Raw genomic sequence first — 111,016 nt, forward strand, 5'->3', positions numbered from 1 at the left:
GACGAGTTTGGGCATTGGACATGGTCGTGACTCCAGTCGAGCAGGATAGATAAGTTTGAGTTGTTTCTCTGCAGCTCAAGCGTTAGGGCGTGAACTCTTTCAGCAACATCCGCGCAACGTCCTTTGCATCATCAGCAGCGTGATAATCACCCATAACTCGCGCCATGGTGATTGCGCCTTCCATCAACACCAGTAACTGCCTGGCTAACACCAACGGTTGCTCGGTGTTCAATTGCTCGGTCAGTTCAAGCGTGTAGTCCAGGAGCTTTTGCTTGTGCAGCTTTGCGAGCTGGCGGATGGGATCATCGGGATTCCCAACCTCGCCTGCTGTATTGATGAAGGCACAGCCACAAAAACCCTCGGATTCGAACCAGCCCTTCAAAACAGAGAACATAGTAAGCACACGGTCATACGGCGTAGACGCTTTGTCGCACTCTGTTCTAAACCATTGCATCCATCGCACATCGCGCGCACTCAGCGCCGCAGCGGCCACCTCATCCTTGGTAGCGAAATGGTTGTAGATGCCCTTGCGGGACACGCCAGAGGTCTTCACCAGTAGATCCATGCCTGTGGCATGAATACCGTTCTGGTAAATGAGTTTCTCGGCGGTTGCGAGGATCTGGTCTCGATGATCTATCGTTGGTCTGCCCATGGATTAAATGTAGAACGATCGTTCTCCACATTCAAGCAGCAACTGCTGAATTTTCGAATAGATGAGTGAGCGCTGGGGAAAGCCAAGTAGCCGGCATATCACAGTTAGGGGCTGAGGATGGCGGTGATATCGGTGTTGGCGGCAACATGCCCGCGGTTGTAGCGATGAAGGCAAGGGATCAGGCTGCGAGCCAATCGCAACCGGAGCAGCCTTGTTGCCCCGGTTGTGTTCCCACTAACTATCCGCTGGCGGCGTACAGATCTACTCTGGATCGCGGCCGAGTGGTGTATCCGGGAGGGCGTTTATCTCGCGTCAGCCATATTGCATGGCCAACCAACCGCCCTCCCAGCTTCACATCACTCCACCGTAACCGACTTAGCCAAGTTCCGCGGCTGGTCGACATCAGTCCCCTTCAACACCGCCACGTAGTACGACAGTAACTGCAGCGGGATGGTGTAGAGAATCGGCGCCAGCGCGTCGGCGATGTGCGGCACGTTGATCACGTGAATGCCTTCTGCATTGCTCATGCCGGCGTGCTCATCGGCAAACACCACCAGCTCACCACCGCGGGCGCGGACTTCCTGCAGGTTAGACTTGAGCTTCTCCAGCAGTTCGTTGTTCGGCGCGACGGTGACTACCGGCATGTCGGCGTCTACCAGCGCCAGCGGGCCGTGCTTGAGCTCGCCAGCTGGGTAGGCTTCAGCGTGGATGTAGGAGATTTCCTTGAGCTTGAGCGCACCTTCCATGGCTACCGGGTACTGCGCGCCGCGGCCGAGGAACAGGGTGTGGTGCTTGTCGGCGAACAGCTCGGCGATCTTCTCGACCACGCCGTCCATCGCCAGCGCTTCGCCCAGGCGAGTCGGCAGGCGGCGCAGCTCTTCGACCAGCTCTGCTTCTACACCGGCTTCGAGGGTGCCACGTACGCGGCCGAGGGCCAGGGTGAGCAGCATCAGCGAGACCAGCTGGGTGGTGAAGGCCTTGGTCGAGGCAACGCCGATTTCCGGGCCAGCCAGGGTCAGCAAGGTCAGGTCGGACTCGCGCACCAGCGAGCTGATGCCGACGTTGCAGATGGCCAGGCTGCCAAGGAAGCCGAGCTCCTTGGCGTTGCGCAGGGCGGCCAAGGTGTCGGCAGTTTCGCCCGACTGGGAAATCGACACGAACAGGGTGTCTGGCTGCACTACGACCTTGCGGTAGCGGAACTCGCTGGCGACTTCGACCTGGCAAGGGATGCCGGCCAGGCTTTCCAGCCAGTAACGGGCGACCATACCGGCGTGGTAGCTGGTGCCGCAGGCAACGATCTGCACATTGCGTACTTTGGCGAACAGCTCGGCAGCTTGTGGACCGAAGGCTTGCACCAGCACATGGTCACCGCCCAGGCGGCCTTCGAGAGTGCGCTGCACCACCGCTGGCTGCTCGTGGATTTCCTTGAGCATGAAGTGGCGATAAGTGCCTTTGTCGGCTGCTTCAGCGCCTTCGTGGTACTGCACGGTTTCGCGTTGCACCTGTGCGCCGGCCTGGTCCCAGATGGTGATCTGGTCGCGGCGGATTTCGGCGATGTCGCCCTCCTCCAGGTACATGAAGCGGTCGGTGACCTGGCGCAGGGCCAACTGGTCGGAGGCGAGGAAGTTTTCGCCGTGGCCGAGGCCGATCACCAGCGGGCTGCCGCTGCGTGCGGCGACCAGGCGGTCCGGCTGCTTGATGCTGATCAGCGCCAGGCCGTAGGCACCATGCAGGCGCTTGACCGCCGCCTTGAGGGCATCGGCCAGGTCTGGTGTGCTTTTGAGGGTGTGATGAATCAGGTGGACGATGACTTCGGTGTCGGTCTGCGAGGCAAATACGTAACCCAGGCTTTTGAGCTCTTCGCGCAGCTCTTCGTGGTTTTCGATGATGCCGTTGTGCACCACCGCCAGTTCATCGCTGGAGAAATGCGGGTGGGCATTCTGCTCGGTCGGCGCGCCGTGGGTGGCCCAGCGGGTGTGGGCAATGCCCAGCTTGCCGGCAAGGGGCTCGGCGGCGACGGCGGCATCCAGCTCGCTGACCTTGCCGATGCGGCGGCGGCGTTGCAGCGCGCCGTTCTCGGTCAGCACAGCCAGGCCAGCGCTGTCGTAGCCACGGTACTCGAGGCGCTTGAGGCCTTCGATCAGAATGGTCGTGATATTACGTTCAGCAACGGCACCAACGATTCCACACATATTATTGCTCCTGGCTGATCGCGGCGCAGATCAGGTTAATGCCGCGGGCTTTGAATGCTTCGCGCGCTGCCATGGGCAGGCGCTCGTCTGTAATAAGGGTACTGATGCTGCTCCACGGCAGCTCCAGGTTAGGGATCTTGCGTCCGACCTTGTCCGACTCGACCATCACGATCACTTCGCGGGCAACTTCGGCCATCACGCGGCTCAAACCGAGCAGCTCGTTGAAGGTGGTGGTGCCACGCTGCAGGTCGATGCCATCGGCGCCGATGAACAACTGGTCGAAATCGTACGAGCGCAGTACCTGCTCGGCGACCTGGCCCTGGAACGACTCCGAATGCGGGTCCCAGGTGCCTCCGGTCATCAACAGCACCGGCTCGTGTTCAAGGTCACTGATGGCGCGGGCTACGTTGAGCGAGTTGGTCATCACCACCAGGCCGGGCTGGCGGCCCAGCTCAGGGATCATGGCGGCGGTGGTACTGCCGCTGTCGATGATGATCCGGGCGTGCTCGCGGATCCGCTCCACGGCGGCGCGAGCGATGGCCTGCTTGTACAGGGATACGGGTTGCACAGCTTCGGCCAGCAGCTCCTGCGGTACCGGTACCGCGCCGCCATAGCGACGCAGCAGCAGGCCATTGCTTTCGAGCGCAGCCAGATCCTTGCGGATGGTCACCTCGGAGGTTTCGAAACGCTTGGCCAGGTTATCCACACTCACCTCGCCTTGCTCGCTGAGCAGGGCAAGGATGTTATGACGGCGCTGGGGGGTGTTTCGTTTCGACATGACAGGTTAAGTTTCGATTCGAAAGATAAGTAGGCCAATCAAAACCTAACTCGGTGTCTTCGTCAAGCGTTCCTGCGCCTGTGGGTAACTTTCGAAACGGATTGTCACCTGTTGAAATCAGAAAGCCGACTTACTCACATAAGTCGGCTTTCTGATTAACGGCTGTGGATAAATCAGTTCTTGGTGATTTTCACAGGGCGCTTCCATCCGTCGATATTGCGCTGACGGCTACGCGCGACTGCCAGCTGACCGGCCTCGACGTTTTGATTGATGGTCGAACCGGCCGCGGTAGTGGCGCCGTCCAGGATATCCACAGGCGCGACCAGCGAGTTGTTCGAGCCGATAAAGACGTCCGCGCCCAGCACTGTCTTGAATTTGTTGGCGCCATCGTAGTTGCAGGTGATGGTGCCGGCGCCAATATTGGTGCGTGCACCGACCTCAGCATCGCCCAGGTAGGTCAGGTGACCGACTTTGGCACCCTCGCCCAGATGAGCGTTCTTCAGCTCAACAAAGTTACCCACATGCGCTTTGGCATCCAGCACGCTGCCCGGGCGCAGGCGCGCAAACGGGCCAGCATCGCTGCCCTCGCCCAGCACCGCACCTTCGATATGGCTGTTGGCCTTGACCACAGCACCCTTGCGCAAGGTGCTGTTCTTGATCACACAGTTGGGGCCGATCTGCACGTCATCCTCGATCACCACCTTGCCTTCGAGAATCACGTTGACGTCGATCAGCACATCCCGGCCGACTGTCACCTCGCCGCGCACATCGAAGCGGGCCGGATCACGCAGGGTCACGCCCAGCGCCATCAGGCGGCGACCTTCGCGCAGCTGGTAATGACGCTCGAGCTCGGACAACTGGCGGCGGTCGTTGGCGCCCTGCACTTCCATGGCATCGTGCGGCTGCTCGGTAGCGACCACCAGGCCGTCTGCCACAGCCATGGCAATGACGTCGGTGAGGTAGTACTCGCCCTGGGCATTGTTGTTGGACAAACGGCTCATCCAGTCGCTCAGGCGCGCAGCCGGCATGGCCAGGATTCCGGTGTTGCCCTCGGTGATCGCCTTCTGTGCCTCGCTGGCATCCTTGTGTTCGACGATCGCGGCAACCTGGCCCTGAGCATCGCGGACGATGCGGCCATATCCGGTCGGGTCTTCCAGGTTGACGGTTAGCAGGCCCAATTGCTGTGGGCTGACCTGGGCCAGCAGGCGCTGCAGGGTTTCCACTTCAATCAGCGGCACATCGCCGTACAGCACCAGCACGGTGTCAGCGGTCAGCGCCGGGATGGCCTGGGCGACGGCATGGCCGGTGCCCAGTTGCTTGTCTTGCAGGACGAAGTTGAGGTCGTCTGCTGCCAGGCGTTCACGAACCATCTCGGCACCGTGGCCGATGACTACATGAATGCCTTGCGGCTTGAGCTGGCGCGCGCTGTGGATAACATGGCCGAGCATGGAGTTGCCGGCTACCGGGTGCAGCACTTTAGGCAGTGCCGAACGCATGCGGGTGCCCTGGCCTGCGGCGAGAATAACGATATCGAGTGACATTGACTGGCTACCAATCCGGGGCGGTCAGCGCTGTGACCGAAGAGAAATTTCGGAAAAAGAAAAAGGGTAGCCGAGGCTACCCTTTTACTCAATCGCAACGGAAGCGTCGGCCAGGGCCGATTACTTCCCTTTGCGCATCTGCTGGACGGTACGCAGCTGAGCTGCGGCCTCGGCCAGACGCGCGGCAGCAGCGCCGTAGTCGAAATCAGCGCTTTTGCTGTTCAGGGCGTTCTCGGCAGCCTTGAGGGCTGCTTGGGCCTGAGCTTCGTCCAGGTCGCCAGCACGTTGCACGGTATCGGCAAGCACCTTGACCATGTTCGGCTGGACCTCGAGGAAACCACCAGAGATGTAGAACACCTCTTGGGTGCCACCCTGCTTGGTCAGCGTGATCGGGCCTGGCTTGAGATTGGTGATCAGCGGCGCGTGGCCCGGAGCGATACCAAGATCACCCAGGTTACCGTGCGCAACTACCATCTCGACCAGACCGGAGAAAATCTCTCCTTCTGCGCTGACGATATCGCAATGGACTGTCATAGCCATCTGCTTGCCTCAACCTGATTGGCGCCCCTTGCGGGGCACCGGGATTACAGTTTCTTGGCTTTCTCAACAGCTTCTTCGATGCTGCCGACCATGTAGAACGCTTGTTCTGGCAGGTGGTCGTAGTCACCTTTGAGGATGCCGCTGAAGCCTGCGATGGTGTCTTTCAGGGAAACGTATTTGCCTGGAGAACCGGTGAAGACTTCGGCCACGAAGAACGGCTGGGACAAGAAGCGCTGAATCTTACGAGCGCGGGATACCAGCTGCTTGTCTGTTTCGGACAGTTCGTCCATACCCAGAATCGCAATGATGTCCTTCAGCTCTTTGTAGCGCTGCAGCACGTACTGAACGCCGCGAGCGGTATCGTAGTGCTCGTTGCCGATCACGTTCGGGTCCAGCTGGCGCGAAGTCGAGTCGAGTGGATCGACCGCTGGGTAGATACCCAGGGAGGCGATGTCACGGGACAGAACGACGGTGGCGTCCAAGTGGGCGAAGGTGGTCGCTGGCGACGGGTCGGTCAAGTCGTCCGCAGGCACGTATACGGCCTGGATCGAGGTGATCGAACCTTCCTTGGTCGAAGTGATGCGCTCTTGCAGTACGCCCATCTCTTCAGCCAGGGTCGGCTGGTAACCTACTGCCGAAGGCATACGGCCCAGCAGTGCGGATACTTCAGTACCGGCCAAGGTGTAACGATAGATGTTGTCGACGAACAGCAGAACGTCGTTACCTTCGTCACGGAACTTCTCGGCCATGGTCAGGCCGGTCAGCGCTACGCGCAGACGGTTGCCTGGTGGCTCGTTCATCTGACCGTAGACCAAGGCTACTTTGTCGAGAACGTTGGAGTCCTTCATCTCGTGGTAGAAGTCGTTACCCTCACGAGTACGCTCACCCACACCGGCGAACACGGAATAACCGCTGTGCTCGATGGCGATGTTACGGATCAGTTCCATCATGTTTACGGTCTTGCCGACACCGGCACCACCGAACAGACCAACCTTACCACCCTTGGCGAACGGGCAAACCAGGTCGATAACCTTGATGCCGGTTTCGAGCAGGTCGTTGCCGCCTGCCTGGTCAGCGAAGGAAGGTGCGTCGCGGTGAATACCCCAACGCTCTTCTTCGCCGATCGGGCCAGCTTCGTCGATCGGGTTGCCGAGCACGTCCATGATCCGGCCCAGGGTCGCTTTACCGACCGGGACAGAGATGGCAGCGCCGCTGTCGACTACAGCCAGACCGCGCTTCAAGCCTTCGGTCGAGCCCATCGCAATAGTACGAACCACGCCGTCGCCCAGCTGCTGCTGAACTTCCAGGGTGGTTTCCGCGCCTTGAACTTTCAGCGCGTTGTAAACACTCGGTACGCCGTCACGTGGGAATTCCACGTCGATGACGGCGCCGATGATCTGAACGATACGTCCGCTACTCATAGCTGGATCCTCTGAATTTTTGAACCGTTAAACCGCGGCAGCGCCGCCGACGATTTCCGAGATCTCCTGGGTGATCGCAGCCTGACGCGCCTTGTTGTAGATCAGCTGGAGGTCGCTGATCAGGTCACCGGCGTTGTCTGTGGCGTTTTTCATGGCGATCATCCGGGCAGCCTGTTCGGCCGCGTTGTTCTCGACCACCGCCTGGTAGACCTGCGACTCCACGTAACGCACCATCAAGCCGTCCAGCAGCTCTTTGGCATCGGGTTCGTAGAGGTAGTCCCAGTGGTGCTTGAGTTCTTGATCCGGGGTTGCCACCAACGGTACCAACTGCTCGACCGTCGGACTTTGCGTCATGGTATTGATGAACTTGTTCGATACCACCGAAAGGCGGTCGATACGGCCATCCAGGTAGGCGTCCAGCATGACCTTGACGGAACCGATCAGATCATTGATCGACGGTTCTTCGCCCAGATGGCTGATTGCAGCTACCACGTTGCCGCCAAAGATGCGGAAGAAAGTCGCACCCTTGCTACCGATCACGCACAGGTCGATTTCAACACCCTGCTCGCGATTGGCGTTCATGTCCTTGACCAGGGCCTTGAACAGGTTGGTATTCAAGCCACCGCACAGACCACGGTCACTGCTCACCACGATATAACCGACGCGCTTTACGGCACGTTCGATCATGAACGGGTGGCGGTATTCCGGGTTGGCGTTGGCCAGATGACCGATCACCTGGCGGATACGCTCCGCATAGGGACGGCTAGCAGCCATGCGCATTTGAGCCCTGCGCATTTTGCTGACCGCCACTTTTTCCATGGCGCTGGTAATCTTTTGCGTGCTTTTGATGCTCGCAATCTTACTGCGAATCTCTTTTGCGCCTGCCATGTATCACCTATCAGGTTAGCAAGCGGGGGCCGAAGCCCCCGCCGCGGCTTACCAGGTTTGGGTGGCCTTGAACTTCTCGATACCGGCTTTGATGCCCGAATCGATTTCGTCGTTGAAGTCACCCTTCACGTTGATCTTGGCCATCAAATCGGCGTGATCACGGTTGAAGTAGGCGATCAGCGCTTGTTCGAAGCTGCCAACCTTGGCGATTTCAACGTCGGTCAGGAACCCACGCTCAGCGGCATACAGCGACAGCGCCATGTCCGCGATGGACATTGGAGCGTATTGCTTCTGCTTCATCAGCTCGGTTACACGTTGACCGTGCTCGAGCTGCTTGCGGGTGGCTTCGTCCAGGTCAGATGCGAACTGGGCGAATGCAGCCAATTCACGGTACTGAGCCAGGGCGGTACGGATGCCACCGGAGAGCTTCTTGATGATCTTGGTCTGAGCGGCACCACCTACGCGGGATACCGAAACACCGGCGTTCACTGCAGGGCGGATGCCCGAGTTGAACATGGCCGATTCCAGGAAGATCTGACCGTCGGTGATCGAGATCACGTTGGTCGGAACGAACGCGGAAACGTCGCCAGCCTGGGTTTCGATGATCGGCAGCGCGGTCAGGGAGCCGGTTTTGCCGGTCACTGCGCCGTTGGTGAACTTCTCTACGTACTCTTCGGAAACGCGCGATGCACGCTCCAGCAGACGGGAGTGGAGATAGAACACGTCGCCTGGGTATGCTTCGCGACCTGGTGGACGGCGCAGCAACAGGGAGATCTGACGGTAGGCAACAGCCTGCTTGGACAGGTCATCGTAGACGATCAGTGCGTCTTCGCCGCGGTCACGGAAGAACTCGCCCATGGTGCAGCCGGCATAAGGTGCCAGGAACTGCAGTGCGGCGGATTCCGAAGCACTGGCAACCACCACGATGGTGTTGGCCAGGGCGCCGTTTTCTTCCAGCTTGCGAACGATGTTGGCAACGGTCGAACGCTTCTGGCCGACAGCAACATAAACACAGAAAATACCGGAGTCTTTCTGGTTGATGATGGCGTCGATGGCCATTGCAGTTTTACCGATCTGACGGTCACCGATGATCAGCTCACGCTGGCCACGGCCGACAGGGATCATGGCGTCGACGGATTTGTAGCCAGTCTGTACAGGCTGGTCTACCGACTTACGCCAGATTACGCCTGGAGCAACTTTCTCGACCGCATCGGTCTCGGTGTTGCCCAGCGGGCCCTTGCCATCAATTGGGTTGCCCAGTGCGTCGACAACGCGACCCAGCAGTTCCTTACCAACCGGAACTTCGAGGATGCGGCCGGTGCACTTGGCGCTCATGCCTTCGGCGAGGGTGTCATAGGCACCCAGGACCACTGCACCTACGGAGTCTTGCTCCAGGTTCAGGGCCATGCCGTACACGCCACCCGGAAACTCGATCATTTCGCCGTACATAACGTCGGCCAGACCGTGAATCCGCACGATACCGTCCGAAACGCTGACGACGGTACCTTCGTTGCGGGCTTGAGAGGCTACATCGAGGTTATCGATGCGGCCCTTGATGATTTCACTTATTTCGGAAGGATTGAGTTGCTGCATTGCTCTGCTGCCCCTTCAAACTCAAGATTTCAATGCTTCGGCCAGTTTCGCGATTTTGCCGCGAACAGAGCCATCGATTACCAGGTCGCCGGCGCGGATGAGGACGCCGCCGATCAGGCTGGCATCCTCTGACGCGTGCAGGCGAACTTCCTGGCCGAGCCGTGCACTGAGAACCTTGGCGAGTTTGTCTTGCTGTTCTTGGTTCAACGCAAAAGCACTGGTGACTTCCACGTCCACGGATTTTTCCAGTTCGGCCTTGTACAGCTCGAACAGGTCGGCAATTTCCGGCAGGAGCAGGAGACGGCCATTTTCCGCGGCAACATGAATGAAATTCTGTGCCTGTGCATCAAACTTGTCACCGCACACGTCAATGAACGTGGCGGCCTTTTGTGCGCTCGTCAGTCGCGGGGCCTTGAGCAGGCGCTGCATGGTGTCGTCTTGCGACACAGCAGCAGCCAGGCCGAGCATGGCTGACCAATTGGCCAGTTGCTGATGGGCCTGGGCATGCTCAAAGGCAGCCTTAGCGTAAGGTCGGGCCAACGTGGTCAGTTCTGCCATGATCGCCCTCGCTTAAATTTCAGCGGCCAGTTTGTTAACCAGCTCCGCATGCGCGTTTTGATCGATTGTGGCCCCAAGGATCTTCTCAGCACCGCCAACAGCCAGGGCACCCACTTGGGCACGCAGGGCGTCTTTGACGCTGTTCAGTTCCTGTTCGATCTCGGCCTGAGCCTGAGCCTTCACACGGTCAGCTTCGACGCGGGCCTGGTCACGGGCTTCCTCGACAAGCTGAGCAGCGCGTTTCTTGGCCTGCTCAATGATTTCAGCTGCCTGTGCTTTAGCTTCACGCAGTTGCTGACCCGCTTTCTCTTGGGCCAGCTCCAGGTCGCGAGCTGCGCGGTTGGCAGCGTCCAAACCATCGGCAATCTTCTTTTGACGTTCTTGCAGAGCAGCGATGACCGGAGGCCAAACGTACTTCATGCAGAAAACAACAAAAATCAAGAAGGCAACGGATTGGCCAATCAGGGTTGCATTAATGTTCACGCCAACACCTCGCTCGGTCTTTGTTCATCACCAGCCATCAACTCGTAGGACGAGATGATTAGCCAGCGAGTTGACCAACGAACGGGTTTGCGAAGGTGAAGAACAGAGCAATACCAACACCGATCATGGTTACGGCGTCGAGCAGACCGGCAACGATGAACATTTTGACCTGCAGCATTGGAACCATCTCAGGCTGACGAGCAGCACCTTCGAGGAACTTGCCGCCCAGCAGGCCGAAACCAATGGCGGTGCCCAGTGCGCCCAGACCGATCAGCAGAGCAACAGCAATAGCGGTAAGACCAACTACAGTTTCCATCTTTCCTCCCGACTTTTACGTCGTATTGGTTAGGTTTTTTAGTTTGAAGCGGTAAAACGAATCGTTTGGTACAGCTGCCCTTGCGGACTTTTTCAGCCCTCCCCCCAGCCAGGCGGGGAAGGCTATCAGACACGCCAGGCGGTCTTAATGGTTATCTTCGTGCGCCATCGACAGGTAGACGATGGTCAGCATCATGAAGATGAATGCTTGCAGTGTGATGATCAGGATGTGGAACACAGCCCACGCCCATTGCAGCACCACGCCCAGGCCGCTGAGCCAGAGCAGGCCGCTGCCGAACATCACCGCGATCAGGATGAACACCAGCTCGCCGGCATACATGTTGCCGAACAGTCGCAGGGCCAGCGAGATCGGCTTGGCGATCAGGGTAACGAATTCCAGCAGGAAGTTGACCGGGATCAGCAGCGCCTGAACGAAGACGTTCTTGCTGCCGAACGGATGCAGGGTCAGTTCGCCGATGAAGCCGCCGATGCCCTTGACCTTGATGCTGTAGAAGATGATCAGCGCGAACACGCTCAGGGCCATGCCCAGAGTAGCGTTAGGGTCGGTAGTCGACACAGCGCGGAACGGGATGTGCGGGTCGCCCGAGATCAGGATCGCCAGTTGCGGGATCCAGTCAACCGGTACCAGGTCGATGGCGTTCATCAGGAACACCCAGACGAAGATAGTCAGCGCCAGCGGTGCAATCACCGGGCTACGACCGTGGAACGAGTCCTTCACGCTGCCGTGAACGAAATCGACCATCACTTCGACGAAGTTCTGCAGACCGCCAGGCTGGCCGGAAGTGGCCTTCTTGGCTGCCATGCGGAAGATGAACAGGAAGATCAGACCCAGTGCAACCGACCAGCCCAGGGTGTCCAGGTGGAATGCCCAGAAACCCATAGCCTTGGCTTCAGCAGCCGAATGGGCCAAGCCCCAGCTGCCGTCTGGTAGTTGACCGTAGGTCAGGTTCTGCAAGTGGTGCTGGATATAGCCCGAAGCGGTTTCTGCTGCCATGGTTGCCTCAAACGCCCTTAGGTCTCGAAAGTCTTTTATTCATTAGCAGGGGCGCGAACCAGCTGACCAGTTGGGTCAGCATGAAGACGCCGAAGACTGCTAACGGCGCCAATGGCTTCACTCCTGCGAAGGTCAGTGCAAACAGCACTGCCGTCAAAATCAATTTGCCTGCCTCGCCTGCGTAGAACGACTTGACGATGGCCTGCGCTGCCCGGGCTCCGCTAAAGCGAAAAGCCTTCCAGGCAAAATACACATTGGGCAACCAGGCAATCAGTCCTCCACAGAGGCCTGAATATCCACTGACTGCACCCTTCCACTGCCACAACACCAAAGTTGCCAGCAGGACAATGACACATTGCGTCAGCAGCACCGGAAAAACCGCCCAGCGATGGAAAGGCAAGCGGTTTGGCGTGCGGGTTTCCATCACCACTACTCCTCGAATGTCGACCCTCAAGTCAGCATCGACTTGGCATAATTTGTGCCGACAAAATGCGCGCAGAGTATAGGGGTGGTTTAACCCCTATTCAACTCTTGGGTAGTGATTTCCGACTACGCGCTACAACAGGAATTGTTTCAGCGGATGTGAGCAAGCACACCCTGCAACTCATCTAGCGAGTTATAACGGATTACCAGCTGGCCTTTGCCCTTGTTGCCATGGCGAATCTGCACTGCGGAGCCCAGCCGCTCTGCCAGACGCTGTTCAAGGCGAGCGATGTCCGGATCAGGTTTGTTCGGTTCTACCGGATCAGGTTTACCGCTCAACCACTGGCGTACCAGTGCCTCGGTTTGGCGCACGGTCAGGCCACGTGCGACAACATGACGCGCCCCCTCTTCCTGCCGATTCTCTTCAAGACCGAGCAAAGCACGCGCATGGCCCATCTCCAGATCACCATGAGCGAGCATGGTCTTGATCGCCTCCGGCAACGAGATCAGGCGCAGCAGGTTGGCCACGGTCACCCGCGACTTGCCGACCGCATCGGCAACCTGCTGCTGAGTCAGTTCAAACTCCTGCTGCAGCCGTTGCAGGGCGATCGCCTCTTCCAGCGGGTTGAGGTCTTCACGCTGGATGTTCTCGATCAGTGCCATGGCAATGGCGGTTTCATCGGGCACATCGCGGACCATCGCCGGGATGGTGTCGAGGCCAGCCAGCTGAGTCGCCCGCCAGCGGCGTTCACCGGCGATGATCTCGAAGCGGTCATCAGCGATCGGACGGACCACGATCGGCTGCATCACGCCCTGGATACGGATCGAGGCGGCCAGCTCTTCCAGCGCCTCCGGGTCCATGTCACGGCGTGGCTGGTACTTGCCACGCTGGATCAGCTCGACCGGCAGGTGTTGCAGTTCTTTCTGGTCGATCTTGACAGCCTGCTCCTCGAGCGAGCTGACGGAAGGACCACTGAGCAGTGCATCCAACCCACGTCCGAGACCTCGTTTCTTAACGGCCATGCGGATTCCTTAAGTTGTTTGTGCAGTGCGTGATGGCCGACGTTGGCGGCGGACCAGCTCGCCGGCCAGGGCCAGATAAGCCTGCGCGCCACGCGATTGCTTGTCGTAGGCCAGCGCCGGCATGCCGAAGCTTGGCGCTTCGGCCAGGCGAATGTTGCGCGGGATCACGGTGTCGTAGAGCTGGTCGCCGAAGTGCTGCTTGAGCTGCGCCGAGACGTCATTGTTCAGGCTCAGGCGCGGATCGAACATCGTCCGTAGCAGACCCTCGATCCTCAGCTGCGGGTTCAGCTTGGCGGCGATGCGCTTGATGTTATCCACAAGGTCGCTGAGACCTTCCAATGCGTAGTACTCGCACTGCATCGGGATGATCACGCCATCGGAGGCTACCAGCGCATTGAGCGTCAGCATCGACAACGACGGCGGGCAGTCGATCAGGATGAAATCGTAGTTGTCGCGGATCGGCGCCAGCGCATTGAGCAGGCGGCTCTCCTTGACCTGCATTTCCAGCAGGACGACTTCCGCGGCGGTCAGGTCGCGGTTGGCCGGCAGCAGCTGATAGCCACCGTGCTCGGAGTAGTGCATCGCCTGGGCCAGGTCGCATTCGCCAATCAGCAGGTCATAGACCGAATGCTCGAGCTCATGCTTGTCGACCCCGCTGCCCATGGTCGCGTTGCCCTGCGGATCGAGGTCGATCAGCAGCACACGACGCTTGGTCGCAGCCAGCGATGCGGCGAGATTGATGCAGGTGGTGGTTTTACCCACACCACCCTTCTGGTTCGCAATTGCGAATACCTTAGCCATTGTTGCGTGTGTTCCCAGTCATGCCTTGCGGCGCAGTATCAGCAGATGACGCTGGCCCTGACAACCCGGAACGGTCAGGGCCTGCTCGCTTTCGACTGTGAAGTCTGCGGGCAATGCTACCAGTTCGTCGGCAGGATGCAGCCCTTTCATTGCAAGCCAGTGCGTCTGCGTGTCACCGAGGTGGCGCGTCCAGCCGGTGAAGTTCTCCATGCTGCTGAACGCTCGGGAGATGATCCCGGCAAACGGCTGCGCCGGTTGATACTCCTCGACCCGGCTGTGGATAACCTGCAGGTTGTCGAGCTTGAGCTCCAGCTTCACCTGGGTCAGGAAGCGGGTTTTCTTGCCGTTGCTGTCGAGCAGGGTCACTTGCTTGTGCGGGTGCAGAATCGCCAACGGGATACCGGGCATGCCACCACCGCTGCCAACATCGAGCCAGCTTTGCGCGCCGCTGTGGATAAACGGCATCACGCTGAGGCTGTCGAGCAAATGCCGCGAAACCATTTCATCAGGATCGCGCACTGCGGTGAGATTGTAGGCCTTGTTCCATTTTATCAACAGGGCCAGATAACCCAGCAATTGCTGGTGCTGCTGCTCGCTCAGGGCGACGCCAAGCTGGCGCGCGCCTGTGGACAACTCTTCTGCGTGCTGCGGGGTGACCGAAGAACTCAAGCGCTTTGCTCCAATTCGCGGCCAGCGCCGCGTTTTTTCAGGTGGATCAACAACAGCGAAATCGCCGCCGGCGTGACGCCGGGGATACGCGAAGCCTGGCCGAGAGTCTCTGGACGGGTCTGGCCAAGCTTGCTCTGGATCTCTTTGGACAGCCCGGAAATCGTCGTGTAGTCGATATCCACAGGCAACTGGGTGTCTTCACTGGCGCGCAGGCGGGCGATTTCTTCCTGCTGGCGGTCAATGTAGCCGGCGTACTTGGTCTTTATTTCGACCTGCTCGGCAACCTGTGCATCGAGGATTTCGCCCCCGGTAGCCTCGATCAGGCCGACATAGTCGATCTCTGGGCGGGCCAGCAGGTTTAGCAGGCTGTACTCGTGACTCAGCGGCGTGCCGAACTTATCCACAATGGCTTGGCCTTGCGCAGTATTAGGGCGCACCCAGGTGGATTTCAGGCGCTGTTCTTCACGTTCGATGCCTTCGCGCTTGGTGCAGAACGCGGCCCAACGCTGATCGTCGATCAAGCCGAGCTCACGGCCCTTCTCGGTCAGGCGCAGGTCGGCGTTGTCTTCGCGCAGGATCAGGCGGTACTCGGCACGTGAAGTGAACATGCGGTACGGCTCCTGAGTGCCGAGGGTAATCAGGTCATCGACCAGCACCCCGAGGTAGGCCTCGTCGCGCCGCGGGCACCAGCTGTCACGGCCCTGCGCGCGCAGCGCAGCGTTGGTCCCGGCGAGCAAACCTTGTGCACCGGCCTCTTCGTAACCGGTGGTGCCGTTGATCTGACCGGCGAAGAACAAGCCGCCGATGACCTTGGTCTCGAGGCTGTACTTGAGATCACGCGGGTCGAAGTAGTCGTACTCGATGGCATAGCCGGGGCGCACGATGTGGGCGTTTTCCATACCACGGATCGAGCGCACCAGCTCCAGTTGCACGTCGAACGGCAACGAAGTGGAAATGCCGTTGGGGTACAGCTCGTGGGTAGTCAGGCCTTCCGGCTCGATGAATACCTGGTGGCTGTCCTTGTCGGCAAAGCGGTGGATCTTGTCTTCGATCGACGGGCAGTAACGCGGGCCGACGCCTTCGATCACGCCCGAATACATCGGCGAGCGATCCAGGTTCGAGGCAATGATCTCGTGGGTGCGGGCGTTGGTATGGGTAATCCAGCAGCTGACCTGACGCGGATGCATCTGCGCGTTGCCCATGAACGACATCACTGGAATCGGTGTATCACCCGGCTGCTCGGTCATTACCGAGAAATCCACCGAGCGGCCGTCGATGCGTGGCGGTGTACCGGTTTTCAGGCGACCGACACGCAGCGGCAGTTCACGCATGCGTTGGGCCAAGGCATTGGAAGGCGGGTCACCGGCGCGACCACCGCTGTAGTTCTGCATGCCGATGTGGATAAGCCCGCCGAGGAAGGTGCCACTGGTCAACACCACCGAATCCGCGAAAAAGCGCAGACCCATTTGTGTAACCACGCCCTTGACCTGGTCCTGCTCGACGATCAGGTCGTCACAGGACTGCTGGAAAATCCACAGGTTGGGCTGGTTCTCGAGAATCTCGCGTACCACCGCCTTGTAGATAGCTCGGTCGGCCTGGGCACGGGTTGCCCGTACAGCTGGACCTTTGCGGTTGTTCAGAACACGGAACTGGATACCGCTTTTGTCGGTGGCCAACGCCATGGCGCCGCCGAGCGCATCGATCTCTTTGACCAGATGGCTCTTGCCGATGCCACCGATAGCTGGGTTGCAGCTCATGTGACCGAGGGTTTCCACGTTGTGGGTCAGCAACAGGGTTTTTACACCCATGCGTGCAGACGCAAGCGCAGCCTCGGTACCGGCATGGCCGCCGCCGATGACGATCACTTCAAAACGGGAAGGGAAATCCACCACGCACCTCGTGCCTGTTTCGCGAATAGAAAAATTAAGCGGACAAGTATGCGACTTCCTGCCTTCTAAAGAAACCGTCTGCGCAAATTTTGACCAGCCTGTGGATGAACGGGATAACAGAAATTAAAAAGGAAAATATTTAAAAGCTTTGTTTTTATGTTTATTTCTATGCAGGCCATTATCTGTGGATAGAACGCTACAGGCCATAATTCATGGTATGTACAGAGGAATTAAACCCTGTGTCCATGTGCCTATGAGGGCTCTGGATAAGCCCTTTGAGCCTGTGGATAGAATGCCATGTTACCCACAGGCGGATTTATCCTCAGAAAAAAAGCATGGTTATCAACTGAGCTAAGGGCGGCTTATCCACAGAGCTTAGACGCAGAGAACGAGCCTGTTGATTAAAATCAGCAGCCACGGATTAGGGATTTTTTTACAAAGGAGGGAGTAAAACCGGACATTGCGTCCAGTGTGCTTCCGCTGTCATAGGCCGACAGGCCTGCGCTCAGGTCCGTCGGCGACAGATTTGTGGATTATTTACCGATACAGAAGCTGGAGAAGATGCGCCCTAGCAGGTCGTCCGAGCTGAACGCACCGGTAATTTCGCCGAGTGCCTGCTGCGCCATGCGCAGATCCTCGGCCAGCAGCTCTCCCGCGCCCGCCAGCGTGAGCTGAGCACGACCGTGCTCCAGATGCGTACTTGCGATGTTCAGCGCCTCCAGGTGGCGCCGACGCGCGCTGAAGCTGCTTTCGGAGGTCTGTTGATAACCCATGCAGGCTTTCAGGTGCTCGCGCAGCAGCTCCAAGCCGGTGTCATCGCCCTTGGCGCTAAGCGTGATGGTGACGTGGCCATCGGCGCATTGTTCAACTGCAACCGCTTCACCACTGAGGTCGGCCTTGTTGCGAATCAGGGTGACTTTACCCGGATCTGGCCGTTGGTCGAGAAATTCGGGCCACAAAGCGAATGGATCTGCCGCTTCCGGCGCGGTACTGTCGACGACGAGCAGCACACGGTCAGCTTCGCTGATTGCCTTCAACGCACGTTCCACCCCGATCTTTTCCACATGATCATCGGTATCGCGCAGGCCTGCGGTATCCACAACGTGCAACGGCATGCCATCGATGTGGATATGTTCACGCAGGATGTCCCGGGTGGTGCCGGCGATTTCAGTTACGATCGCCGCTTCGCGCCCGGCCAGCCGGTTGAGCAGGCTCGACTTGCCGGCATTGGGCCGGCCGGCGATCACCACGTTCATGCCGTCACGCAGCAATGCGCCCTGGCCTGCTTCCTTCTGCACTGTGGATAACGCAGTGCGAACCTCATCGAGCATGCCCAGTACGTGGCCATCGGCGAGGAAATCGATCTCCTCTTCGGGAAAATCGATCGCCGCCTCGACGTAGATGCGCAAGGCAATCAATGCTTCGGTCAGGCTGTGCACACGTTTGGAAAACTCGCCCTGCAGTGACCGCAGTGCATTTCGCGCAGCCTGAGTCGAGCTGGCCTCGATCAGGTCGGCGATGGCTTCTGCCTGGGCCAGGTCGAGTTTGTCGTTGAGAAAAGCCCGCTCACTGAATTCACCCGGACGCGCCAGGCGGCTGCCCAACTGCAGGCAACGCTGCAAGAGCATGTCCAATACCACCGGGCCGCCGTGGCCCTGCAGCTCGAGCACGTCTTCGCCGGTGAACGAGTTCGGCCCGGGGAAGAACAACGCGATGCCCTCGTCGAGCACCAGGCCGTCCTGGTCGCGGAACGGGCCGTAGTGTGCATAACGTGGTTTCAGGCTGCGGCCGGTAATGGCCAGCCCGGCCTCGCTCGCCAATGGACCGGACAGCCGGACGATGCCGACCCCACCGCGGCCTTGGGCGGTGGCAATCGCGGCGATGGTTTCACGCACAGGGTTCATGCTCGCAAGCCTCTCCACAAATTCATTACACAGATAGCAAAAACGCCCCACGAGGGGGCGTTTTTATTCACAGGCTAGCGTATCAGCCTGTTAGGCGGCAGCACTTTTGGAGGCTGCTTCGATACGGCGAGTGATGTACCACTGCTGCGAAATCGACAGGCAGTTGTTCACAACCCAGTACAGCACCAGACCAGCTGGGAACCACAGGAAGAAGAAGGTGAAGATGATTGGCATCATTTTCATGACCTTCGCCTGCATCGGATCCGGCGGGGTTGGGTTCAGGCGCTGCTGGATGAACATGGTCGCGCCCATGATGATCGGCAGGATGAAGAACGGATCCTTGATCGACAGGTCGGTAATCCACAGCATCCATGGTGCCTGGCGCATCTCGACGCTTTCCAGCAGAACCCAGTACAGGGCCAGGAACACCGGCATCTGCACCAGGATCGGCAAGCAGCCACCGAGCGGGTTGATCTTCTCTTTCTTGTACAGCTCCATCATCGCCTGGGACATCTTCTGGCGATCGTCACCGAAGCGTTCCTTCAGCGCGGCCAGTTTCGGCGATACGGCACGCATGCGCGCCATCGAACGGTAGCTGGCAGCCGACAGCGGGAAGAACAGACCTTTGATCAGCATGGTCAGGACGATGATCGACCAGCCCCAGTTACCCAGCAGGCTGTGGATATGTTGCAGCAGCCAGAAGATCGGCTGGGCAATGAACCACAGGAAGCCGTAGTCGACGGTCAGTTCCAGGCCTGGGGACAACTCCTTGAGCTTGGACTGAATCTTCGGACCGGCGTACAGCATGGCGCTGGTTTCGACCTTGCCACCAGCAGGCACGCTGAGCGCCGGGCCGGTGTAGCCGATGATGTAGTTGCCTTGGCTGTCTTTCCGGGTCTGCAGGACGTTGTTATCCGACTTGGCCGGAATCCAGGCAGTTACGAAGTAGTGCTGCAGCCAGGCAACCCAGCCACCGGATACGGTTTCTTTCAGGCTGCCCTTGTCGATGTCTTTCATCGACACTTTCTTGTACGGCTCGGACGGCGTCCACAGGGCAGCGCCCAGGTAGGTCGCGGTACCGGTCGCGGTGCTCGACGATGGATCGGAGCTGGCATCACGCTTGAGCTGAGCAAACATGTTGCCCGACCAGGCCTGGCCGCTCTGGTTGTCGATCAGGTAGCTGACGGTCAGATCGTACTCGCCGCGCTTGAAGCTGAAGCGCTTGATGTAGTTGACGCCGTTCTCGCTGAACTTCAGGTCGACGACCAGTTGTTCCTGGCCATCGGCCAGCTGGAAGCTCTTCTGCTCGGCGGCATATACAGGGCGACCGGTGGCGCGGGCGTCCGGGCCATTGGCACCGGTCAGGCCGCTTTGGGCCAGGTAGGTGCGCTCATTGCCGTTGTCGAACAGCTGGAACGGGATATCCGGATGATCCTGACGACGAGGGAATTGCGGCAGGTTCAGCTGGACGATGTCACCACCGACCGGGTCGATAGCCAGATCAAGGACGTCGGTCTTGACGCGGATCAGGTCCTTGCTGACGGCCACTGGAGCCAGTTCGGCCGGGCTGGCATCAGCATTGGCGCTCGGCACGTCGGCGCTGGCGCCGTCGTTGTTACCAGCCGGTACGGTGTCCGGCAAAGCCGGTGCAGCGTTGCTGGCAGCAGTGTGCTGAGTCGGCAGAGCAGCCTGACCGTAGTCCTGGTTCCATTTAAGGACCAGCACGTAGGCCACGATTGCCAGGGCGACGATCAGGATCGTGCGTTTAATATCCATGATTACTCGGCTATCGAAGAAGTTCGGGAGGAGGGAGCGGGTGGGACGGGGTCGAAACCGCCGTCGTTCCACGGATTACAACGCCCCAGGCGACGAACGGCTAGCCACCCGCCACGCAAGAGGCCATGGTTTTCAATGGCTTCGTAGGCGTAACAGGAGCAGCTGGGGTAGAAACGACAATGGCTGGCCATCAGAGGACTAATGGCGTAACGGTAAAACTGGATCGGAACGAGGGCCAGTTTACGCATCTGGACTGTCTACCCCTGCAGGATCGGCAGTTACCGCTGGAGAGGGCCGACTGCGAGCCAGGCGCTTCCAGAGTTTGCCAAAGTGTTGGTGCAATTCTGGGTTTTCTACCTCGCCCAAGCCTTTGCGCGCGACGATCACAATGTCCAGCCCAGCAAGACTCTGCTGATTCAGACGAAAGGAATCACGCATCAAACGTTTGAGGCGATTGCGTTGAACGGCAAGCTTGACGCTCTTCTTGCCGATCACCAAGCCGAGGCGCGGGTGATCGAGGCCGTTCTCGCGGGCAAGGATAAGCAGGCTTTTGCCTGGAACCTTGCCAGTTGGCGAGTCGAAGACCGCTTTGAAGTGCCGGGCTGTAAGCAGTCGCTTATCCCGACTGAAGTCCTGACTCACCACCTGTGCCGAAAAATCAAACGGCCAGACGCTTACGGCCTTTGGCGCGACGACGCGACAGTACTGCACGACCGTTCTTGGTGGCCATACGGGCACGGAAGCCGTGGGTGCGCGCGCGCTTGATGGTGCTTGGTTGGAAAGTACGTTTCATGGCGTGTTACCTGGGTTCGACGACACGGGCCGGAATGGCCCCCGTTTTAAGAGATCGGCGATTCTAGAGAAAGCAAGCCAATAGGTCAATTTCCAACCAGCCTTTCCTTATGGATGGCAGCACTTTTTTCATCGGCGAGGTGGATGAGGTGGCGCTGGACCGAGTGTGTCATCGGCCTGAGCGCTTTTCACAGACACGCTCAATATGAAAATATAAAAGAGGCATATATAAAGCTTTTCTGAATAACTTATAGATCTTATACACAGCCTTTTCTGTGGATAACATTACGCAGCCCTTTATCCATGCTATGTACAGAGATCGTAGACTCTGTCAGAAACAGGTGCTGCGCTTGTGCTGCGCATGGTCGAAACCTGTGGATCGAATGGCTGTTTATCCACAGGGGTTTTATCCACAGGCTTCAACCCAGGGTTGTGCATAGCCCTTATGCGGGGTTATCCACAGAGCTTATTCAGGGTTTAAGATGGCTTTTCGGACATGAATTGGCTGCTTTGGCACGCCATCCATGCCGCTCTTATGTGGATAAGTACTCACCCGCCCGGTACAATGGCGGTTTGCTTTTTGCCTCATCCGGCTTTCAACTCAGGGGATATCCGTGTCAGTGGAACTTTGGCAGCAGTGCGTGGAGCTTCTGCGCGACGAACTGCCTGCCCAGCAATTCAACACCTGGATCCGTCCACTACAGGTCGAAGCCGAAGGCGACGAGCTGCGCGTATACGCGCCTAATCGCTTCGTCCTCGACTGGGTCAATGAAAAGTACCTGGGCCGGCTGCTTGAGCTGCTGGGTGAGCACGGCAGCGGCATCGCACCGGCGCTGTCCTTGTTGATAGGCAGCCGGCGCAGTTCTGCAGCACGCGCAGCTCCCAACGCCCCGGTCAGTGCTGCGGCGGCAGCGATTGCACAGTCTCAGCAGCCTGCACCTGCGGCTCCGTCTGAAGAGCGCACTGCGGCCAAATCGATCGAGCCGGTAATGGTCAACGAAGTCGAAGAGCCGACTTCGCGCCACAGCTTTGACTCGATGGGCGGCGATACGCCCGTGCAGCCAACTGCACCTGGGCGCACTGAACAGCGCACTGTGCAGGTAGAAGGTGCGCTCAAGCACACCAGCTATCTGAACCGCACGTTCACCTTCGATACGTTTGTGGAAGGTAAATCCAACCAACTTGCCCGTGCGGCTGCGTGGCAGGTGGCGGATAACCCCAAGCATGGTTACAACCCGCTTTTTCTGTATGGCGGTGTAGGCCTGGGGAAAACTCACTTGATGCACGCTGTGGGTAACCACCTGCTGAAGAAGAACCCGAATGCCAAGGTGGTGTACCTGCATTCCGAGCGCTTCGTGGCCGACATGGTCAAGGCGCTGCAGCTCAATGCCATCAACGAGTTCAAGCGCTTCTACCGCTCAGTCGATGCGCTGCTGATCGATGACATTCAGTTCTTCGCCCGCAAGGAGCGTTCGCAGGAAGAGTTTTTCCACACCTTCAACGCCTTGCTTGAAGGCGGTCAGCAGGTGATTTTGACCAGCGACCGCTATCCGAAGGAAATCGAAGGCCTTGAAGAGCGTCTGAAATCGCGCTTCGGCTGGGGTTTGACTGTTGCAGTCGAGCCGCCAGAGCTTGAGACCCGCGTTGCGATCCTGATGAAGAAGGCCGACCAGGCCAAGGTGGATTTGCCGCATGACGCAGCCTTCTTCATTGCCCAGCGTATTCGTTCCAACGTGCGTGAGCTGGAGGGCGCGCTGAAGCGGGTCATCGCTCACTCGCACTTCATGGGCCGCGATATCACCATCGAGCTGATCCGCGAGTCGCTGAAGGACTTGCTGGCGCTGCAGGATAAATTGGTCAGTGTGGATAACATTCAGCGCACCGTCGCTGAGTACTACAAGATCAAGATCTCCGATCTGCTGTCCAAGCGTCGCTCGCGCTCGGTAGCGCGTCCGCGTCAGGTAGCCATGGCGTTGTCCAAAGAGCTGACCAACCACAGCTTGCCAGAGATTGGCGATATGTTTGGCGGCCGCGACCACACCACCGTGCTGCACGCCTGCCGCAAGATCAACGAACTGAAAGAATCCGATGCGGACATCCGCGAGGACTACAAGAACCTGCTGCGGACGCTGACGACATGATGATCGCCGGCGCAGCCATTTTGAAGGCAAGGGACTAGACCATGCATTTCACCATTCAACGCGAAGCCCTGTTGAAACCCCTGCAACTGGTCGCAGGTGTCGTCGAGCGTCGCCAGACCTTGCCGGTCCTGTCCAACGTCCTGTTGGTCGTACAAGGCCAGCAGCTGTCGTTGACCGGTACCGACCTGGAAGTCGAGCTGGTTGGTCGCGTGCAGCTGGAAGAACCAGCCGAGCCAGGCGAAATCACTGTCCCGGCACGTAAGCTGATGGACATCTGCAAGAGCTTGCCAAGTGACGCGCTGATCGACATCAAGGTTGATGAGCAGAAGCTGCTGGTTAAAGCCGGTCGCAGCCGCTTCACCCTGTCGACGCTGCCCGCCAATGACTTCCCGACTGTTGAAGAAGGCCCAGGCTCGCTGACCTGCGACCTGGAGCAGAGCCGCCTGCGCCGTCTGATCGAGCGCACCAGCTTCGCCATGGCTCAGCAGGACGTGCGCTACTACCTCAACGGTATGCTGCTTGAAGTGTCCCCAGGCACCCTGCGCGCCGTTGCTACTGACGGCCATCGCTTGGCGATGTGCTCGATGACCGCAGGAATCGAGCAAGCTGACCGGCACCAGGTGATCGTGCCACGCAAAGGTATCCTGGAGCTGGCGCGTTTGCTGACCGATCCAGAAGGCATGGTCAGTATCGTACTCGGCCAGCACCATATCCGCGCTACCACCGGTGAATTCACCTTTACCTCCAAGCTGGTAGACGGCAAGTTCCCAGACTACGAGCGTGTGCTGCCTAAAGGCGGTGACAAGCTGGTGGTGGGTGATCGTCAGGCATTGCGTGAAGCTTTCAGCCGTACTGCGATTCTGTCCAACGAGAAGTACCGCGGGATTCGCCTGCAGTTGGCCGCCGGCCAACTGAAAATCCAGGCCAACAACCCTGAGCAGGAAGAAGCTGAGGAAGAAATCAGCGTCGACTATAACGGCAGCGCGCTGGAGATCGGCTTCAACGTCAGCTACTTGCTGGACGTGCTGGGCGTAATGACCACAGAACAGGTTCGTCTGATTCTATCCGACTCCAACAGCAGTGCCCTGCTGCAGGAAGCTGGCAACGATGACTCGTCCTACGTCGTCATGCCGATGCGCCTGTGATCTGTAGCTGAGCGAATGTCCCTACGACGTATCATGGTCACTGCGGTGCGCAACCTGCACCCAGTGACCCTCACGCCCTCCCCCCGCATCAACATCCTTTACGGCGCCAACGGCAGCGGCAAGACCAGCGTGCTTGAAGCCGTGTACCTTCTGGGTCTGGCTCGATCATTTCGCAGCACCCGGCTGACGCCGGTTATCCAGTACGAGCAGCCGACCTGTACCGTCTTTGGTGAAGTGCAACTGGCCGAAGGTGGCACCAGCAACCTGGGTGTATCACGCGAGCGTCAGGGCGACTTCACCATTCGCATCGATGGGCAGAACGCTCGCAGTGCTGCGCAGCTTGCCGAGCTACTGCCGCTGCAATTGATCAACCCGGACAGCTTTCGCCTGCTCGAGGGCGCTCCGAAAATACGTCGGCAGTTTCTCGACTGGGGAGTGTTCCACGTGGAACCACGTTTCCTCGGTGCTTGGCAGCGCTTGCAGAAGGCGCTGCGGCAGCGGAACTCATGGTTGCGGCATGGTACACTTGACGCTGCTTCGCAAGCCGCCTGGGACCGAGAATTGTGCCTGGCGAGCGCGGAGATAGATGAATACCGTCGCACCTACATCAAGGCCTTGAAGCCCGTCTTCGAGCGTACCCTGAGCGAACTGGTCGAGCTGGACGGATTGACCTTGAGCTACTATCGCGGCTGGGACAAGGACCGGGAACTTAACGAGGTCCTCGCCACTTCTCTTCAACGCGATCAGCAGATTGGCCATACCCAGGCCGGTCCGCAACGTGCAGATTTGCGCCTGCGTATTGGTGCAAACAACGCTGCGGATATCTTGTCCCGTGGGCAACAGAAACTTGTGGTGTGCGCATTGCGCATCGCCCAAGGTCATCTGGTTAGCCAGGCTCGCCGCGGTCTTTGTATCTATCTCGTAGATGACCTGCCGTCTGAGCTGGACGAGCAGCATCGCCGCGCACTGTGCCGCTTGCTTGAAGAATTACGCTGCCAGGTGTTCATCACCTGTGTAGATCACGAATTACTGAGGGAAGGCTGGCAGACGGAAACGCCAGTTGCTTTGTTCCACGTGGAACAGGGCCGTATCACCCAGACCCACGACCATCGGGAGTGAAGGCATGAGCGAAAATCAAACGTACGACTCGTCCAGCATTAAAGTGCTGAAAGGGCTTGATGCCGTACGCAAACGTCCCGGCATGTATATCGGCGACACCGATGATGGCAGCGGCCTGCACCACATGGTCTTCGAGGTGGTCGACAACTCGATCGACGAAGCCCTCGCCGGTCACTGCGATGACATCACCGTCATCATCCACCCGGACGAATCCATCAGCGTCCGCGACAACGGCCGTGGTATTCCGGTCGACGTCCATAAAGAAGAAGGCGTCTCAGCTGCTGAAGTCATCATGACTGTGCTGCACGCCGGCGGTAAGTTCGACGACAACTCGTACAAAGTATCCGGCGGTCTGCACGGTGTTGGCGTTTCGGTAGTGAACGCCCTTTCTGAGCAACTCATTCTGACCGTACGCCGTAGTGGCAAGGTCTGGGAACAGACTTACGTCCACGGCGTACCGCAAGCGCCTATGGCGGTTGTTGGTGAAAGCGACAGCACCGGTACCCATATCCACTTCAAGCCGTCTGCTGACACCTTCAAGAATATCCACTTCAGCTGGGACATTCTGGCCAAGCGTATTCGCGAGTTGTCGTTCTTGAACTCGGGTGTTGGCATTCTGTTGAAGGATGAGCGCAGTGGCAAAGAAGAGCTCTTCAAATATGAAGGCGGCCTGCGCGCATTTGTCGAGTATCTGAACACCAACAAGACGCCGGTCAACAGCCAGGTCTTCCACTTCAGCACCCAGCGTGAAGATGGCGTCGGTGTTGAAGTTGCCCTGCAGTGGAACGACAGCTTCAACGAAAACCTGTTGTGCTTTACCAATAACATTCCGCAGCGCGATGGTGGTACTCACCTGGTCGGCTTCCGTTCTTCGTTGACCCGCAGCCTGAATGCTTACATTGAGCAAGAAGGCCTGGCCAAGAAGAACAAGGTTGCAACCACGGGTGACGACGCCCGGGAAGGCCTGACCGCGATCATCTCGGTGAAGGTACCGGATCCGAAGTTCAGCTCGCAGACCAAAGACAAGCTGGTCTCGTCGGAGGTGAAAACCGCCGTCGAACAAGAGATGAACAAGTTCTTCTCTGACTTCCTGTTGGAAAACCCCAACGAAGCCAAGGCTGTGGTCGGCAAGATGATCGACGCTGCCCGTGCTCGTGAAGCTGCGCGTAAAGCGCGTGAGATGACTCGCCGTAAAGGTGCACTGGACATCGCTGGCCTGCCGGGGAAACTGGCTGACTGCCAGGAGAAGGACCCTGCCCTGTCTGAACTGTACCTGGTGGAGGGTGACTCCGCAGGTGGTTCGGCCAAGCAAGGCCGTAACCGTCGTACCCAGGCGATCCTGCCGTTGAAGGGTAAGATCCTCAACGTCGAGAAAGCCCGCTTCGACAAGATGATCTCGTCCCAGGAAGTCGGTACGCTGATCACCGCGCTGGGCTGTGGTATCGGCCGCGACGAGTACAACATCGCCAAGCTGCGTTACCACAACATCATCATCATGACCGATGCCGACGTCGACGGTTCGCACATCCGTACCCTGCTGCTGACCTTCTTCTTCCGTCAGCTGCCGGAGCTGGTCGAGCGCGGCTACATCTACATCGCTCAGCCACCGCTGTACAAGGTCAAGCGCGGCAAGCAGGAGCAGTACATCAAAGACGACGAGGCCATGGAAGAGTACATGACCCAGTCGGCTCTGGATGATGCCAGCCTGCACCTGGACGAATCGGCGCCAGCAGTTTCCGGCGTACAGCTGGAAAGTCTGGTCCAAGAGTTCCGCAGTGTGATGAAGACCCTAAAGCGTCTGTCGCGCCTGTATCCGCAGGAGCTGACCGAGCACTTCATCTACATGGATGAAATCACCCTGGAGCAGTTGGGTGACCACGCTCACATGCAGGCTTGGTTGAAAACCTTCCAGGCTCGCCTGCACAGCAATCAGAAGTCGGGCCTGGCCTACAACGCCAGCCTGCGTGAAGACAAAGAGCGCAACGTTTGGCTGCCGGAAGTGGAAATCACCTCCCACGGCCTCGCAAGCTACATCACCTTCAACCGTGACTTCTTCGGCAGCAACGACTACCGCACTGTGGTTAACCTGGGTGGCAAGATCAGCACCCTGTTCGGTGAAGGCGCTTACGTGCAACGTGGCGAACGGCGCAAGGCAGTCAGCGAGTTCAAGGAAGCCCTCGACTGGCTGATGAACGAGACTGCCAAGCGTCACACCATCCAGCGCTACAAAGGTCTGGGCGAGATGAACCCGGATCAGCTCTGGGAGACCACTATGGACCCAGCGGTTCGCCGCATGCTCAAGGTCACCATCGAAGATGCGATCGCTGCTGATCAGATCTTCAATACCTTGATGGGCGACGCAGTGGAACCTCGTCGTGAGTTCATCGAGAACAACGCGCTGTCGGTGTCCAACCTGGACTTCTGATCTGCTGTAAATGACCGGTGCTGCTCAAGCCTGGGCCCGCCGATCAACAAAAAGCCCGCATTCGCGGGCTTTTTGTTTTTTCGGTCTTTCACTGCTCTGTCAGCCGACTACCTCTTATTGAATGTCGTCCGGCTTCACGATCACCCAGTTCTTGTCAGCCGTCACCGGTAAGCCTTGCTTGGCCTGAGCAGTGGCGTTGGCTTTTATCATGCCGTCGAGCTGAGTCATGTATTTGTCCTTCCGGTTTATCCACAGGTGAATGCCACCTTTGCTGACATCAACCCCGTGGAACAGCATGTAGCCGTCACTGGTGGGTGTGTCGCCACCGGCCAGTACCGGCTTTTTCCACTGGTCGATGTACGTCAGAATCGCCGCATGCTTGCCGGCCATCCAGGTAGCCGGGGTCCAGAGGTAAGGAGTCAACTCAAGACCGAGGTTGGCTTTCTCGTCGTACTTGCCTGCGCTGATCTGCTTGCGTGCTGTGGTCAGCGCACCGGTTGTGCGATCTTTCAGCAGCGTGGTCACACCGATTACATTTTCCGGTTTGACGTTGTAGCCATACTTGGGATCAGAGGCGACCATGCGTACCAGCTCCTCGGACGCAGCAGTGATCACATAGACCTCAATGCCGTTTTCCATGAGCTTGTTGTACAGCTCAGTCTGGCCCGTGAAGACTTTGGGCGGTTGGACTTCGGTGGTTTTTACCGTGTCGCCATCGTAGTAGGTGGCCGGCACTGGCTTCTTGGAAGCCATCAACTCATCTACGTAACCCTTCAGCTCTTGGAGGGTGAAGCCCGAAAACACCTGTGCTACCCATGGGTAGCAAACCATGTCATCCAGTTCACAGAGGCGGTAGTAGTAGCTGAACAGACTCTCTTTGTGGTCAGCAGTGTCTTTGAAGGGGATGAGCTTGAGGGAAGGGTCCAGTGTATCGCGGGTAATCAGCCCTTTGTTTTCCATGAACGGCAGCAGCGCTTCCTCAAGGTCGAAGCGGTAGCTGGTGTTGTCCATGTCGAAAACCGCGTAGTTACCCTTGTTGGCATTCGCGGCGATCATGGCATCGAGTTGTTTGGCAGCAGGCTCTGGCCAGTGCTTGAGTTCAGTCGCGCACACCTGGCTGGCTAGGCCGAGACAGATCGCGGCAGCCAACACTTTTGGTACGAGCTTCATGACGGTACGCCCCCTTGCAATGAGAACTGAGACCGTAGCAAAGATAAATTACAGCGCTGACGCCTGCGCGACTGTGGGTGGTCTCTAGGCGTCGTCTGCGCGGCTGATCGCGACATAGTGTGCAAAATCCGACGTCCCTGCGCAGGCATGTTCCACGTGGAACAGCAGCGCATTCGACCCTCTCAAAGCCCAAGCTCACGTAGCCGGCGATACAGCGTGCGTTCACTGATGCCCAGTACCTGCGCCAGCTCGCTGCGCGGCCCTTGGAACTGCTCCACCAACTGCGCGAGGTCGGCTAGCGAATTACGCGAGTCTCGTGTCGATACATTCGAGCTGGCGGGGGCCAGGTCCTCAGGCAAATACTCTGGGCGGATCAGCCCGTCATCGGCAAACAATCGCGCGCGTTCGAGGATATTGCGCAGCTCGCGGATATTGCCCGGGAAGGCATGCAAGCTCAGGCGCGCTTGCGCTTCAGGTGTCAGCGTGACGGTATGTGCGCCAGCCATGCGCTGTAACAAGCTCTGCGCCAGCATCGGTAGGTCCTCTACTCGCTCGCGTAGCGCTGGCAAGCGAATCGGAAAACCGCTGATTCGGTAGTACAGGTCCTCGCGAAAGGTACCTGCTGCCACCATCTCTTTGAGCGGCTTGTGGGTAGCCGAGATCAAGCGGAAGTCTGAGTGCACGGTGCGCAAACTGCCCACCGGGCGGAAGCTGCCCGACTCGATCAGTCGCAACAACTTGACCTGCATGGTCAGCGGCACTTCACCTATTTCGTCGAGGAACAGCGTGCCGCCATGGGCCGCTTCGGCGAGACCGATCTTGCGCTGGGTCGCGCCAGTGAACGCGCCTTTCTCATAGCCGAACAGCTCACTCTCGAACAGGCTGTCATTGAGCCCAGTGCAGTCGACCACCACCAGCGGGCCGGTCGCGCGCGGGCTGCCCAGGTGCAGGGCACGGGCGAACAACTCCTTGCCAGTGCCGGACTCGCCTTGCAGCAACACCGGAATCTGCGCTGGCGCGGCGCGTTGCAAGCTGGCCAGCGCCGCCTGGAACGCCGGCGCGCGGCCAACCAGCCCTTGCTGCTGTGGCTGGGCGGCAGCCAGGGTCACGGTGTTAAGGCGCTCGACGAAAGCAACCACCCTGCCCTGCTCATCGAGGATTGGCCGCAACTCGACGTCGACATGCTCGGGCCCGCGTGGGGTGTGATGAATGTGCAGGACCCGCTCCGGCACTTTGCTGTCCCAGGCTTTGCGCATCGGGCAGTGCTCGCCGGCCTGATCACACGGCACCGCGTAGTGATGAGAGACGCGATGACATTTCTCGCCCAGCGGCGCACTGTCATTGATGCCGAACTGACGCCGGTAGGCAGCATTGGCCGCAAGGATGTTGTAGTCGGTGTCGAGCACGATCGACGGGTGCACATCGTGCTCAAGGTAGGACACCAGGCCGAGGATGGCTGGATGAGAAGCGGAAAGCGCAGACATGACCAGAACCGGTTGCGGGTACCTGGCGAGCGTAGCAAGGACTGCCAGTGACTGCCATTGGCTGACAGTCGACTGCCAACCACTGGCAGTGCTGGCAGCGAATCGAGAGGAAGACAACGCTGCGATAGCTGTAGCACTGCGGACAGGTGGGCCATAACGCCTCATTGAAACCCTGGCATGCATCTTGATAAACCCTGGGTTACTGCCTAAGCCTAACAAGGCGCTGCAGATATCTGGAGAGTGTGATGATCATCGGCAACAACATCCATGTAGAGGGCCTGTTCGACGAGGCCACTTCGACCATCAGCTACCTGGTGATGGACCGCCAGACCCTCAAGTGCGCGCTGATCGACAGCGTGCTCGACTACGATCCCAAGTCGGGACGCACCAGCCACAGCTCGGCGGACAAGCTGATCGCTCGGGTCGAGGCGCTCGGCGCCAGTGTGCAGTGGATTCTGGAAACTCATGTGCACGCCGATCACCTGTCGGCTGCTGCCTATCTGAAAGCCAAGCTTGGCGGCCAGGTTGCCATCGGTTCGCACATCACCCAGGTGCAGAAGACCTTCGCAGCACTGTTCAACGCCGAACCCGGTTTCGCCCGCGACGGCAGCCAGTTCGACGTGTTGCTGGAAGACGAATACGTGCTGATGATCGGCAATCTGCGGGCCCGTGCGCTACACACCCCAGGGCACACCCCGGCGTGCATGAGCTACGTGGTCGAGGATGCTGGCGAGAAGGCGGTGTTTGTCGGCGATACCTTGTTCATGCCTGACTACGGCACTGCCCGATGCGATTTTCCCGGTGCCGACGCACGCACGCTGTATCGCTCGATCCGGCGTTTGCTCGCCTTCCCCGACCACAGCCAACTGTTCATGTGCCATGACTACCTGCCCGAGGGTCGCGCCCTGCGTTTTGTCACCACCGTGGCCGAACAGCGCGCCAGCAATATTCATATCCGTCAGGGCATCAGCGAGGACGAGTTCGTCGCCATGCGCGAAGCGCGTGACGCCACCCTGGATATGCCGGTACTGATCCTGCCCGCCGTCCAGGTCAACATGCGCAGCGGGCAGTTGCCTGAACCGGAGAGCAACGGCGTGCGTTACCTGAAAATCCCGCTGAACCAGCTCTGAACGTCGCCGGCCAAGTACCCATACCAAGATCGAAAAGGAAAACCCGCATGCCTGCCTTGCCATCCACAGCCAATAGCACGCGCATCGACCATCACAAGGTGGTGATCGTCGGCGCTGGTGCTGCGGGGATTGCCACCGCCGCCAGTTTGTTCAAGCGTGATCCGACGCTCGATATTGCGTTGATCGACCCGGCTGAGGTGCACTACTACCAACCCGGCTGGACCCTGGTCGGCGCTGGTGTATTCAGCGCTGCCAGCACCGCGCGCAGCATGGTCAGCGCCATCCCCAAAGGCGTGCGATTTATAAAAGCGCGGGTGATTAGTTTTGATCCCGCAGCGCAAAGCGTGGTTGTGGAGGACGGCCGCATCATCAGTTACGAACAGCTGGTGGTCTGCCCCGGCCTGACTCTCGACTGGCAGGCAATCGAGGGCCTCACGGAAACCCTCGGGCGCAACGGTGTGACCTCCAACTACCGTTATGACCTGGCACCTTACACCTGGCAATTGGTCCAGAATCTCAAGCAAGGCCGCGCCCTCTTCACCCAGCCCCCGATGCCCATCAAGTGTGCAGGGGCCCCACAGAAGGCGTTGTACCTTTCGTGTGATCACTGGCTGCGGCGTGAGCGCCTGGGTGCCATCAAGGCCAGCTTCTACAATTCGGGTCCGGTACTTTTTGGCGTTGCTGACTACGTGCCCGCATTGATGGCCTACATCGACAAGTACGCGGTGGATCTCAACTATTCACACCGCCTGGTGGCAGTAGATGGTCCGGGCAAGCGCGCGACGTTTATCCACAGCCTGGCCGATGGCAGCACGCAGACGCGAGTCGAGCCCTTCGACATGTTGCACGTGGTGCCGCCGCAAGTAGCGCCCGAGTTCATCCGCAGCAGCCCGCTGGCGGATGGCGCGGGCTGGCTGGATGTCGATCCGTTCACTCTGCGCCATCGGCAGTTCGCCAACGTGCACGGCCTGGGTGATGCGATCAATACCAGTAACGCCAAGACTGCCGCGGCTGCGCGCAAGCAGGCGCCGGTGGTGGCCAACAACGTGCTGGTAGCGCTCGGCCGGTCGCCTACCCTCGCGCACTATGACGGTTACGGTTCATGCCCGTTGACCGTGGAGCGCGGCAAGATCGTCCTGGCTGAATTCAAATACGGCGGTACGCTGGCACCCAGCTTTGCGCAGTGGTTGCTCGACGGCCGGCAGCCTACTCGGCTGGCCTGGCTACTCAAGGTGAAGCTGCTCCCTGCGCTGTATTGGCATGGGATGCTCAAAGGCCGTGAATGGCTGGCGCGGCCGCAACCTGCCGGCACCGAGAAGCAATCGTGATCGAAGTGCTGGGTGCAGCGCTGGGCGCGATCATCGGAGCGGTACTGGCGTTGACCGGTGCTGGCGGAGGCATTCTGGCAGTGCCGTTATTGGTATTCGGGCTGGGTTTGAATATGGTCGAGGCGGCGCCAGTTGGCCTTTTGGCAGTCGGCCTGGCGGCGTCAGTCGGTGCGCTGCTCGGGCTGCGCCAGGGCCTGGTGCGTTATCGCGCGGCGTTGTTCATTGCGCTGATCGGTATCTGCGCAACACCTTTCGGTTTGATGCTCGCTCATCGGTTACCCAACGCACCGCTGGCGTTGGTGTTCGCCGCAGTGCTGATCCATGCCTGCCTGCGCATCTGGCGCAAGGCGGCGCGCGAGTTGCGTGGTGAGCCGCCGTGTGGCGAGCGGCTGATCATGCCCTGTGTACTCAACCCTTTGCAGGGGCGGCTGCGCTGGACCTTGCCCTGCGCACGTGCCCTGGCCGTGACTGGCGGTGTGGCGGGTTTACTGTCGGGACTGCTGGGCGTCGGTGGCGGCTTCGTCATCATTCCGGCACTCAGCCGTTATACCAACCTGGAGATGAAGAGCATTGTCGCCACCTCGTTGGCGGTGATCGCGCTGGTTGCCTGCGGCAGCGTAGTCAGCGCCAGCGTCGCCGGGGTGATGCACTGGCAGGTAGGTGCACCCTTCGCGGTAGGTGCGGTGATGGGCCTGCTACTGGCGCGCCCACTGGCCGGCAAATTGGCCGGGCCGCGCTTGCAGCAGCTGTTTGCGGTGGTCGGCATCGGCGCAGCGCTGCTGCTGGCGAGCAAGGGCCTACTCGGCTAGCAGTTCGGCCTGCTCTGCTGCACACAGCGCCAGCAGGTAATCCCAGACTACCCGCAGGCGCACTGACTTGTGCAACTCGCGCCGGGTGCAGATCCAGTAGCTGCGCTGGATGGTTTCGCTGGGCAGCACCCGGCGCAGCTGTGGATCATGCCTGGCCATGTAGTTGGGCAGCACAGCGATGCCCAAGCCGGCGCGTGCGGCCTGCTGCTGAGCGATGACGCTGGTGCTGCGAAAGATCACATTCGGCGCACGGCAGAAGCTGTTGAGAAACAGCAGCTCCTGGCTGAACAGCAGATCGTCGACGTAGCCAATCCAACTGTGACGGGCCAGATCCTCACGACTGTTCAGCGCCGGTGAACGTTCGAGGTACTCGGGGCTGGCGTAGAGTGCCAGCCGATAGTCAGTGAGCTTGCGAGTTATCAACAGGTCGGCGTTAGGCCGTTCCAGGTGGATGCTGATTTCTGCCTCGCGGTTGAGGATGCTGACGAAGCGCGGCACCGCCACCAGCTCGACTTCCAGGCCGGGATAGCGCTCGAACAAGGCGCGCATGCGTGGAGTGAAGAACATGATGCCGATGCCTTCGGTGACGCCCAGGCGGATCTTGCCCAGCGGCGTTATCGCCTGGGTGATCTCTTCCTGCGCCAACAGCGCGACGTTCTCCATCGCTTCGGCATGCTTGAGCAGTGCCTGGCCAGACGGCGTCAGCTCGTAACCCTGTGCATGTTGAACGAACAGCGCTGTGCCCAGGCTCTTTTCGATGCCCTCGATATGCCGCGCCACCGTGCTGTGGGTGGTGTTCAAGCGCTTGGCCGCAGTCAGCAGACGGCCGCTGCGCTGCAACTCGAGAAAGAACCTCAGATCATTCCAGTCGAACATGCTTATCCCTGTGCATAACTGTGAGCGGCTGTCAGGTTACTTAGGAAACGGCTGATATTGGCTGTGCTAAAACGCACAGCGGTTGAGCGAAAACTCGTGTTTCCTTAGCGAAATTACGCACTAAGATCAAAAGCGACAAGAATAATAATCAGGCCCGAGGTCGCACATGCCATCAGCCGATTCTGCCTACGACTATGTCGTTGTAGGCGCTGGCCCAGCCGGATGTTTGCTGGCCAACCGTTTGTCCGCCGATCCATCCTGCCGGGTGCTGCTGCTCGAAGCGGGTGGGCGCGATAACTATCCATGGATTCACATCCCGGTCGGTTACCTCTATTGCATCGGTAACCCGCGCACCGACTGGTGCTTCAAGACCGAGGCGCAAGCGGGCCTTGGCGGCCGCAGCCTAGGTTATCCGCGCGGCAAGGTGCTCGGCGGCTGCTCGTCGATCAACGGCATGATCTACATGCGCGGCCAGGCCAGCGACTATGATCGCTGGGCTGAACAAGGCAACGACGGCTGGGCCTGGAAAGACGTGCTGCCGCTGTTCAAGGCCAGCGAGAATCACTATGCCGGTAGCAGCGACAGCCACGGCGCCGACGGCGAATGGCGGGTCGAACAGCAGCGCTACAGCTGGCCGATCCTCGACGCCTTCCGCGATGCCGCCGAGCAGAGCGGGATTGGCAAGGTCGATGACTTCAATACCGGCGACAACCAAGGCTGTGGATACTTTCAGGTCAACCAGCGCAGCGGCGTACGCTGGAATGCGGCCAAAGCCTTTCTGCGGCCAATCCTCAAGCGGCCCAACCTGACTCTGCTCACTGGCGTCGAAGTTGACCAGGTGCTGCTCGACAATACCCGTGCTACGGCGGTCAAAGCTCGCTGGCAGGGTGAGTGGCACGAGTTTCAGGCGCGGCGGGAGATTATCCTCTGCGCAGGCTCGGTCGGTTCACCGGGTATCCTCCAACGTTCCGGCATCGGCCCGCGCAAGCTGCTTGAAGATCTCGGCATCGGCGTACGCCATGACATGCCTGGTGTGGGCGGCAACCTGCAGGACCATCTGCAGCTGCGCCTGATCTACCAGATCCGCAACACCCGTACCTTGAACCAGATGGCCAACAGCCTATGGGGCAAGATGGGCATGGGCCTGCGCTATTTATACGACCGCAGCGGCCCGCTGGCGATGGCGCCCAGCCAGCTCGGTGCATTCGTTCGCTCCAGCCCCGAGCAGGCCAGCGCGAACCTGCAATATCACGTCCAGCCGCTGTCACTGGAGCGCTTCGGCGAGCCGCTGCACCGCTTCCCGGCGTTCACCGCGTCGGTGTGCAACCTGCGCCCCGCCAGCCGCGGGCGCATCGATATTCGCTCGGCCGATCTGCATGCCGAGCCTGTGATCAACCCTAACTATCTGAGCGACCCGCAAGACCTGCGAGTTGCCGCCGATGCCATTCGCATGACCCGGCGCATCGTCCAGGCCCCTGCCCTCGCCGCCTTCGACCCGGTCGAGTACCTACCGGGCGCTGCGCTCAACACTGAAGAAGAGCTGTTTGAGGCTGCGAGCAAGATCGGCACCACCATCTTCCACCCGGTCGGCACGTGCCGCATGGGCAGCGGCGCGTTCGATGTGGTCGACCATCAACTGCGTGTGCACGGCATCCCGGGTCTGCGCGTAGCTGACGCCTCGATCATGCCGCAGATTGTTTCCGGCAATACCTGTTCACCGACACTGATGATCGCCGAGAAAGCGGCGCAACTGATTCTCAAAGGAGCTGCAACCCAAACCTACCTCAGCGACGCAAGCGCAATACCGACGCCCTGACCAGGTGCGTGCAACAAGCGGCGGCTGGTGATCAGGGCCTGCCGGCAGTGGAACAACAAGAATAATCACTGTGGCCTGCGGGCCGAGGACAGCAACGATGTCTGATTACATTCAAGAGCAGGGAGCAGCGGCGAGCCCTACCAGCCGTCGCGAGGAAAGAAAGATCATTTTCGCGTCATCCCTCGGGACGGTTTTCGAGTGGTATGACTTTTTTCTGTACGGCGCTCTGGCGGCGGTGATCAGCAAGCAGTTCTTTGCGGGGGTCAACGACACCACGGCGTTCATCTTCGCCCTGATGGCATTCGCTGCGGGCTTCTTGGTCAGGCCGTTCGGCGCGCTGGTGTTCGGCCGCCTGGGCGACATGATCGGGCGTAAATACACCTTCCTGGTCACCATCGTGTTGATGGGCTTGTCGACCTTCGCGGTCGGGCTGTTGCCTACCTATGCCAGCATTGGTATCGCGGCGCCGATCATCCTGGTGATTCTGCGCATGCTCCAAGGCCTGGCGTTGGGTGGCGAGTACGGTGGCGCGGCAACTTACGTGGCCGAGCACGCACCGCCCGGCAAGCGCGGTTTCCATACCGGCTTCATCCAGTCGACCGCGACCCTGGGCCTGCTGCTGTCGTTGCTGGTGGTACTGGGTAGCCGCTACATCAGCGGTGATGAGTTTGAAACCTGGGGCTGGCGCCTGCCGTTCCTGCTGTCGATTGTGCTGCTGGGGATTTCCACCTGGATCCGCATGAGCATGCACGAGTCGCCAGCCTTCGTGAAAATGAAGGCGCAGGGCAAGCTGAGCAAGTCGCCGATTCGTGAGTCGTTCACCAATTGGAGCAACCTCAAGATCGTCCTGACGGCACTGTTCAGCATCAACGCCGGTCAGGCAGTAACCTTCTACACGGCGCAGTTCTATGTGCTGTTCTTCATGACCCAGATGCTCAAGATGGACCCGGCCCAGGCCAACACTCTGCTGATCATCAGCGTGGTGATCGGCGCGCCGTTCTTCGTATTCTTCGGTTGGCTGTCTGACCGCATTGGCCGCAAGCCGATCCTCATGGTTGGCCTGCTGCTGGCAACCGTCCTGTACTTCCCGCTGTTCAAGGCCCTGAGCCATTACGCCAACCCACAGATCGACGCCGCCAGCCGTCAGTCGCCCATCGTGGTGATGGCTGACCCAGCCAGCTGCACCTTCCAGTTCGACCCGGTCGGCAAAGCGCGTTTCGACAGCCCGTGCGACAAGGTCAAGACCTTCCTGGTCAAGCAGGGCCTGCCGTACAGCTCTGCTGCTGCGACTGGCAGTGATGTCGTGGTGAACATCGGCGACACGGCCATCACTGGCTTCGACGAAGCGGCAATGCGTGCGGCGATTACCCAGGCGGGGTATCCGGCCAAGGCCGATCCTGCGCAGGTCAACGAGTTCATGGTGGTGGCGCTGATTGTGGCGATGATCCTGATCGCGACCATGACCTATGGCCCGCTTGCGGCGGTGATGGTCGAGCTGTTCCCGACGCGGATCCGCTATACCTCGATGTCCCTGCCATATCACATTGGTAACGGCTGGTTCGGTGGGTTCCTGCCGACCGTATCGTTCGCGCTGGTGGTGTATACCGGGGATATTTTCTATGGGCTGTGGTACCCGGTGTTGATAACCGGGGTGAGCCTGGTGGTGGGGATATTCTGTTTGAAAGAGACCAAGGATGTGGACCTGGACAAGGTCTGATCTGAAACAGCCGGGGGCTGCACAGCAGACCCCGTTTTCAATCATGGAAAAAACTTATGCACGGTTTTCGAAAAACTGTCACATAGATAAATAACTATAAATTTCAATAACTTAGAGTCAATCTCTAAGCATCATTTGAAAAGTTGCTCACAAGTTATCCACAATTTTCCAAGCTGTCTGCGGCGCTGCTTTCAGCCACTGGAGGCAGCGCTCCCAGCGCCCGCTGGGTCTCCTGATTCCACGCCTCAGCGCGGTTATTCAGGTCAGCAATGGCCCGCGGCCCGCTGCCTTCGGCATACATCGGCTCGCCAATCACCACCTCGATCACCCCCGCCTGCTTGCCCCAGCCAGACTTCGGCCAGTAACGGCCGGCGTTATGCGCAATCGGCAGCACCGGCAGGCCTGCGTTCACCGCCAAGGCCGTACCGCCACGGGAGAACTTGCCGATCTGCCCATACGGGACACGGGTACCCTCAGGGAAGATCAATACCCACACGCCTTGCTTGAGCAGCTCGTCGCCCTTCTTGGCAACGTGGCGCAAGGCTTCCTTGGGGTTGTCGCGGTCGATCGCGATCGGCCGCAGCATGGCCATGGCCCAGCCAAAGAACGGCACATACAGCAGCTCACGCTTGAGTACCTGGCTCAGCGGTTGGAAGTACGCCGACAGGAAGAACGTTTCCCAGGTGCTCTGGTGATTGGACAGAATCACGCACGGGGTCGCTGGCACGTTCTCCGCGCCGGTGATCTTGTAGCGGATACCCAGCATCACCTCGGTCAGGCGCACGGCAAAACGGCACCAGTAGACGTTGATGAAGCGGTAGCGCTTTTGAAACGGCAGAAACGGCGCGATGAAGAAGCTCAAGGTGCACCAGAGCAACGAGCTGGTGCCCAGCAGCAGGTAAAAAAGAAAGATTCTGATCGCCTGCAGGATCGACATAGTGGCATGTACCGTTGCGGGTCGTGCCCGCCTAATGAACTGTGCGCCAGGCGGCGTACAGTCTAGATAAGTGCTCTGGCGACAGCGGCCAGATCGTCAAAAATCAGCGTGCTTGCAGCGACGCCCTTGCTCAGGGTGCGCTCACCTTTGCCGGTTTTCACCAACACCGGTTGTGCTCCGACGGCCAGGGCGGCCTCCAGGTCACCTTTACTGTCGCCGACGAACCATACGCCAGGCAGCTCTGCCTGGTAATGGGCAGCGATTGCCTCGAGCATGCCCGGCTTCGGTTTGCGACAGGCGCAGCCCTCGTCCGGACCATGCGGGCAGTACACGACGAGGCCCAGTTCGCCACCCTGCTCGGCCACCAGCTCGCGCAAGCGCGTGTGCATGGCCTCGAGGGTGTCCAGCGAATAGTAGCCCCGGGCAATGCCGGACTGGTTGGTGGCCACCGCCACCGTCCAGCCCGCTTTGCTCAACTGCGCGATGGCCTCGATCGCGCCGGCAATGGGGATCCACTCCTCCAGCGACTTGATGTAGGCGTCGGAGTCGTGATTGATCACCCCGTCACGATCGAGAATCAGCAGTTTCAAGGCTTACCCCAGCAACGAGATGTCGGCAACACCCAGGAACAGACCGCGCAGGCGGCTGAGCAGGGCGTAGCGGTTGGCACGGACCTTGGCATCTTCGGCGTTGACCATCACTGCCTCGAAGAAGGCGTCCACCGGGTCACGCAGCGCTGCCAGGCGGGCCAGCGACTCACGGTACTGACGGGCCGCAGCCATCGGTTGCACAGCCTGGTCGGCCTGCTGGATCGCCGAGTACAGCGAGAACTCGTTGGCATTGTCGAAATACTTCGGCTCGACTTGCTCGGAGATCGCACCCTCAGCCTTGCTCAGCAGGTTCGACACACGCTTGTTGACCGCGGCCAGGGCCCCGGCTTCAGGCAGTTGGCGGAATGCCTGCACGGCCTGTACGCGTTGGTCGAAGTCCAGCGCCGAGCCTGGCTTGAGGGCACGTACCGACAGGTAGGTACCGACGTCAATGCCTTCGTCTTCATAACGTGCACGCAGGCGGTCGAAGATGAACTCCAGGACCTGCTCGGACAGCCCGGCTGGCTTGATCTTGCTACCGAACTGGTTGACGGCGAAGCTCACGGCGTCGGTCAGGTCCAGGTCCAGCTGCTTGTCGATCAGAATGCGCAGCACGCCGAGGGCAGCGCGACGCAGGGCGTACGGGTCTTTGCTGCCGGTTGGCAGCATGCCGATGCCAAAGATACCGACCAGGGTGTCGAGCTTGTCGGCAATGGCCACGGCAGCACCGGTGAGGGTCTGCGGCAGTTCCGCGCCAGCACCGCGCGGCATGTACTGCTCGTTCAGGGCCAGGGCGACGTCTTCCGGCTCGCCGTCGTTCATGGCGTAGTAGTAGCCGGCAACGCCTTGCATTTCCGGGAACTCGCCGACCATTTCGGTGGCCAGGTCACACTTGGACAGCAAGCCGGCACGCGCCGCACGCTGGGCGTCGCCGCCGATGCGTGGGGCGATGTAGGCGGCCAGCTTGGAAACACGCTCGGCTTTATCGTAGACGCTGCCCAGCTGGGCCTGGAACACCACGTTCTTCAAGCGCTCGTTGAAGGTCGCCAGGGGCTGCTTCTTGTCCTGCTTGAAGAAGAACTCGGCGTCGGTCAGGCGCGGACGCACGACCTTTTCGTTACCGAGCACGATCTGCTGCGGGTCACGGCTCTCGACGTTGGCCACGGTAATGAAGCGCGGCAGCAACTTGCCGTCGCTGTCGAGCAGGCAGAAGTACTTCTGGTTGTCCTGCATGGTGGTGATCAGCGCTTCTTGCGGCACTTCAAGGAAGCGTTCCTCGAACGAGCACACCAGCGGCACCGGCCATTCGACCAGCGCAGTCACTTCATCGAGCAGCGCCGGCGGCACGATGGCCGTGCCTTCCTGCTGCAGGGCGAGCTCTGCGGTGCGCTTGGCGATCAAGTCGCGGCGCTCGGCAAAATCGGCCAGCACGTAGGCTTTGCGCAGGTCTTCGGCGTAGTTGGCAGGCGCGCTGATAACCACGTTTTCCGGGTGGTGGAAACGGTGCCCACGCGACTCGCGACCGGCTTGCTGCTTGAGGATGGTGCAATCGACCACCTGCTCACCGAGCAGCATCACCAGCCATTGGGTTGGCCGCACGAATTCTTCACGGCTGGCCGCCCAGCGCATGCGCTTGGGAATCGGCAGGTCGTTGAGCGAATCTTCGACGATGGTCGGCAGCAGGCTGGCAGTAGCCTTGCCCGGGATGTGCTGCGAGAAGCGCAGTTTGGCGCCGCTCTGGTCGATCTCGCTGAGGTCGACGCCGCACTTCTTGGCAAAGCCCAGGGCCGCCTGAGTTGGCTGGCCTTCGGCGTTGAACGCGGCCTGCATGGGCGGGCCATCGACGTTGATGGAGCGGTCAGGCTGCTGCACGTCGAGCTGACGAATCAGAACTGCCAGGCGGCGCGGCGCGGCATACACGCTCTTGCCGGCGTAGTTCAGGCCAGCGGCCTGCAGGCCTTTTTCGATACCGGCCAAAAACGCGTCACCGAGGCTGGCGAGGGCTTTGGGTGGCAGCTCTTCGGTGCCCAGTTCAACCAGAAAATCTTGAGCACTCATTGTGCAGCCTCCAGCTTAGCCAACACTTCGTCACGCAGTTCAGGGGTCGCCATCGGGAAGCCCATGCGGGCACGGGCTTGCAGGTAGCTTTGCGCCACGTCGCGAGCCAGCGTACGTACGCGCAGGATGTAACGCTGGCGCTCGGTCACCGAGATGGCGCGGCGGGCGTCGAGCAGGTTGAAGGTGTGCGACGCCTTCAGGACCATTTCATAGGTCGGCAGCGGCAGGTCGAGCTTGATCAGGCGGTTGGCTTCGCTTTCGTAGAAGTCGAACAGCTCGAACAGTTTGTCGACGTTGGCGTGCTCGAAGTTGTAGGTCGATTGCTCCACTTCGTTCTGGTGGAACACGTCGCCATAGGTGACCACACCGAACGGGCCGTCAGCCCAGACCAGGTCGTACACCGAATCAACGCCCTGCAGGTACATCGCCAGGCGCTCGAGGCCGTAGGTGATTTCGCCGGTGACCGGGTAGCACTCCAGACCGCCGACTTGCTGGAAGTAGGTGAACTGAGTCACTTCCATGCCGTTCAGCCAGATTTCCCAACCCAGACCCCAGGCGCCGAGGGTCGGCGATTCCCAGTTGTCTTCGACGAAGCGCACATCGTGCACCAGCGGGTCGAGGCCGATCGCTTTCAGCGAGCCCAGGTACAGTTCCTGGAAGTTGGCCGGGTTAGGCTTGAGGACCACCTGGAACTGGTAGTAATGCTGCAGGCGGTTGGGGTTTTCACCATACCGTCCGTCGGCAGGCCGACGGCTTGGCTGCACGTAGGCGGCGTTCCAGGTTTCTGGGCCGACGGCGCGCAAAAAGGTCGCGGTGTGGAAAGTGCCGGCGCCTACTTCCATATCGTAGGGCTGAAGTACCACACAACCTTGCTCAGCCCAGTACTTCTGCAGGGCGAGGATGAGGTCTTGGAAGGTACGCACGGCTGGCGTAGGCTGGCTCACGAAATTCACCTGTATCTGGGGATGCGGATGTAAAGAGCGGGAGTATAACCCGATTCGCCTCGCCCTCTACTGATTGGAGCCTTATGCCACGCTGCTTTTGGTGTACCGACGATCCGTTGTACCAGGCCTACCACGACCAGGAGTGGGGAACGCCGCAGCGCGATCCGGCGTTGCTGTTCGAGATGCTTTTGCTCGAAGGGTTCCAGGCTGGGCTGTCCTGGATCACCGTATTGCGCAAGCGCGAGCGCTATCGCCAGGTCATGTATGACTTTGACCCGGTGCAGCTGGCGCAGATGAGCGATGAGCGCATCGAGGAATTGATGCTCGATGCCGGGATCATCCGCAACCGCCTCAAACTCAACGCGGCGCGGCGTAATGCCAAGGCCTGGCTGGCTGTGGATAACCCGGCCGAGTGGCTCTGGTCGTTTGTCGGCGGCACGCCGAAGATCAACCACTTCATCGACCGTAGCGAGATGCCGGCAGTCACCGACGAGGCCAAGGCGATGAGCAAGGCGTTGCAGAAAGCCGGCTTCACGTTCGTTGGTCCGACTATCTGCTACGCGTTCATGCAGGCCACCGGGATGGTCATGGACCACACCACCGACTGCGATCGCTACGCCGCCTTGGCGCGCTGAGCGGGTACAATGCGCGCTTGCTGAAATAAGGAATTCGCCTGTGGAAAAGTTCAAGGGCGCCCTGATGGTCGGGGTGCTGCGCCTGTTTGCCAAGCTGCCCTGGAGCGCGGTGCAACGGGTTGGCGCCGGCATTGGCTGGCTGATGTGGAAGATACCCAACGGTTCGCGCAACGTGGTGCGGATCAACCTGGCCAAGTGTTTTCCGGAGATGGACCCGGCCGAGCGCGAGCAGTTGGTCGGCCGCGCCCTGCGCGATATCGGCAAGTCGTTTGTCGAAAGCGCCTGCGCCTGGATCTGGCCGCCCCAGCGTTCGCTGGACCTCGTCCACGAAGTGCAGGGCCTGGAAGTGCTGGAGGCCGCCCTGGCCTCAGGCAAGGGCGTAGTCGGCATTACCAGCCACCTGGGCAACTGGGAAGTGCTCAACCACTTCTACTGCAGCCAGTGCAAACCGATCATTTTCTACCGCCCGCCCAAGCTCAAGGCGGTCGATGACCTGCTTCGCGAGCAGCGCGTGCAGATGGGCAACCGTGTGGCGCCGTCGACCAAGGAAGGCATCCTCAGCGTGATCAAGGAAGTGCGCCGTGGTGGCCAGGTGGGGATTCCGGCTGACCCGGAGCCGGCCGAGTCGGCTGGGGTGTTTGTACCGTTCCTCGGCACCCAGGCGCTGACCAGCAAGTTTGTGCCGAACATGCTGGCTGGCGGCAAGGCGGTCGGGGTGTTCCTGCATGCGCTGCGGCTGCCGGATGGTTCTGGGTTCAGGGTAATTCTCGAGGCGGCGCCCGAGGAGATGTACAGCACCGATGTAACGGTGTCGGCGGCGGCCATGAGCAAGGTGGTCGAGCGTTATGTGCGCGAGTATCCGAGCCAGTACATGTGGAGCATGAAGCGCTTCAAGAAGCGTCCGGCTGGCGAGCCGCGCTGGTATTGAGGTTTCTGGGGCTGCTGCGCAGTCCTTCGCGGGCAAGCCCGCTCCCACAGGTTACGGCGGCGTTGCAAATGCTGTGGGAGCGGGCTTGCCGGGACGCCGGACCGCCGCGAAGGGCCGCAAAGCGGCCCCCAGCAATCTCAGATTTTATTCAACTTCTTCAAAAACACCGCCATCTCTTTCTCGGCCTGCTTGTCGCCATGCGCCCGCGCCGCTTCAGTCCCTTGTTCCCACGCCTGCCGCGCCGCGGCCAGATCACCGCTCAGCTGATAAGCCTTGCCCAACAGCTTCCACGCCGCCGAATACTTCGGGTCCTGCTCAACGCAGCGGGCCAGATGCACCGCCGCCTCGGCGCCGTTGCCCTCATCCAGCCAGGCCTTGCCCAGACCGAAGCGCAACAGTGAGTTATCCACACCCTTGTCGAGCATCTTCTGCAGCGATTCGCGCATTGCCGTGCCTCCTTAGAAAAAGCTCAAGCCTACGTGGAACAGCTTCTCGACGTCGCGGATATGCTTTTTATCCACAACGAACAGAATCACGTGGTCGCCGGTTTCCAGCACCGTGTTGTCGTGGGCGATCAGCACCTGCTCGGCACGAATGATCGCGCCAATGGTGGTGCCCGGCGGCAGGTCGATGTCGGCGATGGCCTTGCCAATCACCTTGCTCGACTTGGCGTCACCATGCGCCACCGCCTCGATCGCCTCGGCCGCACCGCGGCGCAGCGAGTGCACGCTGACGATATCGCCGCGGCGCACGTGGGCAAGCAAGGTGCCGATAGTCGCCAACTGCGGGCTGATGGCGATGTCGATATCGCCGCCCTGCACCAGGTCGACATAGGCCGGGTTGTTGATGATGGTCATCACCTTGCGCGCACCTAGGCGCTTGGCCAGCAGCGACGACATGATGTTGGCCTCGTCGTCGTTGGTCAGGGCCAGGAAGATATCGGCGTCGGCGATGTTCTCTTCCAGCATCAGGTCCTTGTCCGAGGCGCTGCCCTGCAACACCACGGTGCTTTCCAGGGTGTCGGACAGGTAACGGCAACGGGCCGCGTTCATCTCGATGATCTTGACCTGGTAGCGGCTCTCGATCGCTTCAGCCAGGCGCTCGCCGATCTGCCCGCCCCCGGCGATGACCACACGCTTGTTGGTCTCGTCGATGCGGCGCAACTCGCCCATGACCGCACGGATGTCCTTCTTCGCGGCGATGAAAAAAACCTCGTCATCGGCTTCAATGACGGTATCGCCCTGCGGCTTGATCGGCCGGTCACGGCGGAAGATGGCCGCCACGCGGGTGTCGACATTAGGCATGTGCGCGCGGATCTGGCGCAACTGCTGGCCCACCAGCGGGCCGCCGTAGTAGGCCTTGACCGCCACCAACTGGGCTTTGCCGTCAGCGAAGTCGATCACCTGCAGTGCGCCGGGGTGCTCGATCAGGCGCTTGATGTAGTTGGTCACCACCTGTTCGGGACTGATCAGCACGTCGACCGGGATATGGTCGTTGTGGAACATTTCTTCCCGAGTCAGGTACGCCGATTCGCGCACCCGAGCGATCTTGGTCGGGGTGTGGAACAGCGAGTAGGCGACCTGGCAGGCGACCATGTTGGTCTCGTCGCTGTTGGTCACCGCCACCAGCATGTCGGCGTCGTCGGCGCCGGCCTGGCGCAGCACCGTCGGCAGCGAGCCACGGCCCTGCACGGTGCGGATATCAAGGCGGTCGCCAAGGTCGCGCAGGCGGTCGCCATCAGTGTCGACCACAGTGATGTCATTGGCTTCGCTGGCCAGGTGTTCTGCCAGCGTGCCGCCTACCTGCCCTGCGCCAAGGATGATGATCTTCATCCACTACTCCTAACCTGGTGTTTTATCCGCGCGAGGCGGCAATCTTGATCAGCTTGGCATAGTAGAAGCCGTCGTGGCCGCCTTCCTGAGCCAGCAACTGGCGCCCGTGCGGCTGGCGCAGGCCGGCCTCGGTGGCCAGGTCCAGTTCACGAGCGCCTGGCGTACGGGCCAGAAACGCCTCGATCACTTCAGTGTTTTCGGTCGGCAGGCTCGAGCAGGTGGCGTACAGCAGCATGCCGCCGACTTCCAGGGTTGGCCACAGCGCATCGAGCAACTCGCCCTGCAACGTGGCCAGGGCCGGGATGTCATCAGCCTGACGGGTCAGCTTGATATCCGGATGACGGCGGATCACCCCAGTCGCCGAGCACGGTGCGTCGAGCAGAATGCGCTGGAAGGTCTTGCCGTCCCACCAGTTGGCGGTGTCGCGGGCATCGCAGGCGATCAGCTTGGCGTCCAGTTGCAGGCGCGCCAAGTTCTCGCGCACGCGGACCAGGCGCTTGGCTTCCAGGTCGATTGCCACCACTTCGGCCAGGCCCTGCTCGGCTTCGAGCAGGTGGCAGGTCTTGCCGCCCGGTGCGCAGCAGGCATCCAGCACGCGTTGGCCGGGGGCCAGTTCGAGCAGGTCGGCGGCCAGTTGCGCCGCTTCGTCCTGCACGCTGATCCAGCCTTCGGCAAAGCCTGGCAGGCCACGCACGTCGCAGGCAGCCGCGAGCACGATGCCGTCGCGGCTGTACTGGCAAGCAGCGGCCGCGATACCGGCTTCGCCAAGCAAGGCCAGGTAGGCGTCGCGGCTGTGATGGCGGCGGTTGACCCGCAGGATCATCGGCGGATGAGCATTGTTGGCGGCGCAGATGGCTTCCCACTGCTCCGGCCAGAACGCCTTGAGCGACTTCTGCAGCCAGCGCGGGTGGGCGGTACGTACCACCGGGTCGCGCTCCATGCTGGCGAGCAGTTCTTCGCCCTCGCGCTGGGCGCGGCGCAGCACGGCATTGAGCAGGGCCTTGGCCCACGGCTTTTTCAGCTTGTCGGCGCAGCCCACGGTTTCGCCGATGGCGGCATGCGCCGGGATCCGCGTGTAGAACAGCTGGTACAAGCCCACCAGCAGTAGCGCCTGCACATCACTGTCGGCCGCCTTGAACGGCTTTTGCAGCAACTGCGCGGCCAGCAGCTCCAGGCGTGGCTGCCAGCGGGCGGTGCCGAAGGCGAGGTCCTGGGTCAGGCCACGGTCGCGTTCCTCGACCTTGTCCATTTGCGTTGGCAACGAACTGTTCAGCGAAGCCTTGCCGCTGAGTACAGCAGCGAGGGCGCGGGCAGCAGCCAGACGTGGGTTCATTGGCCAAGCACCTTGCCGTCAGCGAACTTCTCGCGGCGGCTGTTGAACAGGTCGCTGAAGTTCAGCGCCTTGCCGCCTGGCAGTTGCAGGCGGGTCAGGCTCAGTGCCTGCTCACCGCAGGCGACGACCAGGCCGTCCTTGCTGGCGCTGAGGATCTGGCCGGGTGCGCCGCTGCCTGTGGACAACTTCGCTTCGAGGACCTTCACGCTCTCGCCATCGAGGCTGGTGTGGCACACCGGCCATGGGTTGAAGGCGCGTACCAGACGCTCCAGCTCAACTGCCGGGCGGCTCCAGTCGATGCGCGCTTCTTCTTTGTTCAGCTTGTGTGCATAAGTGGCCAGGGCGTCATCCTGCACTTCGCCCTGCAAGGTGCCAGCGGCCAGCCCGGCAATCGCGTCGAGCACGGCAGGCGGGCCCATTTCGGCAAGGCGGTCATGCAGGCTGCCGCCGGTGTCGCTGGCACTTATTGGAGTAGTGACCTTGAGCAGCATCGGCCCGGTGTCCAGGCCCGCCTCCATGCGCATCACGGTGACGCCGCTCTCGGCATCGCCGGCTTCGACGGCGCGCTGGATCGGAGCCGCACCGCGCCAGCGTGGCAGCAGCGAGGCATGGCTGTTGATGCAGCCCAGGCGCGGGATATCCAGCACCGCCTGCGGCAGGATCAAACCGTAGGCAACCACCACCAGCAGGTCCGGCGCCAGCGCGGCCAGTTCGGCCTGGGCCTCGGCATTGCGCAGGGTCGGCGGTTGCAGCACAGGGATGTCATGGGCCACGGCCAACTGCTTGACCGGGCTCGGCATGAGCTTTTGCCCACGGCCGGCCGGACGGTCGGGCTGGGTGTACACCGCAACCACCTGGTAAGGGCTGTCGAGCAGGGCTTTGAGGTGTTCGGCGGCAAACTCAGGGGTGCCCGCGAAGACGATGCGCATGGAGTTCTCGCTTGAAATAGAAAAAGGCTTGCCGGAGCAAGCCTTCTGCAAGGTGGGGGATCAGGCGTTCTGGCGGTGCTGCTTTTCCAGCTTCTTCTTGATCCGGTCACGTTTGAGCTGCGACAGGTAGTCGACAAACAGCTTGCCGTTGAGGTGGTCCAGCTCGTGCTGCACGCACACCGCGAGCAGGCCTTCGGCCTCCATCTCGTACGGCTTGCCATCGCGATCCTGGGCTTTGACCCGGATGCGCAGAGGGCGATCAACGTTTTCGTAGAAGCCCGGCACCGACAGGCAACCTTCCTGGTACTGGCCCATGTCGTCGGTCAGCTCTTCGAGCTCGGGGTTGATGAACACCCGTGGCTCGCTGCGATCTTCGCTCAGGTCCATCACTACCAGGCGCAGGTGGACGTTGACCTGCGTCGCGGCCAGGCCGATGCCAGGCGCTTCGTACATGGTTTCAAACATGTCGTCGATCAGCTGGCGCAAGGCGTCGTCAAACACCGTCACCGGTTTGGCAATGGTACGCAGGCGCGGGTCCGGGAATTCGAGAATGTTCAAAATGGCCATAGGGGTCAGGCAGTCACTGTGCGGTCGGTTGAAAACTGAACACACATAATAAAGGCAAACGCACGATTCAGCACGTAGCAAAGGTCAGCTAGGGTTTCAGAACGGCGCTTATAGCCGAATCTGTTGACAGGTTATAAAACTCTTATCAACACAGTTATCCACAGGTTGTGCCATCTGCATGACCCTTTGTCGATCAAGGATGATCAGCCATGCCCGTTCCCCTTTCGTCTGACTGTCCACCTGCTGAATTAGAGGCGAGGCTGCGCCTGCATCGCTTGCCTGACGTCGGTATGCGGCGTTTTCTGACACTGATTGAGGCGTTTGGCAGCGCCTCCTCGGCGCTCAGTGCACCGGCAACTGCCTGGCGCACGCTGGGGCTGACTGCCGCTGCCTGCGAGGCTCGGCGCAGCCCAGAAGTGCGCGATGGTGCCAGCGCTGCAATGGCCTGGCTAGAGCGTCCGGGCCAGCATTTGCTGATGTGGGACCAGCCTGGCTACCCGCCTCTGCTGGGCGAAATCGACGATGCCCCGCCGCTGCTGTTTGTGGCCGGCAACGTTGAAATACTCGAGCGCCCGCAGCTGGCTGTCGTCGGCAGCAGGTGCGCTTCGCCGCCGGCGCTGGACAACGCCGCGGCTTTTTCGCGCTGCCTCGCCCGCGCCGGTTTTACCATCACCAGCGGCCTGGCGCTGGGCGTAGACGGCGCCGCTCATCGGGCTGCGCTGGACGCTCAAGGCAGCACAATCGGGGTGCTTGGCACGGGTCTTGAAAAACTTTATCCACAGCGCCATAAAGCCCTCGCGCAGGAGATGATCGAGCGTGGTAGTGCAGTGGTTTCAGAGTTCCCGCTGGACGCCGGACCACTGCCTGGCAACTTCCCCCGTCGCAACCGGATCATCAGTGGTTTGTCGCTCGGTGTGCTGGTAGTCGAGGCCGGTACCGCCAGCGGCTCGCTGATCAGCGCCCGTCTGGCGGCCGAGCAAGGCCGCGAGGTGTACGCCATCCCAGGCTCGATCCATCACCCCGGCGCCAAGGGCTGCCACCAGTTGATTCGTGACGGCGCGCTGCTGGTGGAAAGCGTCGAGCAGATCCTCGACAGCCTGCGCGGTTGGCAAAACCTGCCGCCGGTGGCTGTGGATAAACCCGTCCACCCCCTGCTCGCCTTGCTCCACGCTGCACCGCAAACCAGCGAAGGGCTGGCCCGCAGCAGCGGGCAGGCGCTGGCGCAGGTGCTCGCCAGCCTGACCGAGTTGGAGCTGGAAGGCCGCGTCAGCAATCAAGCTGGGCGTTGGTTTGCGCGGTCTGGCTGAGTAAACTGCAGGTCAGCGTAATTCGGAGTAACAACAATGGTCAGCAGTTGGCGTGTGCAGCAAGCCGCACGGGAAATTCGCGCGGGCGCGGTGATTGCCTACCCGACCGAAGCAGTCTGGGGTCTGGGCTGCGACCCCTGGAACGAAGACGCGGTGTACCGCCTGCTCGCGCTCAAGTCGCGGCCTGTGGATAAAGGCCTGATTCTGGTGGCAGACAGCATCGAGCAGTTCGACTTCCTGTTCGAAGACTTCCCCGAAGACTGGATCAAGCGCATGGCCGACACCTGGCCTGGCCCAAACACCTGGCTGGTACCGCATCAGGGCATGTTGCCGGAGTGGGTCACCGGCCAGCACGACACCGTTGCCCTGCGCGTCAGCGATCATCCACAGGTGCGTGAACTGTGCGCGCTGGTCGGGCCGCTGATTTCCACCTCGGCCAACCCCGGTGGACGGCCGGCAGCGAAGAGTCGCTTGCGGGTGGAGCAGTATTTCCGCGGGGATCTGGATCTGGTGCTGGGTGGGTTGCTGGGTGGGCGGAAGAATCCGAGTGTGATTCGTGATCTGGCCACTGGCGAGGTGGTGCGGGCGGGGTGAGCGTCTGGCTCGAGTCTGCCGGGGCTGCTTTGCAGCCCTTTCGCGACGCAAGACCGCTCCTACAGGGACCGCGTAAGCAGGTCAGACTCGGTCCCCGTAGGAGCGGCCTTGTGTCGCGAAAGGGGTGCGTAGCGCCCCCAGCATTTCTGGCTGATACCGAATTCGTAAGTCCGCAGACTGTTGCCTAGCTTTACCCGGTCATGTGCAGGATATTTCTGATTTTTACCAAAAGGCTGTGCGGATCGTATTCGGCGAAATATCCTACGCACGCTGTAGAATGCCATCACCTTCTCAGTGGGAACTCATGCCTCTAGGCTTCACATCGTCGCTGAATAACTCAGCGATCGGGTGTGGTAACCCGGAGATGATGATTCCCCATGTCAGTCATGGCAGCTGTGCGCGGGAGGCTTTTAGCCTGCCGGGTCTTGGGGTATCTCTCCGGTTTACCACCCTGCGTATAGCTGCCACCAATTCGCGTGGTAACGAGTTGTAGCGGCGATTGATTAGAGAAAACCCCATGACCAAGAAGCTTGTACCTGATCCGCCTCTCCCACTAACCACGAGTCACCCCTTCGGTCGCTGCGAAGCCGGCCATCCTCCGCTTTACTCGGTAAACCCAAACATCCCCATCGAAGACGCTCTGGTCCACGTCGCACTGCACCTGCGCTGTGCCTACGAAACCGGCCTGCAAGCCATGGAGCATATGCGCGAAGAAGGCCGCGGCCTGTTCTGGGCCAACCTCCATGCAGTGGAAGCGGCTGAAGGTGTGGTCGACTCGCTGCTCGACAACTTCGAGGCAGGCACGCTGGAAAAGCGTATGTCTCTCATCTGACAGCCGCTGTGTTGGATATTGGGGCCGTTAGCCGGCCCCAATCACTCAGGGCAGCAGTACGGTCGAACCAACGGAGCGTAGCGCCCCAGCATTTCTGGCTGGTACCGAATTCGTGAGTCCGCAGACTGTTGCCCAGCATTACTCAGTCATGTGCAGGATATTTCTGATTTTTACCAAAAGGCTGTGCGGATCGCATTCAGCGAAATATCCTACGCACGCTGTCGTATGCCATCACCTTCTCAGTGGGAACTCATGCCTCTAGGCTTCACATCGTCGCTGAATAATTCTGCGATCGGGTGTGGTAGCCCAGGTGCTTTTTTTCCATGACAGTCTATGGCGGCTGTGCGCGGGAGGCTTTCGAGCCTGCCTGGATTGGAAAATGCCCGGGTCTACCACCTCGCGTATCGCCGCCACCCAATTCACGTGGTAGTGAATTGAAGCGGTAAAGGTTAGGAGCATTTTCCGGTGGCCAAGAAAATCGTCCCAGATCCACCCTTACCCTCCACCACCGCCCACCCCTTCGGCCGCTGCGAAGCCGGCCATCCTCCGCTTTTCTCAGTAAACCCAAACATCCCCATCGAAGACGCTCTGGTCCACGTAGCGTTGCACCTGCGCTGTGCCTATGAAACCGGCATGCAAGCCATGGAACACATGCGCGAAGAAGGCCGTGGCCTGTACTGGGCCAACCTGCACGCGGTGGAAGCGGCTGAGGGTGTGGTTGAGTCTTTACTCGACAGCTTCGAATCCGGGACATTGAGCAAGAGGATGTCGTTGACCTGACGCCCGGTGCTGGCTGTATTGGGGCCGCTCCGCGGCACTTCGCGGGTAAACCCGCTCCCACAGGGAGTTGAGCGTGATCGCTGTAAAGGGGTGTACCTGCCGGATACCAAGCTGAGCGGCAGCTCATAATCCTGTGGGAGCGGGTTTACCCGCGAAGGGCCGCATAGCGGCCCCGCAGCTCAGGGCAACAGCACCGTCGAGCCGACCGTGCGTCGCGCCGACAGCTCGCTCTGCGCCTTGGCCGCTTCGCTGAGCGGGTAGCGTTGCTGGATATCCACCGTCAGCTGGCCGCTGGCGATCATGGCGAACAGGTCATCGGCCATGGCCTGGGTGTTTTCGGCATTGTTGGCGTAAGTGGCCAAGGTCGGCCGGGTCACGTACAGCGAACCCTTCTGCGCCAGAATGCCCAGGTTGACGCCACTGACCGCGCCAGAAGCGTTGCCGAAGCTGACCATCAAGCCGCGTGGCTTTAGGCAATCCAGCGAGGTCAGCCAGGTATCGGCGCCAACGCCGTCGTATACCACCGCAACCTTTTTGCTGTCAGTCAGCTCAAGCACGCGCTTGGCGACGTCTTCGTGGCTGTAGTCGATAGTCTCCCACGCGCCGAGGGCCTTGGCCCGCTCGGCTTTTTCCGGCGAGCTGACCGTGCCGATCAGCTTGGCGCCCAGCGCTTTAGCCCACTGGCACGCCAGCGAGCCAACCCCACCAGCTGCGGCGTGGAACAGGATCACTTCGCCCGGCTGCACGGCGTAGGTCTGTTTGAGCAGGTACTGCACGGTCAGGCCTTTGAGCATCACTGCGGCAGCCTGCTCGAAGCTGATGCTGTCGGGCAGTTTGACCAGGTTGGCTTCGGGCAGCGTGTGCACTTGGCTGTAGGCGCCCAGCGGGCCACCGACGTAAGCGACGCGGTCGCCGACCTTGAGCCGGGTGACACCTTCGCCGACCGCATCGACGATGCCGGCACCTTCGGTGCCCAGGCCCGAGGGCAGCGCTGGCGGTGGGTACAGGCCGCTGCGGAAATACGTGTCGATGAAGTTCAGGCCGATCGCCTGGTTGCGCACACGAACCTGCTGCGGGCCGGGTGGGGCCGGGTCGAACTCGACCAGTTGCAGTACTTCGGGACCGCCATGCTGGCTGAACTGGATACGCTGGGCCATCTCGCACTCCTGTTGTCGGATTGGATGCAGGCCTTCTATCGGACGCCTTTGCTTGACTGCCGTCAACTGCGACGCGCCGGTTGCCGGTGGTATGCTACGCGGCGAATTCTTCCCTGCTCCTCCCAGGTGACCCCGATGACCAGCCGCACCGAGGCCGTGAAGGCCTATCTGCTCGACCTGCAAGACCGCATCTGCTCTGCCCTCGAACGCGAAGACGGCGGCGCCCGCTTCGTCGAGGACGCGTGGGTGCGCGAAGCCGGTGGTGGCGGGCGCACGCGGGTGATCGGGGACGGCGCGCTGATCGAGAAAGGCGGGGTCAACTTCTCCCACGTGTTCGGCAGCGGCCTGCCGCCGTCGGCCAGTGCTCACCGGCCAGAGCTGGCCGGGCGCGGCTTCGAGGCGCTGGGGGTGTCGCTGGTGATCCACCCGCATAACCCGCATGTGCCGACTTCGCACGCCAATGTGCGGTTTTTCATCGCCGAAAAAGAAGGCGAAGAGGCAGTCTGGTGGTTTGGCGGCGGCTTTGACCTCACCCCCTACTACGGCAACGAGGAAGACTGCGTGCACTGGCACCGCGTCGCCGAGCAGGCCTGCGCGCCGTTCGGCGCCGACGTCTACCCGCGTTACAAAGCCTGGTGCGACCGCTACTTCCACCTCAAGCACCGCGGCGAGCCGCGTGGCATTGGTGGGCTGTTCTTCGATGACCTCAACGAGTGGGACTTCGACACCTGCTTCGCCTTCATTCGGGCGATCGGCGATGCCTATATCGACGCCTACCTGCCGATCGTGCAGCGGCGCAAGGCCACGCTTTATACCGCTGAGCAGCGCGAATTCCAGGAGTACCGCCGTGGGCGCTATGTCGAGTTCAACCTGGTGTACGACCGTGGCACCTTGTTCGGCCTGCAATCGGGTGGGCGTACCGAGTCGATCCTGATGTCGCTGCCGCCGCAAGTGCGCTGGGGCTATGACTGGAAGCCGGCGCCAGGCAGCGAAGAAGCGCGCCTGACCGACTACTACCTGCAAGACCGCGACTGGCTTGGCCAGTAAGCCCTGTGGATAACCGAGGAAGCGCCATGGACCAATACGTCGTTTTCGGCAACCCGATCGGCCACAGCAAGTCGCCGCTGATCCACCGCCTGTTTGCCGATCAGACCGGCCAGCACATCGAATACAACACCCTGCTGGCGCCGCTGGACGAGTTCAGCGACTGCGCTCGCGGCTTCTTCAAGCAAGGCCAGGGTGCCAACGTCACCGTGCCGTTCAAGGAAGAAGCCTACCGCCTGTGCGACAGTCTCACCGAGCGTGCCCAGCGCGCCGGCGCGGTCAACACCCTGACCAAACTGGCCGACGGCAGCCTGCAAGGTGACAACACCGACGGCGCCGGTCTGGTGCGCGACCTCACGCAAAACGCCGGGGTCGAGCTCAAGGGCAAGCGCATCCTCATCCTTGGTGCGGGCGGCGCAGTGCGCGGTGTACTCGAGCCGATTCTGGCGCATAACCCGCAGGCGCTGGTGATCGCTAACCGGACGGAAGAAAAGGCCGAGCAGCTGGCGCATGAGTTCGATGCGCTAGGGCCGGTGGTGGCCAGTGGTTTTGCCTGGCTCAGCGAGCCGGTAGACGTGATCATCAACGCCACCTCGGCCAGCCTTGCCGGGCAGATGCCGCCGATTGCCGACAGCCTGGTCGAAGCTGGCCGCACCGTGTGCTACGACATGATGTACGGCAAGGAGCCGACCCCGTTTTGCCAGTGGGCGACTCGCCTGCAGGCAGCCAAGGTACTCGATGGCCTGGGCATGCTCGCCGAGCAGGCGGCCGAGGCGTTCTTCATCTGGCGTGGGGTGCGGCCGGATACAGCGCCAGTGCTGGATGAGCTGCGCCGGCAGTTGGCGCGGGGTTGAGCCGCAAGCCGGGGTCGGGCAGGGTCTCAAATTGTGTGGGGTTTGAGAATGTCGGGGCTGCTTTGCAGCCCTTTCGCGACACAAGGCCGCTCCTACACTGACCGTGTCCAGCCAGTCTGACGCGGTCCCCCCCAGCATCCTGAAGTCCCAATCAATCCTCAAAGCGTATTGGACACGCCTGCGCCCCTTCCAGCTTCTGCAATTCCTCGACCACCTGTGGCCGCGCGCGGTGCAGCGTCAGGCTACCGCCATTACGCATCAGCCTCCGCGCTTCACGGTGGAGCATGTCAACGCCCGAATAGTCGATAAAGTTGACCTGCCGCGCATCGATCAGTACATGCGGCCCCTGGCAGCGTTGCAGGCGCACTTGCAGGTAGTGCGCTGCGCCAAAGAAGATCGACCCACCCACCCGCAGTACATCTGTCTCGCCTTCGCGGCTTTGCAGCACGCGGGGCTGTGAGGTGCGCTTGAGGTAGAAGAACAGCGAGGCCAGTACGCCGGCATAGATCGCGGTCTGCAGCTCCAGCAGCAGCGTTGCCATAGCGGTCAGGGCCATCACCAGAAACTCGGCGCGGCTGACCCGAAACAGCGCGCGGATGCCGCGCACATCGATCAAACCCCAGCAGATCAGCAAAATGCTGCCGGCCATGGCCGGGATCGGCAGGTGCGCAATCAGGCCGGCGCCGGTCACTGCGAACAGCGCCAACCACAGCGCGGAAAACACCCCGGCCAGCGGCGAACGTGCGCCCGCATCGTAGCTCAAGCCCGAGCGGGTGAATGAGCCGGACGAGAGGTAACCGGAGAATACGCTGCCGACCATGTTCGACAGGCCTTGGGCGCGGATTTCCTGATTGGCATCGATCATTTGCTCGGAGCGCGACGCCAGCGAGCGGGCAATCGACAGGCTGGTGACCAAGCCGAGCATGCCCACCGCCACGGCGCTTGGCAGCAAGTGCAGGATCAGTTCGAAATCCAGCAATGGCAACGGGCTCAAGGGTGGCAGCTGGCCGCTGAACGCCGGCACCCGCGCCACCTGGCCAAACCATTGCGGCAGCAACCAGGCGACCAGGCTGACCAGCAGCAGACTTATCAACAGGCTCGGCCAGCGCGGCCGCCAAAGCTTCAGCAGCAGGCCAAGCAGCAACGTCGCCAAGCCCAGCGTCAGCGCTGGCAGGTCGATTTCGCCAGCGTGAGTGAGCAGATCCTGCAGGGTTTTCAGCGCGGTGGCCTGGCTCACCAGTTCGATGCCGAGCAGGTTTGGCAGTTGCCCCAGGGCAATGACCACAGCCGCACCAAGGGTGAAGCCGAGCACCACCGAGTGCGAGACAAAATTGACCAGTGCGCCAAAGCGCACCAGTCCGAGCACCAGTTGGAAGGCGCCGGCTAGAAACGTCAGCAGCAGGATCAGGCTGATGTAGTCGCTGCTGCCACTGACGGCCAGCGGGCTGACACTGGCATACAGCACGATCGAGATGGCCGCGGTCGGGCCGCAGATCAGGTGCCACGAAGATCCCCACAGGCAGGCGATGATCACCGGCACGATGGCCGCGTACAGGCCGTACTCGGCCGGCAGGCCAGCGATCAGCGCGTAGGCGATGGATTGCGGCAAGGCGAGGATGGCACCGCTCAGGCCGACCAGCAGGTCCTGGCGCATACTGCGCGGCGTTTGCCGGGGCAGCCACTTGAGGAAAGGCAGCAGGTGACTGAGGCGGTGCATGAGTTGTCCACAATCCTTAGATTTCGCCGAGATTCATCGCAGTGGGGCATCCCGGCTATAGCGCCTAGCCCCAGTTTTTTGGGGTCGTTCAGAGCTTGGCTTTGACTGCCTCAAGCGCATTGCTATCGGCTTTGGTGGTCACGCCGAGCAACCATTCGTCCAGCGATTCGGGATGCGCTCTCACCCATGCCTTGGCCGCTTGATCGAAGCTGATCTTGTTATCCACAACCTGGGCCATGATGCTGTTTTCCATGTCCAGTGTGAACTTGAGATTCCCCAGCAGCTTCGCCGCATTCGGGCACGCTTGTGGATAACCCTTGCGGGTCAGCGTGTATACCTCGCCTTTGCTGCCGAACCACTTCTCCCCGCCGGTCAGGTAATGCATCTTCAGTTTCACGTTCATCGGGTGCGGGGTCCAGCCAAGAAAGGTGATGAACTGCTGTTTCTTGATCGCCCGATCGACCTGGGCCAGCATCGCCTGCTCGCTGGATTCCACCAGCTTCCACTTACCAAGGTTGAATTCATTCTTGTCGATGATTTCTTTCAACGAGAGATTGGCTGGGGCGCCGGAGCCGATACCGTACAGCTTGTGGTCGAACTGGTCGGCGTGTTTCTGCAGGTCAGCGAAGCTCTTGACCCCGGCGTTCCACACGTAGTCGGGCACTGCCAGGGTGAACTCGGTTCCTTCCAGGTTGCGTGACAGCTGCTGGACATCGCCGTTGGCGACGAACTTGTCATGGAAGCTCTGGTGCGCCGGCATCCAGTTGCCAAGAAAGGCGTCGACCCTCCCATCCTTGAGGCCGCCGTAGATGATCGGCACGGCCAGACTATCTACTTTTACCTGGTAGCCCAGGCTTTCCAGCAGCAGCCGGGCTACTGCGTTGGTCGAGGCAATATCACTCCAGCCAGGGTCGGCTAGTTTTACGGTGCTGCATTGCGCGTCGCTGTCGGCTGCGTTGGCTGTGGCAACGCCCAGAGCCAGGGCAAGTACGGCGGTGGAGAACATGTGCATGGCGGCCTCTCTTCTCAATCCAGGGGTGCGGGCTGTGGGTAACGTGCCTTGCGCTCGAGGTCGTCGAGATCGATGTGGTTGCGCATGTACTGTTGGCTGGCATCTACCCAGGGTTGATGGTCCCAGCTGTTCAGCTTGCCGATGGCGAGCGCTGCGCCGACCAGCCGGCGGCGGCGCTGGCTGGCCAGTACCTGCTGGCGCAGGCTGGGGACATCCCAGCGCTCTTGTGCTTCATCGACAAACGCCTGCAGCAGCGCCTGGTGATCCGGGCTGCCCGTGAGGTTCTCCCGCTCGTGCGGGTCGCGGCTCAGGTCATAGAGTAGACAGGGGTCGTCTTCGCTGTACACGAACTTGTATGGCCCGCGGCGGATCATCATCAGTGGGCCGACCGTGCCCTCAGCCATGTATTCGCCGATCACTTCGTCGTGACCGCCCTGCCCTTGCAGATGGCCGAGCAGTGAGCGGCCGTCAAGGTGCAGGTCTTTATCCACAGCGCCACCGGCCAGCTCTACCAATGTCGGCAGCAGATCACAGGTTGATACCGAGGCGCTCACCCGGCTTGCAGCAAAGCGCCTGGGCGCATGGATCAGCAGCGGAACCCGCGCCGACATCTCGAACCAGTGCATCTTGTACCAGAGGCCTCGCTCGCCCAGCATGTCGCCGTGGTCGCCGGAGAACACGATCAAGGTGTCGTCGGCCAGGTTGCACTCCTCCAGGGTCTGCAGCAGCTGGCCGATGTTGTCGTCGATGTAGCTGCAGGCGCCAAAGTAGGCTCGGCGGGCATCGCGAATTTTATCCACAGGTAGCGGCTTGTCCCACAGGTCATAAACCTTCAGCAGGCGCTGTGAGTGGGGGTCCTGTTCTGCCTGACTGAGCCCGGTGGGCATCGGAATATCTACACCCTCATAGCGGTCCCAATATCGCTTGGGGATGGTGTAGGGGTCGTGCGGGTGGGTCATGGACACCGTCAGGCAGAACGGTCGCCCATCGTTCTCGCGCACATGGTCGTACAAGTACTGGCGCGCTTTGAACACCACCTCTTCGTCGAAATCCAGCTGGTTGGTGCGCACGCACGGCCCCGCCTGCAGCACCGAAGACATGTTGTGGAACCAGCTCGGACGCACGTGCGGTTCGTCCCAGTTCACCGCCCAGCCATAGTCGGCTGGGTAGATGTCGCTGGTCAGCCGCTCTTCGTAACCGTGCAGCTGGTCTGGGCCGCAGAAGTGCATTTTGCCTGACAGCGCAGTGCGGTAACCCAAGCGGCGCAGGTAGTGCGCATAGGTCGGTACATCGGCGGGAAAATCGGCAGCATTATCGTAGGCGCCGATGCGACTGGGCAGTTGGCCGCTGACCAGCGTGAAGCGGGACGGCGCGCACAATGGGCTGTTGCAGTAGGCTGAATCGAACACTACCGACTGTTCCGCCAGCCGGCTCAGATGAGGCATCTGCACAGGCGAAGGGGCATAGATTGGCAGCAGGGGTGCGGCCATTTGGTCGGCCATGATGAACAGGATATTCGGGCGCGTCATGTTGGCTTCCATTGTCGAAGGTTATGCGATCCGCGTGCCTTTCAAGATGCGACTTCCGATAACATGGGTAAAGCCCATGGCGGGCAATGACTGGGATTAGCTGAGCTTATGTTTGAGCACCTTGCCGCGCTGTCGCTGGATACCTTGCGCGTGTTCGAAGCGGCCGCGCGCCTGCGTGGCTTTACCCCCGCTGCATTGGAGCTTGGCACCACCCAGCCGGCAGTCAGTCAGCAGGTAAAGCGCCTGGAAGCAACGCTTGGCACGCGCCTGTTCGACCGTATTTATCGGGGCATTGAGCTCACCGAAGCCGGCCAGTTGTTGTTCGAACAGGTGCACCAGGGCCTGCAGGCGATGGATGACGGCATCGCCCAGGCCAGCGGCCGCGGCCAACGCGAGGTGCTGCAGGTGGCCACTGACTTTGCCTTCGCAGCATTCTGGCTGATGCCGCGGCTGCAGCGCTTTCATGAGGCTTATCCACAGGTGGATGTAAGCCTGGTGACCGGTGAACGTAGTCAGGGCATGTTGCGCCCTGACATCGACGTGGCGGTGCTGTTCGGCGATGGGCGTTTCCATCAGGGGGAGAGCCGCTGGTTGTTCGATGAGGAGGTTTTCCCGGTGTGCAGCCCGCGGATGACTGATGGCAAACCCTTGTCAGCCTCGGCTTTGCAACGGTTGCCGTTGCTGCATTTGAAGGGCGAGCAGGCCAGCCGCTGGTTTGACTGGGCGGGGGTGTTTCGCGGCTTTGGCGTGTCCAGCCCAGCGCCGGCTGGGCAATTGCGCTTTGATAACTACACGCTGCTGATTCAGGCGGCGATTGCCGGGCAAGGCGTGGCGATTGGCTGGGGGCATTTGGTGGACGGGCTGGTGGAACAAGGGTTGTTGTGCCGGCCATTGGCGGGGAGTTTGCGCTCGGACCGCGGGTATTACGTGGTATTACCGCCGCGCAAGCGCCGTGGGGCGTTGATCGAGCGGTTTGTGGATTGGCTGGAGCAAGAGCGCAACCGTTAAGAGGTTGGGCTGCTCTGCGGTCTCGGCTATCTTTTCATTGCATCACTGCCTTGCCGGCGGTGGCGGTGGAAGCGTAATCAGGAGCTAACGTGCAGAGAATCAAGGGTTACCACGCGCACGTCTATTACGACGCGCAGAGCATGGAGCAGGCGCGGGAGCTGTGCGAGGAGGCGACACGGCTGTTTCCCGTGAGCATGGGGCGCATGCATCAGAAGCCAGTAGGGCCGCACCCGGACTGGAGCTGCCAGCTGGCGTTTGCGCCGGAGGTGGTGGGCGTGGTGCTGCCGTGGTTGGCGTTATATCGGCGCGGGCTGGTGGTGTTTCTGCACCCGCTGACTGGCGATGAGCTGGCCGATCACCGTGATCATGCGATCTGGATGGGCGCTTTACGACCGTTGGACCTGTCGATCTTCGAGGAGTGAAGCAGGGCCATCCGCGCTGCAGCAGCGCGAGTGGCCCAGGTCACCTCAGCGACGAGCCGAGCGTACGCCTTCAGCCAGCGCCGAGCACAGGCTCAGCACATCGTTGACGGCCTGCTCGTTGCTGCTGGCGTTGGCGATCTTGTCGACCAGCGCCGAGCCAACCACCACACCTTCAGCCAGGCGCGCGATCGCCGCTGCTTGCTCAGGGGTGCGGATACCAAAGCCGACGCTGATCGGCAGGTCAGTATGGCGACGCAGACGCGCCAGCGCCTCGCTGACGTGCTCGCTGGTAGCAGAACCTGCACCGGTGACGCCGGCCACCGAAACGTAGTAGACGAACCCCGAGCTGCGCTCGAGCACGCGCGGCAGGCGCGCATCGTCGGTGGTCGGTGTGGTCAGGCGAATGAAGTCGATGCCTGCTGCCTGCGCCGGGGTAGCTAGCTCGGCGTCATGTTCAGGCGGCAGGTCGACGATGATCAAGCCGTCAACGCCAGCCTCGTTGGCCTCGGCAACAAACTTCTCTACGCCAAAGCGGTGGATCGGATTGTAGTAACCCATCAGCACGATTGGCGTGGTCTGGTTGTCGACGCGGAACTCGCGAACCATCTGCAAGGTTTTTGCCAGGGTCTGGCCGGCGTCCAGGGCGCGCAAGGTCGCCAGTTGGATCGCCACGCCGTCAGCCATCGGGTCGGTGAACGGCATGCCCAGCTCGATCACGTCGGCACCGGCGGCTGGCAGGCCCTTGAGGATGGCCAGTGAGGTGTCGTAGCCAGGGTCGCCGGCAGTGATGAAAGTGACCAGCGCCGAGCGGCCTTCGGCCTTGAGGTCGGCAAAGCGTTGTTCGAGACGGCTCATGCCTGTTTCTCCTGGGCGGCCATGTGGTTCATCACGGTTTGCATGTCTTTGTCGCCACGGCCGGACAGGCACACCACCATCAAGTGGTCGCTAGGCAGGGTCGGCGCGCGCTTGATGGCTTCAGCCAGGGCGTGGGCAGTTTCCAGCGCCGGGATGATGCCTTCCAGACGGCACGTGGCGTGGAACGCATCGATCGCTTCGTCGTCGGTGATGCTGACGTACTCGACCCGCTTCACTTCGTGCAGGAAGGCATGCTCCGGGCCAATGCCGGGGTAGTCCAGGCCTGCCGAAATCGAGTGGGCATCGGTGATCTGACCGTCGCCGTCCTGCAGCAGGTAGGTGCGGTTGCCGTGCAGCACGCCCGGTACACCGCCGTTGAGGCTGGCGGCGTGCTTGTCGGTGTCGACGCCATGGCCGCCGGCTTCAACGCCGATGATCTGCACGCTGGCGTCATCGAGGAACTCGTGGAACAGGCCCATGGCGTTGGAGCCACCACCGACGCAGGCCACCAGACTGTCTGGCAGACGGCCTTGTTTTTCCTGCATCTGGGCGCGAGTTTCCTTGCCGATGATCGACTGGAAGTCGCGCACCATCGCAGGATAAGGGTGCGGGCCAGCAACGGTGCCGATCAGGTAGAAGGTATCGTCGACGTTGGTGACCCAGTCGCGCAGCGCTTCGTTCATGGCGTCTTTGAGGGTGCCGGTGCCGGAGGTAACCGGAACGATCTCGGCGCCCAGCAGCTTCATGCGGAACACGTTGGCTTGCTGGCGCTCGATGTCGGTGGCGCCCATGTAGATCACGCACGGCAGGCCGAAACGGGCAGCCACAGTGGCAGTCGCAACACCGTGCATGCCGGCGCCGGTTTCGGCGATCAGGCGTTTTTTGCCCATGCGCTTGGCCAGCAGTACCTGGCCGATGCAGTTGTTCACCTTGTGCGCGCCGGTGTGGTTGAGCTCTTCGCGCTTGAAGTAGATCTGCGCGCCGCCGCAGTGCTCGGTCAGGCGCTCGGCGAAGTACAGCGGGTTGGGCCGGCCGATGTAATCACGTTGGAAGTACGCCAGCTGCTCGATGAACGCTGGGTCGGCCTTGGCCGCTTCGTATTCGCGGGCCAGGTCCAGCACCAGCGGCATCAGGGTTTCTGCCACGTAGCGGCCACCGAACGAGCCGAACAGGCCGTCGGCGTCGGGGCCAGCGCGGAATTGGGTCTGGGTCATGGAGCGCTCCAAGGCGATATGGATGACTGATGGGCTTTACTCTAACTTCACTGCGCTCGGCTGAAAACCGATAAGATTGCGCAAACATGTCAGGAAATCTCACGGGTTATGCGCCACGACCTTCCTCCCCTGAATGCTCTGCGGGCATTTGAAGCGACCGCCCGGCTGAACAGCGTCAGCCAGGCCGCCGAACAGCTGCACGTGACCCACGGCGCGGTCAGCCGGCAGATCAAGGTGCTGGAAGAGCATCTTGGGGTGGCGTTGTTCGTCAAGGATGGGCGTGGCGTCAAACTCACAGATGCCGGCGTGCGCCTGCGCGATGCCAGTGTCGATGCCTTCGACCGCCTGCGCGGCGTGTGTGCCGAGCTGAGCCGGGATGTCAGCGAAGCGCCGTTCGTGCTGGGCTGCTCGGGCAGCCTGCTGGCGCGCTGGTTTATCCCCAGGCTTGGGCGACTGAATGCCGAGCTGCCGGCGCTGCGCCTGCACCTGTCGGCGGGTGAAGGCGACCTCGATCCGCGCCGGCCGGGGCTGGATGCGCTGCTGGTGTACGCCGAGCCGCCGTGGCCGGCAGATATGCAGGTCCATGTCCTGGCTGCAGAACGCATCGGCCCGGTGCTCAGCCCGCACTTTGCCGGTTCGCAGAGCCTGCGCAACGCTCCAGCCGCAGCATTGCTGCAGCAAGCGTTGCTGCACACCACCTCGCGACCACAAGCCTGGCCTACCTGGGCGGCGCAGCATGGGCTGAGCACGAGCGAGCTACAGCTGGGGCAGGCGTTCGAGCATTTGTATTATTTGCTGGAGGCGGCCGTGGCAGGCCTGGGCGTGGCGATTGCACCGCAACCGTTGGTAGCGGACGACTTGCGTGCCGGGCGTTTGATTGCACCCTGGGGGTTCTCGCCCACCAACGCCGCGCTGGCGCTGTGGGTGCCGCGGCGCGCCGCAGATGGGCGCGCCGAGCAACTGGCGCAGTGGCTGCGCCGCGAGCTGGAGCAGATGGCTTAGTTGCGTTTGGTCAGTAGGTAAGCCGCCAGCAGGCCCAGTGCGCCAACCGCAACGCCGGCGGCAGTCCATGGGTGCTCTTGGGCGTAGTCACGGGTAGCGATGCCGGTTTGACGGGTGCGGGTCTTGACCTCGTCATAGGCGTCGCTGATGACGCTGCGCGAGTGTTTCAGGGCGTTTTCGGCGTTACCGCGAATGGCCTTGAGGGACTTTTGCGATTCTTCGGAGGCGTCATTCTTGAGCGTCTCGAGGGTGTTGAGGAGGCTCTCGATCTCGGCTTCCATGCTTTGCAGCGATGTCTTACGCAGGGTGTTGCGGGCCATGTTGACTCTCCTTCGCAATGGTAAGTGGCAGTAACTAGTGCGACTGTGCCGCGCGGCAAAAGTGCGATCGAACTTTTTCTCGAATTGACCGCTCGCAGGTAAATCAGGCCTGCACTGCTAGGCTCATCTGCGGTAATCACTCGAGGAACGCGCTAATGTCTGAGCATCGTACGTACAAGAAAATCGAGCTGGTTGGGTCTTCCACGACCAGTGTAGAGGACGCCATCAACAACGCTATCGCCGAGGCCGGCAAGAGCCTCAAGCATCTGGAATGGTTCGAAGTCACCGAAACCCGCGGCCATATCGAGAATGGCAAGGTCGCGCACTTCCAGGTCACCTTGAAGGTTGGCTTCCGTATTGCCGAGAGCTGAAACACTACCGGGCTAGAGTGTCCGTGAGGGATGGGGTAATACAGTTCAGGGGCGCGGGTTGCGCCCTGTTTGATTGATCTGAACAAGGAGAGCGATCGATGAACAAGCTACTGATGGCGATGGGTTTGCTGATGCTGGCCGGTGGTGCCATGGCCGCAGGCAAACCGTGCGAGGAGCTCAAGGCAGAGATTGCGGCGAAGCTGGATGCCAAAGGGGTGAGTGGTTACACGCTGGAGATCATCGACAAGGGTGATCCAGCGGGCAAAGTGGTCGGCTCTTGCGAGGGCGGCACCAAGGAAATCGTCTACACGCGCAAGTAATATTGCCTGCGTAATGGCCAATTGGGGCTGCTCTGCAGCCCCAATCGCATCTGCACTCAGTCGGCCTTGAGCGCCTGCGCGAGCAGTTCGTACGACCGGATGCGGTCGGCGTGCTCGTAAAGGTCACAGGTGAAGATCAGCTCATCAGCACCGGTCTGCTCCAGCAGCACCTCGACCTTGGCCCGCACCTTCTGCGGGCTGCCGATCATCGCCAGACCCAGGAAACTCATCACCGCTTCGCGCTCATGGGGCAGCCACAGGCCGTCCATGGTGCTCACCGGTGGGCGCTGCATCAGGCTCTGCCCACGCATCAGTGCGAGGATGCGTTGATATACCGAGGTCGCCAGATACTCGGCTGTCTCGTCGGTATCAGCGACCACCATCGGCACGCCGAGCATCACATAGGGCTTGTCGAGCACCGTCGACGGCTTGAAGTGATTACGGTAGGTGCGAATCGCCTCATGCATGTAGCGCGGCGCAAAGTGCGAGGCAAAGGCGTAAGGCAAGCCGCGTATGCCAGCCAGCTGGGCGCTGAACAGGCTGGAACCGAGCAGCCAGATCGGCACCTCGGTGTCATACCCCGGCACGGCGATCACTTTTTGATCAGGCGTGCGTGGGCCGAGGTAGCGCACCAGTTCTTCGACATCATCTGGGAAGTCGTCTGCGCTGCCCGAGCGCTCGCGGCGCAGGGCGCGGGCGGTCATCTGGTCAGAGCCGGGCGCACGCCCCAGGCCAAGGTCGATACGGCCGGGATAGAGGCTGGCCAGGGTGCCGAACTGCTCGGCGATCACCAGTGGTGCATGGTTGGGCAGCATCACCCCGCCGGCGCCGACACGGATGGTCGAGGTGCCGCCGGCCAGGTAGCCGAGCAGCACCGAGGTGGCCGAGCTGGCGATGCCGTCCATGTTGTGGTGTTCAGCCACCCAGAAGCGGTTGTAGCCAAAGCGTTCGACGTGGCGCGCCAGGTCCAGTGAATTGTGCAGGGATTGAGCTGGGCCGGCGTCGGCGCGTACCGGGACCAGGTCGAGGGTAGAAATCTTCAGATCACGCAACTGCGTCATCGCTGCCTCCGCAAAAAAGTAAAGGGCGTTAGCCTTGTAGACTCTGTATGGGCAGATTCGATGTATTCAATGTTTGCCTGCGGATTGTTCTGAACTTGCCGTAGGTGGTGTCCTCTCAATCTTTACCTACACGCAAGCAAATGTTCAGGGGACACCATGAAAAAGACAGCATCAGCGGTATGGCAAGGTGGTCTGAAGGATGGCAAAGGCATGCTGTCCACCGAGAGCGGCGCGCTCAAGCAGAACCCTTATGGCTTCAATACCCGCTTTGAAGACACCCCCGGCACCAATCCTGAAGAACTGATCGGCGCTGCCCACGCCGGCTGCTTCTCGATGGCACTGTCGATGATGCTCGGTGAGGCTGGCCTGACCGCAGAGCGCATCGACACCACCGCCGAAGTCACCCTCGACAAACAGGACGACGGCTTCGCCATCACCGCCGTGCACCTGATCCTCAAGGCCAAGGTGCCAGGCGCCAGCCAAGAGCAGTTCACCGAGATCGCCAACAAGGCCAAGGCCGGTTGCCCGGTGTCGAAAGTGCTCAATGCGCAGATCAGCCTCGACGCCACACTGGAGGGCTGAGGCGGCGCAACTGGGGCGGTTTGTTGTAGTCTAAGGATTGTCGGCAGTTGGCCTGCCGCTCCAGGAGCCGTCCCATGATTCGCGTTGCAATCGCCCTGCTGGCTTCGCTGCTCGCTACTTCTGCGTTAGCTGCAGTGAAGCCCTGCGAAGAGCTCAAAGCTGAAATCGAAGCGAAGATCCAGGCCCGAGGCGTAGCCTCCTACACCCTGGAGATTGTTGCCAACAGTGAGGTCACCGACCAGAACATGGTGGTGGGCAGCTGTGAAGGTGGCAGCAAGAAGATCATTTATCAAAAGAATGATCAGTAACGGTTGATGCCATGGGGCTGCTCGGACTCGAGCAGCCCCATTTTCGTTACGGGATGCAAAACACGTCGCTGGGCTCATCTACCAACACTTTGCGACTGGTGTCGTAGAGGTACACCTGCGGCTGCATGGCTGGCGCCCTGGCCTCCAGGCGATAGCGCTGGCCGGCTTCGAAGTTGTCGAAACGTACGGTCAGGTAGCAGGTGCGCTGGGTAGGGTCAGTAGTGAACAGCCCGCCACTGAGCTCATAGTCAAAACGCACTCTCAGCTCGTGTTGGCCGGGGGGTACCTGAAAGTAGCGGCCGTCGTCGAGGCGCTTGCCATCGAGGCGGTCAGCCATGATCACCTTGCCGGGGGTCATGGTGTAGAGGTCGACCCACGCCTGTTTTGGGTCAACGGGGGGCAAGGGGCTGGCGCAGGCCCCAAGTGTACTCAGGGCGATCAGCATCATGGGCTGGCGCATGGTGGAACTCCCACTTGCAGGTTACAAGCCTTGAGCATAGCGCCAATCGTCGCCATCAGCTGCGTTGGCAGCCCGCCGGTGCACCCTGGCCTACCAGCTTTTGTCGCTCATCGTAGAGTTTCAGCCATGGCCTGAAGCCGATGCTGCCTGCTTGCAGGCTGTAGCGCTGGCCAGCGTTGAAGTCCTTGAAGTCGACATTCAGCTGACAGTCGCGCCAGAGCGGCTCGGCCACCGGGCCAATGTTGCTCGGCGCTACCGGGAATTGATAGCGCACGGTCAGCTCATGCTTGCCGGGCTCGACCTCGAAGTAACGGTTGTCTTGCCAGTCGCGCTCGTCGACCTGCACGGCATGCAGCGCCGTGTCATCGCTCGGTTCGAGGTCGACCCAGGCTTTGCTCGGGTCGGCATCGGGCAGGGTCGAGCAACCCGACAACAGCAGTAAGGCGCCGATGGCTATCGGTGCACGCATGGCGATACTCCCTCTTGGCGAGATAGTCTGTGGCTTTGCACAACCTTGAGCGAGATGAACAGCGGCGATGCTTTACGATCTTTTTAGTCAGCGCTCAGGCCTTGGGGCACTCGACCGCGTTTTCTCACCTTTGGTTCCCGTACTGGCGCTTGTTCTGCTGAGCGGTTGCAGCAGCGTGAGTTACTACAGCCAACTGGCCGCGGGCCAATTGCAGTTGCTGCGTGCGCGCCAGCCGGTCGAGCAGCTGCTGCGCGACCCGGCGACAGATCCGGTGTTGCGCGAGCGGCTTGAGCACGCCGAGAGGGCCCGAGTGTTTGCCAGCGGTGTGCTGAAGCTGCCGGATAACCGCAGCTACCGGGTGTATGCCGATCTGGGCCGGCCGTACGTGGTATGGAACGTGTTCGCCACGCCTGAGCTGTCGTTGCAGCCAATCACTCACTGCTTCCCGATTGCCGGCTGCGTGGCCTATCGCGGTTACTACCGCCAAGGCGCAGCGCGCGGTGCGGCGGCGTTGATGCGCCAGCAAGGGCTGGACGTGTATGTCGGCGGTGTCGAAGCCTACTCGACCTTGGGCTGGTTCGATGACCCGCTGCTGTCGTCGATGCTTGGCTGGGGTGACGAGCGGCTGGCTTCGTTGATCTTTCACGAGCTGGCACACCAGCGCTTTTACGTGAAGGATGACACCGAGTTCAACGAGTCCTTTGCCACTTTCGTCGAGCAGCAAGGCACGCGGCAATGGCGCGCCGCCCGTGGCCTTGCAGCGGTTGGCGAAGACACTTCACGGCAACGCGAGCAGTTCATTCAGCTGGTGCTCGATAGCCGCGAGCGATTGCAGCAGCTCTACGCGGGGCAACTGTCCGATGCCGCCAAGCGAGCGGCCAAGCAAGCCGAGTTTGCCCGTCTGCGCGCCGAGTACCGGCAGCTGCGCGATGGTCAATGGGCGGGCGACAAACGCTATGACGCCTGGATCTACGCACCAATGAGCAATGCCAAGCTGTTGCCCTTCGGCCTTTATGACCAATGGGTGCCGGCCTTTGCGGCATTGTTCCAGCAGGTCGGCGGGGATTGGCCGCGGTTCTATCAGGTGGTTGAACAGCTGGGCAAGCTGCCCCTGGCACAGCGTAAAGCTGAGCTGGGCAAGCTTGCGCAGCCGTCGGCGAAGCTGATCAGGCCCTGATAAACGCCTGATGCAGTTCAGCCAGCGTTTCGAAATGGAAGGCTGGCGCTTCTGCCGTCAGCTCTTCGCGGCTGCCGAAGCCGTAGCCCACCGCCACGGCCTGCACGCCGTTGCTGCGCGCGCCGATCAGGTCGTGCTTGCGGTCACCGATCATCAGGGTATGCGCCGGGTCGAGGCCTTCCTGCTCGAGCAGGTGGGCGATCAGCTCGACCTTGTTGGTGCGCGTGCCATCCAGCTCGCTGCCGTAGATCACCTTGAAGTGATGGTCGAAGGCAAAGTGGCGGGCAATTTCGCGGGCAAATTCCCACGGCTTCGAGGTGGCTACATACAGCGTGCGGCCTTGCTCGTTGAGCGCTTGGAGCAGCTCGGGCACGCCGGCATACACGCTGTTTTCATAGAGCCCGGTGACCTTGAAGCGCTCGCGGTAGAAGTTCACCGCCTGCCATGCCTTGGCCTCGTCGAACTCGTAGAACTGCATGAAGGCCTGCAGCAAGGGCGGGCCGATGAAGTGCTCGAGGCGGGTCAGGTCCGGCTCGTCGATGCCCAGTTTGGCCAGGGCGTACTGGATCGAACGGGTAATGCCCAGACGCGGGTCGGTCAGGGTGCCGTCCAGGTCGAAAAGAATGGTCTGCTGGTGCATGGAGTCTCTCGGTTGTGCGGATGGGCGCCGCGAAGGCGTCATTCCGGGCGGTCGTAGCCTTCGGCCAGGTGCAGGTCCTTGAGCTTGACGTAGTTGGCGGCACTGTACGGGAAAAACGCCCGCTCCTTGTCAGTCAGTGCCCGCGCCTGTTTGACCGGGCTGCCGACATACAGGTAACCGCTTTGCAGGCGCTTGCCCGGCGGCACCAGGCTGCCGGCGCCGATGATCACCTCGTCCTCGACCACCGCGCCATCCATGATGGTGCTGCCCATGCCGACCAGGATGCGATTGCCCAGGGTGCAGCCATGCAGCATGACTTTGTGACCGATGGTCACCTCGTCGCCGATGATCAGTGGGAAGCCGTCCGGGTTGAACGGGCCGGCATGGGTGATGTGCAGCACGCTGCCGTCCTGCACGCTGGTGCGCGCACCGATGCGGATGCGGTGCATGTCGCCGCGCACCACGGTCAGCGGCCATACCGAGCTGTCCTCGCCGATCTGCACGTCGCCCAGCACCACCGCCGAACGGTCGACAAAGGCCCGGGGTCCAACTATCGGAGTGTGTTGCTGAAAGCTACGAATGGCCATGATAGCGCCTCTCTTGAATGCCAATAGGCGGGCTGCCTGCTGCGGACGGCGTCGATTGTAATTAAGATGGTCCCATGTTTCTCCTGCCAAGGTATCCAAACCGTGAGTGCGAACAACCCGCTTCTGCAGTCCTACGATCTGCCGCCCTTCTCGGCAATCCGTGCCGAACACGTGTTGCCGGCGATCGAACAGATCCTTGCCGATAACCGTAAAGCCATCGCTGAAATTCTCAAAAGCCAGGGCCAGCACCCTACCTGGGCTGGCCTGGTGCTGGCGATGGACGAACTCAACGACCGCCTCGGCGCGGCCTGGAGCCCGGTCAGCCACCTCAATGCGGTGTGCAACAGCGCCGAGCTGCGCGAGGCCTATGAGTCGTGCCTGCCTGCCTTGAGCGCCTACTCCACCGAGATGGGCCAGAACCGCGAGCTGTTCCAGGCCTATGAAGCCCTGGCCAACAGCCCCGAGTCGGCGACCTTCGACGTCGCCCAAAAGACCATCCTCGAGCACGCCCTGCGTGACTTCCGCCTGTCGGGTATCGACCTGCCGGCGGACAAACAGCAGCGCTATGCCGAAGTGCAGAGCAAGCTCAGCGAGCTGGGCAGCCGCTTCTCCAACCAATTGCTCGACGCCACCCAGGCCTGGAGCAAGCACGTCAGCGACGAAGCCGCCCTCGCCGGCCTGACCGAATCGGCCAAGGCGCAGATGGCTGCCGCTGCGCAAGCCAAGGGCCTCGATGGCTGGCTGATCACCCTGGAATTCCCCAGCTACTACGCGGTGATGACCTACGCCAACGACCGCGCCCTGCGTGAAGAACTGTACGCCGCTTACTGCACCCGCGCTTCGGACCAGGGCCCGAACGCCGGCCAGTTCGACAACGGCCCGGTCATGAACGAGATCCTCGACCTGCGTCAGGAGCTGGCGCAGCTGCTCGGTTACCCGAACTTCGCCGAGCTGAGCCTGGCGACGAAGATGGCCGAGTCCAGCGACCAGGTGCTGAGCTTCCTGCGGGACCTGGCCAAGCGCAGCAAGCCGTTTGCCGCGCAGGACCTGGCACAGCTCAAGGCCTACGCTGCCGAGCAAGGCTGCCCTGAACTGGCCAGCTGGGACGTCGGTTACTTCGGCGAGAAGCTGCGCGAGCAGCGCTACAGCGTTTCGCAGGAAACCCTGCGTGCCTACTTCCCGATCGACAAGGTGCTGTCTGGCCTGTTCGCCATCGTCCAGCGCCTGTACGGCATCGAAATCGCCGAACTCAAGGGCTTCGACAGCTGGCACCCGGACGTGCGCCTGTTCGAGATCAAGGAGAACGGCGAGCACGTCGGGCGCTTCTTCTTCGACCTTTATGCCCGCGCCAACAAGCGTGGCGGTGCCTGGATGGACGGCGCGCGCGACCGCCGCCGTACCGAGGCTGGCAGCCTGCAGAGCCCGGTGGCCAACCTGGTGTGCAACTTCACCCCGGCCGCGCCTGGCAAGCCGGCGCTGCTGACCCACGATGAAGTCACCACTCTGTTCCACGAATTCGGCCACGGCCTGCATCACCTGCTGACCCGCATCGAGCATGCCGGCGTATCCGGCATCAACGGTGTGGCCTGGGATGCGGTCGAGCTGCCAAGTCAGTTCATGGAAAACTGGTGCTGGGAGCCCGAGGGCCTGGCGTTGATCTCGGGCCACTTCGAGACCGCCGAGCCACTGCCGCAGGACCTGCTCGACAAGATGCTCGCAGCGAAGAACTTCCAGTCCGGCATGATGATGGTGCGCCAGCTCGAGTTCTCGCTGTTCGATTTCGAGCTGCACGCCACCCACGGCGACGGTCGCAGCGCGCTGGAGGTGCTGGAAGGCGTGCGTGATGAAGTCACGGTGATGCGTCCGCCGGCCTACAACCGCTTCCCGAACAGCTTCGCGCACATCTTTGCCGGCGGTTACGCTGCCGGTTACTACAGCTATAAATGGGCCGAAGTGCTGTCGGCTGATGCCTTCTCGCGCTTCGAAGAAGAAGGCGTACTCAATGCCGAAACCGGCCGCGCCTTCCGTGAGGCGATCCTCGCCCGCGGTGGTTCGCGTGAGCCGATGGTACTGTTTGTCGACTTCCGTGGCCGCGAGCCGTCGATCGATGCCCTGCTGCGTCACTGCGGCTTGAGCGAGGATGCAGCGGCATGAGTGAGGTGCCTGTGAGCAAGACCAAAAAACGCTTTATCGCCGGGGCGGTCTGCCCGGCGTGCAGCGAGCCGGATCGCTTGACCATGTGGAGCGAAGACGGCGTACCGCACCGAGAGTGCGTCGCCTGCGGGTTTACCGATACGCTCAACGAGCAGGGCCTGTCGGTGCCCAAGGAGCTGGGCACACGGGTCAACCAGCAGGCGGTCAAGGCTGAGCCGGTCAAGGTGCAGACGGTGCAGTTTTTCCCTAACCCCAAGTTGAAAAAGCCCAGCGAGTAACTGAGCGCCGGGCGGTCATGGCATTGGCTGCGCAATCGGAGTACTGTATATAAAAACAGTGCTCCGAGTATGCTCATGTCAGTCTCTCCTGTGCGCGGTCGTGGCACCGCCGACAATCCTCATAACCGATTTGCGCCAAGCGTATCGGTGGCGGAGGATGACGGCTGGTATCAAGAGGTGCCGCTCACCCAGGGCACCGAGATCCGCAGCGAAACCGCCAAGACCATCATCACCCGCAACACCTCCCCCGACCTGCCCTTCGACCGTTCGATCAACCCCTATCGCGGTTGCGAGCACGGCTGCATCTACTGCTATGCGCGGCCCAGCCATGCTTACTGGGATTTGTCCCCAGGGCTGGATTTCGAAACCAAGCTAATTGCCAAGACCAACGCTGCCGAAGTGCTCGAACAACAGCTGAGCAAGCCGGGATACGTCTGTGCACCGATCAACCTTGGCTCCAACACCGACCCGTACCAGCCCATCGAGCGTGAGCAGTTGCTGACCCGGCGCTTGCTGGAGGTACTGCTGCGCTTTCGCCATCCGGTCACCATCGTCACCAAAGGCTCGTTGATTCTGCGTGACCTCGACCTGCTCACCGAGCTGGCTCAGCAGCGCCTGGTGCGGGTAATGATCAGCCTGACCACCCTCGATGATGAGCTCAAACGTGTGCTCGAGCCGCGTGCGGCAGCGCCCAAGGCACGCCTGCGGGCGATCCGGGTGATGCGCGCAGCGGGTATCCCGGTCGGCGTGCTGTGCTCGCCGATGATCCCGATGATCAACGACAGCGAGCTGGAGCATCTGCTTGAAGCGGCCAAGCAGGCCGGAGCGCAAAGTGCGGCGTACATGATGTTGCGTTTGCCGTTGGAGGTAGCGCCGTTGTTCGAACAGTGGTTGCAGGATCATTACCCGCAGCGCGCCGCGCACGTGCTCAGCCTGATCCGCCAGAGCCGCGGCGGCGAACTTTACGACAGCCGGTTCGGCAGCCGCATGCGCGGTGAAGGAGTGTTTGCCGAATTGTTGCAGCAGCGCTTCTCTCGGGCCATGCGCCGGCTGGATTTTGCCGGCCGCGAGGCGCAAACGCTGGACTGCTCGGCGTTCTGTCGGCCCGGCGGGCAGATGGCACTGTTTTGAGCCCAGGCAGTTACCCTTCAGCCCAACTAATACTGCACAATATTTTTACTAATGACTCTTGGCCTCTGATGTTTTTTTGCTATTATCAAAGTCCCGCCAAATGAAGCTGGAACGCCCGTTCTAGAGCCTTCAAATTAAGTTTCAATTAAGTTTTCCCCGGTAGCGTAGGAAATCAGTCCACACCGACTGTGATTCATGGCCCGTGCGTGTCATCTAATTCCCCGCATAGCCAGAATCTTTAACCGGTAATATGGAACTTACCCACACCGTCTAGAGGATGAATCATGCCCATCAAGGACCCATCCAAAGCCGCCCCGGCTGCTGTCCCGGCCGAAAGCGCCGATGCCGCCCTTAAGCATATCGTCGACGGCTTCCTGAAGTTTCATCACGATGTGTTTCCAGAGCAGCAAGAGCTGTTCAAGAAGCTCGCCACAGCGCAAACCCCACGCGCTATGTTCATTACCTGTGCCGACTCACGGATTGTTCCCGAACTGATCACCCAGAGCTCGCCAGGCGACCTGTTCGTGACCCGTAACGTCGGTAACGTGGTCCCGCCTTATGGCCAGATGAACGGTGGTGTTTCGACAGCCATCGAGTACGCCGTGCTGGCCCTCGGTGTGCACCACATCATCATCTGTGGCCACTCCGACTGCGGCGCCATGCGTGCGGTGCTCAACCCCGCTTCGCTGGAAAAGATGCCGACCGTAAAGGCCTGGCTGCGCCACGCCGAAGTGGCCCGCACAGTGGTTGAAGACAACTGCTCGTGCGGCAGCGAGCACGAGACCATGCAGGTCGTGACCAAAGAAAACGTCATCGCCCAGCTGCAGCACCTGCGCACGCACCCGTCGGTCGCTTCGCGCCTGGCCGCTGGCCAGTTGCACATCCACGGTTGGATTTACGACATCGAGACCAGTCGGATCGAAGCCTATGACGCCGTCAGCGACAGCTTCCTGCCGTTGGAGGCTGGCCAGCCGATCCCGAGCGCCACGCCGAGAGGCCGCTACTAAGCGACCCTGACACCCGCAAAACCTTGATAGCCGACCGCGCACCCTAAGGGGCGCGGTGCGGCCTTCGGCTGCCTTGAATTTCCCTGACCGAGTTGCCGGCATCTGCGCTGGCGGCGGGCGCCTGCGCGCCTGTCAGGGGCCCATTGTGCCCATGGCCAGCGGACCGGCCATGTGTCTAGAAAGGAGAAATACGGTGAACAAAACACAGATCAAGGCGGCCCTGCCGCGAGAATTACTGGCTTCAGTGGTGGTGTTTCTGGTGGCCCTGCCCCTTTGTATGGGTATCGCCATCGCATCCGGCATGCCGCCTGCCAAGGGGCTGATTACCGGCATTATCGGCGGCATCGTGGTCGGCTTCATTGCCGGTTCGCCGCTGCAGGTCAGTGGCCCGGCGGCGGGCCTGGCGGTGCTGGTGTTCGAGCTGGTGCGCCAGCATGGCATGGCCATGCTTGGGCCGATTCTGCTGCTGGCGGGCTTGCTGCAGCTATTGGCCGGGCGTTTTCGTTTGGGCTGCTGGTTTCGGGTTACGGCACCGGCGGTGGTGTACGGCATGCTCGCCGGGATTGGCGTGCTGATTGTGCTGTCGCAGGTGCATGTGATGTTCGACACCGCGCCGCAGCCTTCGGGCCTCAACAACCTGCTGGCCTTCCCCGAAACGCTGCTGGCAGCGCTGCCGCTGGAAAACGCGGGGAATGGCTGGCAGGCCGGTGCGCTTGGCTTGGGCACCATCGCCATGATGTGGGCCTGGGAGCGCTTCCGGCCGCAGCGGCTGCGCTTTGTGCCGGGCGCGCTGCTCGGTGTGGCAAGCATGACCGCAATCGCCATGTGGCTGGCACTGCCGGTCAACCGCGTGGTGGTGCCGGCGGACCTGTCCGAAGCGATCGACTGGCTGCGCCCGGATGACCTGCTGAAGCTGGCCGACCCGACCTTGCTGGTCGCCGCCTTTGCCCTGGCCTTCATCGCCAGTGCTGAAACGCTGCTGTCTGCTGCAGCGGTAGACCGCATGCACAGCGGGCAGCGCTCGGACTTCGACAAGGAGCTTTCGGCGCAAGGCATCGGCAACATGCTCTGCGGCGTGCTCGGTGCGCTGCCGATGACCGGGGTGATCGTGCGCAGCTCGGCCAACGTCCAGGCCGGCGCGCAGACTCGCGCTTCGGCGATCCTGCATGGTGTCTGGCTGCTGGGCTTTGTGGTAGTGCTGAGCAGCGTGCTGCAGCAGATTCCGGTGGCGAGCCTGGCCGGGGTGCTGGTGTATACCGGGATCAAGCTGGTTGATTTCAAGGCGTTTCGCAGCCTTGGCCGATATGGCCGGATGCCGATGTTCACCTATGCCGCAACAGCGCTGGCGATCATCTTCACCGACCTGCTGACCGGGGTCTTGCTGGGCTTTGCCTTGACTCTGTTGAAGCTGGCGTTCAAGGCGGCCCGGCTGAAAATCAATCTGGTCGACCTGACCAAGCCTGGGCATATGGAGTTGCGCCTGAGCGGCGCGGCCACCTTCCTCAAGGTGCCGGCCCTGACCCAGGTACTTGAGCAGGTGCCTGCGGGCACGACCCTGCATGTGCCGCTGGGCAACCTGAGCTACATCGACCACTCGTGCCTGGAACTGCTGGAAGACTGGGGGCGCAGCAATGCCGCCAAGGGCTCACGCTTGAAGATCGAGCAGTGGCGCTTGAAGCGGCGGATCGAGGGGCGGCTGCGGACCACGGCGGGCGTGGGTGCCTGAGCGGGCACTGCACCTAAACAGTATTGGCCGGTCGCGGGTTGCCCGCGACCGGCCGGTTCACACTGCGTCAGCTCAAGCCGGTTGGCCGAGCTCGACCCCCAGCTGGCGCGACAGGCACGGCCAGCGTTTCCAGGCTTCACCGGTCGCCGGGCTGCTCAGCGTGGCGCGGTAGGCTTCGACCGATTCCAGGGCGAAGCTGTCGTCGTCGAGCATCTCGTCGACCGAGTGATGCACCACTTCATCCAGTTGGTTGGCAAACTCTTCGCCGATCAGTTGATGGGCGATCAGGTTGGCCACGGTGGTGTCCGCCGGAATCAGCGGCTGCCCGAAGTGCTTGATGTACAGATCGTTGACCTCTTCGACCAGACGATGGGCCAGGTAGGCTTCATCGAGCAGGCAATCGAGGCCGACATGCCCTTGCATGACGCTGGGCGGTTGCATGAAATAGGCTTCGGCGATCTTCAATACCGGTTTGATCTGCGACTCGATGCCAGCTTCGAGCGCGACCGCATGGGCAGCTTCGAGTAGCTCTGGAACCTCGTCGATATAAGCGCCAACAAAGCGCGCCAGGGTGCCCTGAGCATCTTTCTCAGGGAGTTGGATGGACGGATGCAGGTGCGGCAGTTGCGCTTCGAGGCGCTGTTTCAATTGGCCGCTCTGGCTCTCATGTTGATGGGCTTGTTTGATCTGCTCGCGTACAGCGGCGATGTTCATGACAACTCCAGGGACATTGGGTGACAAACGGAAGACAGTACTTACGGAAAGCTCTAAGTTAGCTCGGTATACCGGATGCCTAAGACGCATTTGTTATAAGCAACGCAAACGTGTGCGAGCTCAAGAATATAGCGATGCCATCATTATGCCATGACCCAGCAATGGCGCGGGTTTGCTGGGTTTTGTGGCTTTGTGACGATGTTTTCATAGGCCGCGTTGCGTGGCCTAGAGCGCTGTCTATACTCGGGTTGAACGTGATTGGTTGATGAGGCCCACCTGCAGTTTGCAGAGGAGCTCGGTCGTCGAAGCAGGCTGTCTTGACCGCCGCCCCCCCTTGCCCAAGGTCTATGCCTCCGGGATTACAAGAATGATAAGGGGAACCCGCAATGATGCGACATCCACATGTCTGGATGGGCCTTCTGTTGTGGTCGGTTATCGGTCAGGCGCATGGCGCATGGACCGTCAACATGGCGCCCGGGGCTACCGAAGTCTCCCACGCAGTGTTCGACCTGCACATGATCATCTTCTGGATCTGCGTCGTTATCGGCATCGTGGTGTTTGGCGCGATGTTCTGGTCGATGGTGATCCACCGCCGCTCAACCGGCCAGCAGGCCGCGCACTTCCACGAGCACACCTGGGTCGAGATCATGTGGACCGTGGTGCCGCTGCTTATCCTCATCGTCATGGCCATCCCTGCCACCAAGACCCTGATCGAAATCTACGACGCCAGTGAATCGGACATCGATATCCAGGTCACCGGCTACCAGTGGAAGTGGCATTACAAATACCTGGGGCAGGATGTCGAGTTCTTCAGCAACCTTGCCACCCCCGCGGAACAGATCAACAACAAGGCGCCCAAGGACGAGCATTACCTGCTCGAGGTCGACCAGCCGCTGGTGATCCCGGTGGGCGCCAAGGTGCGTTTTCTGGTCACGGCCGCCGACGTGATCCACTCCTGGTGGGTACCGGCCTTTGCGGTCAAGCGTGACGCCATCCCCGGCTTCGTCAACGAAGCCTGGACCCGGGTCGAGAAACCCGGCATCTACCGCGGCCAGTGCACCGAGCTGTGCGGCAAGGACCACGGCTTCATGCCGGTGGTGGTCGAGGTCAAGTCGCAGGCCGATTACGACACCTGGCTGGGCGAGCGCAAGGCCGAAGCGGCCAAGCTCAAAGAGCTGAACAGCAAGGAATGGACCCTGCAAGAGCTGGTCGAGCGCGGCGACAAGGTCTATCACACTACTTGCGTCGCCTGTCACCAGGCCGAGGGCCAGGGCTTGCCGCCAATGTTCCCGGCACTCAAGGGCTCGAAAATCGCTACCGGGCCTATCGAAGGCCACTTGGGCATTGTCTTCCACGGCAAGCCCGGCACGGCCATGGCCGCGTTTGGCAAACAGCTCTCGGAAGTCGATATCGCCGCCGTGGTCACCTATGAGCGCAACGCCTGGGGCAACAACAAAGGCGACATGGTCACGCCTAAAGACGTGCTCGCGCTCAAGCAGGCAGAAGCCAAATGAGCCGTAAATTGCGCCGCAGCCAGTGGCTGGCAGGAGACAGGACATGAGTGCAGTGATCGACGAGCATGGCCACGACCATGCCCACGGCCCGGCCAAGGGCTTGATGCGCTGGGTGTTGACCACCAACCACAAGGACATCGGCACGATGTACCTGTGGTTCAGCTTCTGCATGTTCCTGCTCGGCGGCTCGTTCGCCATGGTCATTCGCGCCGAGCTGTTCCAGCCGGGGCTGCAGATCGTCGAACCGGCTTTCTTCAACCAGATGACCACCATGCACGGCCTGATCATGGTATTCGGCGCGGTGATGCCGGCGTTTGTCGGCCTGGCCAACTGGATGATCCCATTGATGATCGGCGCCCCGGACATGGCCCTGCCGCGGATGAACAACTTCAGTTTCTGGCTGCTGCCGGCGGCGTTTCTGCTGTTGGTATCGACCCTGTTCAGCGCCGGTGGCGGGCCCAACTTCGGCTGGACCTTCTACGCGCCGTTATCCACCACCTATGCGCCGGCCAGCGTGACCTTCTTCATCTTTGCTATCCACCTGATGGGCGTCAGCTCGATCATGGGCGCGATCAACGTGATCGCGACCATTCTCAACCTGCGCGCGCCGGGCATGACCCTGATGAAAATGCCGCTGTTCGTCTGGACCTGGCTGATCACCGCCTTTCTGCTGATCGCCGTGATGCCGGTGCTGGCCGGGGTGGTGACGATGATGCTGATGGATATTCACTTCGGCACCAGCTTCTTCAGCGCGGCCGGCGGTGGTGATCCGGTGTTGTTCCAGCATGTGTTCTGGTTCTTCGGCCACCCCGAGGTGTACATCATGATCCTGCCGGCGTTCGGCGCAGTCAGCTCGATCATCCCGGCGTTTTCACGCAAGCCGCTGTTTGGCTACACCTCGATGGTGTACGCCACCGGGGCGATCGCGTTTCTGTCGTTCATTGTCTGGGCGCACCACATGTTCGTGGTCGGCATCCCGGTGGTGGGCGAGCTGTTCTTCATGTACGCGACGATGCTGATTGCGGTGCCGACCGGGGTCAAGGTGTTCAACTGGGTCAGCACCATGTGGGAAGGCTCGCTGACCTTCGAGACGCCGATGCTGTTCGCCATTGCCTTTGTCATCCTGTTCACCATCGGCGGTTTCTCCGGGCTGATGCTGGCGATTGCCCCGGCGGACTTCCAGTACCACGACACCTACTTCGTGGTGGCGCACTTCCACTATGTGCTGGTGCCTGGGGCGATCTTTGGCATCTTCGCGTCGGCCTACTACTGGCTGCCGAAATGGACTGGCCACATGTACGACGAAACCCTCGGCAAGCTGCACTTCTGGCTGTCGTTCATCGGCATGAACCTGGCCTTCTTCCCGATGCACTTCGTTGGCCTGGCCGGCATGCCCCGGCGCATCCCCGACTACAACCTGCAGTTCGCCGACTTCAACATGGTCTCGTCGATTGGTGCATTCCTGTTCGGCGCTACGCAGATCTTCTTCCTGTTCATCGTCATCAAGACCATCCGTGGAGGCCGGCCAGCGCCGGCCAAACCGTGGGATGGCGCCGAAGGGCTGGAGTGGTCGGTGCCATCGCCGGCGCCGTACCACACCTTCCAGACGCCGCCGGAAGTGAAATAGGGCCTTGCCATGACCAGCCTGCCACTCAAACGCCTGGTGCGCCGCCTGCTGCTGCTGACGGTGGTGATGTTTGCCTTCGGCTTTGCCCTGGTGCCGCTGTACGACGTGATGTGCAAGGCGTTCGGCATCAATGGCAAGACCGGCGGGCAATATGAAGGCAGCCAGGTCAGCGACCCTTCGCGCACGGTGCGGGTGCAGTTCATGTCGACCAATGCTGGTGACATGAGCTGGGACTTCTACTCGCGTGCCGACCAGGTCGAGGTCAACCCGGGCGCGGTCAACCAGATGATCTTTGTGGCGCACAACCCGACCGACAAGCCGATGAGCGCTCAGGCGGTACCGAGCATCACTCCGGCCGAGGCGGCGGCGTATTTCCACAAGACCGAATGCTTCTGCTTTACCCAGCAGGTGCTGCAGCCGGGTGAGCGCATTGAGATGCCGGTGCGGTTCATCGTCGACCGCGACCTGCCGGGCAACGTCAAGCACCTGACTCTGGCCTACACCTTGTTCGACATCACCGCTCGCCACCCGCCGGTTGCCCAGTTGAGCACCGAGGGCGTCCAGCGCGCCCGCTGAGGGAAGGAGAACAGCAATGGCACACCACGATCACTACTACGTCCCGGCGCAGAGCAAATGGCCGATCATCGCCACCATCGGCATGTTCGTCACGGTGTTCGGCCTGGGCACCTGGTTCAATGATCTGAAGGCCGGCCACCCGGATTCGCACGGGCCGCTGATCTTCTTCTTCGGTGCGCTGTGCCTGGCCTACATGCTGTTCGGCTGGTTCGGTGCGGTGGTCAGGGAGAACAAGGCGGGGCTGTACAGCGCGCAAATGAACCGCTCGTTCCGCTGGGGTATGGGCTGGTTCATCTTCTCCGAGGTGATGTTCTTTCTGGCTTTCTTTGGCGCGCTGTTCTATGTGCGCGTGCTGGCCGGGCCGTGGTTGGGCGGTGACGGCGCCAAGGGTGTGGCGCACATGCTCTGGCCGAACTTCGAGTTTGCCTGGCCGCTTTTGCACACGCCGGACCCGAAGCTGTTTCCGCCGCCCAAGGATGTCATCGACCCTTGGCACCTGCCGTTGATCAACACCCTGCTGTTGGTCAGCTCGAGCGTGACCATTACCATCGCCCACCACGCATTACGCAAAGGCCATCGCGGGCCGCTGAAGTTGTGGCTGGGACTGACCATCCTGCTGGGGCTGTCGTTTCTGGCATTGCAGGCCTACGAGTACTACGAAGCTTATGTGCATCTGGGGCTGACGTTGGGCTCGGGGATCTATGGTGCGACGTTCTTCATGCTGACCGGGTTCCACGGCGCGCACGTGACCTTGGGGACGGTGATTTTGATCGTGATGTTCGTGCGCGTGCTGCGCGGGCATTTTGATGCCAACCAGCATTTCGGTTTCGAGGCGGCCAGTTGGTATTGGCATTTTGTCGACGTGGTTTGGGTTGGGTTGTTTGTATTTGTTTATGTGCTGTAACGGCTTGCGCGGACCCTGTAGGAGCGGCCTTGTGTCGCGATAGGCGCGCGTAGCGGGCCCGGCGATCTGTGGTGGCTGCACGATTTATGTGGCCGCTGCGCGCCCCAATCGCGACACAAGGCCGCTCCTACACAGGGCGCGTGGGATGCAATTAGAAGGGCGCGTGGGAGACCAGTTGCCCGCTCATGAAGCCCCAGGCGATCAGACCGATGGTCAGCGCTGCGAGGCTGACGCGCACGGTCAGGGCCTTGAGCAGGCGGGTCGAGTCTTGATCGTCCTTGACCAGAAACACCAGGCCACTGAACAGGCTGGCAACAGTGGCCAACAACAGCAAAACAATGGCGGCCTTGAGCATGGCGGCACTCCCCGGGGGGCTTGGTGATGCAGGCAAGTATAGCGTTCGCACAGCGTGGCCCAAGGTGAAGCCGTTTCGCCCCGGGCTGGTGCCGACTCTGGTGGTGCTTGCACTGCTGCCGGGGTTGATCGCGCTGGGTTGCTGGCAACTGAGCCGCGCCGAGCAGAAGCGCGAACTGCTGGCGACCTACGCCGAACGCCAGGTCGAAGCGCCGCTGGCGCTGGCCGAGCTGCAGTCGCTGGCCGATCCGGCTTTTCATCGGGTGCAGCTGTTTGGCCACTTTGACGCCAATCACAGCCTGCTGCTGGACAACCGCCTGCGCGACGGCCAGGTCGGCGTCGAGCTGCTGCAACCGTTTCTCGATCAGGCCAGCGGCCACTGGCTGTTGATAAATCGCGGCTGGCTGCCCTGGCCCGATCGGCGTGTGCCGGCGCGCTTCGATACCCCTTCGCAAACGCTGGCGCTGCAGGCGTCGGTCTATATCGCCCCCGGCGCGGCCTTCCAACTGCACCCGGACCCGGTCGGCGGGCAGTGGCCGCACCTGCTCACTGCCATCGACCCCGCTGCGCTCTGGCAGCAGTTGGGGCGTGACGGTTATGGCCACGAACTGCGCCTGCTCGGCGGGCCAGCCAGCTACCGGCTGGACTGGCCGATAGTCGCCATGGGCCCGGAAAAGCACCTGGGCTACGCCGTGCAGTGGTTCGCCCTGGCGGCGGCATTGGTGCTGCTGTACCTGTACTTCGGCTGGCATAACAACAAGGAGCATCACCATGAGCGCCGCCACGAGTCCACTGGACGTGCCTGAAGGCCGCAAGCCCCGCAGCCGCGGACGCTGGCAGCTGTTGCTGATCTTGCTGGTCACCCTCGGCCCGATGATCCTTGCCACCAGCATGTACAAGTTCAAGTTCTGGGTGCCGGACGGCCGCAGTTATCACGGTGCAATGATCGGCAACGGCCTGAGCCGGGCCGACATTGGTATCCCGGCGCAGGAGCAGCGCTGGCAGCTGCTGGTCAGCGCGCCGGCGGCGTGTGATCAGCCCTGCCAGAACCTTGTGTACCTGGCGCGGCAGATCCAGATCGGCCTGGGCCGCGATGCCAGCCGCGCCAGCCATGCGCTGGCGGCTGCGCAGCCACTGAGCAGCGATTACCAGCAGCTGCTCACCCGCGAGTACCCGCAGTTGCAGCGTTATCCGCTGGACCTGCAGCGCTACGGCGAGCACGTCAGCGAGCCGGGGCCGCAACTGTGGATCGTCGACCCGCACGGCAACCTGGTGCTGCGTTACGACGCCACGGTCAAGGGCAAGCACGTGCTCGACGACCTGCGTCATCTGCTCAAGCTGTCCAACATCGGATAGGAGCTCTGCCATGGCCAGACCCGGCTATCGCCTCGCTGTGTTCGCAACCTTGCTGGCGCTGGTGGTGGTACTGCTGGGCGCCTATACCCGGCTGACCCATGCTGGTCTCGGCTGCCCGGACTGGCCCGGTTGCTACGGCTTTATCAGCGTGCCCAAAAGCGACGCGCAGCTGGCCCATGCCGAGCTGCACTTCCCTGAGCATCCCGTTGAAGCAGCCAAGGGCTGGGCCGAGATGGTCCATCGCTACTTTGCCGGTGGCCTGGCGCTGGTGATTGCCTGGCTGGCGTTGCAGGCGCTGCGCCGGCACGCCCGTGACGGCCAGCCCTACCGTCTGCCACTGCTGCTGCTGGCGGTGGTGCTGGCGCAAGCGGCGTTTGGTATGTGGACGGTGACCTTGAAGCTGTGGCCGCAGGTGGTCACGGCGCACCTGCTTGGCGGCTTCACTACGTTGAGCCTCCTGTTGCTGCTATCACTGCGTCTATCCCGGGCCTTTGCGCCATTGCCGAAACTGCCGTTGAGCCTGCGCCGAGTCGCCGCGCTGGGGCTGCTGACCGTGATTGGCCAAGTCGCTCTGGGCGGTTGGGTCAGTGCCAACTATGCCGCCGTCGCCTGCATCGACCTGCCGACTTGCCATGGCCAGTGGTGGCCTGCGGCTGACTTCAGCAATGGCTTTCACCTGACTCAACATGTCGGCCCCAATTACCTCGGTGGCCAGCTCGACAGTGATGCGCGCACGGCGATTCATATCAGCCATCGGCTGGGTGCACTACTGGTCACGGCCGTACTGTTGCTGCTCAGCCACAAGCTCTACCGCAACGGTTTGCGCGCCCTGGCCGGGCTGGTCATGCTGGCGCTGGCGGTGCAGATCAGCCTTGGCGTCAGCAATGTCCTGCTGCACCTGCCGCTGGCCGTCGCGGTGGCGCACAACGCCGGTGGTGCTGCGCTGTTGCTGTGCATGGTGTTGGTGAATTACCGCATTCGCGTGGTCGACAAGGTCCGCGTCGGCCATGGCTGGCGCTTGACCCGCGTGGCCGGGGCACATGTACCGATGAGGAGTGACGCATGGCGACGGTTCTGAGCACGCCGCGGCAGCAGGCCAGCTGGCGCGATTATGTCGAGCTGACCAAGCCCAAGGTGGTGCTGTTGATGCTGATCACCGCGCTGGTCGGGATGTTTCTCGCGACCCGTGCGGGCGTGCCGTGGACGGTGTTGCTGTTCGGCAACCTGGGTATCGGCCTGTGCGCTGGCGCTGCGGCTGCGGTCAACCATGTGGTCGACCGGCGGATTGATGGATTGATGGCGCGCACCCATAAGCGGCCTTTGGCCGATGGCAGGATCGCGCCCATGGCAGCGCTGGCCTTTGCCTTGCTTCTGGCGGTGCTCGGCATGAGCGTGCTGCTGGTGTTCACCAACGCCCTGACAGCCTGGCTGACCCTGGCTTCACTGCTCGGTTATGCGGTGCTCTACACCGGTTTTCTCAAGCGTGCGACACCGCAGAATATCGTTATCGGTGGCCTGGCCGGGGCCGCGCCGCCGTTGCTCGGTTGGGTTGCAGTGACCGGGCAGATCACCGCCGAGCCGTTGTTGCTGGTGCTGATCATCTTCGCCTGGACGCCGCCGCACTTCTGGGCGCTGGCCATCCACCGCAAGGAGGAATACGCCAAGGCAGCGATCCCGATGTTGCCGGTGACCCATGGCGAGGCCTACACCAAGCTGCATATCCTGCTGTATACCTGGGTGCTGCTGGCGGCAAGTCTGCTGCCGTTCGCCATCCACATGAGCGGCCTGCTGTATCTGGCCTGTGCGCTGCTGCTGGGGCTGGGTTTTGTCCGCTGGGCCTGGGTGCTGTACCGTGGCACCCGGCCGCACGCGGCGATCAAGACCTTCAAGTACTCTATCGGGTACCTGTTCGCCCTGTTCATCGCCCTGCTCGTTGACCACTATCTGTTGATGCTGAATCTATGACCCGAACCCAGAAAACCGTCTTCATTCTCGTTGCCGTGGTTGCCTTGATCCTCGGCCTGACCGTCAACAAGGTGCTCAACGGCCGCAGCGAGGCCAACCCAGCTGAACTGATCGATGCCGGCATCATCCTGCTGCCGCAGAGCCGCAGCGTGCCGGCGGTGAGCATGACCGACCAGAACGGCCAGCCGGTCGAGCTCGATCAGCTCAAAGGCAAATGGTCGTTGCTGTTCTTCGGCTACACCTACTGCCCGGACATCTGCCCGACGACCCTGGCGCAGCTGCGCCAGGTCAAGAGCGAGCTGCCCAAGGAAGCCTTGGAGCGTTTGCAAGTGGTGCTGGTCAGCGTCGATCCGCACCGCGATACCGCCACTCAGCTGAAGCAGTACCTGGGCTACTTCGACAAGGATTTCGTCGGCCTGGCCGGCTCGATCGAGGACACCCAGAAGCTGGCCAATGCCCTGAGCATTCCATTTATCCCTGCTGACACCAGCAAGCCCGGCTACACCGTCGATCACAGCGGCAACCTGGCTGTGGTCGGGCCCGATGGGCGCCAGCGCGGCTTTATCCGCGCACCGTTCAACAACCAGAAGCTGGCGGCGCAGCTGCCGGGGCTGGTCACGCGCGACTGAGGCCAGAAAGCACTGCGGGGCAAGCCCGCCGCCTGCAGTGCACAAGCTGCAGGCGGCGGGCTTGCCCCGCAGGTGTTGCGGTCGGCTCGATCAGAACGCCGGCAGTACCGCGCCTTTGTACTTCTCGGTGATGAACGCTTTGACTTCAGGCGAATGCAGCGCTGCAACCAGCTTCTTCATCGCGTCCGAGTCCTTGTTGTCCGGGCGTGCCACCAGGATGTTGACGTAAGGCGAGTCGCTGCCTTCGATCACCAGGGCATCCTTGGACGGATCAAGCTTGGCTTCCAGCGCGTAGTTGGTATTGATCAGGGCCAGATCGACCTGAGTCAGCACACGCGGGATGGTGGCCGCTTCCAGCTCGCGGAACTTGAGGTTCTTGGTGTTGGTGGTGATGTCTTTCACAGTCGACAAGATGTTGCTCTTGTCCTTCAGGCTGATCACACCGGCCTTGTCCAGCAGCAACAACGCGCGGCCGCCGTTGGTAGCATCGTTGGGGATAACCACGGTAGCGCCGGCCGGCAGCTCGTCGAGCTTCTTCAGCTTGCTCGAGTAAGCGCCCAGTGGCTCCAGGTGCACGCCGGCAACGCTGACCAGGTTGGTGCCTTTGGCCTTGTTGAACTCATCCAGGTACGGCTGGTGCTGGAAGAAGTTGGCATCCAGGCGCTTCTCGGCAACCTGTACGTTTGGCTGCACGTAGTCGGTGAAGACCTTGACCTTGAGGTCGACGCCTTCTTTAGCCAGCACGGGTTTGACGAACTCGAGGATCTCGGCGTGCGGCACCGGGCTTGCGGCGACGGTGATGGTCTCGGCAGCGTGCGCCGAAAAAGCCGCCACAGCGGCAACAACAGCAAGCAGTTTTTTCATCAAACACTCCTTGTGAGGGCCGCGACGGCCCCCGAACGGGTCGGCCTGGCCGACCCCATTGGGGTTACTTACGGGAAAAATGCACGACCAGTTTGTCGCCGACGCTTTGCAGAACTTGAACCAGGATCAGCAACATAACCACGGTGACCACCATTACATCGGTCTGGAAGCGCTGATAACCAAAGCGGATCGCCAGGTCGCCGAGGCCACCAGCTCCGACCACACCGGCCATGGCGGTGTACGACACCAGGGTGATCGCGGTCACGGTAATCGCCGCGAAGATGCCCGGGCGCGCCTCGGGCAGCAGTGCGTTGGTGATGATCTGGCGGGTGGTCGCGCCCATCGACTGGGTCGCTTCGATGATGCCGCGGTCAACTTCACGCAGCGCCGTCTCGACCAGGCGGGCGAAGAACGGCGTGGCGCCGACCACCAGTGGCGGGATGGCCCCGGCGACGCCCAGCGAGGTGCCGGTGATCAGTACGGTGAATGGGATCATCACGATCAGCAGGATGATGAACGGCAGAGAGCGCAGGATGTTCACCACCAGCGACAGCAGCGCGTACAGGCCTTTCTGCTCGAACATCTGCCGCGGCCCGCACAGGAACAGCAGCACGCCCAGCGGCAGGCCCAGCAGCACGGTGAAGAACAGCGAGCCGAACAGCATGATCATGGTGTCGATGGTCGCCAGCCAGATTTCGGCCCAGTCGACATTGGCGAAGAAATTCAAAGCGTCCATCAACGCAGTACCTCCATATGCACATCAGCTGCGCTGAAACGGTCGAACGCGGCTTGCATGTCGCCGCCGGTAACGGCCAGGGTCAATTGCCCGTAAGGCACGTCCTTGATGCGGTCGATACGCCCGGCGAGGATGCTGTAGTCGACCCCGGTTTCCCGGGCGACAGTGCCGAGCAGCGGTGCGTAGGTGGCATCGCCCTGGAAGGTCAGGCGCACGATCCGGCCAGGCACATGGGCAAAGTCGTCGCGCTGTTCGCCTTCGTCGACTTGCTCGTCCTCTTGGACAAAACGCTTGGTGGTCGGGTGCTGCGGGTGCAGGAACACCTCGGCAACACTGCCTTGCTCGACGATCAGGCCAGCGTCCATCACCGCCACGCGGTCGCAGACCCGACGGATCACGTCCATTTCATGGGTGATCAGGACGATGGTCAGCTTCAATTCGCGGTTGATCTCGGCCAGCAGTTGCAGCACCGAGGCCGTGGTCTGCGGGTCGAGGGCGCTGGTTGCTTCGTCGCACAGCAAAATCTTCGGCCGGGTCGACAACGCGCGGGCAATGCCGACGCGTTGCTTCTGCCCGCCGGAGAGCTGCGCGGGATACTTCTTGGCGTGATCGGACAAACCGACCCGCGCCAGCAGCTCGGTGACGCGCTGGTCGATTTCGCTGCGCGACAGCTCACCGGCCAAGGTCAGCGGCAGCGCCACGTTGTCGGCCACGGTCTTGGAGGCCAGCAGGTTGAAGTGCTGGAAGATCATCCCGACCTGCTGGCGGAAGCGCCGCAGCTGGTTGGCATCGAAGCCGGTAACGTCTTCACCATCGACGATGATCTTGCCACCGCTGGGCGCTTCGAGGCGGTTGATCAGGCGCAGCAAGGTGCTCTTGCCAGCGCCGGAGTGGCCGATCAGGCCGAACACCTGGCCATTTTCAATGGTCAGGCTGGTCGGGTTCAGGGCGGGGATGTCCCTACCGGCGACGCGGTAGGTCTTGTGCACATGTTGAAACTCGATCACTGAGCGAACCTTGTGGGGCGCAATGGAAATAGGGTCTGGCGGTAAGCCGGGGGGCGCATTTTAGCCTTTTCCCCTGGGTCTTCTTAGCATTTATTTCGTATTGGTCCAATCCAACCGGCATAACGCGACAGTCGGCAATGGAATTGAACGCATGCGCACGGCCATCAGTCACTAGCAAACGAGCCCGAATGGGCCGCCCTGAATACCGATGAGGAGAGCCGACATGTCGCGCAAGCACCCGGATACCCCGAAACAGAGTGAGATGGCCGGTACCGACACCCCGGACCGTGCCAACACCAACGCCAAACTGCAGAGTCTGGAAGCCTACCGTAGCGACGCTACCGGCGAGGCGCTGCGGACCAATCAGGGCGTCAAGATCGCTGACAACCAGAACACCCTCAAGGCGGGTGCGCGCGGGCCGTCGTTGCTCGAAGATTTCATCATGCGTGAAAAAATCACCCACTTTGACCATGAGCGCATCCCCGAGCGCATCGTCCATGCCCGTGGCACTGGCGCTCATGGTTACTTCCAGAGCTACGGCAAGCATGCCGAGCTGACCAAGGCCGGTTTCCTCCAGGACCCGGAGAAGATCACTCCGGTGTTCGTGCGCTTCTCCACCGTGCAGGGCCCCCGCGGCTCCGGTGACACGGTGCGCGACGTGCGCGGCTTCGCCGTGAAGTTCTACACCGACGAAGGCAACTTCGACCTGGTCGGCAACAACATGCCGGTGTTCTTCATTCAGGACGCGATCAAGTTCCCCGACTTCGTTCATGCGGTGAAACCTGAGCCACACAATGAAATGCCCACCGGCGGTTCGGCTCATGACACCTTCTGGGACTTCGTCTCGCTGGTGCCGGAGTCGGCGCACATGGTCATCTGGGCGATGTCCGACCGGGCTATCCCGCGCAGCCTGCGGATGATGGAAGGCTTTGGCGTGCATACCTTCCGCCTGATCAACGCCGAAGGCGTGGCCAGTTTCGTCAAGTTTCACTGGAAGCCGAAGCAAGGCGTGCACTCGGTGCTGTGGGACGAGGCGCAGAAGCTGGCCGGCAAGGACACCGATTTCCATCGTCGCGACCTTTCCGAAGCGATTGAAACCGGCGACTACCCTGAGTGGGAACTGGGCGTGCAGATCGTGCCTGAGGCCGACGAGCACAAGTTCGACTTCGACCTGCTCGACCCGACCAAGATCATCCCCGAAGAGCTGGTGCCGGTGACGCCATTGGGCAAGATGGTGCTCAACCGCAACCCGGACAACTTCTTCGCCGAGGTCGAGCAGATCGCCTTCTGCCCTGGCCATATCGTGCCGGGTATCGACTTCACCAACGATCCGCTGCTGCAGGGCCGCCTGTTCTCCTACACCGACACGCAGATCAGCCGCCTCGGTGGCCCGAATTTCCATGAGATCCCGATCAACCGTCCTGTTGCGCACAACCACAACGGCCAGCGCGATGGCATGCACCGCATGGAAATCAACAAGGGCCGTGCCTCGTACGAGCCGAACAGCATCGATGGCGGCTGGCCGAAGGAAACCCCGGCAGCGGCTGAAGACGGTGGCTTCGACAGCTATCAGGAGCGGATCGATGCACGCAAGGTTCGCGAGCGCAGCGAGTCGTTCAGCGATCACTTCTCGCAGGCGCGCCTGTTCTTCCACAGCATGAGCCCGAACGAGCAGCAGCACATCATCAAGGCCTACAGCTTTGAGCTGGGCAAGGTCGAGCGGGAATACATCCGTGCCCGTCAGGTCAACGAGATCCTCGCCAATATCGACCTGAAGCTGGCGGCGGCAGTAGCGGCCAACCTGGGTCTGCCGGCGCCGAGCAAAGGCACCGTGCAGGTCAAGGGCTCGAGCCTGGCCGAGTCGCCAGCGCTGAGCCAGCTCAATCACCCGGGCAGCGTGGGTATCAAGGGTCGCAAGATTGCCCTGCTGCTGGCTGACGGTGTGGATGCGGCGGACGTCGATCGTCTGGTCAAGGCACTTGAGGCGCACAGCGCCAGGCCAATGCTGCTGGGCCCAACCTCGGCGCCAGTAAAAGCGGCCGATGGTTCCAGCCTGGCGGTGGATGCGTCGATGGAAGGCATGCCGTCGATCATGTTCGATGGTGTGCTGGTGCCGGCCGGCAAGGCCGCAATTGATGCGCTGGGGCAGAGCGGTTTGGCCAAGCACTTCCTGCTGGAAGCGTACAAGCACCTGAAGGCCATCGCCTTTGCCAAAGACGGCAAGGCGCTGGTCGGCAAACTCGGCCTGGCCGAAGACAAGGGCTTGTTGCTGGGCAATGATCAGAAGGCGATCGATGCCTTCGTCAAAGCGGTCGAAGCGCACCGGGTCTGGGAGCGCGAAGCTGCTGCAGAAGCCATTCCGGCTTGATCGATCACCCCGGCAGGCTCGCCTGCCGGGGTTTTATTTCAACGCTGATGCGGTACCAGCACGACTTGAGCGGGCAATGAGCGCTGGATTTCATGGCGCTGGTTGAGCTCATAGCCACTGTCGAGCTTGTGTACGCGCTTGCCCAGCAGCGTTTTCAGCCACGGCGCGTCGTCCTTGCGTGGCACCTGGAACACCACTTCACACTGATAACTGACCACGTCTGCGGCGATGTCATCCAGCTGCCGGCGCAGGGCGCGGCTGTCTGTGGTTTTCAGGGCGATCACGGTGCTCGGTGCGGTGGGGTCGATCACGCGCGCCTTGGGCTTGGCTTCAGCGGCCTTCAAGGCAGCTTCGGCACGGTCCAGCTCGGCTTTGCGCGCATGGGCAACGGCATCCCCGGCGGCCAGCGCCGGCGCTTGCGGCATCAATGCCCGGGCCCGCGCCAGCGCGGTCGCGGCGGCATTCACGTCACCCTTTTGCAGGACGATCTGGCTGCGCTGCAAGTAGGCTTCGGCGAGCTGGCGCTGGTGCTGCTCCACGCGCGGGTCTTGCGGCGCCTGGGCTTGCAGGGCGGTCAGCTGATCTTCAGCAGTGGCCAGTTCGTTGCTGGCGATGTTCTGCTGCAGCTCGGCCCATGGGTCGGCCTGGGCAGGCACGCTCGGCTGTTCGACCGGGGCGCTGGCACACGCGGCCAGGCCCAGCGACAACACGGCAACAAGCAGATAACGGGAGGCGAACGGCTTCATTCCTGCGACTCTCTATTTGCGCAAAAAGCGAGCAAGTCTACACCCAGGTGCGCACGCTCGAAAACAAGTCTTACAGACCCTTTACCCGCGCATTGGTTGCAAGATGCGCCAAAGTGCGACCCGTGTCTCAGCGTTTGGGCAGGGCCAGGCTCAGCAAGAATAGCACTGCCGCGCAGACCACGATCGATGGCCCGGCCGGCGTGTCCTTGAACCAGGACATTGCCAGCCCGCCACATACCGCCACTACACCGAGCAGGCTGGCACCCAGCGCCATCTGTTCGGGCGAGCGCGCATGGCGCTGGGCGGCGGCGGCCGGGATGATCAGCAGCGAGGTGATCAGCAGCACGCCGACGATCTTCATCGCCACCGCAATCACCACGGCGATGAGCAGCATCAGGGTCAGGCGCAGCGCCGCTACCGGCAGGCCTTCGACGGTTGCCAGCTCTTCATGTACGGTCACCGCCAGCAGTGGGCGCCAGAGCGCGGCGAGCAACAGCAGCACGGCTGCACTGCCGCCGATGATCCAGCCCAGGTCCGTTGGGCTGATCGCCAGCAAGTCGCCAAACAGATAGGCCATCAGGTCGATGCGCACGTCGTGCATGAAACTCAGCACCACCAGGCCCAGCGACAAGGTGCTTGGAGCAAGAATCCCCAGCAGCGTATCCGACGCCAGCGGCTGGCGCTGCTGCAGCGTCACCAGCAAGATCGCCAGCAGCAGGCAGCCGACGGTTACCGCCAACGCCGGGCTGACATCCAGCACGAAGCCCAAGGCAACGCCGAGCAAGGCCGCGTGCGACAACGTGTCGCCAAAATAGGCCATCCGCCGCCAGACCACGAACGAGCCCAGCGGACCTGCAACAACTGCCAGGGACAAACCGGCCAGCAGGGCGTAAAGAAGAAAATCAGCCATGCTTGCAGTGCTCTCCGTGAACATGGGCGCCAGGGGTGACAACTGCGCCGTGCAGGTCGTGGCTGTGGTCGTGGTGATGGTGATAGATGGCCAGGCTCGGGGCGTTCTGGCCGAACAGTTCGACAAAGGCCGGGTCGCCGCTGACCTGCTCGGGGTGGCCGGAGCAGCACACATGGCGGTTCAGGCAGACCACCTGATCGGTGGTGCTCATGACCAGGTGCAGGTCGTGGGAGACCATCAGCACGCCGCAGCCGTAACGGTCGCGCAGGCGTGTGATCAAGCTGTACAGCTCGGACTGCCCCGCCACATCGACGCCTTGTACCGGTTCATCGAGCACCAGCAATTGCGGCTTGCGCAGCAGGGCTCGGGCCAGCAGCACGCGCTGCATCTCGCCGCCGGAAACAGTCTGTAGCGGGCTGTCGATGACCTGCTCGGCGCCGACTTCCTGCAATGCCGCCAAAGCTGCGCCGCGGTCTACCCCAGGCACCAAACGCAGGAAGCGCAGTACCGACAGTGGCAGCGTCGGGTCGACCTGGATCTTTTGCGGCATATAGCCGATACGCAGCTTGGGCTTGCGCCAGACGCTGCCACGATGCGGCTTGAGCAGGCCGAGCACGGCCCGCACCAGGGTGGTCTTGCCAGCACCGTTGGGGCCGATCAGCGTGACGATCTGGCCTGGCGCAACCGCCAGGTCGATGTTGTCCAGTACGGCTTCGCCAGCAAAGCTGACGCCGACTTGCTCAAGTCGGATCAGGGCGTCGCTCATGCCGCGCCTCGGCAGTTGCCGCACAGGCCGACCACTTCCACGGTCTGGGTTTCAACCTTGAAGCCGACCGCGTTGGCGCTGGCGATGATCGCGCCACTGATGCTGTCCTGCTCAAGCTCGATGGCGATATGGCACTCGCGGCAGATCAGGAACTGGCCCTGATGGGCGTGTTCCGGGTGGCTGCAGCCGATGAAGGCATTGAGCGAGGCGATGCGGTGCACCAGGCCGTTCTCGAGGAGAAAGTCCAGCGCCCGATAAACGGTCGGCGGCGCCGCGCGGCGGCCATCCTGCTCGCTCAGTACGGCAAGAATATCGTAGGCACCCAGCGGCTTGTGGCTCTGCCACACCAGCTCCAGCACCCGCTTGCGCAGGGCAGTCAAACGCAGACCCTGACGCACGCAGATGGCGTCGGCTTCAGCCAGCGCACTGTGCACGCAATGGGAGTGGTCGTGGGGGCGGTGAGCCAGCGGAGTAATCGACATGGGCGGCGACGGTTCTTAATGGAGACGTTATTATGTTACCTGTTTCTGACACGTCGAGTATTCACCGTGCCCCGTTTCCTTGTGCTTTTTGTCGCTTTGCTCGCCTGCTCGGCCCATGCCGAGGTGCGTGTGCTGACCAGTATCAAACCGCTGCAGCAGATCGCTGCGGCCGTTCAGGACGGTGTCGGCAGCCCTGATGTGCTGCTGCCGCCGGGTGCCTCCCCGCACCACTATGCGCTGCGGCCGTCCGACGTACGGCGCGTGGCCGATGCCGACCTGCTGTACTGGATCGGCCCGGACATGGAGAGCTTCTTGCCGCGGGTGCTCGGCAGCCGCAGCAAGCAGACCGTGGCGGTGCAGTCGCTGAAGGGCATGCAGCTGCGTCATTTTGGTGAAGACAGCCATTCCCATGATGAGGCCGGTCATGATGAAGCTGACCATGACGAGCATGATCATGACCACCGCCCGGGTAGCCTGGACGCGCACCTGTGGCTGTCGTCGGTCAATGCCCGGGTAATTGCCGGGCAGATGGCGGCCGACCTGAGCAAGCTCGACCCGGCCAATGCGGCGCGTTATCAGAGCAATCTGAGCGCCTTCGATGCGCGCCTGGATGCACTTGATCAGCGCATCAAGACCCGTGTGGCGGGCGTTGCCGACAAGCCCTACTTCGTCTTCCACGAGGCGTTCGATTACTTCGAAGCGGCTTACGGGCTCAAGCACACCGGCGTGTTCAGCGTGGCTTCGGAAGTGCAGCCGGGTGCTCAACACGTGGCGGCAATGCGCAAGCGCTTGCAGGAAGTGGGCAAGACCTGCGTATTCAGCGAGCCGCCGCTGCGCCCACGGCTGGCTGAAACGCTGACCGCAGGGCTGCCGGTGCGGCTGGCCGAGCTGGATGCGCTGGGTGGCAGCGAGCCGGTGGACAGCAAAGGCTACGAGCGCTTGCTGGAAAACCTCGCGAACGGCCTGGCTGGCTGTCTGGAACAGCTCTGACGGCTCTTGAAGGAGCGTCCCGGCAAGGACGCTCCTGCAAGGCTCAGAGCGCGAACGGCAGCTTCAGGTCGATGTGCTGGCGCTGGGCCAGGCGCACTTCGAACTCGCGTGGGTCATGAATGGTGACGTCCATGCCGGCGAACTGCTCGGCGGCAATCAGCCGCGACAGCCAGAAGCGCACACAGGCTACCCGCAGCATCAGCGGCCACAGCTCGGCTTCGGCCGCGGTGAACGGGCGCAGCGCGGCATAGGCGCCGAGCAAGGCCTGCGCGCGCGGCAGGTTGATCCCCGCCGCTTCGTCCAGGCACCAGTCATTCACGGTAATTGCGATGTCATACAGCATCGGCCCTGAGCAGGCGTTGTAGAAGTCGATCAAGCCGGTGAGGTGGGTGCCTTCGAACATCACGTTGTCGCGGAACAGGTCGGCGTGCAGGTTGGCCCGTGGCAGCGCCAGGATCTGCGCCTTGTGCGCGGCAATGTCAGCCAGGGTCGGCTGCAGCAGGGCCTGCTGGTGCTCGCTCAGGTGCGACAACAGCTCGGCGCCCGACTCCAGCATCCAGTCCAGGCCACGGTCAGTCTTGCGCTCAAGGATCTGCTCGCGGGTCGCCAGATGGATATGCGCCTGCAGTTCGCCAACCTGGGCGCAGTGCTGGTTGTTCGGCGCCATCACATGCTTGCCGTTCAGCCGTGGTTGCAGCAGCGCAGGCTTGCCGCACAGCTCCCGCAAGCCATGGCCATCGCGGTCGCGCAGGGCGTAGGGCACTGGCATGTCGGCCTGGTGCAGCACATCCAGCAGGTCGATGAAAAACGGCATGTCTTCGGCCGGGCCGCGCTCGATCAGGGTCAGGACAAACTCACCCTGCTCCATACTGACGAAGAAGTTGCTGTTCTCGGTACCGGCGGCGATGCCCTGGAAGTCGAGCAGACGGCCCAGCTGATACGGCGCCAGAAAGGTTTCCAGCTCGGGCCGGGACACAGGGGTGAAAACTGACATGATGAAAAGTTGCCCATGCGGGCACTTCCGCCGGGAAGTGCCAGGTTGATGTGACGGTACGCGTCAGATTACCACTCGAATATCTTCCACGATGGAATCAGCATGTCCGGCTGGTCGGAGCGGATGAAATTGCCATCCGAGCCATCGGCGCGTACCAGAAAATAAGGCTTGCCGCCTTTCGGCGTGACTTTGATCGCATACAGGAAGCCGTTTTGCCGGTATTCCTGAATGGTTTTATCGCCTTCCGTGCGAATGGTCACATCGGGATCAGCCGATGGGGCGTCGTCCGCCGCCTGGGAGACGATCGGCATGGTTGCCAGAAGGCCGAGCAGTAACAGGCGATTGAGTGTCCGCATGATAACCTTGTCCCTTTGTCGTCATTGATCTGGCTATTCTAGCGCCGGACCCGTCGAAAAGGTTGATTCTGCTCATGAGCCTAGCTCCCCTCGTCCTGGTGGACGGTTCGTCCTACCTGTATCGCGCCTTCCACGCGCTGCCGCCGCTGACCACCTCCAAGGGTATGCCCACCGGTGCCGTCAAGGGCGTGCTGAACATGCTCAAGAGCCTGCGCCGGCAATATCCGGACAGCCTGTTCGCGGTGGTTTTCGATGCCAAGGGCGGGACCTTCCGCGACGCCCTGTTCGCCGACTACAAGGCCAACCGGCCGAGCATGCCGGACGACCTGCGGGTGCAGGTCGAGCCATTGCACGCCAGCGTCAAGGCACTCGGCTATCCGCTGCTGTGCGTGGAAGGGGTCGAAGCCGACGACGTCATCGGCACCCTGGCCCGCAGCAGTGCGGCGGCCGGGCGCCCGGTGATCATCTCCACCGGCGACAAGGACATGGCCCAGCTGGTCGACGGCCACATCACCCTGGTCAACACCATGACCGGCAGCGTCATGGACATTGCCGGTGTGCACGAGAAGTTCGGCGTCGGCCCTGAGCACATCATCGACTTCCTGGCGTTGATGGGCGACAAGGTCGACAACATCCCCGGCGTGCCCGGCGTTGGCGAAAAAACTGCCGTCGGCCTGCTGACCGGCATCGGCGGTGGCTTGAAGGACGTCTACGCCAACCTCGACAAGGTCCCGGCGCTGCCGATTCGCGGCGCCAAGAGCCTGCCTGCCAAGCTCGAGGAGCACCGCGATGCGGCCTTCATGTCGTATGAGCTGGCTACCATCAAAATTGATGTGCCGCTGGATATCGAAGTCGATGCGCTGGTCTGCGCCGAGCCGGATCGCGACGCGCTGCTGGCGCTGTATGCCGAAATGGAATTCAAGAGCTGGATCGCCGATGTGCAGCGTGATGCGGCAAAGGTTGGCGAGGAGCTGGCGCCGGCGCCGGTAGAGGAAGCGCCGCAGGCCAAGGTCGAGCCGCAGTACGAGACCATCCTCGACCAAGCCCGCTTCGATGCCTGGCTGGAAAAACTGCGCCAGGCGCCGCTGTTTGCCTTCGACACCGAGACCACCGGGCTGGACGCGCAAAAGGCGCAGCTGGTTGGCGTGTCGTTCGCGGTCGAACCGCATGTGGCCGCCTATGTGCCGCTGACCCATGACTACGAAGGCGCACCGGCCCAGCTCGACCGTGACCAGGTATTGCTGGCGCTGAAGCCGCTGCTGGAAGACCCGCACAAAGGCAAGATCGGCCAGAACGCCAAGTACGACATCAATATTCTGGCCAACTGCGCAATTGGCGGTGATGAGGCCAATGGCATCGATATGCGGGGTGTCGCCTACGACACCATGCTCGAATCCTACGTGCTCAACTCCAACGCTACCCGCCATGACATGGACAGCCTGGCGCAGAAGTACCTCGACCACACCACCATCACCTTCGAGCAGATCGCCGGCAAAGGCGCCAAGCAGCTGACCTTCAACCAGATCCCACTGGACAAGGCCGGCCCTTACGCCGCCGAAGACGCCGACATTACCCTGCGCCTGCACCAGGCACTGCAGGCGCACCTGGCGAAGACCCCCAGCGTGCAGCCGGTGCTGATGGACATCGAGATGCCGCTGGTGCCGGTACTGGCGCGGATCGAGCGCCAGGGCGCGCTGGTCGATGCCAATCTGCTGGCCATCCAGAGCGGCGAGCTTGGCTTGAAAATGGCCGAACTGGAGCGCGAGGCGTATGCCCTGGCCGGGGAAGAATTCAACCTCGGCTCGCCCAAGCAACTCGGCGTGATCCTCTACGACAAGCTGGGCATGCCGATCCTGAGCAAGACCAGCAAAGGCCAGGCATCTACCGCCGAGGCGGTGCTGGCCGAGTTGGCCGAGCAGGACTATCCGCTGCCCAAGGTGCTGATGCAGTACCGCTCGCTGAGCAAGCTCAAAAGCACCTACACCGACAAGTTGCCGCACCAGATCAACCCGCGCACCGGCCGGATTCACACCTCGTATCAGCAGGCTGTGGCAGCCACTGGGCGCCTGTCGTCGAGTGATCCGAACCTGCAGAACATTCCGATCCGCACCGCCGAAGGCCGGCGTATTCGGCAGGCGTTCATCGCCAGCCCTGGCTACAAATTGCTCGCGGCCGACTACTCGCAGATCGAATTACGGATCATGGCCCACCTGGCCAAGGATGAAGGCCTGTTGCATGCCTTCCGTAACGACCTGGACGTGCACCGGGCGACTGCTGCAGAGGTATTTGGCGTTGATCTGGCTGCCGTCACCACCGACCAGCGCCGTAGCGCCAAGGCGATCAACTTCGGCCTGATCTATGGCATGAGCGCCTTTGGTCTGGCCAAGCAGCTTGGCGTCGACCGTAAACAGTCGCAGGACTATATTGACCGCTACTTCACCCGCTACCCAGGCGTGCTCGCCTACATGGAGCGCACCCGCGCCCAGGCTGCCGAGCAGGGCTATGTCGAAACTTTCTTCGGTCGTCGCCTGTACCTGCCGGATATCAACGCCAAGAATCAGGCCCTGCGCAAAGGCGCTGAGCGCACCGCGATCAACGCCCCGATGCAAGGCACTGCCGCCGACATCATCAAGCGCGCCATGGTCGCTGTGGATAACTGGCTGAGCAGCAGCGGGCTGGATGCGCGGGTGATCCTCCAGGTACACGATGAACTGGTGCTGGAAGTGCGTGAAGACCTGGTCGAGCAGATCAAGGCCGAGATCCGCCCGCACATGAGCGACGCGGCTCAGCTGGACGTGCCGTTGCTGGTCGAAGTCGGCGTTGGGGCGAACTGGGACGAGGCGCACTAAGACGTCTGGCACGGGGTCTGCGGCTATCCGTGGACCCACGTTGCTTAGGCGTTTTTGCAGGCTAGGCAGCCCCTGTTAGCGCAAATAATTGCAAGCGCTGAGGAACTAAACCAGTGAAGCGGGACTCAGATCTACTGAATGGCTGGTGAAGCCGTTCGATGCTCCTATGTTGTGTTAAGTGTTGGCAGAATATCTGGACCCCGCCCTAACGGTCCGGACTTGAACCCCGAACTTCCCCCTCCCCATACGAAGTCCGGGGTTTTTTTTGCCTGCGATTTGGCTGCAGCGGCAATTTGCCGCTTACAGCACCCTCGCGTCAGCGCTTACTCGACAGGCTTGTCTTCCAGTTCCATCCAGCCGGCCAGGACCACGTAGGCTTCTTCCAGGCCCTGGCGCTTGGGCGCCGAGAACAACTGGATGGACGCGGTATCGCCCCAGCCCTTGCGGATTTCTGCCTGGATTTTCAGCAGGGTGTTCTTCGCTGCGCCGTAGGTGAGCTTGTCGGCCTTGGTCAGCAGAATGTGCATGGGCATGCCGCTGGCCTTGGCCCAGTCCAGCATCATCTTGTCGAAATCGGTCATCGGATGGCGCACGTCCATCATCAAAATGATCCCGCGCAGGCACTCACGGCCGCCCAGATAGGCTTCCAGGTGGCGCTGCCAGTGCTGCTTGAGCGGGATCGGCACCTTGGCATACCCGTAGCCCGGCAAGTCGACCAAACGCCGTTCATCGTCCAGACTGAAGAAGTTCAACAGCTGCGTGCGGCCTGGGGTTTTCGAAGTCCGCGCCAGGCTGGCATGGGTCAGGGTGTTGAGGGCGCTGGATTTACCGGCGTTGGAACGGCCGGCGAAAGCCACCTCGTAACCCTGGTCTTCCGGGCATTGATCGACCTTGGCGGCGCTAAGGGCGAAGGTGGCTTTCTGGCAGAGGCCGAGGATGGGGTTCTTGACTTGCATGGGATATCCGATGTGGGTGTTGCCTGAGCCAGGCTCGGCAAGCAGTGTCGTTTCCGTTTGGATCGCGGAAGTATATAATGCCCCAGTTTTTGTGTGTGCATTCTCCCAGCGAAGGAGGCGCACATGGGGTGTCGAACAATAGCTCGCGCATTAGAACGCAGCGCGGCCCCCAACCCTGAAAGGTCGTTACGCAAGGCGCAATGGCTAATGGCTGTTGGTATGTTCCTACCGTTTTTCAGTGCACAGGCTACACAGGATCCCGAGGCGTTGTACAACCGCAGCTGTGCTGCCTGTCACGCCGGACAACTGCCACAGGCCCCGATGAAGGGTGACGTGGCGGCCTGGGAGCCAAGGCTGGCGCAGGGTATGGAGGTACTGGTGGCGCATGTTAACAAGGGTTTCAAGGCTATGCCGCCGCGTGGATTGTGCATGGACTGCAGTACCGAGGACTACCGTTTGGTCATCCTTTGGATGAGCGGCAGTCCCGATACATAACATTTCACCCTTAGCCGTGTTGGATTAGCTGATGAACAAACTATTCGTGAGTCTGCTGTTGACCATGGGGGTTGCAGGTGCGGCAAGTGCTGCGGACCCTATCAAAGGCGACGCCGCCGCCGGTCAGGCGAAAACCGCCGTCTGTGGTGCCTGCCACAACCCCGACGGCAACAGCCTGGCGCCTAATTTCCCGAAACTCGCTGGCCAGGGCGAACGCTATCTGGAAAAGCAACTGCACGACATCAAGACCGGCAAGCGCGTGGTGCTGGAAATGACCGGCATGCTCGAACCGTTCAATGACCAGGATCTGGCCGACATCGCCAGCTACTTCGCCAGCCAGAAAGGCAGCGTCGGCGCAGCCGATCCGAAGCTGGTCGAGCGCGGGCGTGCCTTGTTCAATGGTGGCGACCTGAGCAAGGGCATGCCTGCCTGTACCGGCTGCCATTCGCCCGATGGCGCAGGCATTGCCTTGGCAGGCTTCCCACATCTGAGTGGCCAACACGCTCAATACATCAGCAAGCAGCTGACCGACTTCCGTGAAGGCAATCGTACCAACGATGGTGATGCGATGACCATGCGCAGCATCGCCAGCAAGCTGAGCAACAAGGATGTTGAGGCGTTGGCGAGCTATATTCAGGGGCTGCACTGAGGGGGTTAACCTTCAGTTAATGATTGATTGGTAAATGATGAAGGGTGGCTGGGTTGGTGCCAGTCGGTCGAGTTTGGGGCTGCTTTGCAGCCCATCGCGACACAAGCCCGCTCTACAGGGGGCGGCGGTGTTACGAGGCTCGGCTGACGCATTGCGCCCCGGCTGCCCTTTTTTTCGTCTGTTGCCGTTACACTATCGAACTCGCACCCTTCCCGGCCGGTCTTAGTTGAGGTCGCGTCGAGGTGACCACTGAATGCTCAGGAGTAATGCATGCGTAAACTGATTCTCAGCGCTGCGCTGGTCGCCGCCAGCGTTTTCGGTATCACCGCCGTTCAGGCAGCCGATACGGCTACCGCGGGTAAAGAATATATCGAGCTGAGCAACCCGGTTGCAGTCTCCCAGCCAGGCAAGATCGAAGTCGTCGAGCTGTTCTGGTATGGCTGCCCGCACTGCTACCACTTCGAACCGGTGATCAATCCGTGGGCTGAAAAGCTGCCTGCCGATGTCAATTTCAAACGCATTCCCGCCATGTTCGGCGGCCCATGGGATGCTCACGGCCAGATGTTCCTGACCCTCGAAGCCATGGGCGTCGAGCACAAGGTTCACGCCGCAGTGTTCGATGCGATCCAGAATCAGCGCAAGCAGTTGACCAAGCCTGAAGACATGGCTGAGTTCCTCGCCACTCAGGGCGTCGATAAAGACAAGTTCCTTGCCACCTTCAACTCCTTCGCCATCAAAGGCCAGGTCAAACAGGCCAAAGAACTGGCGAAGAAGTACGAAATCACTGGTGTTCCAAGCATGATCGTCAACGGCAAATACCGCTTTGACCTCGGCACCGCCGGCGGCCCGGAAGGCGTACTCAACGTCGCCGATCAGCTGATCGCCAAGGAGCGCGCCGCTAAGTAAGCGGCGAACCCATGGCTCGCGTGCGAACCACCCGAGGCGTTGGCCTGCATCAACCGCAGGTCAACGAGCATCACCTGCAGGCACCCGGCCTCCCGGAAGATGGTCGCCTGCGCCTGCTCAGTTTCAATATCCAGGTTGGTATCAGTACCGAGCGCTACCGCCATTACCTGACCCGCAGTTGGCAGCACCTGCTGCCGCACACCGGTCGGGCCGGCAACCTGCAGAAGATCGGTGCGCTGATCAGCGACTTCGATCTGGTGGCCTTGCAGGAAGTTGATGGTGGCAGCATGCGCTCGGGCTACATCAACCAGGTCGAGCACCTGGCCCAGTTGGGCGCGTTCCCATACTGGTATCAGCAGCTCAATCGCAACCTGGGGCGTTTTGCCCAGCACAGCAATGGCGTCCTCAGCCGGCTCAAACCGACTCATCTGGAAGATCACCCGCTGCCCGGCCCCGCCGGTCGCGGTGCAATCCTGGTGCGCTTCGGCGAGGGTGAAGATGCGCTGATCGTGGTCATGATGCATCTGGCGCTCGGTGCCAAGACCCGTGCGATGCAGCTCAGCTACATCCGCGAGCTGATTGGCGGCTATCGTCACCAGGTGTTGATGGGAGACATGAACACCCACGCCAACGATCTGTTGGAAACCTCGCCACTGCGCGACCTTGGGCTGATTGCGCCGCAGGTCGAAGCGACCTTCCCGAGTTGGCGCCCGCAGCGCTGCCTTGATCATATTCTGCTCAGCCCGAGCCTGACGCTGGAGCGTGTCGAGGTATTGGCCCAGCCAATTTCCGATCACCTCCCAGTTGCGGTCGAGATTCGATTGCCTGACGCATTGACTGTGGATACCCTGCCCGTCTTGAGCTAATTGCCATCACCGCGCAGTGGATCCGGGCATGACAGACGACGCAGAGCGTTGGAAAGAAAAATACCTTAAAAGCATCGAACAGCAGGAAAAGCTCGAGCGTCGCTGGGACGCCCGGCTCGACCTGCTGCGTCGTGGCCTGGTGCGCAGCACCCTGGCGGCTGAGGGTAGCGACAAGGCGGTGGACCAGTGCATGAAGGAAATGCGCGAAGTCATCCGCAGCGACAACATGGACGCTGGCCTTGCCAACCTGATCCCGCGCCTTGAAAAAACCGTGCTCGACTCCGAGCAGCGGCGCGAAACCCGCATGAATCAGGTCAGCGACGCGCTGACAGCACTGGTTACCCAGCTGCAGAGTTTGCCGCTGCCTGGCGAGGTCGCCCGGCCGCTGAAAAAACTGGCGAAAAAACTCGACGGCGGCGTTGGCCAGTCTCGCGAACTGCCGCCATTGCTAGGCGAACTCAGTGGCCTGCAGGGCAAAGCGCTGAGTTCGCTGCAAAACCAGGACGATGAGCATCGCCCGGGTTTTCTGCAACGATTGTTCGGCAAAAGCGACAGCGAGTCGCGCGCGGATACGCCGGAGCCGAGCAGCCCCGCGCCGAACGTGCCCGTTGCTGAAGCGCAGGCTCTGCCAGTCCTCGCCAGTGAGCCCCAGCCGCCCGTCGTGTCGGCCGAAGTACAGGCTCCAGCAGCTCCTGAGCCGGTCATCCCCGTCCGCGCAGCCGATGTCCTCCCTACAGTCGTTGAGCAAGGTGTTCAGCCAGCACTCACTGAGCCCGTGCAGGTACAACCTGTAGAGCCCGAGTCGTCAGGGCCTGCGCTGGTAGGGCCACCGACATCGGTGGCCGAGAGTGACGAACAGCCCGGCGAACCGCAGCAGCAAGCATTGGCTGAGGTCGAGCCGGACGAACTGGGGCCGAGCGAGGCGCCAGAGGTGGATGCTGAGCCAGTCGACGACGACGGCCCCTACGCTTTGCCCGACGCCGTCGAGCCGCCCTACAGCCAGGTTGCCCTGCATATCGAACAGACCTTGATCGGGTTGCTCGACGACCTCAGCCTGCCCGAACGGCACAAGGCGCAGGCGCTGGAAATGCGCGAGCGGGTTGCACGTGGCTTGAACTGGTACGAGTTGATCCCGGTGCTGGATGACCTGGCCGTGTTGATGCTGGCCATTACCGACAGCGGTCAGCACGAGTTCGAAGCGTACCTTCAGCAGCTGAACGAGCGCCTGGAGACCTTCCAGAGCCACTTGCACGAAGCCAGTGCCGGGCATGCCGACAACACCAGTGCTGCCCGCGAACTCGACAGCCAACTGCGGGAGCAGGTTGATGGCCTGCAAAGCAGCGTTCAGGGCGCAGCTGACCTCAACAGCCTCAAACATGTCCTCGACAATCGCCTTGAAGGCCTGCTGGTCACCATCGACGACCATCAGCAGGAACGTGACCGCCGCGAACAGGAGTTGGCTGGGCGCCTGCACGGCTTGGCCGAGCGTGTGGCGAACATGGAGCAGGAGGCGCTGGGCTACCGCGAGCACCTTGAAGAGCAACGCCAGAAGGCCCTGATCGACCCGTTGACCGGGCTGCCCAACCGCGCCGCCTGGTCCGAGCAGGTCGAGCGCGAAGTACTCGACTGGCAGGAAAATGGCGGTCAGCTGCTGATGGCGATCCTCGATCTCGACCATTTCAAGCGGATCAACGATGGCTACGGCCACCTGGCCGGGGACAAGGTCTTGAAGATCGTCGCCGACCAGTTGCGCAAGCGCATGCGCGGGCGCGACTTCATTGCCCGATTTGGCGGCGAGGAATTTGTCGTGTTGTTGCCGCAGACCTCGCCGGCAGCCGGCTTGCAGGTGGCTGAAACCCTGCGCGCGGCCATCGAAGCCTGCCCGTTCCACTTCAAGGGCGAGCGGGTAGTGATCACTACCTCCATTGGTATCAGCGCCTTTCGCACGGGCGAGCGCGGCGACCAGGTGCTCAAGCGTGCCGACACCGCGTTGTACCGGGCCAAGGATCTGGGGCGCAATCGGGTGGAGCAGGGCTAAGCGGTTTCCTACAAACAGTAGGCAGGGAGCACGTTATACTGTAGCAACTTCGTAGCTGCTGATATGTGTTCCCTGCCGATGAAAACTCTCTTTACCGCCCTGCTCGTTCTGGCCCTGACCGGCTGTAGCTCGGGGCTGCGCATTGATCGCAGCCACACCTCTGTGAACCAGGATGAGCGCATCCAGTTTGTCGTGCTGCATTACACCAACGCTTCACTGGAGCGCTCGCTCGCGCTGCTCACCAAGGGCGAAGTCAGCAGCCATTACCTGATTGGCGACGGCCCGGCCACGGTGTATCAGTTGGTCGACGAAAGCCGCCGCGCCTGGCATGCCGGCGACAGTCAGTGGGATGGGCGTACCTGGCTCAACTCGACCTCGATCGGTATCGAAATCGTCAATCCCGGTTTCGATGACACGCCCAACGGCCGCATCTGGTATCCCTACAGTGAGGCGCAGGTACAGTCGCTGATTGCCCTGCTCAAAGACATCGTCAAACGCAATAACATCAAACCTCGCTACATCATTGGCCACAGTGACATCGCACCGCTGCGCAAGCTTGACCCGGGCCCGCTGTTCCCGTGGAAGCGCCTGGCGGATGCAGGCCTCGGCATCTGGCCTGATGCCAACGCAGTCGCGCGTCAGCAGGGCTTCTTTGCGGTCAATCCGCCCAGCATCAACTGGTATCAGCAGCAGCTGGCGCGGTTTGGCTACGCGATCGAGCAGACCGGCGAGCTGGATGTAGCTACCCGGCACGTGCTGGCGGCGTTCCAGATGCGTTTCCGCCCGCAGCGCTTTGACGGGCAACCTGACGCGCAAACCGCGGCCATGCTGCAAGTACTCAATCAGATGCGCTGAGGCTGCTGCACCGACTGCTTGAGCGTGTTGGCCGAGCTATGCGTGGGTGGCAGTCGTGAGTAATACGCCAGACGGCCATGCTGATTAGCCGATCCGTTGCTATACCTTTGGTAATCAACTGGATGAGTGCGATGCCGACCTTTCTCGATGGGTTGCGCCAAATTTTCCACCGTCCCTGGCTGCTGGCCGCATTCGCGGCCCTGGCCAGCGCCGTCCTGTTGATTGCCGGCAGCGTTGGCGTTGCCCTGCAACAGATGAAAGAAAGCGAAAGCGCGCAGATGAACGCCCAGGGCGAGCGGTTTCTCGAGCGTCTGGAGCAGGTATTTGGGCAACTGCGCGAGGGCGTCGATCAGCTGCAGGCGCTGCCCTTGCGCGGCTGCGACGGGCGCATGCTGGCGGCGTTGCAGCAGGTCAGCCTGAGCTCGCGCTTCATCTACGAAACCGCTTACCTGGACGGCAACGAGCTCTGCTCCAGCCGTGGCAAGGAAAGCGCCATGCAGCCACTGCGCCCACCGGATATCCGCGGGCCCACCTACAGCTACTGGCTCAACACCACTACTGAACCTGATGAAAACCTGGCCGCGTTGATGCTTGGCCGGGGCAAGTTTCTGGTGTCGACCTCGCGCGGGCATCTGACCGATGTGGTCGATCTGCCACCGGGAGGCAGCCTGTTGGTAGTGCTCGATCATGGCAGTCGGGCTATCCCCGTGCTGGGCCCGGCCCAGCCGTGGCCACCGCTGGCCGAATGGCCGCCGCCTTCGGGCCAGTCATTGTTCGAGCAGAGCGACCGGCTGATCTACAGCATGCCGACCAAATCGCCGGACTATCAACTGGTGCTGATCGCCCCGCGTGTGGGCCTGCCCCTGAAGATGAACGGCCTGCTCTGGCTGTTGTTTCCGGGCAGTTTGTTGTTGGCTTGCTGCATCGGCTGGCTGGTGCTGCAGCTGATTCGGCAGCGCCGTTCGATGAGCTCCGAGCTGCAGAACGCACTACGCCGGGGTGAACTGCAGGTGCTTTATCAGCCTATCTTCGAGCTGGACAGCCGGCGCTGCGTCGGTGCCGAAGCGTTGGTGCGCTGGCGCCGCCCGGATGGCAGCCTGACCAGCCCCGACCTGTTCATTCCGTTGGCCGAGAACACCGGGCAGATCCGCGAAATCACCGACTTTGTGTTGCAGCGAGTGCTGGAGCAACTGGGCCAGTTGCTGCGCGCCAACCGCCAGCTGTACATCTCGGTCAACCTTGCCGCGTGCGATGTGATGGTGCCGCGGATCGGGCCGGTGGCCGCGCGTTTACTGGCCTTGCACCGGGTCCCGGCCAGCCAGATCGCCTTTGAGGTCACCGAGCGCGGGCTGATCGACGTGGTGGTGGCGCGCGACAACCTGCAAGCCTTGCGCGCGGTTGGCCATCAGGTGCTGATCGATGACTTTGGCACCGGCTATTGCAGCCTCGCCTACCTGCAGACCTTACCGGTGGATTGCCTGAAGATCGACAAGGCGTTCATCGACGCGCTTGGCCATGATGCCGCTAGCAGTGGCGTGGCACCGCACATCATCCGCATGGCCCACGACCTGCACCTGCGGGTGATCGCCGAGGGCATCGAGTGCGAGGATCAGGCGCTGCTGCTCAATAGCGAAGGGGTCAACTATGGCCAGGGTTGGCTGTTTGCCCATCCACTCAGCGCCCGCCAGTTCGCCGAGCTGATTACTCGTGGGCGGCGAGTCCGCTCACGGCGCATCGATGATGAGCCGTGAGCGGGTTCAGACTGGCAGGGCCATGTAGAACTGGGTGCCCTCGCCTGGCCTTGAAATGACCCCCATGCGCCCACCGTGCAGCTGGACGATTTCCTTGCACAGGGCCAGCCCGAGGCCTGCCCCACCCTTTTTGCGCCCAACCTGAACGAAGGGTTCGAAGATCCGCCCTTGCTGGCCGTAGGCAATACCCTCACCGTTGTCTTCGACGCTGATGATCACCCGCTCGCCGTGGCGCCGCGCATGCAGGCGAATCCGGCCACCATCAGGCGTATGGCGCACGGCATTGTGCAGGAGGTTGTCCAGCACCCGATCAAGCTGGGCAACGTCGGCCTGGATACGTGGCAATGGCTGTTCGAGCTCGATCACCAGCTCGACCTGCTTGTCCGCTGTCACCTCGGCGATGCGCGCCTGCGCCCGCTCAAGCATCTCTTCGACACCGCAGTGGGCCAGCTCGAGCTTCTGCAAACCACTCTGATAGCGGGAGAAGTTGAGCAGATCATTGATCAACTGGGTCAGGCGCTGCATTTCTTCGCCGATGGTGTCGAGCAGGTCGTTTTCGCGGGCCTGTGGCGGGAACGAGATCCGCTCGCGCAGTAGGCCAAAGGCCATGTGCATGCCGGTGACCGGGGTGCGCAACTCATGCGAGGCGCGTAGCACGAACTCGCTGCGCACGCGCTCGAACGCACGTTGCTCGGTGACGTCATGCAGCACCATCACCGCACCCAGAATCGGCCCTTGCGGATGGCTGACCGGGGTCAGGCTGTACGACAGCAGGCGCGTTTCGTCTTCGACTTCAATGCTCAAGTCTTCCGGTGGCCGGTCCAGGCTGCCGCCGCGCAATACCTGGCGCAGCTGCTGTTCAAGCTCGGGACGTTGCAGCGCCTCGACCAGGCTGGTGCCATGGCGGCTGGTTTCCCAACCCAGCTGCCGCTGGGCAACCGGGTTGAGATGCTCGAGGTGGCCTTGCTGGTCAATGATCAGCAACCCGTCGTCGATGCTGTCGAGCACAGCTTGCAGGCGCTGCTGACCAGCGAGGACTTCGTCGATATTGGTCGCCTGATGCTTGCGCAGGGCGTCTGCCATCAGCCCGAAGCGGCGGGTCAGCTGGTTCAGTTCGGTCGCCTGGGACAGCGGCAGGGTGACATTGAAGTTGCCTTGGCCGACTTCATCTGCGGCTTTGGCCAGGGCTTCGATCGGCAGGCCGAAGCGGCGCGCGATGTTGTGCGCAGTGACAAAGCCGAGGATCAGCACGGTCAAGCCCATCAGCCCGAGCAGGCCACTGATCAGCAGCGCGCGGTCACGGCTGGCCTCTTCACTGCGGGATATCTGCTCCAGTGACTGCTTGTAGGAGTCGATCAGGTCGGTGCGGACCTGATTGAAAGCAGCGCCGAGGGGCTTGTCGGTGGCCATGCTGCGGGCAGGATTGGGGGTTTGCCGGTAGGCCTGGAGAAAGGCCTGGTAATTGCTGCTGGCCTTGCTGAAACCGGTTTTCTCGCCGCCTTCCTGCAAGCCCTGGCTGAGCAAGGTCTGGAACTGGGTCTGCAGGTTGTTGAGGCTGTCGGCGTCGCTGTCCTCGTCCAGAATCAGAATCAACTGTTCGCCGAGGTTCTGCCGCAGCTTGAGGCCCAACTCCAGCGTATGGGTGGTATCACGCACCAGCGCTTGCTGAGTCGAGGCCATCTGCAAAACGCTGACCAGGCCCAGTAGCAGGCCCAGCAGCGCCACCGTGACCAGCGCTGAAATGCTTAAAAAGAGCCTCGCACGCAGCTTCATGGGCCACTTCACAGGTTGAATTGCTTGCGTTTGCGATACAGCGTCGAGGCGTCGATCCCAAGCGTCTTGGCAGCCTGATCAAGGGTATCGCTGGAGGCCAGCACCGCGCCGATATGGGCCCGTTCCAGCTCGTCCAGGCTCAGCGCAGCACCAATTCGCGGTGCATTGCTGGTGGTTTGCTCGGCCATGCCGAGGTGGCTGACTTCAACCCGCTCCTGCGGGCAGATGATGCTGGCGCGCTCGATCACGTTACGCAGCTCGCGAATGTTGCCTGGCCAACGGTAGTTGAGCAGGGCCGCGCGGGCCTCGTCGCTGAACCCACGTGCCGGCCGCGCATATTCCTTGACGAAGCGGGCGAGGAAACGGTCAGCCAGGGTCAGGATATCGTCGCTGCGCTCGCGCAGTGGCGGCAGGTGCAGGGTGATGACATTGAGGCGGTACAACAGGTCCTCACGGAAGCGCCCTTCGCGGACCATGTCATCCAGATTGAGGTTGGTTGCGGCCAGAATGCGCACATCGGCACGGCGGGTAACCGGATCGCCGACGCGCTCATATTCCTTGTCCTGAATAAAACGCAGCAGTTTGGGCTGCAGAGCCAGCGGGAAGTCGCCGATCTCGTCGAGGAACAGGGTCCCGCCATCCGCCTGGTTGACCCGCCCCAAGGTGCTTTCGCTGGCACCGGTGAAGGCGCCGCGGGTATGCCCGAACAGCTCGCTTTCCATCAGCTCGGCATTCAACGATGGGCAGTTGATGGTCACGCAGGCCTTGCGCGCACGCTTGCTCCAGCCGTGAATGGCCCGGGCCAGTTCGCCTTTACCAGTGCCGGATTCGCCGAGGATAAGGATGTTGGCGTCGGTGGTCGCCACCTGCCGCGCGGTTTCCAGCACGGCCATCATTGCCGGGCTGTGCGAATCGAGGCCGTCCTTGGGCTTGCGT

The 111,016-nt window shown here is 61.4% G+C and carries 110 protein-coding genes (2 of these 110 running past the window's edge); 49 read left to right on the forward strand and 61 right to left on the reverse strand.

Annotated features, from left to right (window positions below; all coding sequences use genetic code 11):
- The 23 genes from M2396_RS11845 to rpmH all read right to left on the reverse strand — a co-directional run.
- Window positions 1–22, reverse strand: partial view of a nuclear transport factor 2 family protein gene (locus M2396_RS11845; protein WP_150570327.1) — the beginning only. 455 nt of this gene lie to the left of the window's left edge; only the first 22 of its 477 coding nucleotides appear in the window; the start codon lies at window positions 20–22; the stop codon falls past the left edge of the window.
- 60 nt (window positions 23–82) lie between these two features.
- Window positions 83–652, reverse strand: a complete 570-nt coding sequence (locus M2396_RS11850) for a TetR/AcrR family transcriptional regulator (protein ID WP_188036925.1) — start codon at window positions 650–652, stop codon at window positions 83–85.
- Window positions 653–1,008: 356 nt separating this feature from the next.
- Window positions 1,009–2,844, reverse strand: coding sequence for a glutamine--fructose-6-phosphate transaminase (isomerizing) (glmS, locus tag M2396_RS11855; RefSeq protein WP_181088479.1), 1,836 nt, complete (start codon window positions 2,842–2,844; stop codon window positions 1,009–1,011).
- A 1-nt stretch (window position 2,845) separates the two neighbouring features.
- A complete protein-coding gene (locus tag M2396_RS11860) occupies window positions 2,846–3,622 on the reverse strand; it encodes a DeoR/GlpR family DNA-binding transcription regulator (protein ID WP_101322801.1) in 777 nt (258 codons plus the stop codon).
- Between the two features lie 173 nt (window positions 3,623–3,795).
- Complete coding sequence (glmU, locus tag M2396_RS11865; RefSeq protein ID WP_101322800.1) at window positions 3,796–5,163, reverse strand: bifunctional UDP-N-acetylglucosamine diphosphorylase/glucosamine-1-phosphate N-acetyltransferase GlmU; 1,368 nt, start codon at window positions 5,161–5,163, stop codon at window positions 3,796–3,798.
- Window positions 5,164–5,283: 120 nt separating this feature from the next.
- Entirely contained in the window at window positions 5,284–5,703 is a 420-nt protein-coding gene (locus M2396_RS11870) for a F0F1 ATP synthase subunit epsilon (RefSeq protein ID WP_101322799.1), read from the reverse strand.
- A 44-nt stretch (window positions 5,704–5,747) separates the two neighbouring features.
- Complete coding sequence (gene atpD / locus M2396_RS11875) at window positions 5,748–7,124, reverse strand: F0F1 ATP synthase subunit beta (RefSeq protein WP_101322798.1); 1,377 nt, start codon at window positions 7,122–7,124, stop codon at window positions 5,748–5,750.
- A gap of 27 nt (window positions 7,125–7,151) precedes the next feature.
- Window positions 7,152–8,012 carry a F0F1 ATP synthase subunit gamma gene (atpG, locus tag M2396_RS11880; protein WP_101322797.1) on the reverse strand — a complete coding sequence of 287 codons (861 nt, stop codon included), beginning with the start codon at window positions 8,010–8,012 and terminating at the stop codon, window positions 7,152–7,154.
- A gap of 48 nt (window positions 8,013–8,060) precedes the next feature.
- Entirely contained in the window at window positions 8,061–9,605 is a 1,545-nt protein-coding gene (gene atpA / locus M2396_RS11885) for a F0F1 ATP synthase subunit alpha (RefSeq protein ID WP_101322796.1), read from the reverse strand.
- Between the two features lie 21 nt (window positions 9,606–9,626).
- Window positions 9,627–10,163: a F0F1 ATP synthase subunit delta gene (locus tag M2396_RS11890; protein WP_101322795.1), complete on the reverse strand. Its 537-nt coding sequence runs from the start codon at window positions 10,161–10,163 to the stop codon at window positions 9,627–9,629.
- Between the two features lie 12 nt (window positions 10,164–10,175).
- Entirely contained in the window at window positions 10,176–10,646 is a 471-nt protein-coding gene (locus M2396_RS11895; protein WP_101322794.1) for a F0F1 ATP synthase subunit B, read from the reverse strand.
- Window positions 10,647–10,704: 58 nt separating this feature from the next.
- Complete coding sequence (gene atpE, locus M2396_RS11900) at window positions 10,705–10,962, reverse strand: F0F1 ATP synthase subunit C (RefSeq protein WP_002555987.1); 258 nt, start codon at window positions 10,960–10,962, stop codon at window positions 10,705–10,707.
- 144 nt (window positions 10,963–11,106) lie between these two features.
- A complete protein-coding gene (gene atpB / locus M2396_RS11905) occupies window positions 11,107–11,976 on the reverse strand; it encodes a F0F1 ATP synthase subunit A (RefSeq protein WP_101322793.1) in 870 nt (289 codons plus the stop codon).
- 7 nt (window positions 11,977–11,983) lie between these two features.
- Window positions 11,984–12,400 (reverse strand): F0F1 ATP synthase subunit I, encoded by a 417-nt coding sequence (locus tag M2396_RS11910; protein ID WP_188036922.1) that lies wholly within the window; start codon window positions 12,398–12,400, stop codon window positions 11,984–11,986.
- A 149-nt stretch (window positions 12,401–12,549) separates the two neighbouring features.
- Window positions 12,550–13,422, reverse strand: coding sequence for a ParB/RepB/Spo0J family partition protein (locus M2396_RS11915; RefSeq protein WP_101322791.1), 873 nt, complete (start codon window positions 13,420–13,422; stop codon window positions 12,550–12,552).
- Window positions 13,423–13,431: 9 nt separating this feature from the next.
- On the reverse strand, window positions 13,432–14,223 hold the full coding sequence (locus tag M2396_RS11920; RefSeq protein WP_101322790.1) for a ParA family protein: 792 nt from the start codon (window positions 14,221–14,223) through the stop codon (window positions 13,432–13,434).
- A gap of 18 nt (window positions 14,224–14,241) precedes the next feature.
- Complete coding sequence (rsmG, locus tag M2396_RS11925; protein ID WP_259075094.1) at window positions 14,242–14,892, reverse strand: 16S rRNA (guanine(527)-N(7))-methyltransferase RsmG; 651 nt, start codon at window positions 14,890–14,892, stop codon at window positions 14,242–14,244.
- On the reverse strand, window positions 14,889–16,781 hold the full coding sequence (gene mnmG, locus M2396_RS11930) for a tRNA uridine-5-carboxymethylaminomethyl(34) synthesis enzyme MnmG (RefSeq protein WP_101322788.1): 1,893 nt from the start codon (window positions 16,779–16,781) through the stop codon (window positions 14,889–14,891). Before mnmG ends, rsmG begins: the two co-directional genes overlap by 4 nt.
- A gap of 533 nt (window positions 16,782–17,314) precedes the next feature.
- Window positions 17,315–18,685, reverse strand: coding sequence for a tRNA uridine-5-carboxymethylaminomethyl(34) synthesis GTPase MnmE (mnmE, locus tag M2396_RS11935; protein WP_101322787.1), 1,371 nt, complete (start codon window positions 18,683–18,685; stop codon window positions 17,315–17,317).
- Window positions 18,686–18,775: 90 nt separating this feature from the next.
- Window positions 18,776–20,461: a membrane protein insertase YidC gene (gene yidC, locus M2396_RS11940; RefSeq protein WP_101322786.1), complete on the reverse strand. Its 1,686-nt coding sequence runs from the start codon at window positions 20,459–20,461 to the stop codon at window positions 18,776–18,778.
- Between the two features lie 2 nt (window positions 20,462–20,463).
- On the reverse strand, window positions 20,464–20,709 hold the full coding sequence (yidD, locus tag M2396_RS11945; protein ID WP_101322785.1) for a membrane protein insertion efficiency factor YidD: 246 nt from the start codon (window positions 20,707–20,709) through the stop codon (window positions 20,464–20,466).
- Window positions 20,702–21,106 (reverse strand): ribonuclease P protein component, encoded by a 405-nt coding sequence (gene rnpA, locus M2396_RS11950; RefSeq protein WP_101322784.1) that lies wholly within the window; start codon window positions 21,104–21,106, stop codon window positions 20,702–20,704. The genes yidD and rnpA overlap by 8 nt, the downstream gene beginning before the upstream one ends.
- 13 nt (window positions 21,107–21,119) lie before the next feature.
- On the reverse strand, window positions 21,120–21,254 hold the full coding sequence (rpmH, locus tag M2396_RS11955) for a 50S ribosomal protein L34 (RefSeq protein WP_002551315.1): 135 nt from the start codon (window positions 21,252–21,254) through the stop codon (window positions 21,120–21,122).
- A gap of 613 nt (window positions 21,255–21,867) precedes the next feature.
- On the opposite strand from rpmH, the gene dnaA reads away from it, so the two are divergent.
- The 4 genes from dnaA to gyrB are packed head-to-tail and all read left to right on the forward strand — an operon-like array spanning window position 21,868 to window position 28,083.
- Window positions 21,868–23,394, forward strand: coding sequence for a chromosomal replication initiator protein DnaA (dnaA, locus tag M2396_RS11960; RefSeq protein ID WP_101322783.1), 1,527 nt, complete (start codon window positions 21,868–21,870; stop codon window positions 23,392–23,394).
- Window positions 23,395–23,435: 41 nt separating this feature from the next.
- The gene (dnaN, locus tag M2396_RS11965; protein ID WP_101322782.1) at window positions 23,436–24,539 is read left to right on the forward strand and encodes a DNA polymerase III subunit beta; all 1,104 of its coding nucleotides are present in this window, start codon (window positions 23,436–23,438) and stop codon (window positions 24,537–24,539) included.
- A 15-nt stretch (window positions 24,540–24,554) separates the two neighbouring features.
- Window positions 24,555–25,658: a DNA replication/repair protein RecF gene (gene recF / locus M2396_RS11970; protein WP_101322781.1), complete on the forward strand. Its 1,104-nt coding sequence runs from the start codon at window positions 24,555–24,557 to the stop codon at window positions 25,656–25,658.
- A 4-nt stretch (window positions 25,659–25,662) separates the two neighbouring features.
- Entirely contained in the window at window positions 25,663–28,083 is a 2,421-nt protein-coding gene (gyrB, locus tag M2396_RS11975) for a DNA topoisomerase (ATP-hydrolyzing) subunit B (RefSeq protein ID WP_101322780.1), read from the forward strand.
- A gap of 114 nt (window positions 28,084–28,197) precedes the next feature.
- Here gyrB and M2396_RS11980 read toward each other — a convergent pair whose 3' ends face one another.
- Both M2396_RS11980 and M2396_RS11985 read right to left on the reverse strand, forming a co-directional pair.
- Window positions 28,198–29,253: a haloacid dehalogenase-like hydrolase gene (locus M2396_RS11980; protein ID WP_150570284.1), complete on the reverse strand. Its 1,056-nt coding sequence runs from the start codon at window positions 29,251–29,253 to the stop codon at window positions 28,198–28,200.
- A 182-nt stretch (window positions 29,254–29,435) separates the two neighbouring features.
- Complete coding sequence (locus M2396_RS11985) at window positions 29,436–30,737, reverse strand: sigma-54-dependent Fis family transcriptional regulator (protein ID WP_259075134.1); 1,302 nt, start codon at window positions 30,735–30,737, stop codon at window positions 29,436–29,438.
- A 245-nt stretch (window positions 30,738–30,982) separates the two neighbouring features.
- Here M2396_RS11985 and M2396_RS11990 point away from each other — a divergent pair, with 245 nt between their 5' ends.
- The 3 genes from M2396_RS11990 to M2396_RS12000 are packed head-to-tail and all read left to right on the forward strand — an operon-like array spanning window position 30,983 to window position 34,004.
- Entirely contained in the window at window positions 30,983–31,867 is an 885-nt protein-coding gene (locus M2396_RS11990; protein ID WP_259075137.1) for an MBL fold metallo-hydrolase, read from the forward strand.
- A 47-nt stretch (window positions 31,868–31,914) separates the two neighbouring features.
- Window positions 31,915–33,195 carry an FAD/NAD(P)-binding oxidoreductase gene (locus M2396_RS11995; RefSeq protein ID WP_101322776.1) on the forward strand — a complete coding sequence of 427 codons (1,281 nt, stop codon included), beginning with the start codon at window positions 31,915–31,917 and terminating at the stop codon, window positions 33,193–33,195.
- A complete protein-coding gene (locus tag M2396_RS12000) occupies window positions 33,150–34,004 on the forward strand; it encodes a sulfite exporter TauE/SafE family protein (protein ID WP_259075142.1) in 855 nt (284 codons plus the stop codon). The genes M2396_RS11995 and M2396_RS12000 overlap by 46 nt, the downstream gene beginning before the upstream one ends.
- On the opposite strand, the gene M2396_RS12005 is transcribed toward M2396_RS12000, so the two are convergent.
- Entirely contained in the window at window positions 33,993–34,880 is an 888-nt protein-coding gene (locus tag M2396_RS12005) for a LysR family transcriptional regulator (protein WP_101322774.1), read from the reverse strand. The genes M2396_RS12000 and M2396_RS12005 overlap by 12 nt on opposite strands.
- Window positions 34,881–35,046: 166 nt before the next feature.
- Here M2396_RS12005 and M2396_RS12010 point away from each other — a divergent pair, with 166 nt between their 5' ends.
- Together M2396_RS12010 and M2396_RS12015 are read left to right on the forward strand one after the other, a co-directional pair.
- Window positions 35,047–36,696, forward strand: coding sequence for a GMC family oxidoreductase (locus M2396_RS12010; protein WP_101322773.1), 1,650 nt, complete (start codon window positions 35,047–35,049; stop codon window positions 36,694–36,696).
- Between the two features lie 97 nt (window positions 36,697–36,793).
- Complete coding sequence (locus M2396_RS12015; RefSeq protein WP_101322772.1) at window positions 36,794–38,413, forward strand: MFS transporter; 1,620 nt, start codon at window positions 36,794–36,796, stop codon at window positions 38,411–38,413.
- Between the two features lie 154 nt (window positions 38,414–38,567).
- Here M2396_RS12015 and M2396_RS12020 read toward each other — a convergent pair whose 3' ends face one another.
- The 4 genes from M2396_RS12020 to glyQ all read right to left on the reverse strand — a co-directional run bounded on the left by M2396_RS12020 (window position 38,568) and on the right by glyQ (window position 42,942).
- Entirely contained in the window at window positions 38,568–39,350 is a 783-nt protein-coding gene (locus M2396_RS12020) for a 1-acyl-sn-glycerol-3-phosphate acyltransferase (RefSeq protein WP_101322771.1), read from the reverse strand.
- 62 nt (window positions 39,351–39,412) lie between these two features.
- Complete coding sequence (gene gmhB, locus M2396_RS12025) at window positions 39,413–39,940, reverse strand: D-glycero-beta-D-manno-heptose 1,7-bisphosphate 7-phosphatase (RefSeq protein WP_101322770.1); 528 nt, start codon at window positions 39,938–39,940, stop codon at window positions 39,413–39,415.
- Between the two features lie 3 nt (window positions 39,941–39,943).
- Window positions 39,944–41,998 carry a glycine--tRNA ligase subunit beta gene (gene glyS / locus M2396_RS12030; protein ID WP_101322769.1) on the reverse strand — a complete coding sequence of 685 codons (2,055 nt, stop codon included), beginning with the start codon at window positions 41,996–41,998 and terminating at the stop codon, window positions 39,944–39,946.
- Window positions 41,995–42,942 (reverse strand): glycine--tRNA ligase subunit alpha, encoded by a 948-nt coding sequence (glyQ, locus tag M2396_RS12035; RefSeq protein WP_101322768.1) that lies wholly within the window; start codon window positions 42,940–42,942, stop codon window positions 41,995–41,997. Before glyQ ends, glyS begins: the two co-directional genes overlap by 4 nt.
- Window positions 42,943–43,025: 83 nt before the next feature.
- Here glyQ and M2396_RS12040 point away from each other — a divergent pair, with 83 nt between their 5' ends.
- Window positions 43,026–43,577, forward strand: coding sequence for a DNA-3-methyladenine glycosylase I (locus tag M2396_RS12040; RefSeq protein WP_101322767.1), 552 nt, complete (start codon window positions 43,026–43,028; stop codon window positions 43,575–43,577).
- Between the two features lie 40 nt (window positions 43,578–43,617).
- Window positions 43,618–44,505: a lysophospholipid acyltransferase gene (locus M2396_RS12045; RefSeq protein WP_150570278.1), complete on the forward strand. Its 888-nt coding sequence runs from the start codon at window positions 43,618–43,620 to the stop codon at window positions 44,503–44,505.
- A 137-nt stretch (window positions 44,506–44,642) separates the two neighbouring features.
- On the opposite strand, the gene M2396_RS12050 is transcribed toward M2396_RS12045, so the two are convergent.
- From M2396_RS12050 to def, 5 genes are read right to left on the reverse strand one after another with little or no spacing between them, the layout of a single operon-like run.
- Window positions 44,643–44,951 carry a tetratricopeptide repeat protein gene (locus M2396_RS12050; RefSeq protein WP_150570277.1) on the reverse strand — a complete coding sequence of 103 codons (309 nt, stop codon included), beginning with the start codon at window positions 44,949–44,951 and terminating at the stop codon, window positions 44,643–44,645.
- Between the two features lie 12 nt (window positions 44,952–44,963).
- Window positions 44,964–46,337, reverse strand: coding sequence for a Trk system potassium transporter TrkA (gene trkA, locus M2396_RS12055; protein ID WP_101322764.1), 1,374 nt, complete (start codon window positions 46,335–46,337; stop codon window positions 44,964–44,966).
- Between the two features lie 22 nt (window positions 46,338–46,359).
- Window positions 46,360–47,670: a 16S rRNA (cytosine(967)-C(5))-methyltransferase RsmB gene (gene rsmB, locus M2396_RS12060; RefSeq protein WP_259075155.1), complete on the reverse strand. Its 1,311-nt coding sequence runs from the start codon at window positions 47,668–47,670 to the stop codon at window positions 46,360–46,362.
- Window positions 47,667–48,599 (reverse strand): methionyl-tRNA formyltransferase, encoded by a 933-nt coding sequence (gene fmt / locus M2396_RS12065; RefSeq protein ID WP_259075157.1) that lies wholly within the window; start codon window positions 48,597–48,599, stop codon window positions 47,667–47,669. The genes rsmB and fmt overlap by 4 nt, the downstream gene beginning before the upstream one ends.
- 60 nt (window positions 48,600–48,659) lie before the next feature.
- Complete coding sequence (def, locus tag M2396_RS12070; protein ID WP_101322761.1) at window positions 48,660–49,166, reverse strand: peptide deformylase; 507 nt, start codon at window positions 49,164–49,166, stop codon at window positions 48,660–48,662.
- A 209-nt stretch (window positions 49,167–49,375) separates the two neighbouring features.
- On the opposite strand from def, the gene dprA reads away from it, so the two are divergent.
- The 4 genes from dprA (at window position 49,376) to M2396_RS12090 (ending at window position 52,679) form a co-directional block, all read left to right on the forward strand.
- Entirely contained in the window at window positions 49,376–50,473 is a 1,098-nt protein-coding gene (dprA, locus tag M2396_RS12075) for a DNA-processing protein DprA (RefSeq protein ID WP_259075161.1), read from the forward strand.
- Window positions 50,474–50,509: 36 nt separating this feature from the next.
- The gene (locus tag M2396_RS12080; protein ID WP_103435475.1) at window positions 50,510–51,067 is read left to right on the forward strand and encodes an L-threonylcarbamoyladenylate synthase; all 558 of its coding nucleotides are present in this window, start codon (window positions 50,510–50,512) and stop codon (window positions 51,065–51,067) included.
- A gap of 517 nt (window positions 51,068–51,584) precedes the next feature.
- Window positions 51,585–51,899: a DUF3077 domain-containing protein gene (locus tag M2396_RS12085; protein WP_259075163.1), complete on the forward strand. Its 315-nt coding sequence runs from the start codon at window positions 51,585–51,587 to the stop codon at window positions 51,897–51,899.
- A gap of 465 nt (window positions 51,900–52,364) precedes the next feature.
- Complete coding sequence (locus M2396_RS12090) at window positions 52,365–52,679, forward strand: DUF3077 domain-containing protein (RefSeq protein WP_188036914.1); 315 nt, start codon at window positions 52,365–52,367, stop codon at window positions 52,677–52,679.
- Window positions 52,680–52,858: 179 nt separating this feature from the next.
- Here M2396_RS12090 and M2396_RS12095 read toward each other — a convergent pair whose 3' ends face one another.
- Window positions 52,859–53,836 (reverse strand): NADPH:quinone reductase, encoded by a 978-nt coding sequence (locus tag M2396_RS12095; RefSeq protein WP_259075165.1) that lies wholly within the window; start codon window positions 53,834–53,836, stop codon window positions 52,859–52,861.
- A gap of 135 nt (window positions 53,837–53,971) precedes the next feature.
- On the opposite strand from M2396_RS12095, the gene hemF reads away from it, so the two are divergent.
- Both hemF and aroE read left to right on the forward strand, forming a co-directional pair.
- Entirely contained in the window at window positions 53,972–54,883 is a 912-nt protein-coding gene (hemF, locus tag M2396_RS12100) for an oxygen-dependent coproporphyrinogen oxidase (RefSeq protein ID WP_150572346.1), read from the forward strand.
- 26 nt (window positions 54,884–54,909) lie between these two features.
- Window positions 54,910–55,734: a shikimate dehydrogenase gene (gene aroE, locus M2396_RS12105; protein WP_101322754.1), complete on the forward strand. Its 825-nt coding sequence runs from the start codon at window positions 54,910–54,912 to the stop codon at window positions 55,732–55,734.
- Between the two features lie 151 nt (window positions 55,735–55,885).
- Here aroE and M2396_RS12110 read toward each other — a convergent pair whose 3' ends face one another.
- The 3 genes from M2396_RS12110 to betC form a co-directional block, all read right to left on the reverse strand.
- Window positions 55,886–57,451: a SulP family inorganic anion transporter gene (locus M2396_RS12110; RefSeq protein WP_259075170.1), complete on the reverse strand. Its 1,566-nt coding sequence runs from the start codon at window positions 57,449–57,451 to the stop codon at window positions 55,886–55,888.
- An 88-nt stretch (window positions 57,452–57,539) separates the two neighbouring features.
- Window positions 57,540–58,463, reverse strand: coding sequence for a choline ABC transporter substrate-binding protein (choX, locus tag M2396_RS12115; RefSeq protein WP_188036911.1), 924 nt, complete (start codon window positions 58,461–58,463; stop codon window positions 57,540–57,542).
- Window positions 58,464–58,477: 14 nt separating this feature from the next.
- Entirely contained in the window at window positions 58,478–59,992 is a 1,515-nt protein-coding gene (gene betC, locus M2396_RS12120; protein WP_188036910.1) for a choline-sulfatase, read from the reverse strand.
- A gap of 108 nt (window positions 59,993–60,100) precedes the next feature.
- Here betC and M2396_RS12125 point away from each other — a divergent pair, with 108 nt between their 5' ends.
- Window positions 60,101–61,000 carry a choline sulfate utilization transcriptional regulator gene (locus tag M2396_RS12125; protein ID WP_101322750.1) on the forward strand — a complete coding sequence of 300 codons (900 nt, stop codon included), beginning with the start codon at window positions 60,101–60,103 and terminating at the stop codon, window positions 60,998–61,000.
- Between the two features lie 89 nt (window positions 61,001–61,089).
- Window positions 61,090–61,422, forward strand: coding sequence for a DOPA 4,5-dioxygenase family protein (locus M2396_RS12130; RefSeq protein ID WP_101322749.1), 333 nt, complete (start codon window positions 61,090–61,092; stop codon window positions 61,420–61,422).
- A 45-nt stretch (window positions 61,423–61,467) separates the two neighbouring features.
- On the opposite strand, the gene trpA is transcribed toward M2396_RS12130, so the two are convergent.
- Together trpA and trpB are read right to left on the reverse strand one after the other, a co-directional pair.
- Complete coding sequence (gene trpA, locus M2396_RS12135) at window positions 61,468–62,277, reverse strand: tryptophan synthase subunit alpha (RefSeq protein ID WP_150572344.1); 810 nt, start codon at window positions 62,275–62,277, stop codon at window positions 61,468–61,470.
- The gene (trpB, locus tag M2396_RS12140; RefSeq protein ID WP_101322747.1) at window positions 62,274–63,491 is read right to left on the reverse strand and encodes a tryptophan synthase subunit beta; all 1,218 of its coding nucleotides are present in this window, start codon (window positions 63,489–63,491) and stop codon (window positions 62,274–62,276) included. The genes trpA and trpB overlap by 4 nt, the downstream gene beginning before the upstream one ends.
- A 108-nt stretch (window positions 63,492–63,599) precedes the next feature.
- Between trpB and M2396_RS12145 the strand changes: the two genes are divergently transcribed.
- Complete coding sequence (locus M2396_RS12145; protein WP_188036909.1) at window positions 63,600–64,493, forward strand: LysR family transcriptional regulator; 894 nt, start codon at window positions 63,600–63,602, stop codon at window positions 64,491–64,493.
- On the opposite strand, the gene M2396_RS12150 is transcribed toward M2396_RS12145, so the two are convergent.
- Window positions 64,490–64,813, reverse strand: coding sequence for a YqjD family protein (locus tag M2396_RS12150; protein WP_101322745.1), 324 nt, complete (start codon window positions 64,811–64,813; stop codon window positions 64,490–64,492). The genes M2396_RS12145 and M2396_RS12150 overlap by 4 nt on opposite strands.
- A gap of 155 nt (window positions 64,814–64,968) precedes the next feature.
- Here M2396_RS12150 and M2396_RS12155 point away from each other — a divergent pair, with 155 nt between their 5' ends.
- Both M2396_RS12155 and M2396_RS12160 read left to right on the forward strand, forming a co-directional pair.
- Window positions 64,969–65,184, forward strand: a complete 216-nt coding sequence (locus M2396_RS12155) for a dodecin (protein WP_101322744.1) — start codon at window positions 64,969–64,971, stop codon at window positions 65,182–65,184.
- Between the two features lie 98 nt (window positions 65,185–65,282).
- Window positions 65,283–65,504 (forward strand): DUF1161 domain-containing protein, encoded by a 222-nt coding sequence (locus tag M2396_RS12160; RefSeq protein WP_101322743.1) that lies wholly within the window; start codon window positions 65,283–65,285, stop codon window positions 65,502–65,504.
- A gap of 56 nt (window positions 65,505–65,560) precedes the next feature.
- On the opposite strand, the gene M2396_RS12165 is transcribed toward M2396_RS12160, so the two are convergent.
- Complete coding sequence (locus M2396_RS12165; RefSeq protein WP_150572340.1) at window positions 65,561–66,565, reverse strand: LLM class flavin-dependent oxidoreductase; 1,005 nt, start codon at window positions 66,563–66,565, stop codon at window positions 65,561–65,563.
- 156 nt (window positions 66,566–66,721) lie between these two features.
- Between M2396_RS12165 and M2396_RS12170 the strand changes: the two genes are divergently transcribed.
- Both M2396_RS12170 and M2396_RS12175 read left to right on the forward strand, forming a co-directional pair.
- Window positions 66,722–67,147: an OsmC family protein gene (locus M2396_RS12170; protein WP_103435463.1), complete on the forward strand. Its 426-nt coding sequence runs from the start codon at window positions 66,722–66,724 to the stop codon at window positions 67,145–67,147.
- Between the two features lie 74 nt (window positions 67,148–67,221).
- Entirely contained in the window at window positions 67,222–67,455 is a 234-nt protein-coding gene (locus M2396_RS12175) for a DUF1161 domain-containing protein (RefSeq protein ID WP_101322740.1), read from the forward strand.
- A 46-nt stretch (window positions 67,456–67,501) separates the two neighbouring features.
- On the opposite strand, the gene M2396_RS12180 is transcribed toward M2396_RS12175, so the two are convergent.
- Window positions 67,502–67,915 (reverse strand): hypothetical protein, encoded by a 414-nt coding sequence (locus M2396_RS12180; RefSeq protein WP_101322739.1) that lies wholly within the window; start codon window positions 67,913–67,915, stop codon window positions 67,502–67,504.
- A 55-nt stretch (window positions 67,916–67,970) separates the two neighbouring features.
- Window positions 67,971–68,384 (reverse strand): hypothetical protein, encoded by a 414-nt coding sequence (locus M2396_RS12185; protein ID WP_150570266.1) that lies wholly within the window; start codon window positions 68,382–68,384, stop codon window positions 67,971–67,973.
- Between the two features lie 67 nt (window positions 68,385–68,451).
- Between M2396_RS12185 and M2396_RS12190 the strand changes: the two genes are divergently transcribed.
- Window positions 68,452–69,561 carry an aminopeptidase gene (locus tag M2396_RS12190; protein ID WP_188036908.1) on the forward strand — a complete coding sequence of 370 codons (1,110 nt, stop codon included), beginning with the start codon at window positions 68,452–68,454 and terminating at the stop codon, window positions 69,559–69,561.
- Here M2396_RS12190 and M2396_RS12195 read toward each other — a convergent pair.
- Window positions 69,551–70,201, reverse strand: coding sequence for an HAD family hydrolase (locus tag M2396_RS12195; protein WP_101322736.1), 651 nt, complete (start codon window positions 70,199–70,201; stop codon window positions 69,551–69,553). The genes M2396_RS12190 and M2396_RS12195 overlap by 11 nt on opposite strands.
- A gap of 38 nt (window positions 70,202–70,239) precedes the next feature.
- Complete coding sequence (locus tag M2396_RS12200) at window positions 70,240–70,788, reverse strand: gamma carbonic anhydrase family protein (protein WP_101322735.1); 549 nt, start codon at window positions 70,786–70,788, stop codon at window positions 70,240–70,242.
- Window positions 70,789–70,854: 66 nt separating this feature from the next.
- Between M2396_RS12200 and prlC the strand changes: the two genes are divergently transcribed.
- From prlC to M2396_RS12225, 5 genes are all read left to right on the forward strand, one after another.
- Window positions 70,855–72,942, forward strand: a complete 2,088-nt coding sequence (gene prlC, locus M2396_RS12205; protein ID WP_101322734.1) for an oligopeptidase A — start codon at window positions 70,855–70,857, stop codon at window positions 72,940–72,942.
- Entirely contained in the window at window positions 72,939–73,220 is a 282-nt protein-coding gene (locus M2396_RS12210; RefSeq protein WP_101322733.1) for a YheV family putative zinc ribbon protein, read from the forward strand. Before prlC ends, M2396_RS12210 begins: the two co-directional genes overlap by 4 nt.
- Window positions 73,221–73,295: 75 nt before the next feature.
- Window positions 73,296–74,351: a PA0069 family radical SAM protein gene (locus tag M2396_RS12215; protein WP_409035098.1), complete on the forward strand. Its 1,056-nt coding sequence runs from the start codon at window positions 73,296–73,298 to the stop codon at window positions 74,349–74,351.
- A gap of 284 nt (window positions 74,352–74,635) precedes the next feature.
- Entirely contained in the window at window positions 74,636–75,358 is a 723-nt protein-coding gene (locus M2396_RS12220) for a carbonic anhydrase (protein WP_101322730.1), read from the forward strand.
- Window positions 75,359–75,551: 193 nt separating this feature from the next.
- Window positions 75,552–77,084 carry a SulP family inorganic anion transporter gene (locus M2396_RS12225; RefSeq protein ID WP_259075190.1) on the forward strand — a complete coding sequence of 511 codons (1,533 nt, stop codon included), beginning with the start codon at window positions 75,552–75,554 and terminating at the stop codon, window positions 77,082–77,084.
- 72 nt (window positions 77,085–77,156) lie between these two features.
- Here M2396_RS12225 and M2396_RS12230 read toward each other — a convergent pair whose 3' ends face one another.
- On the reverse strand, window positions 77,157–77,798 hold the full coding sequence (locus M2396_RS12230; protein WP_101322728.1) for a hypothetical protein: 642 nt from the start codon (window positions 77,796–77,798) through the stop codon (window positions 77,157–77,159).
- A 386-nt stretch (window positions 77,799–78,184) separates the two neighbouring features.
- Between M2396_RS12230 and coxB the strand changes: the two genes are divergently transcribed.
- The 4 genes from coxB to M2396_RS12250 are packed head-to-tail and all read left to right on the forward strand — an operon-like array spanning window position 78,185 to window position 82,419.
- A complete protein-coding gene (gene coxB, locus M2396_RS12235; protein WP_188036907.1) occupies window positions 78,185–79,312 on the forward strand; it encodes a cytochrome c oxidase subunit II in 1,128 nt (375 codons plus the stop codon).
- Window positions 79,313–79,355: 43 nt separating this feature from the next.
- Window positions 79,356–80,939, forward strand: coding sequence for a cytochrome c oxidase subunit I (gene ctaD / locus M2396_RS12240; protein ID WP_101322726.1), 1,584 nt, complete (start codon window positions 79,356–79,358; stop codon window positions 80,937–80,939).
- 9 nt (window positions 80,940–80,948) lie between these two features.
- Entirely contained in the window at window positions 80,949–81,515 is a 567-nt protein-coding gene (locus tag M2396_RS12245; protein ID WP_101322725.1) for a cytochrome c oxidase assembly protein, read from the forward strand.
- 16 nt (window positions 81,516–81,531) lie between these two features.
- Complete coding sequence (locus M2396_RS12250; RefSeq protein WP_259075192.1) at window positions 81,532–82,419, forward strand: cytochrome c oxidase subunit 3; 888 nt, start codon at window positions 81,532–81,534, stop codon at window positions 82,417–82,419.
- A gap of 151 nt (window positions 82,420–82,570) precedes the next feature.
- Here the strand turns inward: M2396_RS12250 and M2396_RS12255 are convergent, their stop codons facing one another.
- Window positions 82,571–82,774: a twin transmembrane helix small protein gene (locus M2396_RS12255; RefSeq protein WP_101322723.1), complete on the reverse strand. Its 204-nt coding sequence runs from the start codon at window positions 82,772–82,774 to the stop codon at window positions 82,571–82,573.
- Window positions 82,775–82,838: 64 nt separating this feature from the next.
- Here M2396_RS12255 and M2396_RS12260 point away from each other — a divergent pair, with 64 nt between their 5' ends.
- The 5 genes from M2396_RS12260 to M2396_RS12280 are packed head-to-tail and all read left to right on the forward strand — an operon-like array spanning window position 82,839 to window position 86,723.
- Complete coding sequence (locus M2396_RS12260) at window positions 82,839–83,579, forward strand: SURF1 family protein (RefSeq protein ID WP_150570261.1); 741 nt, start codon at window positions 82,839–82,841, stop codon at window positions 83,577–83,579.
- Window positions 83,545–84,129 (forward strand): hypothetical protein, encoded by a 585-nt coding sequence (locus M2396_RS12265; protein ID WP_150570260.1) that lies wholly within the window; start codon window positions 83,545–83,547, stop codon window positions 84,127–84,129. Before M2396_RS12260 ends, M2396_RS12265 begins: the two co-directional genes overlap by 35 nt.
- Window positions 84,130–84,139: 10 nt before the next feature.
- Entirely contained in the window at window positions 84,140–85,207 is a 1,068-nt protein-coding gene (locus M2396_RS12270; RefSeq protein ID WP_150570259.1) for a heme A synthase, read from the forward strand.
- Complete coding sequence (cyoE, locus tag M2396_RS12275) at window positions 85,192–86,094, forward strand: heme o synthase (protein ID WP_150572334.1); 903 nt, start codon at window positions 85,192–85,194, stop codon at window positions 86,092–86,094. The genes M2396_RS12270 and cyoE overlap by 16 nt, the downstream gene beginning before the upstream one ends.
- Window positions 86,091–86,723, forward strand: a complete 633-nt coding sequence (locus tag M2396_RS12280; RefSeq protein WP_259075195.1) for an SCO family protein — start codon at window positions 86,091–86,093, stop codon at window positions 86,721–86,723. The genes cyoE and M2396_RS12280 overlap by 4 nt, the downstream gene beginning before the upstream one ends.
- 90 nt (window positions 86,724–86,813) lie before the next feature.
- Here M2396_RS12280 and M2396_RS12285 read toward each other — a convergent pair whose 3' ends face one another.
- The 3 genes from M2396_RS12285 to M2396_RS12295 all read right to left on the reverse strand — a co-directional run bounded on the left by M2396_RS12285 (window position 86,814) and on the right by M2396_RS12295 (window position 89,330).
- The gene (locus M2396_RS12285; RefSeq protein ID WP_101322717.1) at window positions 86,814–87,587 is read right to left on the reverse strand and encodes a MetQ/NlpA family ABC transporter substrate-binding protein; all 774 of its coding nucleotides are present in this window, start codon (window positions 87,585–87,587) and stop codon (window positions 86,814–86,816) included.
- Window positions 87,588–87,651: 64 nt separating this feature from the next.
- Complete coding sequence (locus M2396_RS12290; RefSeq protein ID WP_101322716.1) at window positions 87,652–88,323, reverse strand: methionine ABC transporter permease; 672 nt, start codon at window positions 88,321–88,323, stop codon at window positions 87,652–87,654.
- A complete protein-coding gene (locus M2396_RS12295) occupies window positions 88,323–89,330 on the reverse strand; it encodes a methionine ABC transporter ATP-binding protein (RefSeq protein WP_101322715.1) in 1,008 nt (335 codons plus the stop codon). The genes M2396_RS12290 and M2396_RS12295 overlap by 1 nt, the downstream gene beginning before the upstream one ends.
- A 223-nt stretch (window positions 89,331–89,553) precedes the next feature.
- On the opposite strand from M2396_RS12295, the gene katE reads away from it, so the two are divergent.
- Window positions 89,554–91,698, forward strand: a complete 2,145-nt coding sequence (katE, locus tag M2396_RS12300; RefSeq protein ID WP_188036904.1) for a catalase HPII — start codon at window positions 89,554–89,556, stop codon at window positions 91,696–91,698.
- A gap of 38 nt (window positions 91,699–91,736) precedes the next feature.
- Here katE and M2396_RS12305 read toward each other — a convergent pair whose 3' ends face one another.
- The 4 genes from M2396_RS12305 to zur form a co-directional block, all read right to left on the reverse strand.
- Complete coding sequence (locus M2396_RS12305; RefSeq protein ID WP_103435438.1) at window positions 91,737–92,444, reverse strand: PA5502 family lipoprotein; 708 nt, start codon at window positions 92,442–92,444, stop codon at window positions 91,737–91,739.
- Between the two features lie 127 nt (window positions 92,445–92,571).
- Complete coding sequence (gene znuB, locus M2396_RS12310) at window positions 92,572–93,354, reverse strand: zinc ABC transporter permease subunit ZnuB (RefSeq protein WP_101322712.1); 783 nt, start codon at window positions 93,352–93,354, stop codon at window positions 92,572–92,574.
- Entirely contained in the window at window positions 93,347–94,120 is a 774-nt protein-coding gene (gene znuC / locus M2396_RS12315) for a zinc ABC transporter ATP-binding protein ZnuC (RefSeq protein ID WP_101322711.1), read from the reverse strand. The genes znuB and znuC overlap by 8 nt, the downstream gene beginning before the upstream one ends.
- Window positions 94,117–94,602 carry a zinc uptake transcriptional repressor Zur gene (gene zur, locus M2396_RS12320; protein ID WP_101322710.1) on the reverse strand — a complete coding sequence of 162 codons (486 nt, stop codon included), beginning with the start codon at window positions 94,600–94,602 and terminating at the stop codon, window positions 94,117–94,119. The genes znuC and zur overlap by 4 nt, the downstream gene beginning before the upstream one ends.
- A gap of 18 nt (window positions 94,603–94,620) precedes the next feature.
- Between zur and znuA the strand changes: the two genes are divergently transcribed.
- Window positions 94,621–95,592 (forward strand): zinc ABC transporter substrate-binding protein ZnuA, encoded by a 972-nt coding sequence (znuA, locus tag M2396_RS12325; protein ID WP_259075201.1) that lies wholly within the window; start codon window positions 94,621–94,623, stop codon window positions 95,590–95,592.
- A gap of 43 nt (window positions 95,593–95,635) precedes the next feature.
- On the opposite strand, the gene M2396_RS12330 is transcribed toward znuA, so the two are convergent.
- Window positions 95,636–96,586 (reverse strand): homoserine kinase, encoded by a 951-nt coding sequence (locus M2396_RS12330; RefSeq protein ID WP_101322708.1) that lies wholly within the window; start codon window positions 96,584–96,586, stop codon window positions 95,636–95,638.
- A 68-nt stretch (window positions 96,587–96,654) separates the two neighbouring features.
- Window positions 96,655–96,942, reverse strand: coding sequence for a DUF2782 domain-containing protein (locus M2396_RS12335; protein ID WP_101322707.1), 288 nt, complete (start codon window positions 96,940–96,942; stop codon window positions 96,655–96,657).
- Window positions 96,943–97,016: 74 nt separating this feature from the next.
- Here M2396_RS12335 and polA point away from each other — a divergent pair, with 74 nt between their 5' ends.
- Window positions 97,017–99,791 (forward strand): DNA polymerase I, encoded by a 2,775-nt coding sequence (gene polA / locus M2396_RS12340; RefSeq protein WP_101322706.1) that lies wholly within the window; start codon window positions 97,017–97,019, stop codon window positions 99,789–99,791.
- Between the two features lie 323 nt (window positions 99,792–100,114).
- Here the strand turns inward: polA and yihA are convergent, their stop codons facing one another.
- On the reverse strand, window positions 100,115–100,747 hold the full coding sequence (yihA, locus tag M2396_RS12345) for a ribosome biogenesis GTP-binding protein YihA/YsxC (protein WP_101322705.1): 633 nt from the start codon (window positions 100,745–100,747) through the stop codon (window positions 100,115–100,117).
- A 207-nt stretch (window positions 100,748–100,954) separates the two neighbouring features.
- On the opposite strand from yihA, the gene M2396_RS12350 reads away from it, so the two are divergent.
- From M2396_RS12350 to M2396_RS12380, 7 genes are all read left to right on the forward strand, one after another.
- Entirely contained in the window at window positions 100,955–101,242 is a 288-nt protein-coding gene (locus M2396_RS12350) for a cytochrome c5 family protein (RefSeq protein WP_224785572.1), read from the forward strand.
- Window positions 101,243–101,273: 31 nt separating this feature from the next.
- Window positions 101,274–101,891: a cytochrome c gene (locus tag M2396_RS12355; RefSeq protein WP_101322703.1), complete on the forward strand. Its 618-nt coding sequence runs from the start codon at window positions 101,274–101,276 to the stop codon at window positions 101,889–101,891.
- Window positions 101,892–102,161: 270 nt separating this feature from the next.
- Window positions 102,162–102,797 carry a thiol:disulfide interchange protein DsbA gene (gene dsbA, locus M2396_RS12360; protein WP_101322702.1) on the forward strand — a complete coding sequence of 212 codons (636 nt, stop codon included), beginning with the start codon at window positions 102,162–102,164 and terminating at the stop codon, window positions 102,795–102,797.
- Between the two features lie 11 nt (window positions 102,798–102,808).
- Window positions 102,809–103,663 carry an endonuclease/exonuclease/phosphatase family protein gene (locus M2396_RS12365; protein ID WP_101322701.1) on the forward strand — a complete coding sequence of 285 codons (855 nt, stop codon included), beginning with the start codon at window positions 102,809–102,811 and terminating at the stop codon, window positions 103,661–103,663.
- 28 nt (window positions 103,664–103,691) lie between these two features.
- On the forward strand, window positions 103,692–105,701 hold the full coding sequence (locus M2396_RS12370; protein ID WP_259075209.1) for a GGDEF domain-containing protein: 2,010 nt from the start codon (window positions 103,692–103,694) through the stop codon (window positions 105,699–105,701).
- Window positions 105,702–105,764: 63 nt separating this feature from the next.
- Window positions 105,765–106,556, forward strand: a complete 792-nt coding sequence (locus M2396_RS12375) for an N-acetylmuramoyl-L-alanine amidase (protein ID WP_409035099.1) — start codon at window positions 105,765–105,767, stop codon at window positions 106,554–106,556.
- Between the two features lie 131 nt (window positions 106,557–106,687).
- Window positions 106,688–108,307 carry an EAL domain-containing protein gene (locus tag M2396_RS12380; RefSeq protein ID WP_371918891.1) on the forward strand — a complete coding sequence of 540 codons (1,620 nt, stop codon included), beginning with the start codon at window positions 106,688–106,690 and terminating at the stop codon, window positions 108,305–108,307.
- Between the two features lie 6 nt (window positions 108,308–108,313).
- On the opposite strand, the gene M2396_RS12385 is transcribed toward M2396_RS12380, so the two are convergent.
- A complete protein-coding gene (locus tag M2396_RS12385) occupies window positions 108,314–110,080 on the reverse strand; it encodes a KinB sensor domain-containing domain (protein WP_259075215.1) in 1,767 nt (588 codons plus the stop codon).
- 8 nt (window positions 110,081–110,088) lie between these two features.
- Window positions 110,089–111,016: the 3' portion of a sigma-54-dependent response regulator transcription factor AlgB gene (gene algB / locus M2396_RS12390; protein ID WP_101322697.1), read on the reverse strand. Its footprint extends 419 nt past the window's final position; 928 of the gene's 1,347 nt are visible here — the last part of the coding sequence; its start codon lies off the right edge, out of view; it ends in the stop codon at window positions 110,089–110,091.

This window comes from Pseudomonas sp. BIGb0278 (assembly GCF_024809895.1).
GTDB classification, from domain to species: domain Bacteria; phylum Pseudomonadota; class Gammaproteobacteria; order Pseudomonadales; family Pseudomonadaceae; genus Aquipseudomonas; species Aquipseudomonas shirazensis.

What these genes read in the sequence shown, in the direction of transcription:
- M2396_RS11850 (WP_188036925.1), bottom strand. Translation starts at nt 652, where the DNA reads ATGGGCAGACCAACGATAGATCATCGAGACCAGATCCTCGCAACCGCC.
- glmS (WP_181088479.1), bottom strand. Translation starts at nt 2,844, where the DNA reads ATGTGTGGAATCGTTGGTGCCGTTGCTGAACGTAATATCACGACCATT.
- M2396_RS11860 (WP_101322801.1), bottom strand. Translation starts at nt 3,622, where the DNA reads ATGTCGAAACGAAACACCCCCCAGCGCCGTCATAACATCCTTGCCCTG.
- glmU (WP_101322800.1), bottom strand. Translation starts at nt 5,163, where the DNA reads ATGTCACTCGATATCGTTATTCTCGCCGCAGGCCAGGGCACCCGCATG.
- M2396_RS11870 (WP_101322799.1), bottom strand. Translation starts at nt 5,703, where the DNA reads ATGGCTATGACAGTCCATTGCGATATCGTCAGCGCAGAAGGAGAGATT.
- atpD (WP_101322798.1), bottom strand. Translation starts at nt 7,124, where the DNA reads ATGAGTAGCGGACGTATCGTTCAGATCATCGGCGCCGTCATCGACGTG.
- atpG (WP_101322797.1), bottom strand. Translation starts at nt 8,012, where the DNA reads ATGGCAGGCGCAAAAGAGATTCGCAGTAAGATTGCGAGCATCAAAAGC.
- atpA (WP_101322796.1), bottom strand. Translation starts at nt 9,605, where the DNA reads ATGCAGCAACTCAATCCTTCCGAAATAAGTGAAATCATCAAGGGCCGC.
- M2396_RS11890 (WP_101322795.1), bottom strand. Translation starts at nt 10,163, where the DNA reads ATGGCAGAACTGACCACGTTGGCCCGACCTTACGCTAAGGCTGCCTTT.
- atpE (WP_002555987.1), bottom strand. Translation starts at nt 10,962, where the DNA reads ATGGAAACTGTAGTTGGTCTTACCGCTATTGCTGTTGCTCTGCTGATC.
- atpB (WP_101322793.1), bottom strand. Translation starts at nt 11,976, where the DNA reads ATGGCAGCAGAAACCGCTTCGGGCTATATCCAGCACCACTTGCAGAAC.
- M2396_RS11910 (WP_188036922.1), bottom strand. Translation starts at nt 12,400, where the DNA reads ATGGAAACCCGCACGCCAAACCGCTTGCCTTTCCATCGCTGGGCGGTT.
- M2396_RS11915 (WP_101322791.1), bottom strand. Translation starts at nt 13,422, where the DNA reads ATGGCCGTTAAGAAACGAGGTCTCGGACGTGGGTTGGATGCACTGCTC.
- M2396_RS11920 (WP_101322790.1), bottom strand. Translation starts at nt 14,223, where the DNA reads ATGGCTAAGGTATTCGCAATTGCGAACCAGAAGGGTGGTGTGGGTAAA.
- mnmE (WP_101322787.1), bottom strand. Translation starts at nt 18,685, where the DNA reads ATGAACCCTGTGCGTGAAACCATCGCCGCGATTGCCACCGCCCAAGGC.
- yidC (WP_101322786.1), bottom strand. Translation starts at nt 20,461, where the DNA reads ATGGATATTAAACGCACGATCCTGATCGTCGCCCTGGCAATCGTGGCC.
- yidD (WP_101322785.1), bottom strand. Translation starts at nt 20,709, where the DNA reads ATGCGTAAACTGGCCCTCGTTCCGATCCAGTTTTACCGTTACGCCATT.
- rpmH (WP_002551315.1), bottom strand. Translation starts at nt 21,254, where the DNA reads ATGAAACGTACTTTCCAACCAAGCACCATCAAGCGCGCGCGCACCCAC.
- dnaN (WP_101322782.1), top strand. Translation starts at nt 23,436, where the DNA reads ATGCATTTCACCATTCAACGCGAAGCCCTGTTGAAACCCCTGCAACTG.
- recF (WP_101322781.1), top strand. Translation starts at nt 24,555, where the DNA reads ATGTCCCTACGACGTATCATGGTCACTGCGGTGCGCAACCTGCACCCA.
- gyrB (WP_101322780.1), top strand. Translation starts at nt 25,663, where the DNA reads ATGAGCGAAAATCAAACGTACGACTCGTCCAGCATTAAAGTGCTGAAA.
- M2396_RS11980 (WP_150570284.1), bottom strand. Translation starts at nt 29,253, where the DNA reads ATGAAGCTCGTACCAAAAGTGTTGGCTGCCGCGATCTGTCTCGGCCTA.
- M2396_RS11985 (WP_259075134.1), bottom strand. Translation starts at nt 30,737, where the DNA reads ATGTCTGCGCTTTCCGCTTCTCATCCAGCCATCCTCGGCCTGGTGTCC.
- M2396_RS11990 (WP_259075137.1), top strand. Translation starts at nt 30,983, where the DNA reads ATGATCATCGGCAACAACATCCATGTAGAGGGCCTGTTCGACGAGGCC.
- M2396_RS11995 (WP_101322776.1), top strand. Translation starts at nt 31,915, where the DNA reads ATGCCTGCCTTGCCATCCACAGCCAATAGCACGCGCATCGACCATCAC.
- M2396_RS12000 (WP_259075142.1), top strand. Translation starts at nt 33,150, where the DNA reads ATGGCTGGCGCGGCCGCAACCTGCCGGCACCGAGAAGCAATCGTGATC.
- M2396_RS12005 (WP_101322774.1), bottom strand. Translation starts at nt 34,880, where the DNA reads ATGTTCGACTGGAATGATCTGAGGTTCTTTCTCGAGTTGCAGCGCAGC.
- M2396_RS12010 (WP_101322773.1), top strand. Translation starts at nt 35,047, where the DNA reads ATGCCATCAGCCGATTCTGCCTACGACTATGTCGTTGTAGGCGCTGGC.
- M2396_RS12015 (WP_101322772.1), top strand. Translation starts at nt 36,794, where the DNA reads ATGTCTGATTACATTCAAGAGCAGGGAGCAGCGGCGAGCCCTACCAGC.
- M2396_RS12020 (WP_101322771.1), bottom strand. Translation starts at nt 39,350, where the DNA reads ATGTCGATCCTGCAGGCGATCAGAATCTTTCTTTTTTACCTGCTGCTG.
- glyS (WP_101322769.1), bottom strand. Translation starts at nt 41,998, where the DNA reads ATGAGTGCTCAAGATTTTCTGGTTGAACTGGGCACCGAAGAGCTGCCA.
- M2396_RS12040 (WP_101322767.1), top strand. Translation starts at nt 43,026, where the DNA reads ATGCCACGCTGCTTTTGGTGTACCGACGATCCGTTGTACCAGGCCTAC.
- M2396_RS12050 (WP_150570277.1), bottom strand. Translation starts at nt 44,951, where the DNA reads ATGCGCGAATCGCTGCAGAAGATGCTCGACAAGGGTGTGGATAACTCA.
- trkA (WP_101322764.1), bottom strand. Translation starts at nt 46,337, where the DNA reads ATGAAGATCATCATCCTTGGCGCAGGGCAGGTAGGCGGCACGCTGGCA.
- rsmB (WP_259075155.1), bottom strand. Translation starts at nt 47,670, where the DNA reads ATGAACCCACGTCTGGCTGCTGCCCGCGCCCTCGCTGCTGTACTCAGC.
- fmt (WP_259075157.1), bottom strand. Translation starts at nt 48,599, where the DNA reads ATGCGCATCGTCTTCGCGGGCACCCCTGAGTTTGCCGCCGAACACCTC.
- def (WP_101322761.1), bottom strand. Translation starts at nt 49,166, where the DNA reads ATGGCCATTTTGAACATTCTCGAATTCCCGGACCCGCGCCTGCGTACC.
- dprA (WP_259075161.1), top strand. Translation starts at nt 49,376, where the DNA reads ATGCCCGTTCCCCTTTCGTCTGACTGTCCACCTGCTGAATTAGAGGCG.
- M2396_RS12080 (WP_103435475.1), top strand. Translation starts at nt 50,510, where the DNA reads ATGGTCAGCAGTTGGCGTGTGCAGCAAGCCGCACGGGAAATTCGCGCG.
- M2396_RS12085 (WP_259075163.1), top strand. Translation starts at nt 51,585, where the DNA reads ATGACCAAGAAGCTTGTACCTGATCCGCCTCTCCCACTAACCACGAGT.
- M2396_RS12095 (WP_259075165.1), bottom strand. Translation starts at nt 53,836, where the DNA reads ATGGCCCAGCGTATCCAGTTCAGCCAGCATGGCGGTCCCGAAGTACTG.
- hemF (WP_150572346.1), top strand. Translation starts at nt 53,972, where the DNA reads ATGACCAGCCGCACCGAGGCCGTGAAGGCCTATCTGCTCGACCTGCAA.
- aroE (WP_101322754.1), top strand. Translation starts at nt 54,910, where the DNA reads ATGGACCAATACGTCGTTTTCGGCAACCCGATCGGCCACAGCAAGTCG.
- M2396_RS12110 (WP_259075170.1), bottom strand. Translation starts at nt 57,451, where the DNA reads ATGCACCGCCTCAGTCACCTGCTGCCTTTCCTCAAGTGGCTGCCCCGG.
- choX (WP_188036911.1), bottom strand. Translation starts at nt 58,463, where the DNA reads ATGCACATGTTCTCCACCGCCGTACTTGCCCTGGCTCTGGGCGTTGCC.
- betC (WP_188036910.1), bottom strand. Translation starts at nt 59,992, where the DNA reads ATGACGCGCCCGAATATCCTGTTCATCATGGCCGACCAAATGGCCGCA.
- M2396_RS12125 (WP_101322750.1), top strand. Translation starts at nt 60,101, where the DNA reads ATGTTTGAGCACCTTGCCGCGCTGTCGCTGGATACCTTGCGCGTGTTC.
- trpA (WP_150572344.1), bottom strand. Translation starts at nt 62,277, where the DNA reads ATGAGCCGTCTCGAACAACGCTTTGCCGACCTCAAGGCCGAAGGCCGC.
- trpB (WP_101322747.1), bottom strand. Translation starts at nt 63,491, where the DNA reads ATGACCCAGACCCAATTCCGCGCTGGCCCCGACGCCGACGGCCTGTTC.
- M2396_RS12145 (WP_188036909.1), top strand. Translation starts at nt 63,600, where the DNA reads ATGCGCCACGACCTTCCTCCCCTGAATGCTCTGCGGGCATTTGAAGCG.
- M2396_RS12150 (WP_101322745.1), bottom strand. Translation starts at nt 64,813, where the DNA reads ATGGCCCGCAACACCCTGCGTAAGACATCGCTGCAAAGCATGGAAGCC.
- M2396_RS12155 (WP_101322744.1), top strand. Translation starts at nt 64,969, where the DNA reads ATGTCTGAGCATCGTACGTACAAGAAAATCGAGCTGGTTGGGTCTTCC.
- M2396_RS12160 (WP_101322743.1), top strand. Translation starts at nt 65,283, where the DNA reads ATGAACAAGCTACTGATGGCGATGGGTTTGCTGATGCTGGCCGGTGGT.
- M2396_RS12165 (WP_150572340.1), bottom strand. Translation starts at nt 66,565, where the DNA reads ATGACGCAGTTGCGTGATCTGAAGATTTCTACCCTCGACCTGGTCCCG.
- M2396_RS12170 (WP_103435463.1), top strand. Translation starts at nt 66,722, where the DNA reads ATGAAAAAGACAGCATCAGCGGTATGGCAAGGTGGTCTGAAGGATGGC.
- M2396_RS12175 (WP_101322740.1), top strand. Translation starts at nt 67,222, where the DNA reads ATGATTCGCGTTGCAATCGCCCTGCTGGCTTCGCTGCTCGCTACTTCT.
- M2396_RS12180 (WP_101322739.1), bottom strand. Translation starts at nt 67,915, where the DNA reads ATGCGCCAGCCCATGATGCTGATCGCCCTGAGTACACTTGGGGCCTGC.
- M2396_RS12185 (WP_150570266.1), bottom strand. Translation starts at nt 68,384, where the DNA reads ATGCGTGCACCGATAGCCATCGGCGCCTTACTGCTGTTGTCGGGTTGC.
- M2396_RS12190 (WP_188036908.1), top strand. Translation starts at nt 68,452, where the DNA reads ATGCTTTACGATCTTTTTAGTCAGCGCTCAGGCCTTGGGGCACTCGAC.
- M2396_RS12195 (WP_101322736.1), bottom strand. Translation starts at nt 70,201, where the DNA reads ATGCACCAGCAGACCATTCTTTTCGACCTGGACGGCACCCTGACCGAC.
- M2396_RS12200 (WP_101322735.1), bottom strand. Translation starts at nt 70,788, where the DNA reads ATGGCCATTCGTAGCTTTCAGCAACACACTCCGATAGTTGGACCCCGG.
- prlC (WP_101322734.1), top strand. Translation starts at nt 70,855, where the DNA reads ATGGTCCCATGTTTCTCCTGCCAAGGTATCCAAACCGTGAGTGCGAAC.
- M2396_RS12210 (WP_101322733.1), top strand. Translation starts at nt 72,939, where the DNA reads ATGAGTGAGGTGCCTGTGAGCAAGACCAAAAAACGCTTTATCGCCGGG.
- M2396_RS12215 (WP_409035098.1), top strand. Translation starts at nt 73,296, where the DNA reads ATGTCAGTCTCTCCTGTGCGCGGTCGTGGCACCGCCGACAATCCTCAT.
- M2396_RS12220 (WP_101322730.1), top strand. Translation starts at nt 74,636, where the DNA reads ATGCCCATCAAGGACCCATCCAAAGCCGCCCCGGCTGCTGTCCCGGCC.
- M2396_RS12230 (WP_101322728.1), bottom strand. Translation starts at nt 77,798, where the DNA reads ATGAACATCGCCGCTGTACGCGAGCAGATCAAACAAGCCCATCAACAT.
- coxB (WP_188036907.1), top strand. Translation starts at nt 78,185, where the DNA reads ATGATGCGACATCCACATGTCTGGATGGGCCTTCTGTTGTGGTCGGTT.
- ctaD (WP_101322726.1), top strand. Translation starts at nt 79,356, where the DNA reads ATGAGTGCAGTGATCGACGAGCATGGCCACGACCATGCCCACGGCCCG.
- M2396_RS12245 (WP_101322725.1), top strand. Translation starts at nt 80,949, where the DNA reads ATGACCAGCCTGCCACTCAAACGCCTGGTGCGCCGCCTGCTGCTGCTG.
- M2396_RS12250 (WP_259075192.1), top strand. Translation starts at nt 81,532, where the DNA reads ATGGCACACCACGATCACTACTACGTCCCGGCGCAGAGCAAATGGCCG.
- M2396_RS12255 (WP_101322723.1), bottom strand. Translation starts at nt 82,774, where the DNA reads ATGCTCAAGGCCGCCATTGTTTTGCTGTTGTTGGCCACTGTTGCCAGC.
- M2396_RS12265 (WP_150570260.1), top strand. Translation starts at nt 83,545, where the DNA reads ATGAGCGCCGCCACGAGTCCACTGGACGTGCCTGAAGGCCGCAAGCCC.
- M2396_RS12270 (WP_150570259.1), top strand. Translation starts at nt 84,140, where the DNA reads ATGGCCAGACCCGGCTATCGCCTCGCTGTGTTCGCAACCTTGCTGGCG.
- cyoE (WP_150572334.1), top strand. Translation starts at nt 85,192, where the DNA reads ATGGCGACGGTTCTGAGCACGCCGCGGCAGCAGGCCAGCTGGCGCGAT.
- M2396_RS12280 (WP_259075195.1), top strand. Translation starts at nt 86,091, where the DNA reads ATGACCCGAACCCAGAAAACCGTCTTCATTCTCGTTGCCGTGGTTGCC.
- M2396_RS12285 (WP_101322717.1), bottom strand. Translation starts at nt 87,587, where the DNA reads ATGAAAAAACTGCTTGCTGTTGTTGCCGCTGTGGCGGCTTTTTCGGCG.
- M2396_RS12290 (WP_101322716.1), bottom strand. Translation starts at nt 88,323, where the DNA reads ATGGACGCTTTGAATTTCTTCGCCAATGTCGACTGGGCCGAAATCTGG.
- katE (WP_188036904.1), top strand. Translation starts at nt 89,554, where the DNA reads ATGTCGCGCAAGCACCCGGATACCCCGAAACAGAGTGAGATGGCCGGT.
- M2396_RS12305 (WP_103435438.1), bottom strand. Translation starts at nt 92,444, where the DNA reads ATGAAGCCGTTCGCCTCCCGTTATCTGCTTGTTGCCGTGTTGTCGCTG.
- znuB (WP_101322712.1), bottom strand. Translation starts at nt 93,354, where the DNA reads ATGGCTGATTTTCTTCTTTACGCCCTGCTGGCCGGTTTGTCCCTGGCA.
- znuC (WP_101322711.1), bottom strand. Translation starts at nt 94,120, where the DNA reads ATGAGCGACGCCCTGATCCGACTTGAGCAAGTCGGCGTCAGCTTTGCT.
- zur (WP_101322710.1), bottom strand. Translation starts at nt 94,602, where the DNA reads ATGTCGATTACTCCGCTGGCTCACCGCCCCCACGACCACTCCCATTGC.
- znuA (WP_259075201.1), top strand. Translation starts at nt 94,621, where the DNA reads ATGGAGACGTTATTATGTTACCTGTTTCTGACACGTCGAGTATTCACC.
- M2396_RS12330 (WP_101322708.1), bottom strand. Translation starts at nt 96,586, where the DNA reads ATGTCAGTTTTCACCCCTGTGTCCCGGCCCGAGCTGGAAACCTTTCTG.
- M2396_RS12335 (WP_101322707.1), bottom strand. Translation starts at nt 96,942, where the DNA reads ATGCGGACACTCAATCGCCTGTTACTGCTCGGCCTTCTGGCAACCATG.
- polA (WP_101322706.1), top strand. Translation starts at nt 97,017, where the DNA reads ATGAGCCTAGCTCCCCTCGTCCTGGTGGACGGTTCGTCCTACCTGTAT.
- yihA (WP_101322705.1), bottom strand. Translation starts at nt 100,747, where the DNA reads ATGCAAGTCAAGAACCCCATCCTCGGCCTCTGCCAGAAAGCCACCTTC.
- M2396_RS12350 (WP_224785572.1), top strand. Translation starts at nt 100,955, where the DNA reads ATGGCTGTTGGTATGTTCCTACCGTTTTTCAGTGCACAGGCTACACAG.
- M2396_RS12355 (WP_101322703.1), top strand. Translation starts at nt 101,274, where the DNA reads ATGAACAAACTATTCGTGAGTCTGCTGTTGACCATGGGGGTTGCAGGT.
- dsbA (WP_101322702.1), top strand. Translation starts at nt 102,162, where the DNA reads ATGCGTAAACTGATTCTCAGCGCTGCGCTGGTCGCCGCCAGCGTTTTC.
- M2396_RS12365 (WP_101322701.1), top strand. Translation starts at nt 102,809, where the DNA reads ATGGCTCGCGTGCGAACCACCCGAGGCGTTGGCCTGCATCAACCGCAG.
- M2396_RS12370 (WP_259075209.1), top strand. Translation starts at nt 103,692, where the DNA reads ATGACAGACGACGCAGAGCGTTGGAAAGAAAAATACCTTAAAAGCATC.
- M2396_RS12375 (WP_409035099.1), top strand. Translation starts at nt 105,765, where the DNA reads ATGTGTTCCCTGCCGATGAAAACTCTCTTTACCGCCCTGCTCGTTCTG.
- M2396_RS12380 (WP_371918891.1), top strand. Translation starts at nt 106,688, where the DNA reads ATGCCGACCTTTCTCGATGGGTTGCGCCAAATTTTCCACCGTCCCTGG.
- M2396_RS12385 (WP_259075215.1), bottom strand. Translation starts at nt 110,080, where the DNA reads ATGAAGCTGCGTGCGAGGCTCTTTTTAAGCATTTCAGCGCTGGTCACG.